Origin of the sequence: Azospirillum brasilense, assembly GCF_008365405.1 — a bacterium.
GTDB lineage: Bacteria > Pseudomonadota > Alphaproteobacteria > Azospirillales > Azospirillaceae > Azospirillum > Azospirillum brasilense_D.
The window spans coordinates 167,681-279,411 of sequence record NZ_QOKV01000003.1 but is presented as its reverse complement, the minus strand read 5'-3'; the positions used below and the strand labels follow the sequence as shown (position 1 = coordinate 279,411).

Genomic DNA, 111,731 nt, shown 5'->3' with positions numbered 1-111,731 from the left:
TGGTGGAGGACTCGCGCAACGGGCCGCTGCCGCGCATCGCCGAGGACGGGCGAAAGCCCTGGCAGGTCTACGCCCGGCCCTTTCCCGCCGCCGACCGCCGGCCGCGCATCGCCATCGTGCTGGCCGAAATGGGCATCTCCGGTGTGACCACCGGCAACGCCCTGCAGAAGCTGCCGCCGACCATCACGCTGGCCTTCGTCCCCTACGCCGACCGGCTGGACAACTGGGTCGAGCGCGCCCGCGGCAAAGGGCACGAGGTGATGCTCTCGGTCCCCATGGAGCCGCAGGACTACCCGCGCAACGATCCCGGTCCCAACGCCCTGCTGACCATGCTGCCGCCCGAGCGCAACATGGAGCGGCTGGAATGGTCGCTGGGCAAGGCGGTCGGCTATGTCGGCATCACCAGCACCACGGGCAGCAAATTCACCGCCAACCCCGACGCGGTGACCCCGGTCGTCGCGGCGATGAAGGCGCGCGGCCTGATGGTCCTGGACGCCCGCGCCAACCCGCGCAGTGTTGCCGGCACCCTGGCGGGGCAGGCGGGCGTGCCGCGGGCCTTCGCCGACCGGGTGATCGACCGCGACCTGTCGCGCGGCGCCATCGACGACCAACTCGCCGAGCTGGAAGCCATCGCCAAGGCCAACGGCGCCGCCGTGGGCATCGGCGCGCCCTACCCCAGCACCATCGAACGGATCAACCTGTGGCTCACCGGGCTGGCCGACCGTGGCATCGCCATCGTGCCGGTCTCCGCTGTGGCCAACATGCAGAAGCAATAAGGCGCATGAGCAAGAAGGTCATCGACCGCGAGTCCCTCCCCTACCGCCCCTGCGTCGGGGTGATGCTGCTGAACGACCGCGGGCAGGTCTTCGTGGCCCGGCGCTGCGACAGCAAGGACGCCTGGCAGATGCCCCAGGGCGGCATCGACGAGGGCGAGGGCGTGCATGAGGCCGCCCTGCGCGAGCTGAAGGAGGAGATCGGCACCGACAAGGCCGAGATCCTCGGAGAGACCGCGGAGACGCTGCGCTACGACCTGCCCGACCATCTGCTGGGCAAGGTTTGGAAGGGCCGCTGGCGCGGACAGGAGCAGGTCTGGCTGGCCGCCCGCTTCACCGGCGCGGACGCCGACATCGACCTTGCCACCGAGCATCCCGAGTTCGACGCCTGGAAATGGGTCGATGCCGATGATCTGCCCGGCCTGATCGTGCCGTTCAAGCGCCCGGTCTACGAGTCGGTGCTGGCGGAATTCGCCCCGGTGATCGCGGCGCTGCGGCGGGGCTGATCCCCGCCGCGCCCCATCCTGTTCAGGCGACCTTGGCCAGCCGCTTGGCGCGGCTTTCGATCAGCCACCAGGCACCGCGGGCGGCGACGCTGTAGAAGCGGGTGTGCGGCTTCAGCCCGCAGGCCTTGAAGACCATCGCCACCGCGCGGTCGACGTGCTTGGGCCGGTAGCGGCCATAGGCGCGCCGCATATAAGCCTGATTGTAGGTCTTGTGCGCGTAGGCCTCGCCCTCCGGCGCGTTGGCCGCGTAGTAGGCGTAAGCCAGCTCGTCGTCCTCCGACTCGCCGATGCGCGACAGCGCCACCTTGAGCCGCTGGAACTTGTTGAGCTGCTCCAGCTCCAGGTACTTCTTCGTGTAGGTGTAGAAGAGCTTGAAGTGGCGCAGCTCGTCGGCGGCGATGTTCTTGCAGATCAGCTTGAGGACCGGCTCGTCCGTCGAATCGCCGATGGCCGCGTAGTAGCTGCTGGTGCCGGTCTCGACCATACAGCGGGCGATCATCTCGCCGGTGCGCGAGCCGCGGACCGAGGCGTCGAGGTCAATCGGCACCTTGTAGCCGGCGCGGAAGCGCTCCACGGCCCGGTCGAAGTCGAAGGTCGGATCGACCAGTTCCGCCCATTTGCCGAGCGCGCGGCCGTGCTGGACCTCCTCGACCGCCCAGCCATGCGCGACCTCCTGGAACTCGGGATCGTCGTGGAAGACGTTGCAGAGATAGGCCGTGTAGTCGTCGGCGTTGAACTCCACCAGGGCCGCCGCCTTGATGAGCGGAACGAGATCGGGATCGACCTTGCTGTGGTCCAATTGATCCCAGGGAAGCTCTTCGTATTTCCAGTGCAACGCCACACTCCACTCCCGCTGCTGGCCGCCGTTCCGGGCCGGTTGTTCCACGCTCTGACGGAGAACAGGACCATAAAAACAAAAACGCCTCGACGGACGGGCCGGGAGGCGTTCGATCCCTTGCGGGATACTATGTATGGCTGCGATGGCGCAATGCAACGGAAACGGCCCAGCCGGCGTTCACCGCCGCCGGGCCGGCCCCGGTGTCAGTGCGTGGTCGCGCCGGTCGCGTCGAGCTTGGCACGGGCGACGGCGATCTTCGCCTCCACGCGGGCCTTCTCGTCATCGGACTTGGCGTCTTCCAGATCCTCGCCCAGGTCGCGGATCTGCTGCTCGACCTTGGCGCGGTCGATCTCAGCGACCGCGATCGCCTCCTCGGCCAGGACGGTGCAGCGGGTCTCGGTCACCTCGGCGAAGCCGCCGGCGACGAACACCCGGTCGACCACGCGGTCAGCCTCGTAGACGTCGATCACGCCCGGACGGACGGTCGAAATCATCGGCGAGTGGCCGGCGAGGACGCCGAAGTCACCTTCCGAACCCGGCACCACGACCATGTCGACGGGCTGCGAGGTCAGCAGCTTCTCCGGAGAGACCAGCTCGAATTCGACTTTATCGGCCATGGGTTTCCTGGTGCCTCTTCATAAGAACCCCCTCCCCCGCGCGGGCGGAGGAGAGGGTTAGCCTCGTTACCGAACCTCAGCCGACCCTGATCAGGCGGCTTCGGCGGCCAGCTTCTTCGCCTTGGCGATGGCTTCGTCGATGGTGCCGACCATGTAGAAGGCCGCTTCCGGCAGGTGGTCGTAGTCGCCGTTCACGATGCCCTTGAAGCCCTTGATGGTGTCTTCCAGGCTGACGAGCACGCCCGGGGTGCCGGTGAACACCTCGGCGACGTGGAACGGCTGCGACAGGAAGCGCTGGATCTTGCGGGCGCGGGCGACGACCAGCTTGTCCTCTTCCGACAGCTCGTCCATGCCCAGGATGGCGATGATGTCCTGCAGCGACTTGTAGGTCTGCAGAACGCGCTGCACCGAACGGGCGACGGTGTAGTGCTCCTCACCGACGACGCGCGGGTCCAGGATGCGGCTGGTCGAGTCCAGCGGGTCCACCGCCGGGAAGATCGCCATTTCGGCGATCGAGCGCGACAGCACCGTGGTGGCGTCCAGGTGGGCGAAGGAGGTGGCCGGGGCCGGGTCGGTCAGATCGTCGGCGGGCACGTAAATGGCCTGCACCGAGGTGATCGACCCCTTCTTCGTGGAGGTGATGCGCTCCTGCAGGGCGCCCATGTCGGTGGCCAGCGTCGGCTGGTAACCCACCGCCGACGGAATGCGGCCCAGCAGAGCCGACACTTCCGAACCGGCCTGCGTGAAGCGGAAGATGTTGTCCACGAAGAACAGCACGTCCTGGCCTTCCTCGTCGCGGAAGTATTCCGCGAGGGTCAGACCGGACAGGGCGACGCGGGCGCGGGCACCCGGCGGCTCGTTCATCTGGCCGTACACCAGGGCCACCTTGGAGCCCGGGCCGTCGAGCTTGATGACGCCCGACTCGATCATCTCGTGGTAGAGGTCGTTGCCCTCACGGGTGCGCTCGCCCACGCCCGCGAACACGGACACGCCGCCGTGCGCCTTCGCGACGTTGTTGATCAGCTCCATGATGGTCACGGTCTTGCCCACGCCGGCGCCGCCGAACAGGCCGATCTTGCCGCCCTTGGCGTAGGGAGCCAGCAGGTCGATGACCTTGATGCCCGTGATCAGCACTTCGGCGTCCGTCGACTGCTCGACGAAGTCCGGGGCCGAACGGTGGATCGGCAGGGTGCGCTCGGCGCCGACGTCGCCGCGCTCGTCGATCGGCTCACCGATCACGTTGATGATGCGGCCGAGGGTGGCCGGGCCGACCGGCACGGCGATCGGGGCGCCGGTGTCCGTCACCGCGGCGCCGCGGACCAGGCCGTCGGTGCTGTCCATGGCGATGGCGCGGACGGTGCTTTCGCCGAGGTGCTGCGCAACCTCGAGCACGAGGGTCTTGCCGTCGTTCTGGGTGTGCAGCGCGTTCAGAATGGCCGGCAGCTCGCCGTCGAACTGGACGTCGACAACGGCGCCCGTGACCTGCGTGATCTTGCCGGCGGCGTTCGTCGCCTGGGTGGTGGTGGCCATGGAGTAAAGCTCCCTCGGAACTCGATAATTGTCGGATGTGCCGTCGTATCGACCGCGAACGCTGCGCCGTTAAACCGCCTCGGCGCCGGAGATGATCTCGATCAGCTCCTTGGTGATGTAGGCCTGGCGCGTGCGGTTGTAGGTGATCGTCAGCTTGTTGATCATGTCGCCGGCGTTGCGCGTCGCGTTGTCCATCGCGGTCATGCGGGCGCCCTGCTCGGACGCGGCGCTTTCCAGGAGGGCGCGATAAACCTGGATTGACAGGTTGCGCGGCAGCAGCTCGGCGAGGATCTGCTCCTCGTCGGGCTCGAACTCGTAGATCGCCTTGACCTCGGCGCCCGCGGCCTCCTCTTCCGCCTGCGCCTCGACGGCGAAGGGAACGAGCTGCTGGACGGTCACGATCTGGGAGATCGCCGACTTGAACTTGTTGAAGATCACCGAGCAGACGTCGAACTCGCCCGCGTCGTACATCGCCAGAACCTTCTGCGCGACGACATCGGCGTCGGCGAAGGACAGCTTGCGGCGACCCACATCCTCGTAGGTCTCGACGATCAGCGAGCCGTACTCGCGGCGCAGCTGGTCGCGGGCCTTGCGGCCGACGGTGAGCAGCTTGACCGTCTTGCCTTCCGACTGGAGGCGCTGGATCTGGCGGCGGGACTCACGGACGATGGCGCCGTTGAAGGCGCCGCACAGGCCGCGGTCGGAGCTGATGATGACGAGGAGGTGCACCTGATCGGAACCGGTGCCGGTCATCAGCTTCGGGCCGTTGCCCGAGTCCTGCACGTTGGCCGCGAGAGAGGCCAGCATGCGGCCCATGCGCTCGGCGTAGGGACGACCGGCTTCCGCCTGCTCCTGCGCACGGCGGAGCTTGGAGGCGGCGACCATCTTCATCGCCGAGGTGATCTTCCGCGTCGATTGGACGCTGGCGATCCGGTTCTTTAGGTCCTTGAGGTTAGGCATGCCGGCCCTTCATTCCGCTCGGGGTCGTTCGGGTTGACGGACGGGGCGCAGGAACTGCGCCCCCGCCGTCGATCAGACGAACACCTTGGAGAAGTTGTCGAGGAAGGCCTTCAGGCGCTCCTCGGTCGCAGAGGTGATCTGCTTCTCGTTGCGGATCGTCGCCAGGATGTCGGCCCCCTTGGAGCGGACCTCGGCGAGGAACTTCTGCTCGAAGCGGTTGACGTCCTCGACCCTGATCTTGTCGAGGTAGCCCTTCACGCCCGAGAAGATCGACACGACCTGCTCTTCGACCGGCAGCGGCTGGAACTGCGGCTGCTTCAGCAGCTCGGTCAGACGGGCGCCGCGGGCCAGCAGGCGCTGGGTGGCGGCGTCGAGGTCCGAGGCGAACTGCGCGAAGGCGGCCATCTCGCGGTACTGGGCCAGCTCCATCTTGATGGTGCCCGCGACCTGCTTCATCGCCTTGATCTGGGCGGCGGAGCCGACGCGCGACACCGACAGGCCGACGTTGATGGCCGGACGGATGCCCTTATAGAACAGGCCCGTCTCGAGGAAGATCTGACCGTCGGTGATCGAGATCACGTTCGTCGGGATGTAGGCCGACACGTCGCCGGCCTGCGTCTCGATGACCGGCAGGGCGGTCAGCGAGCCGTTGCCGTGAGCGTCGCCCATCTTGGCGGCGCGCTCGAGCAGGCGGCTGTGGAGATAGAACACGTCGCCCGGGTAGGCTTCGCGGCCCGGCGGACGGCGGAGCAGCAGCGACATCTGACGGTAGGCGACGGCCTGCTTGGACAGGTCATCGTACACGATCAGGGCGTGCATGCCGTTGTCGCGGAAGTACTCGCCCATCGTGCAGCCGGTGTAGGGCGCCAGGAACTGCAGCGGGGCCGGCTCCGACGCGGTGGCCGCGACGACGATCGAGTATTCCAGGGCGCCGGCGTCTTCCAGGGTCTTGACGATCTGGGCGACGGTGGAGCGCTTCTGACCGACGGCGACGTAGATGCAGTAGAGCTTCTTGCTCTCGTCGTCGCCCTGGTTGATCGGCTTCTGGTTCAGGAAGGTGTCGATGACGACGGCGGTCTTGCCGGTCTGGCGGTCACCGATGATCAGCTCGCGCTGGCCGCGGCCGATCGGAACCAGGCTGTCGACGGCCTTCAGGCCGGTCTGCATCGGCTCGTGCACCGACTTGCGCGGGATGATGCCGGGGGCCTTGACCTCGACGCGGGTGCGGGTGACGTCCACCAGCGGGCCCTTGCCGTCGATCGGGTTGCCCAGGCCGTCCACGACGCGGCCCAGCAGACCCTTGCCGACCGGCACGTCCACGATGGTGCCCGTGCGCTTGACGGTGTCGCCTTCCTTGATCTCGCTGTCGGTGCCGAAGATCACGACGCCGACGTTGTCGGTCTCGAGGTTCAGCGCCATGCCCTTGATGCCACCGGGGAACTCGACCATCTCGCCGGCGCGCACGTTGTCCAGGCCGTGCACGCGGGCGACGCCGTCACCCACGGAGAGGACCTGACCGACCTCGGCGACGTCCGCCTCGGTCCCGAAATTCGCGATCTGCTGCTTGAGGATCGCAGAGATTTCTGCGGCGCGGATATCCATCAGACTGATCCCCCTGAGGCCTTCATGGCGAGTTGCAATTTGTTCAGCTTCGTGCGCACCGAGGTGTCGACCATGCGCGAGCCGAACTTAACGATCATGCCCCCGATCAGCGCGGGATCGACCGAGGTGTTGACCAACACCTTGGAGCCGATCGACGCCTTCAGCGTGTCGGTGACCGCGGCCAGCTGAGCGTCGCTCAGCGGCTGGGCGGAGGTGACCTGCGCGGTCACTTCGCCGCGACGGCGGGCCAGTTCGGCGAGATAGCCTTCGATCATGCCTTCCAGCGCGAACAGGCGGCGGTTCTTGGCCACCAGCCCGATGAAGCGCTTGGTCAGATCGGACACTTCGGCGCGGTCCAGAACCGCGGCCATCGCCCGGCCTTGGTCGGCGCGGCTGATCACGGGACTGCGGACGAGGCGGCGAAGGTCGGCGCTCTCAGCCAGGATTTGCTTCAGCGCAACCAGATCGCTCGCGACCTGATCCAACGCTTTGTTCTCGTCCGCAAGCTCGAACAGCGCGATGGAGTAGCGCGTAGCGAGTTCGGAAACGCCTGTACCTTCGATTGCCACCTGATCCCTCGAATTGAGTTCGGTAGACGGTGAATTTTCAGGGCCTTAAATAGGGCAGAACCCACATCGCGGCGGCCCAGCCCGCGAAAGCGAGCGGTCCAATATCACAGGATTAGGCCCTGCGCAACGGGGTCTGGACAATTTGCACGCGGCCTGCATGCGGCGTTTTGCGCCCCTGCGGCGTGGGGTCCGTTCTTGGCGGCAGGCGCTGGAAATGGGCATACCACTTCACAACCGCTGCGGATCACCTCGTCATCCGAAGTCCCTGCCCTCTTCGAGGTCCGTTTTTTCCGGGTCCCGCTCCGCGACGGTCCAGAGACCAGACTGTGACCTAACGCGCCACTTAACACCCGTTTAACCATTCACGCGCACGGTCGTCCCACAGCCCGTCTGACAGGACAAACCCAGGCCAATCATGACCGTCGTCGCTTTTTCCTGCGCCCGCTTCACGCCCGCCGACCTCAACGACTTCGAGGCGGTGGCCGAGCCGAAGCTGCGCCTTGGCCATTGGGCCGGGGTCATCCGCGAAACGGGCCGGGAGCATGACCGGCTCCTTGTTCTCCTGCCCGGCGTGGACCGTCCCGTCTTCCGGTTCGAGCGCGACGGGCGCGGGCGCTACAGCCTGTCCTTCAACGACCGCTCCGGCTGGTACGGCATCGGATCGGGAGGCAGCGCCGCCGAATGCCTGTCGATCTGGCGTCCCCGCCCGCGGACCGACCGTTCCGTCTCGGTGCTCTGAGCGCCTTTTTCACCCTTCGGAAAAGTCCGAGTCGGCCGTCAGCGATACACGCCGACCGACAGCAGATAGGGCTCGCCGCCCAGGACGATGCGGCGCACGATCATCGTCTTCGGCGCGATCTGGCCGGACAGCGGGTCCGTCCATTTGTAGCTGACGGCGCCCGAGTCCCGCTCCGCCACGATGTCCAGCGCCTCCCGGATGAAGGGCTTGCCGTCGACGTCCTTCAGGTCCTTGAGGTTCGCGCCGTTGAGCGACGGCGTCCAGCCATGGGCCACCATCACGCCGTCGCGGTCGATCAGCATCGGGTAGAGGTCGCGGTCGATCAGCGCGCCGTCGCGTTGGGCAAAGGCGTCCGGCGCGCTTTCCGCGCCGTGCTGGCGCAGATAGCCGCTGGTCTTGTCGAGCAGCGCCTTGGCGTCCGATTCCGTCCCCCGGGTCTGGGCGGGCACGCCCGCCGCCAGCGCGATGATCGCCAGCAGGGCGAGAACCGGAAGAACCGTCAGCAAGGTGTGGAGGTGGAAACGACCGCGCAGCCTGGACATGAGATCGCTCGGCGAAAGATGACTTCCATACTCTGGTAATACCATGACCCGCCGGCCGCAACGGACCAAACGTCACAGGTGCCCTGCGGAGCGCGCAGAGACAATCGGTCGCAGCCCCCCTTTACAGGAGTCCGACGTTTCTTAACGGGCGCGGCATCTCTTCTACAGGAAGCTGTAGGGATCCACGTCCACCTGCACCCGCACGTTGGGCGGAATCGCCACCTGCTCCAGCCACTGAGCGATCAAGGGTTGCACCTGAACGGTGCGCGGCGCCTTCAGCAGCAGGCGCCGCCGGTGCCGCCCGCGCAGCAGGGCCAACGGCGCCGGGGCCGGACCCAGCACGGCGACGGTGTCGCTGCGCGGCGCGGCGCGCCCCAGGGCGATGGACAGCTTCTCCACCGCCGCCGCGTCCTCCCCCGACACGATCAGGGCGGCCAGCCGTCCGAAGGGCGGCATCCCGGCCTCCAGCCGCATCTCCGCCTCCAACTGGTAGAAGCCGTCGCGGTCCCCGGCGGCCAGGGCCTGCATCACCGGATGCTCGGGCATGGTGGTCTGCAGCATCACCCGCCCCGGCCGCTCGCCGCGCCCGGCGCGCCCGGCCACCTGATGAAGGAGCTGGTAGGTCCGCTCCCCCGCCCGCAGGTCGCCGCCGGCCAGCCCGAGGTCGGCGTCGACCACCCCGACCAGGGTCAGCATGGGGAAATGGTGGCCCTTCGCCATCACCTGGGTGCCGATCAGGATGTCCAGTTCGTGGTCGGCGATGCGGCGGACCATCTCCTGGATGGCGCGGGGGCCGAACAGCGTGTCCGACGCCATGATGGCGGCGCGGGCGTCGGGGAACAGCTCCGCCACCTCCTCGGCGATGCGCTCCACGCCCGGACCGCAGGCCGCCAAAGTGCCCTCCTCGCCGCATTCCGGGCAGGTCGGGGAGAGCGGCTGGGACAAGCCGCAATGGTGGCACTGGAGCTTGCGGGCCAGCCGGTGCTCGACCAGCCACGCCGTGCAGTTGGGGCATTGCAGCCGGTGCCCGCAGGCCCGGCACAGCGTCAGCGGGGCGTAGCCGCGGCGGTTGAGGAACAGCATCACCTGCTCCTTCTCCGCCAGCGTCTGCTCGATGGCCTTCTTCAGCGAGGGGGCCAGCCAGTGGCGGGCCGGAGGCCGGTCCTTGCGCAGGTCCACCAGTTCCACGTCGGGCAGCACGGCGCCGCCGTGGCGGCCCGGCAACTCGATGCGGGCATAGCGGTTGCTGTCGGCGTTGACCTTGGTCTCCAGCGACGGCGTGGCGGAGACCAGCACGGTGGGGATGCCGCCGAGATGCGCCCGCGCGACGGCCATGTCGCGGGCGTGGTAGATCGACCCTTCCTCCTGCTTGTAGGCGGAGTCGTGCTCCTCGTCGATGATGATGACGCCGAGGTTCTTGTAGGGCAGGAACAGGGCGGAGCGGGCGCCGACGACCACCGGCACCTCGCCGTTGGCCACCGCCCTCCAGGTGTCGCGGCGCTGCGCCCCGGTCAGCTCGGAATGCCACTCCGCCGGCGGCGCGCCGAAGCGGCGGGCGAAGCGCTCCAGCCACTGCGCCGACAGGGCGATTTCCGGCAGCAGAACCAGCGCCTGCTTGCCCGCCTTCAGGGCGGCGGCGATGGCCTCGTAGTAGACCTCCGTCTTGCCGGAGCCGGTCACCCCGTCGAGCAGCACGGTGGAATAGACGCCGGATTCCACACGGGCGCGCAGGTCCGCCGCCGCGGCCTCCTGGTCGGCGGACAGGGTGGGGCCGGGGCGATGGCAGTCGGGCCGCCCGAGCTTGGTCGGCTGCAGCAGCACCGGCTCCAGCAGCCCGGCCTCGGCCAGCCCGCGCACCACGGTGACGCCGCAGCCGGCCTCCTCGGCCAGCTCCGCCGGGGTGCGCGGCGGGCCGTCGTCGAGCAGGGCCAGCACGCGCCGCCGCGGGTCGGTCATCTTGAATCCGGGCGGCGGCTCCGCGTCGGGCTTGCGCAGATAGGCGAGCGTCGCCTTCGCCGGCTCCAGCGCCGACGGCACGCTGATCGCCATGCGCAGCACATGGCCCGGCGGCGTCATGGTGTAGGCGGCGACCCACTCCACGAACTTGCGCTCGACCTCCGGCATCGGCGGCACGTCGAAACGGCGGACCACCGGCTTCAGCCTTGCGGCCGCCACGACTCCGGCCCCGTCGCCCCACACCACCCCCAGCACGCGGCGCGGCCCCAGCGGAACCTCCACGTAATCGCCGGGGACGAGGGTCATTCCGGCGGGCACGCGGTAATCGTAGGCCTCGCGCAGCGGCAGCGGCAGCAGCACGCGGACGCGCGGGTCCGCATCCGGCGGCACCGTGCCCGGCAGAAGAGCCTGCTCCGGTCCTCCGGAACTGGCCCCGGATTTGGCCCCGGATCTGGCGGAATTTTCACGCATCGGCTAAAGTGCCCCCTGGCCGCGATACCGGGCATCGAATCCCGGGCAACAGGGCGCGCTCTTCCTCAGCAAGCATGGATTCCTGGTCATGAAGTTCTTCGTTGACACCGCCGACATCGCCGAGATCCGCGATCTGGCCGACACCGGCCTGCTGGACGGTGTTACCACCAACCCCTCCCTCGTCGCCAAGACCGGTCGCAGCTTCCTCGACCTCGTCGCCGAAATTTGTGATGTGGTGGACGGCCCGGTCAGCGCCGAGGTGGCTTCCACCGACTTCGAGACCATGCTGGCGGAAGGAAAGAAGCTTGCCAAGATCGCCGACAACGTCACGGTCAAGGTTCCGCTCACCCAGGCCGGCCTGAAGACGTGCAAGGCGCTGTCCTCCGAAGGGACGATGGTCAACGTCACGCTGTGCTTCTCCCCGGCGCAGGCGATCCTGGCGGCCAAGGCCGGCGCCAGCTTCGTGTCGCCCTTCGTCGGCCGCCTGGACGACATCGGGCAGGACGGCATGGGCCTGATCGCCGACATCGTGGAGATTTACAGCAACTACGACTACTTCAAGACCGAGGTGCTGGTCGCCTCGATCCGCAACCCGATCCACATCGTCGACTCCGCCCGCCTGGGCGCCCATGTCGTCACCGCCCCGCCGTCGGTTCTGAAGCAGCTCTTCAACCATCCGCTGACCGACAAGGGCCTCGCCCAGTTCGTCGCCGACTGGCAGAAGACCGGCCAGTCCATCCTCTGAGGACGGCGGCATGGGCCGGGAACCGGGACACACCCCCCAGAGGAAGGACGCGCCGACCGCCGAGGAGGTGTGCGCCTATCTGCGGGACCATCCCGACTTCCTGGTCCATCACGGCGATCTGGTCCACCACCTGACCCCGCCGTCGCAGGACCGTGGGCGCGGGGTGGTGGACCTGCAGGCCTACATGGTCGAGCGGCTGCGCGGCGAGGTCCGCCTGCTGAAGGACCAGCAGCGCGAGCTGATCGGCACCTCGCGCGCCAACATGAACAGCCAGAACCGCATCCACGCGGCGGTGCTGTTCCTCCTCGACGCCCAGAGCTTCGAGCAGCTCATCCAGACCATCACCACCGATCTGGCGGTGCTTCTGGACCTGGACGTCGCCTGCCTGATCGTCGAATCGAACGGCCACGACACCCCGCATGTCCAGACCTCCGGCGTGCGGGTGGTCGAGCCGGGGACCGTCGACCGCTGGCTGGGCAAGGCCGACGTGGCGCTGAACGCCGACATCCAGGGCGACCCGGAGCTGTACGGCCCCGGCGCCGGGCTGGTGCGGTCGGAGATCCTGATCCGCCTCCAGGTGTCCAGCGAGACGCCGGACGGCATGCTGGCCTTCGGCAGCCGCGAGCCGGACAGCTTCCACGGTGGCCAGGGGACGGAGCTGGTCGGTTTCCTCGCCCGCGTGGTCGAGCGGGTGATCCGCGGCTGGCTCGAACTGCCGGCCTGACCCCACGGAACGCATGACCGGAAAACAGAATCCCGTACTCGGTTTCGCCGCCCAGCCCGACGTGCAGGACACGCTGGTCCACTGGCGCCGCTGGATGGAGAGCGAGCGCAACGTCTCGCCCCACACGCTGACCGCCTACATCGGCGACGTCGCGACCTTCCTGGAGTTCATCACCGGCTATCAGGCGAAGCCGCCGTCGATGAACGACCTCGCCGCGCTGACCGTCAGGGATTTCCGCTCCTGGCTGTCCCATCTCGCCATGAAGGGGATCGGCTCCAACAGCCGGTCGCGCGCCCTGTCCTCGGTGCGCAACCTGTTCCGCTGGATGGACCGCGACGGGCGCCTGCACAACCCGGCGATCAACACCTTCTCCGGCCCGCGCATCAAGCGCCCGGCGCCGAAGCCGCTGACCGTGCTGGACGCCGACCGGCTGCTGGAGGAGTCGGAGAAGGAGCCGGACGAGCCGTGGGTCGGCAAGCGCGACCGCGCGCTGTTCACGCTGCTCTACGGCTGCGGCCTGCGCATCTCGGAGGCGCTGAACCTGACGCGCCGCGAGGCGCCGTTGGGCGAGACCCTGCGCGTCACCGGCAAGGGCAACAAGGAACGGATCGTCCCGGTGCTGCCGGCGGTGACGGAGGCGGTGCGGGCCTATATGGACGCCTGCCCCTACAAGCAGGGTCCGGACGCGCCGCTGTTCGTCGGGGTGCGCGGCGGGCAGCTCGCCCCGGCCATCGCGCAGCGGCGGATGCGCGACCTGCGCCGCCTGATGGGACTTCCGGAAACCGCGACGCCGCACGCGTTGCGGCACAGCTTCGCCACGCATCTGCTGGCGGACGGCGGCGATCTGCGGGCGATCCAGGATCTGCTGGGCCACGCCTCGCTGTCGACGACGCAGCGCTACACGGACGTGGAGAGCGAGCAGCTGATGCAGGTGTACCGCTCGGCGCACCCGCGGGCGAAGAAGACGCCGTAGGGTCGGAGGGTGGGAGGGAGGGAGGTACATTGCCCCCTCCCCGACCCTCCCCCGCTTCGCAGGGGAGGGGGAAGAGGGGCCTCCCCCGCTTCGCAGGGGAGGGAGAGAAGCGCGCCTCAGATGTGCAGGGCGCGGCCGTCCACGGCGAGAGCGGCTTCCTTGGTCACTTCCGACAGGGTCGGATGGGCGTGGCAAGTGCGGGCGATGTCCTCGGCGGACGCGCTGAACTCCATCGCCACGGCCAGTTCGCCGACCATCTCCGACACGTTCGGGCCGACCATGTGGACGCCCAGCACCTTGTCAGTGCGCGCGTCGGCCAGGATCTTCACGAAGCCGTCGGTCGTGCCGCTGGCGCGGGCGCGGCCGTTGGCGGTGAAGGGGAACTTGCCCGTCTTGTAGGCGGTGCCGGCGGCCTTCAGCTCCTCCTCGGTCTTGCCGACCGCGGCCACTTCCGGCCACGTGTAGACAACGCCGGGGACGAGGTCGTGGTTGACGTGGCCCGCCTGGCCGGCCAGCAGCTCGGCGAGCGCGACGCCCTCCTCCTCGGCCTTGTGGGCCAGCATCGGGCCTTCGACCACATCGCCGATGGCGTAGATGCCCGGCACGTTGGTTTCGAAGTGCGTGCCGATCTTCACGCGGCCGCGGTTGTCCATCTCCACGCCGACGGTGTCGAGGCCCAGGCCGTTGGTGTAGGCGCGGCGCCCGATGGCGACCAGCACCACGTCGGCCTCGATCTCCTCGGCGGTGCCGCCGGCGGCGGGCTCGACCGACAGGGTGACGCCGGTGTTGGTGACCTTGGCGCCGGTGACCTTGGAACCGAGCTTGAAGGTCATGCCCTGCTTGCCGAGGATGCGCTGCATCTGCTTGGACACCTCGCCGTCCATGGTCGGCAGGATGCGGTCCAGGAACTCCACGACCGTGACCTCGGCGCCGAGGCGGCCCCAGACCGAGCCCAGCTCCAGACCGATCACGCCGCCGCCGATGACGACGAGGCGCTTCGGCACCTCCGGCAGTTCCAGGGCGCCGGTGGAGGAGACGATCTTCTGCTCGTCGATCTCGATGCCCGGCAGCGGGGTGACTTCCGAGCCGGTGGCGATGACGATGGCCTTGGACGCCGTGATGGTGCCGACCCCCTCGACCTCGACGGTGTTCGGGGCGGTGATGCGGCCCGCACCCTTCAGCCAGGCGATCTTGTTCTTCTTGAACAGGAATTCGATGCCGCCGGTGTTCTCTTTGACGACCTTGTCCTTGTGGGACAGCATGCCCGGCAGGTCCAGTTCCACGCCGCCGACCTTGATGCCGAACTTGGCAAGGCCGTGCTTGGCCTCCTCAAACTTCTCCGACGCGGCGAGCAGCGCCTTGGACGGGATGCAGCCAACATTCAGGCAGGTGCCGCCCAGCGCGCTGCGCTTCTCGACGCAGGCGACCTTGAAACCGAGCTGCGCCGCACGGATCGCGCAGACATACCCGCCGGGACCGCCGCCAACCACGACGACGTCGAAAGTGCTTTCAGCCATTGGGGGCTTTCCTTCCGCCATTTTTGTGTTTGCCAAAAGCCTTCCCGTCCAGCGGGGAGGGCCGCGCGCCGATTTATGCCGCCGCTCACGCCAACTGGCAACGGGACAGTTCGTCCGGGGGGAGGGATGCCGGGTTGAAAGACCGGCATGGGAACAGCCGGAGCCCGTGCTGACATGAGGATCGTCGGCGATGCCACCCCTGTCCCGAGGCCCCGAAGCCTGCCACTTCTCCGGCCTTCGGCCCGCCACGCCGCGCTATCGGCGTGGGAAGGAAACTCCCCATTTCCCCGCGGCAGGCGAGGTCGTGATCTTCGACCGGAACTGGTACAACCGCGCCGGAGTCGAGCGGGTCATGGAGTTTTGCACGGAGGAGCGGACCGGCACTGAAATCCCGGATCAACGGCGGACGCAAGGCCTGGATGCTGTCGCCCAGGGACCTGAGGCGCCGGACCATCCTGAAGGTCATTCCTGGATCCTTATACTCCCCCACCTTCGTTCGACAACGGCTTGCTCCACAGTTCGGGGGTGAAAGTGGGCCCTCTGTACTCCGGGAGATTATTGATTGCGACAGCGATAAAGAACGGTCGGCATTCACGGTCCACCCGAACATCCTTAAGTGTGCTGACGCGCTCATTTCTCATGTCGTAGACATAGGCGTCGCGTTTGCCCGCCTCCCAAAGCCAGCGAAGCTCAGCTTCATCCCCTCGAACTTCTTCTTCCGTAAAGGATCCACACGACACGAGGACCGATATGCAGTTCAGGGTGGAATTGAAGCGAAGAAGATCCGTCTGTTTGATGATGTCGTCCTCGAAGCGCTTCCAAGCGTGCCTAACTGGATTATTATGGGATTGGTTAATGCATTTCAGCTCGACATAAGTATCATCCGTGACAAAAATCCCCATATTCCACTTTAGGAGAAAATCCGCGCGCGCGGCAGAGTTTTTGTCGCGGACGGGACCTGTCGTACTGATGTATGGTTTTATTTCATTCGCCTCATCTGTTTCTTCATTCATTTTCCCGTCGATCTCTTTTTTAATTTTCTTAATGTCCTGAGAAGGATAGGCTTCTTCCCGTGAACATTTCGAAGCATAACCCCTCTCGCTGGCAATTTTCAAGAATCCATACGCAATTTCAAGCTGCAACCAGACCTCCCACCCGCCCGATATACTTTCACCCGCGGCAATTTCTCTGAACTTTGAGTAATCAATAAATCCTCTCTCGAAACAGGTTTTAATATTATTCAGAAACTCCTGGCAGCGCATGGCGGCGTCCCTTCTCAATGAAGCGCCCGAAAGAGGATCGGGCTTTCGCAAAGAGACGGCTGCGCGACACGCCGCGTGAGAGTCACCCCGCGAAGAAATCCAGCAACGCCTGCGCCGTCTCCTCCGGCGCCTCTTCGGGGATGAAGTGGCCGGCGGGCATCACATGACCCTCGATGGCCGGGGCGTAGCCGCGCCAGATGCCCAGCGGGTCGTCGTAGAGGCGCCCGACCGCGCTGTTGCGGCCCCACAGGAACAGGGCGGGGCAGGCCACCTTGCGGCCCGCCGCGCGGTCCTCGCGGTCGTGCTCCAGGTCGATGCCGGCCGCGGCGCGGTAGTCCTCGCACATGGCATGGACGGTGGCGGGGTCGCGGAAGGCGGTACGGTAGGCGTCCATCGCCTCCGGCTCGAAGATGTCGGCGCTGCTGCCGATGGAGCCGAGCACCTGCCCCAGATAGAAGTCGGGGTCCGCCCCGATCAGCCGTTCCGCCAGATTGTTCGGCTGGATCAGGAAAAACCAGTGGTAGTAGGCGGTCGCCATCCGCTGGTCGATGCGGGCGAAGACCTCCAGCGTCGGCACCACGTCGAGGAAGGCGACGCGCTCGACCCGGTCTGGATGGTCGAGGACCAGCCGGTGGGCCACCCGCGCGCCGCGGTCGTGCCCGGCCAGCCGGAAGCGGTCGAAGCCCAGCGCGGCCATTACCGCCACCTGATCGTGCCCGTTGGTGCGTTTGCAGTAGGTCTCGTGCGCGGAATCGCCCGGCGGCTTCGACGATTGGCCGTACCCCCGCAGGTCGGTGAGCACCACGGTGAAGCGCTCGGCCAGACGCGGCGCGACCCGGTTCCACAGGGCGTGGCACTGCGGAAACCCATGAAGCAGAAGGAGCGGCGGCCCCTCGCCGCCGACCAGCGTGTGGATCTCGGCGCCGTCGGTGGCGATGCGGTGGCGGGTGAACCCTTCGAACATGCTCGCCCTCCCCTATCCGTTTGAGTGTGGAGAACTGTCCTTCCGCATCGCGGGTCTTCGGAAACCTTTGACGGGTTTCTCGCGTTTTTCAGCCGATTGTTTTCGACCTCAAGAGGAAAATGCCATGCGCAGCCTGAAGAAGCTCGTCCTTTTCGCCGCCCTGGGCGCCGCCCTGACCACCAGCCTCGCCGCCTGCAACACCGTCGAAGGCATGGGCGAGGATGTGCAGGCCGGCGGCCGCGCCATGGAGCGCTCGTCGGACAGCGTCCAGAAGAAGATGTGATCGCGCGGCGCGGACGCCCCGGAGCTTCGGCTCCGGGGTTTCAGCGCCCCGATTTCTGCATCCCGGCGTTCAGCGCTGCATGCGCTTGATGGTGTTGGTCGTGCTCTGGCCGTCCACGAGGTCGGCCAGCACGACCTTGCCGCCGTAGCTCTGCACGAATCCGGCACCGACCACCGTGGCGACGGTGTAGTCTGCCCCCTTCACCAGCACGTCGGGGCGCAGGGCGCGGATCAGCTCCTCCGGCGTGTCCTCGCCGAAGATCACCACCAGATCGACGCAGGCCAGCGAGGCGAGCACTGTCGCCCGCGCCGTCTCGGTCTGCACCGGGCGCGTCTCGCCCTTCAGCCGCTTCACCGAGGCGTCGCTGTTCAGTCCCACCACCAACACGTCGCAGGCCGCCTTGGCTTGGTTCAGCAACGCGATGTGGCCGGGGTGCAGCAGGTCGAAGCAGCCGTTGGTGAAGCCCACCCGCTTGCCGCGGGCGCGCCAGCGCTCGGCCCGCTCCACGGCCTGCTCCAGCGTATCGACCTTCTCCTCGCCGCTGCGCCATTCCTGCTCGTGCAGCGCGGACAGCAGCTCCGGCGCGCGGACCACCGCGGTGCCGACCTTACCCACCACGATCCCGGCGGCCAGATTGGCCAGCCGCGCCGCGTCGGCCAGCTCCACCCCAACCGACAGGGCGGAGGTCAGCGTCGCCACCACCGTGTCGCCGGCGCCCGAGACATCGAAGACCTCGCGCGCGTTGGCCGGCAGATGGGTGGCGCCGTCGCGCGTCACAACGGACATGCCGCGCTCGCTGCGCGTGGCGACCACCGCGTCGATGCCGCAGCTGTCCAGCAGGAAGCGGCAGGCGGCCTCGACCTCGGCGTCGCTGTCGGCGGGCATCCCCGTCGCCTGGATCAGCTCCTTGCGGTTGGGGGTGATCACGCTGGCCCCACGGTAGCGCCCGAAATCGTCGCCCTTGGGATCGACCACCACCGGCAGCCCGGCCTCCCGCGCCGCCTGGATGAGCTGCGCCACCAGAGCGTCGGTCAGCACGCCCTTGCCATAGTCGGAGAGGATCACCGCGCCCACCGTCAGCAGGCCGGTGCGGGCGGCGACCATCACCTCCTCCTCCGACGCGATGGCGGCGATGGACTCGGCGTCGGCGCGCAGAAGCTGCTGGCGCCCGCCGATGAAGCGCGTCTTGACGGTGGTCTGGCGCCCCGGCTCGGCGACCAGCCCGCCGCCGTCGCCCGTCTCCCTGGCCACGAGGCGGACCAGCTCCAGCCCCGCCGCGTCCTCGCCCACCACCGACACGAAGCGGCAGCCGGCGCCCAGCGCCATGACGTTGGCGGCCACGTTGCCGGCACCGCCGAGCATGGCCGTCTCCCGCTCGATCCGCAGCACGGGGATCGGCGCTTCGGGGGACACGCGGTCGACCGATCCGTAGATGAATCGGTCGAGCATGACGTCGCCGACGCACAGCACGCTGGCGCGGGACAGGGAGTCGATGTGACGGGCAAGGTCGCTCATGCCGGTTCTACTACCAATCTTGGAAGTGGCGCGCCAGAGGGGAGCGCTCGAATCCCCTCCCCCGGTGCGGGAGAGGGATAATAAGGTCCGGCAACTGGTCTGCGGCGGCATCCTGCCCTATCCTCCGGCATCCCTTCCCCCGGACCCTGCCCCCGGACGCCGCCCATGCCCCTGCCGCCCGTCACGAGAAGCCTGTCGGCGAAGCTGCTGGTGCTGACCGTGCTGTTCGTCCTGCTGGCGGAGGTGCTGATCTACACGCCATCCATCGCGCGCTACCGCCTGACCTATCTGGAGGAGCGGCTGGCCGCCGCCCATCTCGCCGCCCTGTCGGTGGAGGCGACGCCGGACATGATGGTGGCGATGGAGCTTCAGAACGAGCTGCTGGCCCATGTTGGCGCCCACGCGGTGGAGCTGATCCGGCCGGACAGCCGCGTCTACATGCTGTCCCGCTCCATGCCGCCGACGGTGGACGCCGTCTTCGACCTGCGCGCCACCATGGCGCCCCGGCTGGCCGCCGACGCCTTCATGGCGCTGGCCCAGCGGCGTGACCGGGTGATCCGGGTGATCGGGCCGTCGCCCAAGGACCCGGCCTTCCAGGTCGAGATGGTGATCGACGAGCGGCCGATGATCCGGGCGATGATCGACTTCTCCGGCCGCATCCTGGCGCTGTCGGTGGCGATCTCGCTGATCGCGGCGGTGCTGGTCTTCGTCTCGCTGACCCGGCTGCTGGTGCGGCCGATGCGCCGCCTGACCGAGGGGCTGGTCGCCATCCGCCGCGACCCCGACGGCACACCGCCCTTCCAGCCGAGCGCCCGCACCGACGAGATCGGCGTGGCGGAGCGCGAGCTGGCCGACATGCAGGCCACCATCCGCAGCGCGCTGCGCCAGCGCGAGCGGCTGGCCGCGCTGGGCACCGCGGTCGCCAAGATCAACCACGACCTGCGCGCCATCCTGTCCACCGCCGCCCTGCTGTCGGAACGGCTGGCCGAGAGCGCCGATCCGGAGGTGCGGCGGGTCACGCCGCGGCTGATGGCCTCCATCGACCGGGCCGTGGAGCTGTGCGGCCAGACGATGACCTACACCCGCGACGGCCTGCTGCCCCTGGCGCGGACCGAAGTGCCGCTGCGCCCGCTGGTCGAAGAGGCCGGGGCCGAGGCGCTGGGCGCCCTGCGCCCGGATGGGGAGCGGGCGGAGCTGCGCTGGGACAACCGGGTGCCGGAGGGGCTGACCGTCCGCGCGGACGCCGCCCAGCTCTCCCGCGCGCTGGTCAATCTGGGGCGCAACGCCGCCCAGGCGGGGGCCGCGGCGGTGATGGTGACGGCGCGGGAGCGGGCGGGCGGCGGGCTGCTCCTGCTGGTCGCCGACGACGGGCCGGGCCTGCCGCCGCGGGCGCGGGACAACCTGTTCCAACCTTTCGCCGGCTCCGCGCGGGCGGGCGGCGTCGGGCTGGGCCTCGCCATCGCGCGGGAGGTGCTGCGCGCCCATGGCGGCGACCTGCGGCTGGTGGAGAGCACGGCGGCGGGCACCGTCTTCGCGCTGGAGCTTCCCGCGGGGATCGTCGTGGAGGGTGCCGGCCGGTTGGGCGAAATGCCCACATCGGATTCGCCCATCCCGGATTGATTTCCGGCGCCCGCTCCACCAGAATTCGCGGCACGGTCAACCCGTCGGCATCCCGCCGGGCGGACGCCCCGCGCGGGACCGGCAGCGAAGGAAGGGAACGGGACTTTGGAAGGCACGGGCAAGTGGATCACCGGGGGTATCCTGGGCTTCATGGCGTTCATCGGCCTGCTGGCGGCGTCGCGCGCGTCGGATACGGCGTTCTATTATGGCGGCTGGCTGTTGGCCATCGGCTGCATCGGGACGATCTTCATGATGGTCACGAAGCACTACAACCACATGGACGAGCGGATCGCCCGCCAGCGCGAGCAGGAATAACCCCCAAACCCCTTCAACCGGTGGAGGCCGGGCATGCCGTGGGACCCCGAACAATACGCAAGGTTCGAGTCCTGGCGCCGCCGCCCGGCCCACGACCTCGTGGCGGCCCTGCCCTCCCTGACCCCGCGGACGGTGGTCGATCTCGGCTGCGGCACCGGGCAGCTCGCCCGCCTGTTGGCCGAACGCTGGCCGGAGGCCGTGGTGCTGGGGGTGGACAATTCCCCCGCCATGCTGGAGCGCGCCCAGGACACGCCGTCCCGCGTGCGCTGGCTCCAGGCCGACCTGCGCGTCTGGCGCCCCGACCGGCCGGTCGATCTGCTGATCTCCAACGCCGCCCTGCACTGGCTGGACGGGCACGAGCGGCTGTTCCCGGACCTGCTGCGGGCGCTGGCCCCCTGCGGGGTGCTGGCCGTGCAGATGCCCCGCAACTTCGACGCGCCCTCGCACCGCCTGTTGTACGAGACGGCGGCGGACGGCCCGTGGGCCGAGCGGCTGGCGCCGGTCCTGCGCACCGCCCCGGTGCACGCGCCGGACACCTATTACGGCTGGCTCGCCCCGCTCACCCGGCGCCTGGATCTCTGGGAGACCGAGTATCTCCAGGTTCTGGAGGGCGACGATCCGGTGCTGGAATGGACGCGCGGAACGACGCTGCTTCCCGTCCTGGACACGCTGACGGGCGCGGAGCTGGACGACTTTCTTGCGGCCTACCGCGCCCGGCTGAACGCCGCCTATCCCCGGCGCCCCGATGGCCGCACGCTGTTTCCCTTCAAGCGGCTGTTCCTCGTGGCGCGGGTGTAGGCGGTCGCTTCCAGGACGTTACGACGCCGGCCCATTAGAAGCTGGCTTGGGTTGCTTGGCGGCGGTGAGGATGTTCGCCACGCCCACCGCGTTCATCCCGGCGCGGCTGCCGATGGCCGACAGCGACTCGCCGGGCTGCGCCTCGATGTTGGCGGCCTTGAGCGCCTGGATGGCCTTGTCGGCGTCCAGCCCGAAGACCGGCGCCACCGTGGCCAGCGGGGCGTTCGCCACCGCCCGCATCATCGCGCCGGGGCCGCCGGTGGAGGCCGGGCTCCCGGTCATCGCCGTGAAGACCAGCGAGCCGGCGACGCTGACCACAAAGGCCGACAGGGCCACGTTGCGCTTGAAATACTGGAGGAAGGCCGTCCAGTTGCGCGCCAGATGCCACAGGCCGATGGCCGAGAAGCCGACGCTGAGCCACTCGTGGGAAAAGCGCACCAGATTGCCGTTCCAGTGCAGAAGCAACATGATCCCGGTGACGGTGGAGACGACGAACAGGACGATGGTCACTGGTGTGACGATCTGCCGGGTGATGGTGGAGGTGAGGGAGGGCATGGGGGACGGCTCGCGGGTTGAACGGAATGCGGCCAAAATGGGGCCGGATTGTAACCGCTTGATGTCCCGCACCATGCCCGAACGTAACAGACTGTAACGGCGCCGTCCCCGCTCACGCCTTCTCGATGTAGGCCAGCAGCGGTTCCCAATCGGCGCGGTGCTCGGCGGCGCGCTTGCCGGTCAGGTCGAACAGGCTTAGGCCGGAGGCCGCAGCGTCGGCGTAGATCTGGCTGTCGCGCAGGCGGGTCACCACGCTGTGCCCGACCCCGCCGAGGAACCGGTCCAGCCGGTCCGCCGCCTTGGTGCGGGGGCGCAGGCGGTTGCCGACCACCGCCACCGACTTGCGGTTCCTGGCGATCGACTTCAGCTCCTCCAGCTTGCCGAGGAAGCGCTGAGTCGCCTGCTCGTCGAAGGCGCTGGGCAGCACCGGCAGGACGACGACGTCGGCCATCCGCACCAGATCCTCGATCTGCTTGGTCTTCAGCGCGGCCGGCGCGTCGATGACGAGGCGCTGGATGCCCTTCGGCGCGTCGGACAGGTCCTTCGCCCAGTCCAGCCCCACCAGGGCGGAGGCTGTGGCCGGGCGGCGGGCCAGCCAGCCGAGCGAGGAGCGCTGGCGGTCCACGTCGGCCAGCGCCGTGCTGTGCCCCGCGGCGGCGCTGGCCGCGGCGAGGTGGGTGGCGATCGTGGTCTTGCCGCAACCGCCCTTGATGTTGGCGACGAGAATGGTCCGCATGGGTGGGAAGATTACCCCTCGCGGTCGGGCTTTGACCAGAAGGCTTTCGCGTCGGCAAACTCCTTCCACAGGTCGCGGAGCGCCGGTTCGGACTCCGCCACGCCGCGGGCGTGCCAGCCGATGACGATGCCGGCGGCGCGCGGCTCGCCCGGCTCGGGCCGGCTGCCGTCGTCGTGCAGCTCGTGCAGCAGGCGGGTCGCCGTCGCCACGTCGTTCAGATGGCCCAGCGCGTCCTGGAAGGCCGACAGGTCCTGGATGTAGCGGCGGGCCGGCTTGTCGTCGTAGAGGCTGCGGAAGAACTCCGCCGCGTAGCGCAGCTTCTTCAAGGCGATGCGCAGCTCGTGCCGCTCGGTCACCGACAGGCTCGCGAAGCCGTGGCCGGCGCGCCGGGCCTTCTTGGCGCGGCGCGACAGCAGATGATCGGCCAGATTCTCCACCGGGTCGAACAGCCGGGCGGAATGCTCGCTGACCGGCTGGTCGCGCCAGCCCCGCGACTCGACCCAGGCGCCGAACTTCAGCAGGAAGGTGGTGTAGCGCTCCGACCGGATGGCCTCGCGCACCCCCTCGTAGGCGCGGTCGCGGCGGGCGCGCGCCGCAGCGGCGAGCGCGTCGATGTCCTCCTGGAGCGGCTTGCCGTGACCGTCGGCGCGGTGGAAGGAGTCCCTCACCGGCTCCAGCAGTTCGGCCAGGAAGACGTCCCAGTCGCGCGCCGGGCCGAGGCTGCCGCCCAGCCACTTCACCTCGCCGACCAGCCAGGCGTAGGACGCGGCGGGGATGAAATCCTTGAACAGGGCGAGCGCCGAGCGCAGGCGGCGCAGCGCCACGCGCATCTGGTGGACGCCCTCCGCGTCCTCGCCGATCAGGGTGACGGCCTCGTTCGCCAGCATGTGGCCGATGCAGGAGCGCAGGATGCGGGCCAGCGCGCCTTCCACCGTGGTGTCGCGGTCCAGCTCCAGCTTGCCCGCCTTGACCACCTTGTCCACCGTGCCGTCGGCGAGCGCATAACCGCGCTCCGCCTTGGTGCGCGGGTCGAGCCGCAGCGGGGCGGCCTGGGCCAGCTCCAGCGCCAGATCGTAGAGGGCGGCGGCGGAGCCTTCGAGAAGCTCCAACTCCACCTCCGACACCGGGATGGAGGCGCCGTCGGGGGCGCGGATCTCGCCGCTGTCGAAGGCGACCTCGATCCGGCTGGCGGTTTCGCCCTCGCCCATCGTCACCACGCGCACGGTGCGCTGGATGAACGTGGTGAAGAGCGGCTGCAACTCCGCCGCGCCGACCGACCCCAGAAGGTCCAGCGCCTCCGGCGATTCGATGGCCGACAGGTCGGGGGCCGGTCCGGCGACCGGATGCTCCCACTCCGCCCGGCCAAGCTCGCCGCGCTCCGGCGCGCCCTTGATGGTCTGGAGATGCTGGCTGCCGACCTTGCGCACACGCAACGCCACCAGCCGCCCGGCCAGACGCCGGTCGGCGGTGTCGTAATAGGTGCTTTCCAGGGTCTTGGTGCCGGCTTTTCCCTTGGCGCGGGATGCGACCGCCGGGCAGGACCGGAGCTTCGCCATGTCTTCGGCCCTGACGGCCAGCTTCAGCTCGGTTTCCCGGTTGGACTCCGCTTCGACCACCATTCGTGCCCCGTCGTTTCCGGTGGGTCCCCGTTTTGCACAGGCCCCAGCCCCGGTCAAGTTACAGAACCATGACGCTTTTGTTGCAGTCCCCGCAATCAGGGGTCCGCCTTTTCCAGCACCAGGAGCTTGGACATGTAGGCCAGCGACGTCTCGCGCAGGCGCAGCCCGGCGGCGGCGAACAGGGCGGGCAGGTCGTCGCGGGCGTAATGGGCGTAGAAGGGCTCGTGGAAGGACTGCGGGAAGCGGTCGATCAGCCCATCCATCATCGGGTTGTCGCCATACTGCACGCTGTCCATGAAGACCAGGATGCCGCCGGGCTTCAGCACGCGGGCCATCTCGGCGGCGGCCTGGGCGCGGATCTTCGGCGGCAGTTCGTGGAACAGGTAGATGCAGGTCACGATGTCCTGCGACCCGGTGGCCAGCGGCATCGCCTCGGCCGCCGCCTGGACCAGCGCGCTGCTGCGCGCCCAGGGGGCGAGGTTGCGCCGCGCCTCGCGCAGATAGGCCGGGGAGAGGTCGAGCGCGGTCACCGGCAGGCGCGGGTGGTTGTCCTTCACGAAGGTCAGGAAGCGCCCCGTCCCGGCGGCCACGTCGAGCAGGCGGCAATCGGCGCTTCGGCGCGTTTTCAGATGCTCGAAGATCGGCACCAGGACTTGGCGGCGCATGGCGTCGGCCCCACCGCCGAACAGCACCTCCACCTGATGGTCGTAGAGGCGGGCGCTCTCCTCCGTCAGGTAACCGCCGGTCTGGTAATGGAAGTTCTGGCGGTAGTAAGCGGGCAGCCCCGCGCTGCCGGGCGGCGGGTTGGCGCGCACCTCCACCGCCGCATGGTCGCGGCGGCGCCGCGACACCTCCGGCACGTCGCGGAAGAAGGCGGCGGCGTCGGTCAGCAGCCGGCGCGGGTCGGGCATCAGGTCGTGCGGCAGGCGGTAGCAGCCCGCCTCGATGTTGGCGAGGTCGCGGGCCAGCAGGGCGCGCAGCTCTTCCAAAATCGCGCGGGTGCCGGGCACCGGACGCCCGTCGGGTGGGGTTCGCCGCGGCGGCCCGGTGATCCGCCGGCCGATCCGCGCGGCCATCATGTACTGGCCGAGGAACCAGGCGACGCGGGCGGACTGGCTGGCCGCGTAGGCCAGCCGGGGGGCCAGCCGCGCGGAGGAATGCGGGGTGATCCTGTTCATGGGATAGAGATGGGATCGCCGGTCCCGCCCGCCCAGAGCCCGGTCCTTTCGCCGCATGGGGCAACCGGTCGCCCACGCGGGCCGTTGCAAAGCGGTCGCCCCTGTGCTGGATTGCCCGGCAAAAGTTCAACCCGTAGGGACAGCAGCCATGACCGAGTTCAACACCATCGACGACCTCGACGTGAACGGCAAGACGGTGCTGGTGCGTGCCGACCTCAACGTCCCGATGCAGGACGGCAAGGTCTCCGACACGACCCGCATCGACCGTCTGGCGCCGACCCTGACGGAGCTGGCGAAGAAGGGTGCGAAAGTCGTGGTTCTGTCGCACTTCGGCCGCCCGAAGAACGGTCCGGACGCCAAGAACTCGCTGCGCAACGTGCTGGAGGCGCTGAGCGCCGCCGTCGGCCAGACCGTCGCCTTCGGCGAGGATTGCGTCGGCGACAAGGCCAAGGCCGCCATCGACGGCGTGCAGCCGGGCGCCATTGTGCTGCTGGAGAACACGCGCTTCCACGCGGAAGAGGAAAAGAACGACCCCGCCTTCGCCAAGCAGATCGCGGCGCTGGGCGACCTCTACGTCAACGACGCCTTCTCCGCCGCGCACCGCGCCCACGCCTCGACCGAGGGCGTCGCCCAGCATCTGCCGGCCGCCGCGGGCCGCCTGATGCAGGCCGAGCTTGAGGCGCTGACCAAGGCGCTGGAGAAGCCGGAGCGCCCGGTGGCCGCCGTCGTCGGCGGCGCCAAGATCTCCACCAAGCTGGACCTGCTCGGCAACCTCGTGAAGAAGGTCGACATGCTGGCGCTGGGCGGCGGCATGGCGAACACCTTCCTCTTCGCCCAGGGCGTGGATGTCGGGGCCTCGCTCTGCGAGAAGGACATGGCCGATCAGGCCCGCGCCATCATGGAGACCGCCAAGGCCGCCAATTGCGAGCTGCTGCTGCCCAAGGACTTCATCGTCGCCAAGGAGTTCAAGGCCGGTGCGGCCCACCGCGCCGTTCCGGCGGACGGCATCGGCGCCGATGAGATGGCTCTGGACGTCGGCCCCGAGACGGTCGAGTTCCTCGGCCTGAAGCTCCAGGGTGCGAAGACGGTGGTGTGGAACGGCCCGCTGGGCGCCTTCGAGATCCAGCCCTTCGACGCCGGCACCAACGCCGTCGCCGGCCTCGTCGCCGAGCGCACGTCGGAAGGCGGCCTGCTGTCGGTGGCCGGCGGCGGCGACACCGTGTCGGCGCTGGCCCATGCCGGCGTGGAGGAGAAGTTCACCTACATCTCCGCCGCCGGCGGCGCCTTCCTGGAGTGGCTGGAAGGCAAGGACCTGCCGGGCGTCGCCGCGCTGAAGAAGAAGTAAGGTTCGGGGGTGTGGGTGGGTGGTCGAGACGGGCCCCCACCCTTCCCGCTTCGCGGGCCCCTTCCCTCCCCCGCTTCGCAGGAGAGGGAGTTCAATCCCCTCCCCTGCGAAGCGGGGGAGGGTTAGGGAGGGGGCAAGACTTCCCCTCACAAAACCTTGCTACAAAGGCCGCCGCGCCTTCAGCGCCGCGGTCAGCGTCCCGTCGTCCAGGTAATCCAATTCCCCGCCCACCGGCACGCCGTGGGCCAGACGGGACACGGAGACGCCGCTGCCGGACAGGCGGTCGGTCACCACATGGGCGGTGGTCTGCCCGTCCACCGTGGCGTTCAGCGCCAGGATGACCTCGGTCACCGCCGGGTCCTTCGCGCGCTCCACCAGGGACGGAATGTTCAGATCGTCCGGCCCCACCCCCTGCAACGCCGACAACGTGCCGCCCAGCACGTGATAGGTGCCGCGGAAGGCGCGCGTGCGCTCCAGCGCCCAGAGGTCGCCGGCATCCTCCACGACGCAGATGATCGAGCGGTCGCGGCTGTGGTCGGAGCAGACGGAGCAGGGATCGCGGCTGTCGAGGTTGCCGCAGACCGAACAGTTGCGGATGGCCTCCGCGGCGAGCGCCATGGATTCGGACAGCGGCACCAGCAGACTGTCGCGGCGCTTCATCAGGTGCAGCGCCGCCCGCCGCGCCGACCGCGGCCCCAGCCCCGGCAGCTTGGACAGGAGCTGGATCAGGCGCTCGATTTCAGGTCCGATCATTCACGGCTTCGTTTTTTAAAGGGTGGCCGGGCCGCGTTCGACCCGGCCATGACAACTCAGAACGGCAGCTTCATGCCCGGCGGCAGCTTCATCCCGCCCATCAGGTTCTGGGTCTCGTTGGCGACGTGCTGCTCCACCTTGGCCTTGGCGTCGTTGAAGGCGGCGATGATCAGGTCCTCCAGGACCTCGATGTCCTCCGGATCGACGATCGACTTGTCGAGCTTGATCTTCTTCATCTCGCCCTTGCCGTTCACCGTCACGTTGACCATGCCGGCGCCCGACTGGCCGCTCATCTCGACCTCGCCCAGGCGGGCCTGCATCTCCTGCATCTTGGCCTGCATCTGCTGGGCCTGCTTCATCATCTGGCCGAGGTTCTTCATGGGTCAGAAATCTCCTTCATCGTCGAGCGGGTAATAAACCCCGTCGTCCTGCTGCATGACCATAAGGTCGGGATTCTCCCCGTCATCCGCAACCTGGGGCTCGGCCTCGACCGCCGCCTTGAGGTCGCGGACGTCGGTGATCTTCGCGCCGGGAAAGGCGTCCAGAACGGCGCGCACCACCGGATGCGTCTCCGCCTCCTCCAACGCACGCTTCTGGGCAGCCTGCTCCTGCTGGATCAGCGTCGGCTCGCCCGGCGCGTCCGACACGATGACGACCCAGCGCTGGCCGGTCCATTCCGTCAACAGCTGGCCGACGCGATTCGGCAGGGTCGACGGGGCCAAAGTCGTCAGCCGCAGTTCCAGCCGCCCCGGCTCCATGCGCACCAGATGGACGCTGCCGGTCAGGTGGCCGTAGAGCGCGCCCTCGCGCTTCTCCGCGAAGACCTGGACCAGCGTGCGGAAGTCGCGCGGCATCGCCACGCGCTCCTCGTCCGCCACGGCGACGGCAACGGCCGGCGCGGGCTGCGGGCTCGGCTGCTGGCTTGGCTGCGCCTGGTGGGCGACGGCGCGCACGGCGGAGCCGCCCACCGCCACCGGCCCGCCACCGGGGCCGCGCGGGGCGCCACCGCCACCCTGGCCACCGTGCCCGCCGCCATTGTGCAGATTCTGGAACTGGCGGATCAGATCGCCCGGAGTCGGCAGGTCGGCGGCGTAGGACAGCCGCACGATGACCATCTCCAGGGCCTGCTGCGGCACCGGGGCGGCCTGCACCTCGCCGAGCCCCTTCAGCAGGAGCTGCCACGCGCGGGTCAGCGCCGGCATGCCGAGCTTCGCCGACAGGGCGGCGCCGCGGGTGCGCTCCGCCTCCGGCAGGCCGGGGTCGTTGGCGCTGTCCGGCACGACCTTCAGCCGCGTCAGATTGTGCACGAGGTCGAGAAGATCCTGGAGGATCACCACCGGATCGGCGCCGACGCGGTGCAGGTCGGACAGCAGGTCCATCGCCTCCGCCGGCTTGGCCGAGACGGCGGCCTCGAACAGATCGATCACCTTGCTGCGGTCGGCCAGCCCCAGCATGTCGCGCACCTGCTGCGCGGTCACCGTGCCGGCGGCCAGCGCGATGGCCTGGTCGAGCAGCGACAGGCCGTCGCGCACCGACCCGTCGGCGGCGCGCGCGATCAGGGCTGCGGCGTCCGGCTCGATCCCCGCCCCTTCCAGGCCGGTGATGCGGGTGAAATGCTCCTTCAGCACCTGGGCGTCGACGCGCCGCAGGTCGAAGCGCTGGCAGCGCGAGAGCACCGTCACCGGCACCTTGCGGATCTCGGTGGTGGCGAAGACGAACTTCACATGGGCCGGCGGCTCCTCCAGCGTCTTCAAAAGCGCGTTGAACGCGCTCTTGGAGAGCATGTGGACCTCGTCGATGATGTAGAGCTTGTAGCGCGCCGAGACGGGGGCGTAGCGCACGCCGTCGATGATCTCGCGGATGTCGTCCACGCCGGTGTGGCTGGCGGCGTCCATCTCCATCACATCGACGTGGCGGTCCTCGGCGATGGCCCGGCAATTATCGCAGACGCCGCAGGGCGTCACGGTCGGCCCGCCGGTGCCGTCCGGCCCGGTGCAGTTCAGCGCGCGGGCGATGATGCGGGCGGTGGTCGTCTTGCCCACGCCACGCACGCCGGTCAGCATGAAGGCCTGGGCGATGCGGCCCGAATGGATGGCGTTGGTCAGGGTGCGGACGAGCGCGTCCTGCCCGATCAGCTCGGCAAAGCTCTTCGGACGGTATTTCCGCGCCAGCACCCGGTAGGCGAGGCCCCCGGACGTCCCGGAAACGGAAGAGGACATATCGGCAACGGTGGTATCGGTCACGCGGCTGGCCCGGTAATCGGCTTCACGACGGAGCGCAGAATAGCGTCACGGCGCGGGGCTGTCGCCGTTTCAATTCACTGCAGGACTTTATGGGGAAGGGTGGGAGACTGGACGAACGACCCGAGCCGAAACTCGTTACGGCTGCTTCCTTCCGGACCTGACCGGGTTGGCGAGGGACTCGTCCGCCGCCAGCCTCCCGCGCCTTATATCGGCGATAAGGCCGCCCTATGCAAGGCCAATCTGCCGGCTTTCCGTTTGAGGCGGAACGAAAAAGCCCCGCGTCCTGCGGAACGCGGGGCTTTTTCCTTTTTCCCGGATGAGACCGAGGCGCGTTACTGCGGCAGCGGCGCCGGGCTGTCGGAGAGGGAGCGCAGATAGGCGATGATGTTCGCCCGGTCCTGGTCCTTCTTGACGCCGGCGAAGGTCATCTTGGTGCCCGGCGCGTAGGCCTTCGGGTCGTAGAGGAAGTGGTTCAGCTCGTCGTAGTTCCAGGGGCCGGCCTTGCCCTTGATGGCATCGGAATAGGCGAAGCCGTCGATATGACCGTGCGCGGCGCCGACGATGCCGTAGAGGTTCGGGCCGACCTTGTTCGGGCCGCCCTTGTCGAAGCTGTGGCAGGCGGCGCAGGCCTTGGCCGCGGACTGGCCGGCGGCGGCGTCGGCCTTGGCGAGCAGCGGGGCGATCTCGGCGGGGCCGGACGGGGCCGCGCCACCGCTGGGGGCCGGAGCGGCGCCGTCCGGCATGGCCACCACATAGGCGGGTTTCTCAGGCGTCTTCGGGTGCACCAGAACTTCCGCGGCGAAGCCGGCCAACATGGCGATCAGACCCGCCAGCAGCACGGCGCCGAAAATCTTGTTCCACTCCATGCTCATAACGTCTTTTTCCCCTTTTTGTCGTGCCGCGGGTCCGTCGCCAGGACTGGCTGGTTCTCCGCCGCACGATAGCGTGACCGCGGCGGCTTGTCACCGCTTCGGCCCCCTCCCTTGCCACAGGAATGTCGGGTTTCCGACTGTTGGCCGTCTGAATATTGGAGTGACACCGCTTGACGCAAAGGGCGATCCATGGTTCACCCGCGCCACCTTTCCGACGCGACAGGGGGCCGTTCCACCATGAACGCCGACATGAACGCAGACAGCAAGACGACGCCGAACCCGCCGCCGTCCAATCCCATCGTGGTCATTCCCGCCCGCATGGCCTCCACCCGCCTGCCGGGCAAGCCGCTGGCCGACATCGGCGGCGCGCCGATGATCGTGCAGGTGTGGCGCCGCGCCATGGAGGCGGAGATCGGCCCGGTGGTGGTCGCCTGCGCCGAGCCGGAGATCGCCGCGGCGGTGGAGGAGGCGGGCGGCACCGCCGTGCTGACCCGGCCCGACCATCCCTCGGGCTCCGACCGCATCTTCGAGGCGGTCAGCCTGCTCGATCCGGAGGGGAAATACGACGCGGTGGTGAACGTGCAGGGCGACCTGCCGACCATCGAGCCGGCGGTGGTCCGCGCCGCTTTCGCCCCGCTGTCCGACCCGCAGGTGGACATCGCCACTCTGGTGGTCGAGATCACGCGGGAGGAGGAGCGCACCGATCCCAACGTGGTGAAGGCCATCCTGGAACTGCCGCCCGGCGCCCGGCGCGGCCGCGCCCTCTATTTCAGCCGCGCCACCGCGCCCTGGGGCGACGGGCCGCTGTTCCACCACATCGGGCTCTACGCCTACCGCCGCGCCGCGCTGGAGCGCTACGTCCGCCTGCCGCCGTCGGCGCTGGAGCAGCGGGAGCGGCTGGAGCAGCTCCGCGCCCTGGCCTTCGGGATGCGCATCGACGCCGCCGTCGTTGACGCGGTTCCGCTCGGCGTCGATACTCCCGCCGACCTGGAGCGCGCCCGCGCGATCCTCGCCAAGCGCACCTCCCTTTAAAAGAAGACCTCCCGATGACGACCTCGAACGTGATCGCCTTCCAGGGCCTGCCCGGCGCCTATTCGGACCTGTCCTGCCGGACGGTCTTTCCGGAGATGACGACGCTGCCCTGCGCCACGTTCGAGGACGCCTTCGCCGCCGTGCGCGAGGGGCGCGCGGCGCTCGCCATGATCCCGGTGGAGAACTCCATCGCCGGGCGCGTGGCCGACAACCACCATCTGCTCCCCGAAGGCGGCCTGCACATCATCGGCGAGCATTTCCAGCGGGTGAACCACCAGCTCCTCGCCCCGAAGGGCGCGACGCTGGCCGGGCTGAAGACGGTGCGCAGCCACATCCAGGCGCTGTCCCAGTGCCGCAACATGACGCGGGAGCTGGGGCTGACGGCGATCTCCCACGCCGACACCGCGGGCGCCGCCGCCGAGATCGCCAAGCTGGGGGACCCCCAGCACGCGGCCATCGCCTCGTCGCTGGCCGCCGACATCTACGGGCTGGACATCCTGAAGGGCGGCATCGAGGACGCGGAGCACAACACCACCCGTTTCCTGATCCTGTCCCGCGAGCCGAAGACTCCGCCGCTGCCCGCCGCGGGGACCGGGACCAAGATCATCACCACCTTCGTCTTCCGCGTGCGCAGCGTGCCGGCGGCCCTTTACAAGGCGCTGGGCGGCTTCGCCACCAACGGCATCAACATGACGAAGCTGGAAAGCTACATGGTCGGCGGGCACTTCACCCAGACCCAGTTCTACGCCGACGTGGAAGGCCATCCGGAGGAGCGCTCCCTGCGTCTGGCGCTGGAGGAGCTGGCCTTCTTTGCCCGCGCGGGCGAGGTGAAGATCCTGGGCGTCTACCCCGCCAACCCCTTCCGCTATCAGGAAAGCCAGCGCATCGGCGAGGATTGAGGAAGGGGCGGGCCGCGCCTGCCCCCACCCTTCCCACGGCTTCGCCGCGTGTTCCCTCACTCCCCCTCGGCGATCCACTCGTCGATCAGGCGGCGGGCGATGCTGTCGGGGCGGGCGAGGCGGAACTCCTCGCTGGGAGTGAAGGTCCGCAGAAACTCGCGGTCGAACCAGTGGGCCGTCTCCAGCTCCTCCAGGTCCGTCTGGATGTCCAGCGTCACCGCCCGCGCGCTGAAGCCCAGCATCAGCGAGGACGGGAAGGGCCAGGGCTGGGACGAGTGGTAGCGGATGTCGGTGACCTCCAGCCCCACCTCCTCCAGCACCTCGCGCCGCACGCTGTCCTCCAGGCTTTCGCCCGGCTCGACGAAGCCGGCCAGCACCGAATGCATGCCCGGCGGGAAGCGGGAGTTGCGGCCCAGCACCACGCGCCCGGCCCCGTCATGGACGAGCATGATCACCGCCGGGTCGGTGCGCGGGAAATGGTGGGTGGCGCAGTCCGGGTTGGTGCAGACGCGCACATGCCCGCCCTCGGCACCCGCCGCGACCGAGCCGCAGACGCCGCAGAAGCGGTGCCGGGCGTTCCACCAGGTGATGCCGCGGGCGTAGGCGCACAGCCCGGCCTCCGTCGCCTCCATCACCGGGCCGACGGCGCGCAGGTCCTCGAAACGGCCGAGCCCGGCCAGGGCCGGATGCTCCTCCGGCGCTTCCAGGCCGGTCAGGTCCACGGTGAAGTGCGGCACGCCGTCCAGCAGGCCGAGGAAAACCGGCTCCACCCCCCAGTCACCACCGCAGGCGACGGCGACCGCGCGAGCCGAGTCGGTATCGCCGGTCACGAAGTTGCGCGATTTCGCCACGGGCAGCAGGCGCGCCTGCGGCGAGGCCCAGGCGTCTTTCAGCCAGTCCTTGTCCTTGCGGCGCACGGCGGCGCGGTCGAGCGGAATGCCGGCATAGGCGTTCGGGCGGGCGTTCGGGCGGTCGGGTGGGGAGGAGCGGTCGTGCATGGCGAAGAGGCTGCCACAAGCCCGCGAAGCGGGGAAGCGGCGTCCCGCGCAACCCTCCCCCCGCATTGATGGTTTGCGCCGGGAGAGCAGCCGACTAGGATGCCGCTCTCCTTCCCACCACGCGCGATCCGGCGGAGCGACCATGACCGAACCCTGCCCCACCCCCCTGGTGACCCTGGCGGAGCGTCTGGCCGACGCCTCCGGCCCGGTCATCCGCCAGTATTTCCGCACGCCGGTGGCGGTGGACGACAAGGCCGACGCCTCACCCGTCACCATCGCCGACCGCGAGGCGGAGCGGACCATCCGCGCCATCATCGAGGCCGAGCGCCCCGACGACGGCATTTATGGCGAGGAGTTCGGGACGAAGAACCTGGACGCCGAATGGGTGTGGGTGATCGACCCCATCGACGGCACCAAGTCCTTCATCACCGGCCGCCCGATCTTCGGCACGCTGATCGCCCTGCTGCACCGCGGGCGCCCGGTGCTCGGCGTCATCGACCAGCCCATCGTCCGGGACCGCTGGCTGGGCGTCGAGGGGCGGCCCACCCTGTTCAACGGCCAGCCGGCCCGCGTGCGCGCCTGCGCCGGAGGGCTGGCCGCGGCGACCCTGGGGACCACCTCGCCTGACCTGTTCCCCGGCGCGGACCAGGACGCTTTCCGCCGGGTGGCCGGGGCGGCCAAGGTGTCGGTCTATGGCGGCGACTGCTACAGCTACGGCTTGCTGGCGGCGGGCTATTACGACCTCGTCGTCGAATCGGGGCTGAAGCTCTACGACTTCGCGGCGCTGGTGCCCGTGGTGACCGGGGCCGGCGGGCTGATGACCGATTGGGACGGCCGGCCGCTCGACGCCACCTCCAGCGGGCGCGTGGTCGCCGCGGGCGACGCCCGCACCCACCGCGAGACGCTGGCCGCTCTGGCTGGCTGAGACAGGAGGACCACGCCCATGGCAACCATCGCCACGCCCGCCCGCTCCGTCTTCGAGACCTCGCCGGAGAAGCTGCGCCCCTTCCTGCAGTCGCTGGCCGGCCGGGTGTCGGGCGGGGCGAACTGGATGGTCCGCAAAAAGACGGTCTGCGACCTGCTGCTGGGGCTGGACGCCTTCTTCGCCCTGCCGGCGGAGGAGCGCCGCGCCCTGATGGGCGCCGGGGACGACGCCTCCAGCCAGGACGGCACCGGACCGGAGGACTTCCGCAACGTCCTGCCGCTCTATGTCGGGGCGATCCTGGAGGGGTTGAAGGAGGAGGCCGTGACGCAGCCGGAGCAGGCGGCGATCTACATGCTGTCCATCCACCCGGAGCACCAGATGGCCGCCGAGGAATGGATGCTCGCCGACCCGCGCAACGGCAAGGCGGTGCGCCGGATGATGCGGTCCGACCGCCGTTACCGTCAGCTCATGGAGCGCATGGCCGACCACTGGAAGAAGGCCCGCGCCGGTCAGGGCAGCAGAGAGACGGCCAGCAGCCCCAGGTAGATGCCGATGAACAGACCGAGGACGATGCCGTAATCCTCGTCGGTCATCGGGTTGGAATCGGGGTCGAACTGCCGCATGATCTACTCCCAGTGCGTCAACGGATGCCCTGAATAACCGTTGACGCCCGCGAAGTTCCCGCGACAAGGCCGTGACTTCCGCCGGGTGGGGCCGGGTGGGGGCGAACATTCCCATAAAAAACGGACCGCGCCGGAGGGGCACGGTCCGCTGAGTCGGGAGGGACCCGAAGGGAAAGGGTCAGAAAGGACTCAGGTGGCAAAGGCTCAGGTGGAAGGCCGGGCCTCGCCGGTGATGGCCGGTTTCGGCGGCATCTCCTCGGCCAGCGCGCGGTAAGCCAACCCGCCGAGCAGCCCACCCACCAGTGGCGCCACCCAGAAGGCCCAGAGCTGCTGCAGCGCCCAGCCGCCGACGACCAGCGCCGGCCCCGTGCTGCGCGCCGGGTTCACCGAAGTGTTGGTGACCGGGATGCTGATGAGGTGGATCAGCGTCAGCGCCAGCCCGATGGCCAGAGGCGCGAAGCCCGCGGGCGCCCGCCGGTCGGTGGAGCCCAGGATGACGATCAGGAACATGAAGGTCAGCACCACCTCGATCAGCAGGCCGGAGGTTAGGTTGTACGCGCCCGGCGAATGCTCCCCGTACCCGTTGGCGGCCAGCCCCTTGGCGGCCAGTGACCAGTCGGCCTTGCCGGTGGCGATGACGTACAGCACCAGCGCCGCCAGGAAGGCGCCGACCACCTGCGCGATGACGTAGGGCAGGATGTCCTTGGCCGGGAAGCGCCCGCCGGCCCACAGCCCCACGGTCACCGCCGGGTTCAGGTGGCAGCCGGAGATGTGGCCGACCGAATAGGCCATGGTCAGCACCGTCAGGCCGAAGGCCAGGGAGACGCCGGTCAGCCCGATTCCGACCTCCGGAAAGGCGGCGGAAAGCACGGCGCTGCCGCAGCCGCCGAACACCAGCCAGAAGGTGCCGAGAAACTCCGCGCTCGTGCGCCGGAACATCGACATGTCACCACCTCGTCGGGCGTCGCCACATTCCTGCCTTTTTTGCGCCCCCGGACGGGCCGGCGCCAGCGGACGGGCGTAAGATACCGTTGCGTACGCGGACTTGACGCGCCGCAAGGCGCGTACATGCTAAGGCTGATCCGCCCAATCACAGGCAAACCATGTCAGGACCGACGATGCGCCGAGTTCTCGCTGCCGCCCGGACGACCGCTGTCTTGGCTCTCCTTGCGCTGACGGCGCCAATCCAGGCGAATGGGGTCCAAGCGGAAACGGTCACCGTCCCCGCCCTGAAGCAGTTCGGCGAGCCGGAATTCAAGCCGGGCTTCACCCACTTCCCGCACGCCAACCCGGAAGCCCCCAAGGGCGGACAGATCACCCTGGCCGCGCAGGGCAGCTTCGACAGCCTGAACCCGATCATCCTGCGCGGCGTCACCCCGCGCACGCTGGGGCTGATCGCCGACTCGCTGATGGTCGGCTCCGGCTGGGAGATGGACGCGGCCTATGGATCGCTGGCGGAAAGCGTGGAACTGCCCGAGGACAAGAGCTGGGCCATCTTCCATCTGCGCAAGGAGGCGCGCTGGCACGATGGCGTGCCGGTGACCGCCGGCGACGTGGTCTTCGCCTGGGACTCGATCCAGGCGCACGGCAACCCCTTCCTGAAATCCTTCCTCGACCGCGTCGCCGCGGTGGAGGCGGTGGACGAGCATCAGCTGAAGATCACCCTGAAAACCACCGGGGAGATGAAGCCGATCATCGACTTCGCCACCAGCATCGCCCCCCAGCCCGAGCATTGGTGGACCGCCAACGGACGTGACATCGCCAAGACGACGCTGGAGCCGGTCCTGGGCAGCGGCCCCTACCGCATCAGGACCGTCGATCCCGGCCGCTCCATCACCTACGAGCGGGTGGCCGACTGGTGGGGCCGCGACCTGCCCACGGCGCGCGGCTTCTACAACTTCGACACAGTGAAGGTCGATTACTACCGCGACGACGACGTGATGTTCGAGGCCTTCAAGGCCGGCGCCTACGACTTCCGCACCGAGCACCGGGCGCAGCGCTGGACCACCGGCTACGACTTCCCCGCCGCCAAGGACGGCCGGGTGAACCGCGTCGAGGTGAAGAGCGATCTGCCGCTGGGCGCCCAGGGCTTCCGCCTGAACACCCGCCGCGCCAAGTTCGCCGATCCGCGGGTGCGCGAGGCGCTGGGTTATCTGTTCGACTTCGAATGGATTCAGAAGAACATCCTGTACGGCCAGTATCTCCGCACCACCTCGAACTTCCCCAACTCCGACTTCGGCGCCAAGGGGCCGCCGACGCCGGAGGAGCTGGCCCTGCTGGAGCCCTTCCGCGCCCAATTGCCGGAGCGCGTCTTCACCACCCCCTTCGAGCCACCGAAGACCGACGGCAGCGGCAACACCCGCAACAACCTGCGCGAGGCCATGCGCCTGTTCCGCGAGGCCGGGTGGGAGCTGAAGAACGGCCGGATGACCAGCGCCAAGACCGGCGAGGTGCTGAGCATCGAGTTCCTCGACGGCACCGGCGCGCTGACCCGGGTGATCCAGCCCTATGTGGAGGCGCTGCGCAAGGCGGGCATCGACGCGGTCCTGCGGGTGGTCGACACCGCCCAGTTCCAGGCGCGCACCGACGAGTTCGACTTCGACGTGGTGGTGGCGAACTTCAACTTCTTCACCCCGCCGGGGACCGAGCTGCGCAGCTATTTCGGCTCCGCCGCCGCGGACGTCCGGGGATCGGCCAACTACGCCGGCATCAAGGAACCGGCGGCCGACGCGATGATCGAAAAGGCGCTGGCGGCGAAGGATCTGGCGTCGGTCCAGGCGGCGACGCGCGCGCTCGACCGCGTGCTGCTGTGGGGCTTCTACATGGTGCCGCACTGGTACAACCCGGACAACTGGATCGCCCACCGGACGACGCTCGGCTTCCCGGAGAAGACGCCGAAATACGATCTGGGCTTCCGCAACAGCGGCTTCCCCGAGGCGTGGTGGGTGAAGCCGGGCAAGGAAGGCTGAGGGCCGCCGTCCAATGACCCCAGAGACACCCGCCCCTTCACAGGCGCCCGATCCACAAGGCCTCTTCGACCGGCAAATCCGACCCCTGCTGCAACGGCTGAAGCGTCAGCGAACCGGAATGCGCGCCGCTATCGTCCTTATGGTCTGCGTCGCCCTGATCGGCTGGACAGTGCTTGTCCTGATGAAGCTGCCCTTCCTGATGACAGGCAGTTACTGGAGCTGGAGGTTCCATGGCGCCGTCGCCCTGGCCGTCATCACCGTCCCGTTCATCCTGTTCCGTCGCCGCCGCAAGCGTATCTCCATTTCGCTCGTGCTGGCGGCCTGCGGCCACGCCGATCTCACCTATGCGCCCGGCGGCTGTCTTGGTCAGCGCCAGGTGCGTCGACTTTTCAACGACCTGAAGCCGCGCGACGCCAAGGTCGAAGACGGCATTTCCGGCGTGCGCCGGGACCTGCCCTTCTGGTTCAACAAAGTCGAACTTCATAAATCCGCTGGGTTCCTGCAGGGAAACATTTGGATTTTCCGCGGCTGGCTTCTCTGCATCAACCTGCCGCAGCCGGGGGTGCCGCCGCTGTCCTGCACGCTCACTCTTGGCGCCCGTGGCGCCGAGCCGGTGCTGACCCCGCTTCAGGGAGAGGCGGCGGAGGCCGAACGCCGGTTCCCGGCGGAGTTGCGGACCCTGGCCGCGCGGCTCGCCACCCTGGCCGGCGCCCGCGAGGTCCGGTTGGCCACCGACGGGCAGCGCTTCATCCTGGCGATCGACACCGGGCGCGACCTGTTCGAAGGGATCGCGGCCCTCGACGAGCGGCTGACCCCTGCCCTGTTCGCCCGTTTCCTGGAGGAGCTGGACACGCTGACACGGGTCGTGGACGCGCTTGCCGCGGCGCTTCAGGCGCAAATCGCCGCACCGGTTTCCCAGCCCGCCGCGAGCTTGGACGCCGCCATACCCGTCTCCGCCTTGAATGTGCCATAGACGGACCCCTACCTTACCGGAAACAATAAGGACCGAGAGGGGCATGAGGAAGACCGGTAAAGCGATCCTGGCCGCGGTCATGTGCCTGTATCTGGCGGAACCCTTCGCCACGGCCCGCGCGCAGACCAACCCGCGCGAAACCGCGGGGCACGCCGTCACGGCCCATGGAACGCCCAAATACGGGCCGGACTTCCAGCATTTCGACTACGTCAATCCCGACGCCCCCAAGGGCGGCGAGATCAAGCTGGCGACCTACGGCGGCTTCGACAGCCTGAACCCGTTCATCCTGCGCGGGTCGGTCGCCGCCGGGGCCAGCCTGCCCTTCGACACGCTGACGGTGGAGAGCGGGGACGAGGTGCTGACCCGCTACGGGCTGCTCGCCGAGACGATCACCGTCGCCGAGGACCGGAGCTGGGTCCGCTTCACGCTGCGCCCGCAGGCGCGCTTCCACGACGGCGCCCCGGTGACCGCCGACGACGTGGTGTGGAGCTTCGAGACGCTGCGCGACAAGGGCCACCCGCTCTACCGCACCTACTACGCCGACGTGGTGAAGGCGGAGAAGACGGGCGAGCGTGCGGTCACCTTCACCTTCCGCGACGGCGGCAACCCCGAGCTGCCGGTCATCATGGGCCAGCTGCCGGTGCTGCCGAAGCACGTCTTCCAGGAGCGTGATTTCAACAGCACCACGCTCGACCCGATCGTCGGCAGCGGCCCCTACCGGATCACTGAGGTGCAGCCCGGACGCTCGCTCGTCTTCGAGCGGGTGACGGACTGGTGGGCCAAGGACCTGCCGGTCAACCGCGGGCGTTACAACTTCGACCGCATCCGCTTCGACTATTACCGCGACCTCGACGTGGTGTTCGAAGCTTTCAAGGCCGGGGCCATTGATTTCCGGGTGGAGCATTCGTCGAAGAACTGGGTGACCGGCTACGACGTGCCCGCGGTGCGTGACGGCCACATCGTCCGCGAGGAGATCAAACACCAAGACCCTCAGGGCATGCAGGCCTTCGTCTTCAACAGCCGCCGCCCGGCCTTCGCCGACCGCAAGGTGCGCGAGGCGCTGAATTACCTGTTCGACTACGAATGGACGCGGGCGAACCTGTCCTACGGGCTGTTCCAGCGCACCAAGAGCTTCTTCTCCAACTCCGAACTGGCCTCCGCCGGCCTGCCCTCGCCGGAGGAGCTGGCGCTGCTGGAGCCGTTCCGGGGCAAGGTGCCGGAGGAGGTCTTCACCAAGCCCTTCGAGCCGCCGCGGACCGACGGGTCCGGCAACATCCGCCCGAACCTGCGCACGGCGCTGTCCTTGCTCAAGGAGGCCGGGTGGGAGCTGAAGGGCAACAAGCTGCTGAACGCGAAGACCGGCGAGCCGATGCGCTTCGAGATCCTGCTGGTGCAGCCGGACATGGACCGCATCGTCCAGCCCTTCGTCCGCAACCTGGAGCGCGCCGGGATCGAGGCGGCCATCCGCGTGGTGGACACCGCCCAGTACCAGAACCGGATCGACCGCTACGACTTCGACATGGTCATCCAGCGCATCCTGCAATCGACCTCGCCGGGCAACGAGCAGCGCGACTACTGGCAATCAGCCCGCGCCGACCAGCCGGGCAGCCGCAATCTGGCCGGCATCAAGGACCCGGTGGTCGACGCGCTGATCGACCGCGTGATCCAGGCCCCCGACCGCGAGAGCCTGATCACGGCGACCCGCGCGCTCGACCGGGTGCTGCTGTGGGGCTGGTACGTCATCCCGCAATGGCACGACGACGTGCGGCGCGTCGCCTATTGGAACCGTTTCTCCCATCCGGCGGTTGCGCCCAAATACGGCTTGGCCTTCACCGACACCTGGTGGGTCGATCCCGACAAGAACGCGAAGCTCGCCAACACGGCCCGCCGCGCGGCGCCCTGAGACGGCAAACAGAAAGGCGAACCCGCGCGATGCTGGCCTACATCATCCGCCGTCTGCTGCTGATCATCCCGACCCTGTTCGGGATCATGGTCATCAACTTCCTGATCGTGCAGATCGCCCCCGGCGGTCCCATCGAGCAGATGATCGCCCGCGTCCAGGGCACCGCCGTCGAGGCGACCGCCCGCATCGGCGGGACCGGCGGCGGCGAGACCGGCGGCCCGGCGGCGCAGCAGGCCCAGGGCGGCGACACCGGCAGCCGCTACCGCGGCGCCCAGGGGCTGGACCCGGAATTCATCAAGCAGCTCGAACGCGAGTTCGGCTTCGACAAGCCGCTGCACGAGCGCTTCATCCACATGATGTCGAACTACCTGATGTTCGACTTCGGCAAGAGCTATTTCCGCGACCGCAGCGTCGTCGATCTGGTGATCGAGAAGATGCCGGTGTCGATCTCACTGGGCATCTGGACGACGCTGATCGTCTATCTGGTGTCGATCCCGCTGGGCATCGCCAAGGCGGTGCGCGACGGCCAGCCCTTCGACGTCTGGACATCCGGCGTGGTCATTGTCGGCTACGCCATCCCCAGCTTCCTGTTCGCCGTGCTGCTGATCGTCGTCTTCGCCGGCGGGCGCTATTTCGACCTGTTCCCGCTGAGGGGGCTGGTGTCGGACAACTGGGCGAGCCTGCCCTGGTGGCAACAGATTCTGGACTATATGTGGCACATGGTGCTGCCGGTGCTGTCCATGGTGATCGGCGGCTTCGCCGGGCTGACCATGCTGACCAAGAACTCCTTTCTGGAGGAGATCAACAAGCAGTATGTCGTGACCGCCCGCGCCAAGGGGCTGGCGGAGCGGCGGGTGCTCTACGGCCACATCTTCCGCAACGCCATGCTGATCGTCATCGCCGGCTTCCCCGGCGCCTTCATCGGCATCCTGTTCACCGGGGCCCTGCTGATCGAGGTGATCTTCTCGCTGGACGGGCTGGGGCTGCTGGGCTTCGAGGCGGCAATCAACCGCGATTATCCGGTGATGTTCGGCACGCTGTACTTCTTCACGCTGCTGGGGCTCATCATGAACCTCGTCGGCGACGTGACCTATGTGGCCGTCGATCCCCGCATCGACTTCGAAGCGCGGAGGGTGTGATGGCGAGCCTTTGGCATTCTCCCTCCCCCGCCCCGGGGGAGGGTTGGGGTGGGGGTACCGCCGAGGATCGCGGCGCTGATCCTCGCCCGACCCTCACCCGGCGCCTTCGGCGCCACCCTCTCCCCGGGGGGGAGAGGGATTGGACGCAGGAGATGCGCCCATGACCGGCGACCGTTTCCTCGGCTTCCGCGTCACGCCGCTCACCCGGCGGCGGCTGGCGAATTTCCGGGCGAACCGGCGGGGCTTCTGGTCCTTCTGGATCTTCCTGGTGCTGTTCACCCTGTCGCTGGGCGCGGAGTTCATCGCGAACGACCGCCCGCTGCTCATCAAGTACGACAACGCGCTCTACTGGCCTGTCTTCACCGCCTATCCGGAAACCACCTTCGGCGGCGAGTTCGAGACGGAGACCGATTACCGCGACCCCTACGTGCGCCAGCTGATCGAGGAGAAGGGCTGGATCGTTTGGCCGCCGATCCCCTACGGCTACCGCACCATCAACTACAACCTGCCGGTCCCCGCCCCGGCCCCGCCGTCCGCCGACAATTGGCTGGGCACCGACGACCAGGGGCGCGACGTGACGGCGCGGCTGATCTACGGCTTCCGCATCTCGGTGCTGTTCGGGCTGGTGCTGACCGCCTTCTCCTCGGTCGTCGGCATCATGGCCGGGGCGGTGCAGGGCTATTTCGGCGGCATCACCGACCTGCTGTTCCAGCGCTTCATCGAAATCTGGCAGGGCCTGCCCACCCTGTTCCTGCTCATCATCCTGTCCAGCGTGGTGACGCCGAACTTCTGGTGGCTGCTCGGGCTGCTGCTGCTGTTCTCCTGGACCTCGCTGGTCCATGTGGTGCGGGCGGAGTTCCTGCGGGCGCGCAACTTCGACTATGTGCGCGCCGCCCGCGCGCTGGGCGCCACCGACGCGACGATCATGGTGCGCCATGTGCTGCCCAACGCCATGGTGGCGACGCTGACCTTCCTGCCCTTCATCCTGAACGGGTCGATCACCACCCTGACGGCGCTGGACTTCCTGGGCTTCGGCCTGCCCCCCGGCTCCCCCTCGCTGGGCGAGCTGCTGGCCCAGGGCAAGGCCAACCTCCAGGCGCCCTGGCTGGGCCTGACCGCCTTCTTCGTGCTGGCGATCATGCTGAGCCTGCTGATCTTCATCGGCGAGGCGGTGCGCGACGCCTTCGACCCGCGCAAGACCATCGGCCAGCTCTCCACCGCCACCGGAACCGCCAACGAGGCGGCGGCGGTGGCGCAGAAGGCTGCGGAATGATGCTCCCAACGATCACCAGCCCAAGAAGGCGGAACCGCCCATGACCGACATGACGACCAACGGGACCGACGATCTCCTCCAGGTCCGCAACCTCCATGTCGAGTTCCGCTCGGGCGGCGGGGCGATGCACGCGGTGAAGGGGGTGTCCTTCGACATCGCCAAGGGGGAGACCCTGGCGCTGGTCGGCGAGTCCGGGTCGGGCAAGTCGGTCACCGCCCTGTCGATCCTGCAACTGCTGCCCTACCCCATGGCGCGCCACCCGCATGGCTCCATCCGCTTCCGCGGGACCGAGCTGGTGGGGGCGGAGGAGAAGGTGCTGCGCGACGTGCGCGGCGACCGCATCGCCATGATCTTCCAGGAGCCGATGACCTCGCTGAACCCGCTGCACAGCATCGAGCGGCAGATCAACGAGACGCTGTTCCTGCACAAGGGCCTATCCCGCGCCGCCGCGCGCAAGCGCACGCTGGAGCTTCTGCGGCTGGTCGGGCTGCCCAACCCGGAAAAGCGGCTGAACGCCTACCCGCACGAGCTGTCGGGGGGCCAGCGCCAGCGCGTGATGATCGCCATGGCGCTCGCCAACGAGCCCGACCTGCTGATCGCCGACGAGCCGACCACCGCGCTGGACGTCACCATCCAGGCGCAGATCCTGGAGCTGCTGAAGGACCTCCAGCGCCGCTTCGGCATGGCGCTGCTGCTCATCACCCACGACCTGGGCGTGGTGCGCAAGATGGCCGACCGGGTCTGCGTGATGAACCAGGGCGAGATCGTCGAGCAGGCCGACGTCGCCGACATCTTCGCCCGCCCGCAGCACCCCTACACCCGCAAGCTCCTGGCCGCGGAGCCGAAGGGCGACCCGCTGACCCCGCCCGCCGACGCGCCGGAGATCATGGCCGCCGACAACCTGAAGGTCTGGTTCCCCATCAAGAAGGGCCTGCTGCGCCGCACCGTCGATCACGTCCGCGCCGTGGACGGCGTGTCGGTCAACGTGCGGCAGGGGCACACCGTCGGGGTGGTCGGCGAGTCCGGTTCCGGCAAGACGACTCTGGGCCTCGCCCTGCTGCGCCTGCACGCCAGCGAGGGGGCGATCCGCTTCGACGGCAAGGACATCCAGGGCTGGCAGGCGAAGAGGCTGCGCGGGCTGCGGCGGGAGATGCAGGTGGTCTTCCAGGACCCTTACGGCAGCCTGTCGCCCCGCCTGTCGGTCGGCCAGATCATCGGCGAGGGGCTGACCATCCACGGCATCGGCTCCGGCGCCGAGCGCGACGCCATGGTGGCGAAGGCGCTGGAGGAGGTGGGGCTCGACGCCGCCAGCCGCCACCGCTACCCACACGAGTTCTCCGGCGGCCAGCGCCAGCGCATCGCCATCGCCCGCGCCCTGGTGCTGAAGCCGAAATTCGTCGTCCTGGACGAGCCGACCAGCGCGCTCGACATGTCAGTGCAGGCGCAGATCGTCGACCTGCTGCGCGACATCCAGGCGCGCAACAACCTCGCCTACCTGTTCATCAGCCACGACCTGCGGGTGGTGCGGGCGCTCAGCAGCCACGTCATCGTCATGAAGGACGGCAAGGTGGTGGAGCAGGGCCCCACCCGCCGCATCTTCGAGGAGCCGCGGGAAGAGTACACCCGCGCCCTGCTCGCCGCCGCGCTGAACCTGGAAGCCGTCAAGTCCGACGCCGTGCGGATGTAGCGCAATCGCATTCAATGCCCCCCTCTTCCTTTTGGGGAGAGGGTTAGGTCCTGTCTGACGCCCCTGTGATGACGGTCATTTCCGTCTGTTTGTTGCTGATCAGCAGCCGGGAGGGCGCGGAATGCGGCGGCATGAGTTCAGCCCGGCACAGGGGGAGTTGATCGCGGATCTGATGCCGCTGGCGTCCTCGCAAGGCGACGGCCGTTGTGTTCGGCGGGCGCTTACGGTCCGTTGGTTTCGTTATTCTTCTTCGCTTTATCCTTCTTCGCTTGATCATGATGCCACTTGATGGCGAAGAACATGCCCGTTCCCAACACGATAATCTTGAATGGAAAGAATACCAAAGGGAACCAGTCATACATTCTGAACATCTCCAGGCTATGACACTATCTATCGCCAAGGAAACCTGACGGCAGTCAGGTCGAGCGCGAGACTTTGTCTGCGGGCGCGGCCACAGGCGGCTGGGTTGGCGCGGCTGCAACGAAACGGGCTTCCTCAGCCTTGTAGAAGTACTGGCTGGCCACCAGCCACCCCTTCAACGGCCGTAAGGGCGGAACACAGGTCAGCAACAGGAACGGCAGGGTCGTGACGAGGTGCACCCAGTATGGGGGCTCAAATCTTGCCTCGATCCAGAGCGCCAGGATGACCGTGGGAATGGAGGCGAAGCAGATGACGAAGAAGGCGGGGCCGTCAGCCGGATCGGCGTAGGAGTGGTCCAGACCACAGACCTCGCAGTGGGAGCGCAGCTTCAGGAAGCCGCTGAACAGATGACCCTGGCCGCAGCGTGGGCAGCGACCACGCACGCCGGTGCTGAAGGGGGGAAGAGGCGGCCACTCCTGTTCGGATGACATCGCGTGTTCCTTCGGGAGGCAATGGCAAGCAATGCCTGCATGCAATGCGTGACCGTATGCTCCACAATGACCGACAATGTCAACTTGAATGCATTCAATACGCTATCAGAATTCATACAACCATGGGATATGGCAGGTGTCTCGGCCAAAATGTCGGCCACTTGCCGCGATGCCTCGCGCAGACCCTAGCGGTCCTTCGGAGCGCCGAGCGCGATATGGACAGCCTCCGGCGGCGTTGACACGGCACAGGCATCGCTGCCGACGATACCAATCCCCGTCCCACGCAGGCGTATGACGAATTCACCGCAAATCCATTCGCCAAGTCCTGTCTGACGGCCCAGTGATGGCGGTCATTTCCGTCTTGTGGACGTTGATCGCTGATCTGATGCCGCCTCCGACCGCACCGGCTGGCCGGAGACAAGGCTTACGGTGGTGAGCCGGTGTAGACCTACCTGCGCCTTCCCAGGCCGTCAGACAGGACCCAGGGTGAGGGGGTTGCGCTTTTGCCGGACGTACCGCCACGTCCATCCCCTTTACCGGCTCTCAGCGGATGCCAGAGGCATCCGCTTGACGCCTCTCCCCACTTTCGGCGGACCAGAGGTCCGCCTGTCGCGTCAGCGCAAACTTCGTTTGCGCGTGAGCGGAGGGGAGAGGGCTATGAGGGTCAAGCGCGATTGTCTTAAGTGCGATTGCCTTGGCTCCGCGGGCGCTTCGCCTTGGTGCCGGGCGGCGCCGTCGTTCGGACCGGCGGCGCCTTCGGGGAGTCCCGTCCCGGCACCGTCACCGCGCGCCATTGGCCAGGCGCCAGCCCGTCCAGCGTCCAGTCGCCGATGGACCAGCGGATCAGCCGCAGGGTCGGGAAGCCGACCGCGGCGGTCATGCGGCGCACCTGCCGGTTCCGCCCCTCCCGCAGGGTCAGCGCGATCCAGCTCGTCGGAATGGCGGCGCGGAAGCGCACGGGCGGGTCGCGCGGCCACAGGCCGTCCGGCTCCTCCATCCGGTGCGCCTCGGCGGGCAGGGTCGGCCCGTCGTTGAGGGTCACCCCGTCGCGCAGGCGCTGCAACGCCTCCTCGGTCGGGTCGCCCTCCACCTGCACCCAATAGGTCTTGGGCAGCTTGTGCTTGGGCGAAGCGATGCGGGCGATCAGCGCGCCGTCGTCGCTCAGCGCCAGCAACCCCTCGCTGTCGCGGTCCAGCCGCCCGGCGGCATACACCCCCTTCACCGGCACATGGTCGGCCAACGTCGGGCGCCCTTGCTCATCGGTAAACTGGGGCAGCACGCCATAGGGCTTGTTCAGCAGGATCAGACGGGGCACGGTTGGCTCGAACGGGTTTGAGACGAACAACGACAACATTACAGGGGTTTGCGCCGTGACGCTGCTTTTCTGCTCCACCACCGACCGCTCCGACCGCTGGCTGAGCGAACTGGACGCCCGCCTGCCGGGGCTGGAGGTGCGGGTGTGGCCCGAGATGGGGGACTTGGCGGACATCGAGATGGCGCTGGTGTGGAAGCCGCCGCACGGGCTGCTCGCCACGCTGCCGAACCTGAAGCTGATCGTGTCGCTGGGCGCCGGCGTGGAATCGCTGCTGCTCGACCCCACCCTGCCCGACGTGCCGCTGGTCCGCATGGTGTCGGAGGGGCTGACCGTGGACATGGCCGGCTATGTGGCGCTCCAGGTGCTGCGCTGGCACCGGCTCCTCGACGAGTACAAGGCGCTCCAGCAAGCCGGGCGGTGGGAGCCGCTGGACCCCTGCCCGGCGTCGGAGGTGAAGGTCGGCCTCCTGGGCCTGGGCGAGCTGGGCATGGCCTCGGCGAAGACGCTGCTGAGCATGGACTACCGCGTGCTGGGCTGGAGCCGCACGCCGAAGACGCTGCCGGGAGTGGAGAGCTTCTCCGGTCCCGACGGGCTGGCGGCGATGCTCGGGCAGTGCAACCTGCTGGTCTGCCTGCTGCCGCTGACGGCGGAGACGCGCGGCCTGCTGAACCGCAAGCTGTTCGCCGCCCTGCCCAAGGGGGCGGTGGTCGTCAACGCCGCGCGCGGCGGGCATCTGGTGGAGAACGATCTGCTGGCGGCGCTAGAGAGCGGCCACCTCGGCGGGGCCAGCCTCGACGTGTTCGCGGAGGAGCCGCTGCCCGCCGGCCATCCCTTCTGGACCCACCCGAAGGTCCATGTGACGCCGCATGTCGCCGCCGTCACCCACCCGTCGCGCTCCGCCGCGGTGGTGGCCGAGGCGATCACCGCGTTCCGCGAGGGCCGTCCGCTGCCGAACCTCGTGGACCGCAGCCAGGGCTACTGAAAAGGACGGCGGTCAGGCGGGCACCGCCACAGGGCCGGAGGCGCCCAGTTGCGCCTCCAGCCGCGCCTTGGCGGAGGCGGCCACCTCCTCCTCGGCGCGGATGACCGCCATGTCCTCCGGCGCCACGGCGCCCGCCGCGACGACCAGTTCGGCGAAGTCGGACAGGAAGACGCTGCCCTTCACGGTGCGCTGGACGAGCACGCTGCGCTTGTCCTCGGCGTCGCGCTTGCGCTTGATGAAACCGAGCAGCGACAGCCGGTCGAGCGCGCGGGTCACCGCGGGCTTGGAGATGTTCAGCGCCGCCGCCAACCCGCGCACGGTGTGCGGCGGATCGGTCAGATAGACCTGGAGCATGATGGCCATCTGCCGCGCCGACAGATCCGGCCCGTCCTGCCGGACGCTGGCGATCAAAGCCGTCCGCCACAAGCCGAGCGCTTTCAGGTTCCGTGCCATGTTTTCCCCCCGCGTGCCGCGTCCCTTGCCCCCGAAGGCCCCCGCATTCGGGACGCGCGGCGAAGGAGTGTCCCCCAACCCGGCCCGGACAGGCAAGCGTTTCGCAGCCGGATCGATCGGTCAGGGTGTCGCGGGAGGGGGAATGTGTCGAGGGGCCGGCGCCCCGCGCAGAAGCCCTTCGGTGCTGAGATCCTCATCCACATCGGGCCAGTGGATGCCGTAGCCGCCGCCGGCGATCTCCCAATTCCGGCGCTGCTCCGGTGTGGCGTCGAACAAGCGCGGATACCAGGCGAACGGCACGGCGATGGACCGTCCATCCATAAGATCGACCGTCAACCGCTCGTCGTCGAGCGACACGGCCTTGATGCGCAGATCAACCTTGGATGCCGAAAAAGCCGTGCCATTCCTCCAGGAACCGCGCCCGGTGCTCCCGCAATGAAAGCGCCTGCATCGGCTTGCCCCCTCCCTGACCCTCCCCCGCTCTCGGCGGACCGAAGGTCCGCCTGCCGCGTCAGCGCAAACCTTTGGTTTGCGCGAGAGCTGCGCAGGGGAGGGAGGGGACCCATGCGCGAGCATGGGGAGGGTGGGGGCACCTCGTCGGAAGCCGCTCAGTAAATCAACTCGTTCTCGCCGCTGCCTTCGGAGATGACGATCTCGCCGCGGGCCGCCAAGTCCTTGGCAAGCTGGACCATGTACATCTGGGATTCGTCCACCTCGCGGACACGGACGGGGCCCATGGCGGCCATGTCCTCGCGCAGGATCTTCGCCGCGCGCTCGGACATATTGGAGAAGAACAGGTCCTTCAGCGTCTCCGACGCGCCCTTCAGGGCGGTGGCGAGCTTCTGCTTGTCGACGCTGCGCAGCAGGGCCTGGACGCCGGAGGGGTCGAGCTTCGACAGGTCCTCGAAGGTGAACATCAGCGACTTGATGCGCTCGGCGCTGTCGCGGTTGCGTTCCTCCAGGGCGGCCATGAAGCGGTGCTCGGTCGTGCGGTCCAGGCCGTTGAAGATTTCCGCCAGCATCTCGTGGCTGTCGCGGCGGCTGGTGCGGGCGAGGTTGGTCATGAACTCGGTGCGCAGCGTGCGCTCCACGTCGTCCAGAACCTCCTTCTGCACGGCCTCCATGCGCAGCATGCGCATGATGACCTCCATCGCGAAGCTTTCCGGCAGCTGGGTCAGCACGCGGCCGGCGTGTTCCGGGCGGATCTTCGACAGCACGACCGCCACGGTCTGCGGGTATTCGTTCTTCAGATAGTTGGACAGGACCGACTCGTTGACGTTGGCCAGCTTGTCCCACATGGTGCGGCCGGCGGGACCGCGGATCTCCTCCATGATGGAGTCGACCTTGTCCTTGGGCAGCGTCTTCAGCAGCAGGCGCTCGGTGGAGTCGAAGGAGCCGACCAGCGAGCCGGTGGCCGACATCTGCTCCGCGAATTCGACGAACAGGCGCTCGATCAGGTTGGCGGAGACGGTGCCCAGGTTCGCCATCACCTGCGACAGCTCCTTGATCTCCTCGTCGTCCATCATCGCGAACAGCTTGGACGAATGCTCGTCGCCCAGCGCCAGCATCAGAATGGCCGCCTTCTCCGGACCGGTGAGGGTGCGATAATCCTCACGAACCTTCAGCGCCATGTATCCGCCTCCAAAAACCCGGCCGGCACCCGAGTCCACCGGTCCTACCCAAAGGTTTTAGTCCTTTCCGAATCGCCACGCCACCCCCGCGACGCCCGCGGGGGTGACAATTTTAACCATACGCCCGATGCTGGACCGCTGGATTACCCGAACCGCTTGGCGATGACCGCATAGGCCGCGCGCAGGCCCAGCGCCTCGCCGCCTTCCGGGCGGCCGGGGCGGGCGCCGCTGTTCCAGGCGAAGGTGTCGAGATGCGCCCAGGGCGTGTCCTTCGACACGAATTCCTGGAGGAACAGCCCCGCGGTGATCGCTCCGGCCATGCCGTTGCTGGTCACGTTGTTGAGGTCGGCCACCTTGCTGTCCAGCCCCTTGCGGTAGGGCGCCCACAGCGGCAGGCGCCACAGCGGGTCGCTCTGCTCCTCCCCGGCGGCCAGCAGGTCGTCGGCGAGGCCGTCGTCGTTGGCGAACAGCGCCGGCAGGTCCGGCCCCAGGGCGACGCGGGCGGCCCCGGTCAGGGTGGCGAAGTCGATCAGCAGGGCGGGCTTCTCCGAATCCGCCTCGGCCAGCGCGTCGCACAGGATCAGCCGCCCTTCGGCGTCGGTGTTGCCGACCTCCACGCTCAGGCCCTTGCGCGTCTTCAGCACGTCCATCGGCTTGAAGGCGTTGCCGGAGATGACGTTCTCCACCGCCGGGACCAGCACGCGCAGCCGCACCGGCAGCCCCGCCATCATCACCATGCGGCCCAGCGCCAGCGCGTGCGCGGCGCCGCCCATGTCCTTCTTCATCAGCAGCATGCCCGACGACGGCTTGATGTCCAGGCCGCCGCTGTCGAAGCAGACGCCCTTGCCGACGATGGTCACCTTCGGGTGCGCCGGGTTGCCCCAGCGCAGGTCGATCAGCCGCGGCGCCCGCGGGCTGGCCCGGCCCACCGCGTGGATGGCCGGATAGTCGCGGTCGAGCAGGTCGTCACCGACGATCACCTCCAGCCCGGCCTCGAACTCCTCCGCCACGGCGTGCGCCACCTCGGCCAGCTCCGCCGGGCCGAGGTCGTTGGCCGGCGTGTTGACGAGGTCGCGCAGCAAATAGGTCGCGGTGGCGGTGCGCTGCACCTCGCCCTGGTCGGCGTGCTTCGGCCAGACAAGATTGGCGAAGACCTTGTCCGACGCCTTGTAGCGCCCGAAGCGGTAGCTGCCGAGCGCCCAGCCCAGCGCCAGACGGGTGGCGGCGCGACGATCCAGCGCGGCGTCCACCGCCTCGTCCAGCCGGTAGTTCCCCGGCGGCAGACCGGCGGGCAGCCCGGCGAGGCCCCACAGGTCGTCCAGCGCCGACACGCCGGCCAGCACGCGGGCGACCGCCCCGCCCTCCCCTGGCAGGAACGCCGTCGAACCGGCCTCCCCCGTGAAGTTCACGGCCTTCACCCAGGCCGCGGTGGCGGGCGGCTGGCCTTCCAGCCAGGTGGCGAGACCGGCCTTGTTCAGCGGGGTGATGGTCACGGTGCCGGGGCCGGCCGTGGCGAGCAGGGTGGCGAGCAAGGCGGGCGTCCTTCGTCAGGAAACGGAAGCAATGATGGAAAGCATGGCGCGCCGGGGCGTCCCTGAAAAGGGGGATTGCGCGCCGGCTTGCCGCAAGGTCGCGGGACAGGCATGCTCCGCCCCCCTCCCTTCACGACCGAGGCGCACCCATGGACGACCTGACGCTGGTCATCGGCAACAAGGCCTTCTCCTCCTGGTCCCTGCGGCCCTGGCTGGCGCTGAAGCGGACCGGCCGGCCCTTCCGGGAGATCGTGATCCCGCTGCGCCAGCCCGACACCGCGGCCCGCATCGCGGAGCATTCGCCCTCCGGCCGGGTGCCCTGCCTGCGGCACGGCGACCGGGTGATCTGGGATTCGCTGGCGATCTGCGAGTATCTGGCGGAAACCTTCCCAGAGGCCGCCCTCTGGCCGACGGACGCCCACGCCCGCGCGGTGGCGCGGTCAGTCTCGGCGGAGATGCATTCCGGCTTCGCCGCCCTGCGCACCCACATGTCCATGGACCTCAAGGCCTTCCGCCCCGGCGTGGGCCGCAACGCCGAGAGCGAGGCCGACATCGCCCGTGTCTTCGCCCTGTGGCGCGACGCGCGGTCCCGCTTCGGGGCGGGCGGCCCCTTCCTGTTCGGCGACTTCTCGATCGCCGACGCCATGTACGCGCCGGTGGTGACGCGCCTCCTCACCTACGGGGTGGCGATGGACGGGCTGTGCGGCGACTACGCGCGGGCGGTGATGGAGCTGCCGGCCATGGCGGAGTGGGTGGAGGCCGCCAAGGCCGAGCCGTGGGACATCTACGCCGACGAGCGGGACCCGCAATAGGAGACGTCAGGGCAGGCTGTCAGGGCGTCGCCCCGCCGGTCGGTTCGTTGGCGGCGTTGCCGATCAGCCCGACCTCGCGGTAGTAGCGCTCGGCGCCCGGATGCAGCGGGACGGAGACGTTGGCGACCGCCTTGCTGGCGTCGAAGCTGCGCCCCTTGGGGTGGCCCTCGATCAGCAGGCGGCGGGTGTTCTCGTGCCACAGCGCCTTGGTGACGCCGTGGATCAGGGTGGGGTCGCGGTCGGCGCGGACCAGCAGCTCCGCCCCCACCCCCAGCGTGTGAATCTCCGGCACACCGGGGTAGGTGTCGGCGGGGATGGTCTGGTCCATGTAGAAGCGCTGGCGGATGCGCAGCCCATCGGCGATCGCGCCGTCGAGCGGGATCAGGCGGATTGGTTCGCGGTTCGCCACGTCGGTGACCGCCGCCACTGGGAAGCCGCCGACCATGAAGAAGGCGTCCAGCTCCTTCTTGGCCAGCCGGTCCGCCGCGGTGCCAGGCTTCAGGTAGGCCGGGGGCCGCAGCTCCGCCTCCTTCACGCCGAAGGCGTCGAGGATGGCCCGCGCCTCCACCAGAACGCCGGACCCCTCCTCGCCCAGCGAGACGGCCCTGCCCTTGAGGTCGGCCACGCCGTGCAGGTCGCTGTCGGCGCGCACGACGAGTTGGATCGCCTCCGCGTAGAGCATGCCGATGGAGCGCAGCCCCTCGAAGGGCGCCTTGCCGTGGAAGATGCCCGACCCGGTGTAGGCCCAATAGGCGATGTCGGCCTGGGACATCCCGGCTTCGATCGCGCCGGAGCGCAGCAGCTCGATGTTCTCCACCGAGCCGAGCGTGGCCTGGGCCACCGCGATCAGCCCCGGCACGCCGCAGCTTCCCCCGCGGTCGCAGGGGCGGGAGCCGGGCGGGTTGGAGATGGCGTTGGCGATCAGCCCGCCGATCGGGAAATAGGTGCCCGACGTGGTGCCCGTGCCGATCCGGAAATAGCGGATGTCCTGCGCCGCAGCACCCCGCGGCAGCAGGCCGAGCAGAGCGGCCCCCGCGACACCGGCCAGGAGATGGCGGCGGCTGGGAAGACCTTGGGAGGAAAGGCGGGGGTTGGCTCCTGCGCGCGGCACCGGCGGGTCCACCTTTCCTGCTGGCCAGCCGTCCCGGCGGCGTGGGCCATCGGCGGCGTGTGTTGGACACGCTCTTACAAGAATACCCGCAGCCCGGCTTTTTCAAGGCGTCGGGGGCTTAAAAGACGCCCGCCAGATCAAGAACCCCGGCGAGTGCTACCGCGCCGCCACACATTTGCACGACCCGGCCCGACGCCGCCTGCCCCACCGCCACCGACAGGCCCAGCCCGGCGCCGATGACCAGCAGCACGCCGGACGACAACCCGGCCCAGAACAGCGGACCGCCCATATGCACATAGCCGTGGAAGGCCCCCGCCGCGGCGACCGTCAGCACCCCCAGGGCCAACGGCGCCTTCAACCCGAAGGCGACCAGCCCGCCCATCAGGATCAGCGACGCCGACAGCCCTTCCGCGGCGTAGGGGAGGCGGATGCCGATCTGCGCAGCCAATCCGGCGGACAGCACCGCGGTCAGCGCCGCCACCGGAAGCTGCCAGACGGCGGCGCCGCCGTTCTGCCCGCTCCACAGCCCGATGGCGAGGAAGCCCAGCAGATGCTGCAACACCCACACGGGCTCGGTCAGGCCGGTGCCGAACGGCCCGGTCACCGTCATCCGCGCCAGCGCGGGCGCGGCCCCGGCGCCGATCAGTGTGAGCGCCAGAAGAACCGACCGGATCGCCACCATCCCCTACCCCTTTTCCCCAACGTCTCTGCGCAGCACCCGGCCGGTATGGCCGCTGCGCGGGGTGGGGTCAAGTGACCAGAGCCGAGGGCTTTTAGAAGCTGGACATCAGTAACCCAGGGGGCCGGGGCCGTACTGGCGGAGATCCTGCTGCTTGCGGAGCAGGTCGCGCTGCTGCAGCGGGTCGAGGCGGCCCATGGCGTCGTCGGTGCGCAACCGGTCGACCTCCGGACTCATCAGGTCGCGCTTGGCGCGGTCGGTCAGCCCCTGGGTGGAGCCCGGCGCCGGCAGGGCGGGCGTGGCCGGCTGGTCGATGGGCGGCGGCGGGGGAGACGAACTGCCGCGGCGGCGCACCGGCGGCGGCTGGTTGGGCGGCTGGTTGGGCGGCTGGTTGGGCATCTGCGAGGCGTCGGAGAGCTTCTGCGGCGGGGCGGGTGGAGGTTGCGGCGCGGGGATCGGGCGGGCGTTCTCCTCCGCCTGGATCTGGCGCAGCGTCTTCAGCCCGCCGCTCTGCACGGACGCCGGCGGTGCCGCCTGGGCCCGCCCCGGCATCTCGTCGCGCACCTCCGTCGCGCAGGCCCCCAGCGCAAGGGCGGCGAGCGCGACGGTGACGGGCAGAAGCGTGGCGGTGGCGCGGATCGAGGTCATACCAACCATGTCGTGCCCCGCGGAGCCGGGACAAGGCCCCCTGCCCATCTCCCTCTTCCTGGTGAGGCCGTAAGGGGACTCCCGCCCGCCAGCTTTTGCCGCTAGAATGTTCTTGTTTTGTTCGAGTTGAAACAATGTGCGGAGGGAGGACGGTATGGTGGAACGGGAGGCAGAACGGACGGCACGGCGCATCCTGTCCCTGTGGCTGCCGCGGCTGCCCACCGACGCCCACAGCCGCCGCCATCCGGAGCGGCGCGACCATCCCCTGGCCGCCATCCTGGCCGAGCGCGGGCGGCTGGGCGTGGCCGCCGTCAACCGCGCCGCGGCGGAGGCCGGGGTGTGGCCCGGCATGAGTCTGGCCGACGCCCGCGCCATTGAACCCGCCCTGGCCGTCTTCGACGCCGATCCCGAGTCGGACGCCCGTCTGCTGGAACGGATCGCCGGCTGGTGCACGCGCTACACCCCCTGGACCACCCCGGACGGCCCCGACGGGGTGGCGCTGGACATCACCGGCTGCGCCCATCTGTTCGGCGGCGAGGAGGCCATGGCCGCCGACCTGACCGCCCGGCTGAACGTGGCGGGCTTCGAGTCGCGGCTGGCGGTGGCGGACACGCCCGCGGCGGCCTGGGCGCTGGCGCGGTTCGCGCCCCCCTCCCTGACCCTCCCCCGCTGCGCGGGAGAGGGGATCCGGCCCTCTCCCGCGCAGCGGGGGAGGGAGGGTCCCGCGAAGCGGGGGGGAGGGGGCAAAAAATCTGCCCTCCTCCCCCCCCTCCCCGTCGCCGCGCTGCGTCTGCCCGCCGCCACGGTGGACGGTCTGGCCGCGGTGGGGCTGCGGCGGATCGGGGACCTGCACGCCATCCCCCGCGCCACGCTGGCCGCCCGCTTCGGGCTGGAGCTGCTGCGACGGCTCGACCAAGCCTATGGACGGCTGGACGAGCCGCTGTCGCCCCGCCTGCCGGTGCCGCCGCACAGCGCCCGCCTCGCCCTGCCCGAGCCGCTCACCACCGCCGAGGCCATCGCCGAGGCGCTGCGCCGCCTGCTGATGACCCTCTGCGCCGGGCTGGAGAACACCGGCGAGGGCGCCCGCCGCCTGCGGCTGGAACTGCACCGGGTGGACCGCCGGCTGGAGGACGCGCCCCAGACGCTGGCCATCGGCACCGGCCACCCGGTGCGCTGCCCGGACGCGCTGATGCGGCTGTTCGCCCAGAAGCTCGACCGGGTGGAGCCCGGCCCCGGCCTGGAGCTGATGGTGCTGTCGGCCACCGAGGCCGGTCCGCTCGCCGCCGCGCAGGCCGCGCTGGATGGCGGGATGGACGGACAGCCGGAGCTGGGCGAGCTGATGGACCGGCTGGGCAACCGACTGGGGGAGCGGGCGGTGCTGCGGCTGGTCCCGCGGCAAAGCTGGCTGCCGGAGCGCAGCGTGGCCCCCGCCGCAGCCTTCGCGGATGCCCCCGGCGGTGCGCTGTGGCCCGCCGATCGCCCGCGCCCGGTGCGGCTGCTCACCCCGCCGGAGCCCATCGAGGCCATGGCCCTGGTTCCCGACGACCCGCCGGTGATGTTCCTCTGGCGCGGCGCCCAGCACCGCATCCGACTCGCCGACGGGCCGGAGCGGATCGCGGCCGAATGGTGGCGGCGCGACGGCGAGCCCCGCGACTATTACCGCGTCGAGGACGAGGCCGGCCGCCGCTTCTGGGTCTATCGGCAGGGGCTGTACCGGCCCGGCGTGGCGGCGCCGTGGTTCCTGCACGGCTTCTTCGGGTGACGGGGCCGCCATGACCCCCTACGCCGAACTCCAGGTCTCCACCAGCTTCACCTTCCTGGAGGGCGCGTCCCACCCGGACGAGCTGGCGCTGACCGCCGCCGGCCTCGGCCACGCCGCCGTCGCGGTGACCGACCGCAACTCGCTGGCCGGGGTGGTGCAGGCGCACGCCGCCGCCCGCAAGCACGGGCTGCGGTTGATCGTCGGCTGCCGGCTCGACCTGACCGACGCGGACAGCCTGCTCGCCTACCCCACCGACCGGGCGGCCTACGCGCGGCTGTCGCGGCTGCTGACGCTGGGCAAGCGGCGGGCGCCCAAGGGCGCCTGCTTCATCGCCCGCGCCGACGTGCTGGAGCATGCGGAGGGGATGCTGTTCCTGCTGGTGCCGCCGGACCAGCGCGACCCCGCCGTCGTCCACGCGCTGCGCGGCTGGCGCACCGATCTGGGGAACCGCCTGCACCTCGCCGCCAGCCACCGCTACCGCGGCGACGACCAGCGGCGGCTGTCCTGGCTGGCCGGGCTGGCCGAGGCGGAGCGGGTGCCGCTGGTGGCGACCAACGACGTGCTCTACCACACGCCCGCCCGCCGCCCGCTGGCCGACGTGATGACCTGCATCCGCAGCGGCACGACCATCGACGAGGCGGGCTGGCGCCTGTCCGCCAACGCCGAGCGGCACCTGAAGGCCGGGGTGGAGATGGCCCGCCTGTTCCACCGCCACCCCGAGGCCGTCGCCCGCACGGTGGAGATCGCCGCCGCCTGCCGATTCTCGCTGGAGGAGCTGCGCTACGAATACCCGGACGAGGTGGCGGAGGACGGGCGCAGCCCGCAGGAGACCCTGATCGACCTGACCTGGGCCGGAGCGGTCCAGCGCTACCCGGACGGCGTGCCGGAAACGGTGACGAAGGCCCTGCACCATGAACTGGCGCTGATCGGGCAGTTGGGCTACGCGCCCTATTTCCTGACGGTGCACGACATCGTGCGCTACGCCCGCTCGCAGGAGATCCTGTGCCAGGGGCGCGGTTCGGCGGCCAATTCGGTGGTCTGCTACTGCCTGGGCATCACCGCGGTCGATCCCACCGCCATCGACCTGCTGTTCGAGCGCTTCATCTCCGCCGCCCGCAACGAGCCGCCGGACATCGACGTGGATTTCGAGCATGAGCGGCGCGAGGAGGTCATCCAGTACATCTATCGGAAATACGGGCGCGAGCGGGCCGGGCTGACCGCCACCGTCATCCGCTACCGCGCCCGCGGCGCCATCCGCGAGGTCGGCAAGGCCATGGGCCTCTCCGCCGATCTGGTGGCGCGGCTGTCCGGCTCCGTCTGGGGCTGGAGCCGCCACGGCGTGGACGAGGAGCGCGCCCGGCAATACGGCTTCGACCCCGACGACCCGCGGCTCCGCCGGACGTTGGAGCTGGCGCAGGAACTGATCGGTTTCCCCCGCCATCTGTCGCAGCATGTCGGCGGCTTCGTCATCACCCGCGGCCCCTTGAGCGACCTGTGCCCCGTCGCCAACGCCGCCATGGAGGGGCGAACGACCATCGAATGGGACAAGGACGACATCGACGCGCTGGGCATCCTGAAGGTGGACGTGCTGGCCCTGGGGATGCTGACCTGCCTGCGCCGCGGCTTCGACCTGCTGAAGCGGCACTACATGCTTCCCCTGACGCTGGCGACGGTGCCGCAGGAGGACCCGGCAACCTACGACATGCTGTGCCGGGCCGACAGCCTGGGCGTCTTCCAGGTGGAAAGCCGGGCGCAGATGTCCATGCTGCCCCGCCTGCGGCCCAAGACCTTCTACGATCTGGTGATCGAGGTCGCCATCGTGCGCCCCGGCCCGATCCAGGGCGACATGGTCCACCCCTACCTGCGCCGCCGCACCGGTGAGGAACCGGTCAACTACCCCTCCCCCGAGCTGGAGAAGGTGCTGAGGAAGACGTTGGGCGTGCCGCTGTTCCAGGAGCAGGCGATGAAGATCGCCATCGTCGGCGCCGGCTTCAGCCCGGAGGACGCCGACCGGCTGCGCCGCGCCATGGCGACCTTCCGCAAGACCGGGCTGGTCCACACCTTCCGCGACCGCTTCATCGAGGGCATGGTCGGAAAAGGCTACGACCGCGCCTTCGCCGAGCGCTGCTTCCAGCAGATCGAGGGGTTCGGCGAGTACGGCTTCCCCGAAAGCCACGCGGCGAGCTTCGCCCTGCTGGCCTATGTGTCGGCCTGGATGAAGTGCCACCATCCGGACGTCTTCGCCGCGGCGCTGCTGAACAGCCAGCCCATGGGCTTCTACGCCCCCGCCCAGATCGTCCGCGACGCCCGCGAGCACGGGGTGACCGTGCTGCCTCCGGACATCAACCGGTCGGAGTGGGATTGCACGCTGGAACCGCTTTCCAAAATGGGAACGCATACCCTCTCCCCGGGGGGGAGAGGGAGCATTGGGAACATCCGCCATGCCCTGCGCCTCGGCCTGCGGCTGGTCCGGGGGATGGACGAGGAGGACGCGCGGCGGCTCGTGCTGTGCCGCGGGGCGGGCTACCGCGACCCCTACGACCTGTGGCGCCGCGCGCGGATGCCGGTCCCCGGGCTGGAGCGGCTGGCCAAGGCCGACGCCTTCCGCTCCGTCGGGCTGGACCGGCGGGCCGCGCTGTGGGCGGTGAAGGCGTTGGGGGCCCAGCCGCTGCCGCTGTTCGCCGGCCTCGCCGACTCCGCCCAGGACGAACCGCAGGCGCTCCTGCCGGCCATGGCGCTGGGCGAGCATGTGGTGATGGACTACGGCAGCCTGTGCCTGTCGCTGAAGGCGCATCCCATGGCGCTGCTGCGCGACGGCTTCGCCGGGGTGGTCCCGGCCGAACGGCTGGGCACGGTGAGGGCCGGCACGCGGCTGAGCGTGGCGGGACTGGCGCTGGTCCGGCAGCGGCCGGGCAGCGCCGAGGGCGTGGTCTTCATCACGCTGGAGGACGAGACCGGCATCGCCAACCTCGTCATCATGCCGGACGTGTTCGAGCAGTTCCGCAAGACGATCATCGGCGCCCGCCTGATCGCCGCCACCGGCCGGGTGGAGCGCAACGGCAAACCCAACCTGGAAGGCGGCGAGGTCATCCACCTGCGAGTCGAGCGGCTGACCGACCTGACGCACCGGCTGCGCGACCTGACCGACCCCGACGCGCATCCCAACCGCTCCGCCGCCGCGGTCTTCCCGGAAGGCCGGAATTTCCGCTGAGATGCGGCAGGAGGCGAAAGATCAGTCGATCAGGTCCGCGACCTCGCGCACCCGGCCGTTGTCGATCATGAACTGGACCAGATCGGGACGCTCCCGGCCGTAGCTCCGGTGACGGGCGCGGACGGCATCGACCAGTTCACCCCGGCGCTCCAGGATCTCATCGGCGAACTCGATCATGCGCAGGTTGGGCCACGCCTTGTGGCGGATGTTGACCACGGCGGCCATCGCCTCGGCGGCGGGCCGGTCGGGGCTGGCCTGGGCCAGGATCATGGTCAGGGCGGCGGTCGAGCGCGAAATGCCGGCGTGGCAATGGACCAGCAGCCCCCCCACCCCGGTCGGCTCGGTCATCAGGTCGCGCCCGAAGGCCAGGATGCGCTCGACGTCCGCGCGCTGCGGCAGGGCCTGGCCCATGTAGGGGTCGATGATGTCGTGGAAGCGCAGCTCCAGCCGCGTGTGCTCGCCGTAGGAGCCGAAGGCGGTCGGCTCCGGGTGGCCGGGGTCGAGGATCGACAGGACGTGGGTCACGCCGGCCTCGCAGAAGCCGTTCAGCTCCTCGATGCCGCAGACGGTCAGTCCGAAGGGAACGAAATCGCGGGCCATGGTCCTCGTCTCTTGCCGTGCGCGCGGAGGGCGGCGCGGTTCGCATGTGGCGCCGCCGGTCCGTGCCGTCAAGCCGATCGGGGGCCCGATCAGAGGACGTTGAACAGATACAGCAGAAGAATGATCGGAATGGGAATCCCGACAAGCCACAGCAAAACGCCCTTCATGGATCGCTCCCTTGGTTGAGGCCCGAGCGGCCGATGCAATCCCCAACAGCGCAACAGCGCATTGGTTGCCGCGGCCGCCCTGGTCGAGGGGGGCTTACCCGGAAAGGGCGATCCCGGAAGAAACGCGGATTATTCCGCCCCATCCTGATCCGGGGCCTGATCCGCAATCGGTTCCGCCGGTTCCGCGCCGGGCGGCGCCACGGGCCGCGGGCGCGGGGCACGCAGCTTCTTCAGCAGCAGCGCGAAGGGCTTCAGCGCGCGGTCGAGGATCCCCGGCTCGGCCTCCAGCCGCGACAGCAGGAAGGCGGCGGCCTCCAGGGTCGACACGCTGTCGCGCCGCGGCTCCTTGCGGGCCTGCCCGTAGAGGGAGCGGAACTGCGGGTTCAGCACGATGCGGCGGCACTTCAGGAGCCACGGGTTGCGCCACCACAGCGTCTTGGCCTGGCTCCAGGTGCCGTCCAGGACGATGACGCCCTCCAGGTCGGCCAGAACCAGCTCGCTGTCCCTCTGCGGGACGCCGCCCTTGTCCACGATGGACACCTCCGGCAGGGGGGCGGCGCCCTGCTTGACCGGGCCGAGATAGAGCACGCCCCAGCGCTTGTAATCGACCTCGCGCCCCAGGATGCGCTTCAGGTTCGACCAGCTCAGCCCCACCTTCAGCGCGGAGTTCCGGAACTGGAGGTGAGTGATCTGCGCGGTGCCCAGCGTCTCGCGCTTTTCCTGCGGGTGCTGGAGGATGAGCAGGAAGACGGCGTTGTCGATCGGCTCCACCGCCTCGCAGACGCACAAATGCATAGGTTTTAGGCAGGTGGGGCAGGGTTCGGCGTGCATGGTCGGTCTCGGAGAAGGAACATCGGCGGAAAAAGCGGGAGGCGGGGACTATGGGCTTCCCGCCTCAAAAAAGAAACGGGGCCTGAAAAAGAAACCGGGCGCATTAAAGTTTGCATAACGCGTGATCTGCATCACTTAGAGGCCTGGACCTTGCATGATAGCGTCCAGACACACAGGACGGGTTGAGCCGAGGGCGGCCGACAGGACCGCTCCCCAGGCTCTCCCGACGCTCAAAAGGAGGCTTGCCATGCTGCCCGCTCATTTGGCCGCCCGCTTGCTGGAGCAACGCCGGGCCGAGGAATCGGCGGAATTCGCCCGGCAACTGCCGCTCTACGCGGACGACGCGCCCTTTCCGCTTCACACCGATCCAGATAGCGAAACCGGGCACCCCCTGCCCGACTGGACCACCAACTACTGACCGGAAGCCGACGGGCGGCTGTCGGGTAAGCGACATCACCGCCCGTCCTTCCGTCCGCATCACGCCACCTCGGCCCAGGACGGTCCGTTTCCGGACGCCGGTGCCGGACGCCGAACCGGGGTGGATGTGGGTGCAGGCGCGGGAATGGCCCGTTCCGGCCCCTTCGCCGGGACCAGGGCGCCGTCACGCCATTCCAGAAGCCACACTCCAAGGCGACCGCCCCGGCAGCGCTCCAGTTCGGCGCGCCAGCGCGGATCGCCCACGCCCGGTTCCGCCGTCCAACTGGGCGCCGGCGCGATCCGCCAGCGGGTGACCGCCGCGCTCGCCACGCAGCGGCGGGCGGTGCTCTGCAGCAGGAATCCCGTCACACCCGACGACTCGGCGGCCAGTTGCAGCCGGCGGCTCGCCGTCAGGTCCAGCCCCCCGACTTCCCCCAGCACGGCGGACAGCCGCTTGCAGCGCAGCGCCTCCTCCATCGCCCACAGGGCGTCGGCATCGCGGGTCGCGCGCACGGCGATCAGCCGGTCCGGCGTCAGCCCATAGGCGGCCAGCCCGGCGGCGTGCAGGTCGCGCCCGCGCACGACCCACAGCGCGGGCGCCGCCGCGCTGGCGAGGCGGGCCAGCAAATGCGCGGCGAAGGCCGTGCCGGCCCCCGGCTCCTCCCCTGCCACCTCGTGCAGGCAGCCGAGCGGCAGACCGCCCGCCGGAAAGACCCCGTCGAGGTCCGGCAGGCCGAAGGGCAGCACCCGCGCCCCCTCCCCGCCTAGCCCTTCCAGGCCCCGGATGCGGGCGCGCAGATCGGCCAGAACGGTCGCCCGGTCCGGCGCAGGCGCTCCGACGCAAGACTCGGGCACAGGAAGTTCGGGCATGACTCGCTTCCGCTGGGCAGGTATATGTTCCTGATATGTTCTATCATGTCCCATCCGCCCAGGGGAGTCCGGAAATGCGAAAGGGGGCGCCCTTTCGGACGCCCCCCTCGCGAGACCGGTTGAGGAGTGGAGAGTGGTCAGCCGGCCTGTTGGATCGCCGACAGGACCCAGCGCCCGCCGCGCGGACGGGTGAAGGTCCAGATTTCCGTGGCTTCGACCGGACGGTTAGGGTCGCCCTCGACCACGCGGTTGCTGGCGCGGTCCACCGTCACGTCGGTCAGCGAGAAGCGCATCGCCACGGTGGCGTATTCCGCGTTGCCCTCGCGCCACGCCTCGGCCAGGTCGCCCTGGAGCAGACGGACGTCGGACAGGCGGTTGATTACGCCGCGGCTGTTGTTGGCCGCCAGTTCCTCGGCGAAGTAGGAGGCCATCTCCGGCGTCACGGCGCTGCGCAGGGCCGTCAGGTCCTCGTTGCCGTAGGCGGTCTGGACCGCAACCAGCGTCTGCTCGAACGCCTGATAGTCGGCCGGGCCGATGCCCACGTCGTCACGGCGCACGCCCGGACGGCCGGAAGAGGCCGGACCCGCCGCACCACCGCGAGCGCCACCACCCAGCGGGTTCGAGCGCGCGTCCACCGCCTCGCGGTTCATGACGCCCGGATTCGGGCCGGCATAGGCGGTGTTGGGAGCGCCCATGCCCGCCGGCCGCGCCGCGCCCGCCGAGCGGTTGCGGAAGAAGCGCATGGCCAGCCGAACCAGGAAGACGACCAGCAGGATCTGGAGGATGAAGCCCAGGATGCCGGCGAAGCTGCCCAGCCCGTCGAGGAAGCCGCCGCCGAACAGCATGCCGGCGATGCCGGCGCCGATCAGGCCGCCCATCAGGGCCGGCATGAAGCCGCCGCGCGAGAAGAAGCCGCCGCGCTGCGCCGCCGCCGGGTTGGCCATGCCCGGCTGCTGCATGCCTGGCTGCTGCGCGCCCGGAGTCTGGGCCGGGGCGGCCGAGCGCTCCATCGGTGCGGCGCGCGGCGCGGTGTTGGTCTGGGCCGGCGCCTCGTAAGTGCGCGAGCCGCGGCTGCCCGCGGAACTGCTCTTGCCGGCGCGGGCGTCGGCGGTGCCGGCGGTCAGCGCCACGGCCAGCGCCAGAGCGACGGCGCCGAAGGCGCGGGCCGGAGTGCGGGTAACGGAGCGGGGGGATCGCGTTTTCTGGATCATGGCCGTGTTCGGAAAAGCCCTCGGTTCAGGGGGACGCTCATCATGTAGCGTCCTCCTATATGGTATGGCAGCCCTGCCGTTTTAGAGGGGCCACAACCAAACCGGCCAAAAAATGCGCAGACTGCGTGCGGCGCCCGATCAGGCGGAGGCGCGCTCCCACACCATCCCCCCCTGTTGGAAGGCACCCGCACCGGCCGGAACCACTGGCGCCCGCGACGTGGCGGCCGTCCGTTCCGACGTTTGCCGCGATGCCCAGACGCGGCGACGGACCTCGATCTGGCGGCGGCAATCGCGTGAGCAATAGAGCGGCGCCGGCCCGCGCAACGAACTGCGGCGGAACGGCTGTCCGCAGCAGGCGCAATAAAGCATGGTCATGGTGATCCTCCCTTTTTCCCGACCTGTTTTTTCCGATGTCCGGTGCCCTGCCCATCACCCTGTGGAGCGGGTGCCCGTTCGGTTCTTTTCGGTCTTTAGTCCCAACGTGCGCGCACCATTGTTGTCCTTTGGGGCGGCTCGGACCAGAGAGGCCTTCGGCATATGGCTGTCCGACCGATGCCAAAAAAGCTCGGCCACACCGGACAATTCCCAGAAGCGTCAAACATTTAGCCTCCAGCGAGTCCACATCGCGCGTCCAATCGCCGCATCCGCTCCGGCAAGTTTCCCCTCCTTTCGGACAATGACCCTGCGTCCGCCTGATCATCTGCCCGATTATCCGCCCGCTCATCCCTATGACGGCGGCCCCGCCCGGACTGTGAACGCGTCCGTGGTGCCGGGCACCCGATGGAGATAGGCCGGGAACCGCGGGGCACAGCCGCGGGTTGCTCACCCGACACGCCCGACCGGCTCCGCCCACGGCTCCCTCCTCCGGCGGCTCCCCACGGCGGCTTTCCTGCACCGGTGAAGCCCCATGAGCGACATCCGCACGCGTCCCGCGCCCGCCTCCACCCTCTCGGGCGTCGCCACGGCGCCGCCGGTCATCCATATCGACTTGAACAGGCTGGAGCGGCTGCGCCGGCTGACCCGGCTGATGGACACGCGCTGGCGCATTCCCGGCACGCGCATCCCCGTCGGGCTGGACGGCATCGCCGCGCTGGTCCCGGTCGCCGGCAGCACGGCGACCACCGTGGTGGCCGCCTACATCGTCATGGAGGCCGCCCGCTTCGACCTTCCGAAAAGCCTGATTGCCCGCATGGTCGCCAACATGGCGGTGGATTGGGCCGGCGGCTCGGTCCCAGTGGTCGGCGCCCTCTTCGACATCGGCTTCAAGGCCAACCGCCGCAATCTGAACCTGCTGCTGGAGCATCTGGAGAACCGGCTGGCCGCACCCAACTGACGGGCCGGCCAGACGGGCGGACGTTCGAACGCTTGACTTGTGTCAAAGCGGTGGAAGGCGGTCTGCACGATCCTCCCCGCCATGAACGCGATCTCCCCCGTGGCCTGCGCCACCGCCCCGACCGCCCCGCTGAACGCCGCCCTGCTCGCCAAGTACGACGGGCTGCGGGTGCCCCGCTACACCAGCTACCCGACGGCGCCGCACTTCACCGCCGCCGTGGGGGCGGAGCGCTACGCGGACTGGCTGGCGGAGCTGGACACGGCGGTCCACACGGGGTCGCTGTACCTCCACGTGCCCTTCTGCGCGAAGATGTGCTGGTACTGCGGCTGCCACACCAAAATCGTCGCCCGCTACGCCCCCATCGCCGAGTATCTCGGCCATCTCCGGCGCGAGATCGGCATGGTCGCCAACCGTATTTCCGGACGGCTGCGGGTGCGGCACATCCATTTCGGCGGCGGCACCCCGACCATGATGGCGCCGGACGACTTCGAATCGCTGATCGCCCTGCTGCGCGAGCGCTACGACGTGACGCCGGACGCGGAGATCGCGGTGGAGATCGACCCGCGCACCCTGACCCGCGAGATGGCCGAGGCGCTGGGCCGCGCCGGGGTCAACCGCGCCTCGCTCGGCGTGCAGGATTTCGACGCTTCGGTGCAGGCGGCCATCAACCGCATCCAGCCGCGGGAGCAGACCGAGCAGACGCTGGAATGGCTGCGCGCCAACGGCATCCGCCACATCAACCTCGACCTGATGTACGGCCTGCCCAACCAGTCGGTGGAGAGCGTTGCGCGGTCTGCGGAGATCGCCCTGACCATGGCGCCGGACCGGCTGTCGGTCTTCGGCTACGCCCATGTGCCGTGGATGAAGACGCACCAGAAGAAGATCGACGAGTCGGCGCTCGCCGGCACGCTCGGCCGGTGGGAGCAGTTCGCGTCCATCGCCGCGGTGCTGACCGACGCCGGCTTCCAGCCCATCGGCCTCGACCATTTCGCCCGGCCCGACGACGATCTAGCCATCCAGCAGGCCGAGGGGCGGCTCAGCCGCAACTTCCAGGGCTACACGACCGACGACGCGGAGGTGCTTCTGGGCTTCGGCGCCTCCTCCATCGGGGCGCTGCCGCAGGGCTATGTGCAGAACGCCGTTCCCTTCGACCAGTACGCCCAGGCCGTCGAGGCCGGGCGGTTCCCGACCGGCAAGGGGCTGACGCTGACCGCCGACGACCGGCTGCGCCGCGACCTGATCGTGCGGCTGATGTGCGACCTGTCGGTGGACGTCGGCGCGGTGGCCGAGGCCCATGGGCTGGCCGCCGGGACCTTCGACGCCGACCTGGAGGCCATGGCCGATCTGGTGGCCGACGGGGTCGCCGTGGTGGAGGGCCGCCGCGTCCATGTGCCGGAACCCGCCCGCCCGCTGATGCGCATCGTCGCCGCGCGCTTCGACACCTACCTGTCCACCGGCGCCGGGAAGCACAGCCGCGCGGTGTGAGCGTGACACCCCCGTGATCGGCAAAGGGCCGTGATCGGCAGGCAAAAAAGCGCTTTTTGCCTGCCTCTGGCCTTCCGTGCGCAAATCGGCGAAACTGGAGCCTGTTGAACGCCTTTGCGGACATGGCAAAGGGACAGGCTCCAGGGACGGGCACCGATGATCACGCTCTACACCTTCGCCTCGCCGAACGGGCAAAAGGCTTCGATCCTGCTGGAAGAGCTGGGTCTCACCTACAAGGTCCACAAGGTCGATCTCGTGGCCGGCGAAGGCCGTCAGCCCGACTATCTGGCGGTCAGCCCGATCGGCAAGATCCCGGCCGTCGTCGAGGATCTGCCCGGCGGCAAAAAGCGCCGCCTGTTCGGATCGGGGGCCATCCTGCTGCACTACGCCGAGCGCACCGGCCGCCTGCTGCCCGAGGACGAGGACGAGCGGGCGGAGGCGCTGAGCTGGCTGATGCTGGGCGTCAGCGACCTCGGTCCCTCGGGGTTGAGCAAGTTCCGCTTCGCCGTCATGGCGCCGGAGAAGATCCCCTACGCCATCGACTATTTCAAAGGCGAGCTGCAGCGCATCCACGCCGCGATGGAGGAGCGTCTGGGCGGGTCGGCGTATCTGGCCGGCGGCGCCTTCTCCATCGCCGACATCGCCTGTTTCCCCTTCGTCGCCGTGGCCGCCAAGGCGGAGGGCAACGTGCTGGACCGCTACCCCAACCTGAAGCGCTGGCACGACGCGGTCGCGGAGCGCCCGGCGGTCAAGCGCGGCATGGCGGTGCCGGAGTGAGCCGCCGCATGACCCGCCTGGCGGTCGCGCTTCTCGCCCTCGCCGTGACGCTTCCGCTGCTCGGAGCCTGCCAGACCGCCCCGGACGGCACGGAGCCGCAGGCTCTGCTTCCCGCCGACGCCGATCCCGGCACCTATTGGCAGGGCGACCGCAGCCAGGCCTACGAGCGTGCCTATGTGGTCGCGCGCAACCCGCAGGAATGGAACGACCTCTGGGCCCGCGTCGGCGAGGCGGCACCAGGCCCCCTACCCGGCGACCGCATGGCCGCGGCGGTGTTCCTCGGCCCGCGCGACACCGGCGGCTATGGCGTGTCCATCGTCAGCGCGCAGGCGTCCGGCGGCGATGTCGTCGTCGGCTACCGCGAGCGGGTTCCGGGTCCGGCCCAGGCGGTGGCGCAAATGCAGACCAGCCCTTACGCGGTGCGGCTGATCCCGATGGCGGCTGGGGCGGCGAAGTTTCAAAGGGAGAAATGAGGGGCCGCTTGCTTGCCCCCACCCTTCCCACGGCTTCGCCGCGGGCCCCTTCCCTCCCCCGCTTCGCAGGAGAGGGAACTTGATCCCCTCCACCGCAAAGCGGGGGAGGGTTAGGGAGGGGGCACCAACGACTACCGCTTCCCAACCACCCGCGGGTCCAGCGCGTCCTGCAACCCGTCGCCCAGCAGGTTGACGGCGATCACCGTCAGGAAGATCAACAGCCCGGGCCACACCGCCAGCAGCGGCGCCGTTCCCACCAGCTCCTGCGCGTTGGTCAGCATGTTGCCCCAGGAGGGCAGCGGCGGCTGGATGCCGAGGCCAAGGAAGCTCAGCACCGACTCCAGCAGGATCACGTTGCCGACCGTCAGCGTCGTCGCCACCACGGCGGGGGCGGCGACGTTGGGCAGGATGTGGGCCAGCATGATGCGGCGGCTGCCCGCCCCCATCGCCACCGCCGCCCGCACATAGTCGCGCCGCCGCGCCGACAGGGTGGCCCCACGCACCAGCCGTGCCACCGTCGTCCAGCCGAACAGCGCCACCAGAACGACGATGCGCAGCAGGCTGGCGTCCTCCGCCCCCGCCAGCTCCGGCGGGATGCCCAGCCGCGTCAGGTCGATGGCGCCCAGCACGATCAGCAGCGGCAGCAGCGGCAGCGCGATCAGCCCGTCGGTGACCCGCATCAGCAGATCGTCGAGCCGCCCGCCGAAATAGCCCGCCAGCAGCCCGATCCCCGTGCCGATGACGGCGGAGGCCAGCGCCGCCGCCACGCCGACGAACAGCGACACCCGCCCGCCGTAGAGCAGCCGCACCAGCACGTCGCGCCCCAGCTCGTCCGTGCCCAGCGGGTGCAGGGCCGAGGGCGGGCCGAAGCGGTCGAGCAGGCTGATGCCCGTGGCCTCCACCCCCAGCCAGTGCTCCACCCAGGGCGCCGCCGCCGCCGCAACGGCCAGGACCAGCAGCAGCAGGGCGCTGGCCACCGCCAGCCGGTGGCGGGCGAAGCGCCGCAGGAAGCGCCCGGCCTTCAAGCGCCCCGCCCTCACGCCCCATCCCCCTTGAAAGAGATGCGCGGGTCCAGCCCGGCGTAGGCGGCGTCGGCCAGCAGGTTGCCGGCCAGCGTCGTCAGCGTGGCGAACAGCAGCGCCACCAGCGCCACGTTCAGGTCGTTGCCCATGATGCTGTCGTAGATCAGCTTGCCCATGCCCGGCCAAGCGAACATCGTCTCGGTCACCAGCGCGCCGGAGAAGAGGGCGCCGAACTCCAGCGCCACGATGGTCACGATGGGGATCGTCGCGTTGCGCAGCGCGTGGCGCCAGACCACCCGCCCCTCCCCCAGCCCCTTGGCGCGGGCGGTGCGGACGTAATCCTGGCGAAGCTCCCCCATCATCGCGGCGCGGACGTAGCGCGTGTAGCCGCCGATGCTCGCCAGCGTCAGCGAGGCCACCGGCAGCACGAGGTAGGGCAGCCGCTCCCACCAGCCCTCCCCACCGACCGGGCCGAGGCCGGAGGCGGGCAGCCATTGCAACTCCACCGCGAACAGCAGGATCAGCAGCAGCGCCAGCCAGAAGGCCGGGACCGAGATGCCGGCGAAGCAGAACAGGTTGATGGCGTTGTCCGCCCAGCCGTAGGGCCGCCGCGCCGCGTAGACGCCGAGCGGCAGCGCCACCGCCAGCGTCAGCGCCATCGCCGCCCCGAGCAGCAGCAGCGTGTTGCCCAGCCGCGGCAGCAGGATCGTCAGCACCGGCTGCGCGTAGAGCCGGGAGAAGCCGAAATCCCCCATCAGCGCCGCCTGGAGCCAGTGTCCGTAGCGTTCAAGCAACGGCTTGTCGAGGCCGTAGAGCGCCTTCAGCCGCGCCGCGTCGGCGGGGGTGGCGCGCGGGTTGCCGGCCAGCATCATGTCCACCGGATCGCCCGGCATCAGCGTCATCAGGACGGTGATGACGAAGCTCATCAACAGCAGGACGACCAGCGCCTGGAGCAGGCGGGAGGCGAGGAAGCGGGTCATGGGCACATTGCCCCCTCCCCAGCCCTCCCCCGCTTCGCGGGAGAGGGGGCCAACTTTCCCTCTCCCGCGAAGCTCTCGCGCAAACCTATGGTTTGCGCTGACGCGGCAGGCGGACCTTTGGTCCGCCGAGAGCGGGGGAGGGAGGGACCCACGCGCAAGCGTGGGAGGGTGGGGGCAACCACCCGCCACACCCTCACTCCTTCGCCTTCCACGTCTCGATCCACAGCGTGCTGGAATCCAGATGCCCGGTCGGCACCACGCCCTCCAGCCAGGGCGGCAGGATGAACGGGTCGGCGCGGAAGAACAGCGGCAGGTTCGGCAGGTCCTGCGCGTAGAGCGACTGCAGCTTCGCCCACAGCGCACGGTTGGCGTCGGGCTCGCAGACATGCTCCAGGTCCTCCAGAACCTTGTCCATCTCCGGGTTCCGGTAGCCGGTGTAGTTCTGGCCCGCCCAGTTGTTGGCCTCCGTCGGGATCATGCTGGAATGCAGGATGGTGCGCGGGATGTTCTCCGGCGCGCTGATCCAGGCGAACAGCGCCATCGACTTGAAGCGGCGCTTCTCCAGCGTGTCGCCGAACAGGACGCGGGCCGGCTCGTTGACGATGCGCACCTCCACCCCGGCCTGCCGCCACTGCGCCTGGAGCACCTGCTGCAACACCTCGCGGGAGCGGTTGCCGGCGGTCGTCATGATCTCCAGCGACAGCCGTTCGCCCTTGGCGTTGTGGCGCACCCCGGCGCGCCGCTCGCTCCAGCCCGCCTCGTCCAGCAGCTTGGCCGCCAGCGCCGGGTCGAAGGCGTAGGTCGGGTAGCCCGGCGCGTGCACGCGGTCGAGCGGGCTGATCTCGTTGTGGGCGACCGGCTGGCGACCGTCGTAGAGCTGCTTGGAGATCGCCTCGCGGTCGACGGCGTGGAGCAGCGCCCGGCGCACCCGCACATCGGCCAGCGCCGGGTTGTCGAGGTTCAGCTCGACATGCTCGAAGAACAGGCCGGGCTTGTAGAAGACGTTGTAGCGGCTGCCGTGCCGCTTCTCGAAGGCGAGCACCTGGTCGAGCGGCAGGCCGGTCTCCCCCGGCACCATGTCGACCTGCCCGGCCAGCAGGTTGGCCTCCAGCGCGGCGGTGTTCTCGATGGACTTCACGATCACCCGCTTGAAGGCCGGCTTGGCGCCCCACCAGGTCGGGTTGGGCTCCAGCACCACATGGCTGCCCGGCTCGACCTGGGCGATGCGGTAGGGGCCGAACCACAGGCCGGGGTTCGTCGTGTCCGTCTCGTACTTGGAGCGGTTGCGGTAGGTCGCCGGGTCCGCCTCGAACACCGCGCGCTCCAGATGGGCGGGCAGGATCTCGAAGTCGTTGATCTCGGCGTAGCTGCACACCGCCTTGTCGCGATGGATGGTGAAGGTGCGCTCGTCCTTCGCATCGATCGCCACGATGTCGCGGGCGAACAGGTCGAAATTGCTGTAGCCGCTCTGCGGGTGCTTGCCCACCGTCCAGGTGAACAGCACGTCCTCGGTCGTCACCGGCGTGCCGTCGCCCCAGGTCGCCTTGGGGTTGATGGTGTAGGTGACCTTGATGCCCTTCCGGCCGTCGGCCCGCGTCTCATACTCCGCCGTGCCCTTGTCCAGCGCCGGCAGCTCGGTGCAGAGCAGGCAGGTCAGCCGCCAGTCGGGGTCGTAGGCGGTGAAGGGCCGGCGCGCCATGGACAGGACGTAGCTCTTGGCCATCATCGCTTCCATGGAGGGGTGCCAGTTGGACGGGAACTGGGTCATGCCGATCACCAGCTCGTCCTTCGCCGCGAAGGCGGGCGAGCCCATCGGGGCGGCGGCCAGAGCGGCGGCCAGGGTGAAAGCGGCCAATCCCGTTCGCGCCAATCCCGTTCGCATCGCGGCGTCATCTCCGTCCGGTGAAGTCCCGGCTACGAACTATGGGGACCCGCGGCCCCGTGGTCCAGCGCCGATGCGGCTTTAGGGAAGCCCTTGACGGAACGGGGCCGCCGGTGTTTGTGGTCTGCCCCATACGCAACCGAATGGATGGGGAGCCCGACACGCGATGGCCGGCACCGTGACCCTGACCCGCGACGGCGTCGTCGCCACGCTGACCCTCAGCAACCCCGACAAGCTGAACGCCTTCGACAAGCCGATGTGGCAGGCGCTGATCCCGCTGCTGCGCCAGCTCGGCGCCGACGAGACGGTGCGCGCGGTGGTGCTGCGCGGGGCCGGCGGGCGAGCCTTCAGCCCCGGCGCCGACATCTCCGAATTCGAGACGGAGCGCAACAGCCCCGAGCAGGGCGCCGACTACGGCGTGCTGATGGACGAGGGGCTGACCCTGCTGCGCGACTTGCCGCACCCGACACTGGCGGCCATCCAGGGCGCCTGCTGCGGCATCGGGCTGGCCGTCGCGCTGGCCTGCGACCTGCGGGTCTGCACGACGGGAAGCCGCTTCGGCGTGCCGGTCAGCCGGCTCGGCATCTCCATGGCGCTGCCCGAGCTGAAGCTGCTCCACGACATCGCGGGCGGCCCGGCGGCGCTGGAAATCCTGCTGGAAGGCCGCATCTTCGGCGCGGAGGAGGCCAAGGACAAGCGGCTGGTCCACCGCCTCGTCGCCGACGATGCCTTCGAGGGCGAGATCGCCGCGACCTGCGAGCGCATCGCCGGGGGCGCCCCGCTGGCCGCCCGCCTGCACAAGCAGTTCGTCCGCCGCCTGTCCGACCCCGCGCCGCTGTCGGAGGCGGAGATCGCCGAATGCTACCACTGCTTCGGCACGGAGGATTTCCGCGAGGGCTACCGGGCGTTCCTGGAGAAACGCAAGCCGGTCTTCAAGGGGCGTTGAGCGCCCGCGCATGCCAGGGTTCGCGCCATAGCGGTGGTTTCCGGACGGTGTCAGTCCAGATTGGGAACGTCGCCCCCATCCCATCGCCCCCGCCATGCCCCGCGCCACCCGCTGCATTCCCTTCATCATCGCCTGCGCCCTGTTCATGGAGAATCTGGACGCGACGGTGATCGCCACCGCGCTGCCGGAGATCGCGCGGTCGATGGGCGAGGACCCGTTGCGCCTCAGCCTCGCCATGACCTCCTACATGCTGGCGCTGGCGGTGTTCCTGCCGGTCAGCGGCTGGATGGCCGACCGCTACGGCACGCGGACGGTCTTCGCGGCGGCCATCGCGGTGTTCACCGTCGGCTCGATCCTCTGCGGCCAGTCGGACGGGCTGTACGAGCTGGTGGGCGCGCGCATCGTCCAGGGGCTGGGCGGGGCGATGATGGTGCCGGTGGGGCGGCTGATCCTGCTGAAGACGGTGCCCAAGGAAAAGCTGGTCGCCGCCATGGCCCAGATGACCCTGCCGGCGCTGATCGGCCCGGCGCTGGGTCCGCTGGTCGGTGGCTTCATCGCCACCTACGCCTCCTGGCGCTGGATCTTCTACATCAACGTGCCGATCGGGCTGATCGGGATCGCGCTGGTGCTGACCCTGATCCCCAACGTGCGGGAGACCGAGCGCGACCCCTTCGACAGCCGCGGCTTCGCGCTGAGCGCGCTGGCCCTGGCCGCGCTGATGTTCGGGCTGGAGAATGTCGGCCGCGGCGTGCTGCCGCCCGCCGCGGTCGCCGGGGTGCTCGGGCTGGGCTTCGCCGCCGCGTGGCTCTATCTGCGCCACGCCCGCGGGATGGAGCGGCCGGTGCTCGACCCCTCGCTGCTGCGGCTGCCGACCTACTTCGCCTCGGTCATGGGCGGCACGCTGTTCCGCATCGGCATCGGCGCCGTGCCCTTCCTGATGCCGCTGATGCTCCAGGTCGGCTTCGGGCGCACACCGTTCGAATCCGGGGCGCTGACCTTCGCCGGGGCCGCCGGGGCGCTGACCATGAAGGCGCTGGCCGGCCCCATCCTGCGCCGGCTGGGCTTCCGCCGGGTGCTGACCGCCAACGCGCTGCTCAGCGGCCTGATCCTGGCGAGCTACGCCGCCTTCCGGCCCGAAACGGCGCACTGGGTCATCCTGGGCGCTCTGCTGATGGGCGGCTTCTTCCGCTCGCTGCAGTTCACCGGCCTGAACAGCCTGGCCTACGCCGAGGTGCCCAAGGCGTGCCTGAGCCGCGCCAACACGCTGGCCAGCGTGATGCAGCAGGTCTCGCTCAGCCTGGGCGTCGCGGTCGGGGCGACGGTGCTGCACCTGACGCAGAGCGCCACCAGCGGCCCCGGCGCGGCGCTGACGCCCACCGACTTCGTGCCGGCCTTCCTGACGGTCGGGGGCATGGCCTGCGTGTCGGCCCTGTTCTTCCTGCGGCTGCCGCCCGACGCCGGTTCGGAGATCAGCGGCCACCGCGCCCGCGCGCGGACCAAGGAACCGCCGCGCGCGCTCGAAGCGGCCGACTGAACCACAGGCGGATCAGCGGTCCTCCCAGTCCGGCTCGTCGGCCTTGAGAAGCTCCACGAGCCGGGCGACCCGGCCCGAGGGAGGATGCTGAGTCGCCTCCCCCATGTAGTCGTCGGCGCCGGTCCAGCTGGTGGCCTCCATCAATTCGGCGGGCGTTGCGCCCGTGCCGATGATGGTGGCGATGCGCATGTCGTCCAGGCGCCCGCAGATGTCGATCACCTGATCGCGGGTGAGCGCCGGCTGAAGCTGATCGGGCATTCGGAACCCCTCCTTCCCAAGTCCGCGTCACGCCTGATTAGCGACCCGTCTCCCGGCCCGCGCAACGGCGCAAGGGGGGAGGCCCTACCGCAACAAGGGGGATGCGTCTTTTTCAGGGTCCGCCGGCCCGAGTCTCCCGGTCCCGCGCCCGTCTTCGGTTGTCCTCCGGGCAAATCCAGAGCGGCGACGTCGTCCCTCGGTTGCGGGAAAGGCAAAAATCCCACAATGCGGGATAAACAAATGTGCGCTCTTCGCAGCACAACGGAAAATTCTTACCAAGCTTGGCTCTTTTTCGTGCGGTGGGCCTTTGGTTGGGGGTGCGTTCGCCGCGCGTTCCCGGTATAAATGAGCATGGCGGCTATGCGCCGTCTTCAAGAATGAACGGGAGGCTCCCCGCCAGGGCGCGGGCAGCAAGACAGGCATGATGGACTGGGACAAGCTTCGGGTCTTCCACGCCGTGGCCGAGGCTGGAAGTTTCACGCACGCCGGCGAGACGCTGAACCTCAGCCAGTCGGCGGTCAGCCGCCAGATCAGCGCGCTGGAGGAAAGCCTGGGCGTGCCGCTGTTTCACCGGCACGCGCGCGGCCTGATCCTGACCGAGCAGGGCGAGCTTCTGCACCGCACCGCCCGCGACGTCTTCGCCAAGCTGTCGATGACCGAGGCGATGCTGACCGAAAGCCGGGAGCATCCGAAGGGGCCGCTGCGCGTGACCACCACGGTGGCCTTCGGCTCAACCTGGCTGACCCCGCGCGTCAACGAGTTCCTGTCGATCTACCCGGACATCCAGCTCACCCTGCTGATCGACGACAACGAACTGGATCTGGCGATGCGCGAGGCGGACATCGCCATCCGCATGAACACGCCGCGCCAGCCCGACCTGATCCAGCGCCACCTGATGTCGGTGCATTTCCATCTCTACGCCCATCAGGACTATCTGAAGAAGCGCGGCGCCCCGAAGATCCCCGCCGACCTGGACGGGCACGACATCGTCGCCTATCCGCCGGACGTCCGCGCGCCCATCGCCAACGTCAACTGGATCAACGAGGTGGGCGACCCGGCCCCGGGCGTGCGCAAGCCGATCCTGCAGGTCAACAGCATCTACGCCATGTACCGGGCCGTGGAGAGCGGACTGGGCATCGCCGCCCTGCCCGACTTCCTGGTGGACGGCAGCAAGGAGCTGACGCGCGTCCTGCCCGACGTGGACGGCCCGAAGGTCGACGCCTACTTCGTCTATGCTGAGGAACTGCGCCATTCCAAGCGCATCGCGGTGTTCCGCGACTTCCTGGTGAAGAAGGTGGCGGAGTCGGCCTTCTGACCCAGCCCAGCCTTTGGGCAGCCAAGGTGTTTGCCCGTATTTGATGCACAGGCGCTCGGCAATTCATGCCGGGCGCCTTTCTTTTTGTACGGATTGTACCGAAAACCATCCCGCATCTTTGCAATCCGGTTGCCGTTTTCCGTGCGAGGCCACCTGCTCTTCAGCACCATACGCATCCGCATACCAGTTTTTCATTCTTTTCCAATGGTTTACAAGCTATGCGGTTCTCGCATGGCCGAATCGGATATTTGGGGATGGAATCCTTTGGGCAGAATGGTCAAATCTTGGGCGTTGGATGTTGCGCCGCAGCATCCGGCGTTTCGTCCCGGAAGCCCGCTTCCGGGGTTGGGTCCTCGGACCCAGCGTCTCCCAGACGTGAAGCCTCCCTGTTCAACTCGCCGCTAGCCCAATGGGTTAGCGGCAGTTTTTTGTCCGGGGACCCGGATGGGAGCAGCCGTGCGTCATCGGGCGTCGGGAAGCCGGGCGCCCTCGCGCGCGTAAATCTGGCGCGGCGCGCAATATTCATCGAGTTGCACCACCACGGCGCCGGGCTGGCTGTTCAAGCCCACCCACGCATCGTAGCCGATGATATCCCCCGGAATGTTGCGATACAGGCCATAGGCGAGATAGCGGACGTCGGACACCGGTATCCGCACCCCGGCGAGGGATGAGGCGACGGCCCCGTTGCAGCGGTTCGGGCTCAGCCGATCCAGGGCGCTCACCGCGCCGGGCTCGGGGGCGGCCTGCGGGGGCGGGCTCAGCCCGGCACAGGCCGCCAAAAGAACCATCGACAGGACGGCTCCACCCCGCTGGATCGCTCGCAGGCACCCTGCCTTCCCGACTGTTCCGCCCGCCATAGGACCACCCTCCCGCACGCCGTTCCTTCGTTCCCTCGGGGGTCAACAGGCAGGAGGATGTCATGTGCCGAGGCCTCAGCCTACGGCCGGTCCACCTCAGTCCACCACCTTGATGCCCTTCGGGCGACTCGTTTCGGTCGGCAGATGGTCGGCCGACAGGACACGCTGGTAAGTGCCGTTCGCCTGCACCATCACGCGCTGGCCGGGACCGAACACCGGCTCATTGGCCGCCTGCTCCTGCACGATGGTGATCGTGCGGCCCGTGGCCAGGGTCACCACATACTCGACCCCCGTGCGGTCCGAGATCGCCTGCTCCGCCACGGCGCCGGCCACGGCACCCACCAGGGCACCGCCCAGGATCGCCGCCACATTGCCCGAGCCCCTGCCAACGTTGGACATCGCCAGCCCGCCGGCGGCACCACCGACCAGCCCGCCGGCTCCCGTGTTCTGGCCCCGGATGTCCACCGGACGGGTCGCCATCACGGTGCCGAACTCGACCGAGGTCGCGTGACCGACATCCCGGTAGCTGTAACGGTTCTGGCTTTGGCTTGCACAAGCGCCGAGCGACAGGGCCGCCACGCCCAGCATCGCCGCGGCCAGGCCACGCCTCATCGAGAGCCGGAAATCCGCTTCTTGTTTGGAGAACATCGCACCCTCATGCTCGCGCGGCGCGGCGCCCCGAACCGGGCGCCACCGAGACGAGCATGGTCGGGCAGCGAGTCGATATCCATGCGAGAATGCGCCGTTGCGGCGCCGCTCCCGTGACACCCATTCTCTTTCAAACAGACGGCCTTCAAACAGGCAGCCTGGACCGTCACCAGCCCCGGCCCGACGACCACCCCCCGTAGAACTGCACGCTCGGCCCCGGATAGGGCCGCGGCCCCCAGTCGTTGCGCCAGGCGCGGCGGTGGTGATGGCGGGGCGGCGGGCTCCAGTAGGGGGGCGGGGCGACCACGATGGGCGGCGGCGGGCGATAGCCGGGCACGACGATCACCCGGCTTCCCGGCGGCGGCACGATCACCGAAGGACCGCCATACGGAGGACCGCCGTACCAGGAGCCACGCTCGCGCGGGCCATGCGCGTCCGCCGCCGCGGGAAGAACGGCCAAAGCCAGAGCCCCGGCGATGCCCAGCACCGCCAAGCGGACCGCCGGACGAAAAACCGCGGCCATGCCCGGAGGACGCATACGGTGGAGGAACGTGGGGATCAGCGCGCTCATGCCGGCCTTCCTTCGCAGGTCCGGCGGCGCCCCTCGACCGAAGTCCATTGACCGAAGTCCGGCGCCGCCTCACTGGGATGAACAGGCGGTCCCGCCGGACTATTCCCGGATGACCGAATGGCCTCAATGGCTCATCAGGACCGGAACCGTCATGTGCTCCAGCATGTAACGGGTCATGCCGCCCAGCACCTGTTCGCGCAGCCGCGAACGGCCATAGGCGCCCATGACCAGAAGATCGCAGGATTCGTCGGCGACCGTGTTCAGCAGCGTGTCGCCCGGATCGATCTGGTCGGTCACGATGTGGGTGGCCTCCACCCGGCAGCCGTGGCGCGACAGGTGCTTGGCGATGTCCGCACCCGGCTCGTCGCCGATGCCGGCGGGACCGGCCTTGGGATTGACGACCATCACCACCACGCGCTTGGCGGCGGTCAGGACGGGCATGGCGTCGGCCACTGCGCGGGCCGCCTCGCGGCTGCCGTTCCAGGCGACCAGCACACGCTCCCCGATGTGGGGGAAAGAGCCGGCGTAGGGCACGACCAGCAGCGGACGGCCGCATTCGAACACCAGATCCTGCGGCAGCACGATCGGGCGGTCACGGTCGCGGTGCGGATCGGCCTGTCCGATCACCACCACGTCGGCGTAGCGCCCGTGCAGCGCCGCGCTGTCCGTCGGGTGGCCGTAGAGGACCCGCCATTCCGAGCGGTCGGTCAGGCCGTTGCGGCGCACCGCGTCGGCGAAGAGAGCCTCCGCCCTCGCGGTCTGGTTCTCGGTGTAGCCGCGCTGCATGGCGCGCACCTCGTCCGGCAGTTCGGCCTCGACATAGCCCGGCAGGGTCAGCGGAACGATGGGGTAGAGGCCGGTGATGTGGCTGTCGGTGCGCGCGGCCAGTTGGGCGGCGGCATCGATTCGCGCCGCAGCGGCGGCGGTGTCGTCGACGACCACCAGCAGATCCTTGAGTGCCATGGCGATTCTCCCTCGCTCGCGCGGGTGGGCGATCGTTGTGCACCACCTCTTCTCGCGCATTGGTCGAAATTATAGCCCGGCATGGCCGTCTCTGACGATGGTCAGAATGGGGAACGCTGACATGCCGCATCTGCGCGCCCGACCGGTCCTGTCACCGGCCTAGGATTCGACCATTCGCGGCCTCGCACAGCGCCGGCAACCTGTCGTGGTTCGGCACGGATCGGCACGCGGACCCCCGGCCCCAGGCGCCGCCGATGCCACAAAATCAATCGCACCCAATCAAAACATCAACCGTGATTTGCATGAATACCCGAGTATGAAGGTCGGTTCTGTCGTCGGGCAACTATAGTGGAACGATGCTTTCCACCGTCTTCGGCGGCTTTGGTTTTGACGGGCGGGCATTCTTTCGCGTAAGTGTTGATCGTGGTTTTCCCAACGGTGTCTCGACCATTCCCGCCCATGAAGCCGGACCCTCACCTCGCCTCCCTTGCCGCAGCCCTGTCCGGCACCGCTTCCGGGGCTCCGGCGCTCGACACCCTGCGGCAGCTTCTCGACGTCATGCCGGCGATGGTCGGCCTGCTCGACACGCAGCGGCGGCACCTCTACGCCAACCAGGCGTACCTGGACTATATGGGCCGCAAGCTGGACACCCTCATCGGGACCACGGTGGGCGACATCCTCGGGCCGGAAACCCAGCGCAACAACAGCGCCGCGGTTGAACGCGCGCTGGACGGCGAGACGGTGCAGGTGGAGGGCTGGCTTCCCCGGTCCGGCGGCGGCAACGACTACGTGACGCGGGTGCACGCGCCCTACCGCGGTCCGGACGGTTCCATCGCCGGTTATTTCGTCATCATGCAGAACATGACGGAGCGGCGGCGCACGCAGGACGACCTCTTTCGGCTGGCCTATTACGACCCGGTGACCGGGCTGGCCAACCGGCTCCTGCTGGTCAAGCACATGGCCGATTTCCACGGGATGGGGGAACCCTTCACGCTGGTCATCGTGGATTTCGACCGCTTCGTCGACGTGCGCACCAGCCTGGGCCAGGGCTTCGCCAACGAGATCCTGACCGACGTCGCCACGCGGCTGAGCGTGCGGGCCGGTTCGGTGGACCTGATCGCCCGCATCAGCGACCACGCCTTCGCGCTGCTGATCGGCGGTACGCAGGACCCGCTGGAGGTGGAGGAGCGGCTGTCCACCATCGCGTCGCTGGTCCGCTCCGCCAAGACGGCGTCGGGCGCCTCGGTCTTCCTGTCGGCCAGCATCGGCGTCGCCGCCTCCTGCGACACCCACAGCCGGCCGGAGGACGTGCTGCGCGACGCGGAGATCGCCACCGGCCGCGCCCGCGAGCAGGGCGGCGGGCGCCACGCCTGGTTCGACCCGGCCATGCACGCCCGCGTCGTCGAGCAGGTGCGGCTGGAGCACGATCTTCGCCGCGCGCTGGAGCGCGGTGAGGAACTGTGGGTCGCCTACCAGCCCATCGTCGAGATGGTCACCGGCGGCCTGGCCGGGTTCGAGGCGCTGGTGCGCTGGAACCATCCGGAGCGCGGCAACATCCCGCCCGGCATCTTCATTCCCATCGCCGAGAGCACCGGCCTGATCGTCACGCTGGGCGCCTGGGTGCTGCGCGAGGCGTGCCGGCAGATCGCCGAATGGCAGGACCAGCGCCTGCCCGGCTCCGCCAACCTGTTCATGAGCATCAACCTGTCGACCCGCCAGTTGAACGACCCCGACATGGTCTCGCTGGTGCGCGAGGTGCTGCGCGAGACGGGAGCCGAGCCGTCCTGGATCAAGCTGGAGATCACCGAAAGCGCGGTCATGGAGAAGGCGGAGCAGTCGATCCGCCTGCTGCAGACCCTGCGCGGGCTGGGCATCAAGATGTCCATCGACGATTTCGGCACCGGCTATTCGTCGCTGTCCTACCTGCACAAGCTGCCCATCGACAGCCTGAAGGTGGACCGCTCCTTCGTCATGGCCATGCACCAGTCGGAGGAAAACCGCGCCATCGTCCGCATCATCATGGATCTGGCGCGGCTTCTCGGCTTCGACGTCATCGCCGAGGGCATCGAGACGAGCGCCGACGCCAACCTGCTGCGCGCGCTCGCCTGCGACTATGGCCAGGGCTACCATTTCGCCCGCCCGATGCCCGCCGCCGATGCCGACCGGCTGGTCGGGGCGGAGCATCTGCCTTGGCAGGTGCCGCGCTGAGCGGCACCCACTTGTCCACTCAATAGTAAGGGTCGCCGAGCCCTTCGGCCTCGAACGCCGCCCGCACCGCAGGGCGGTCCAGCACGCGGGCGAGGTAGGGGCCGAGGTTGGGCAGGCTGCGCGCCGGGGTGCCCATGAAGCGGGTCCAGCGGGCCAGCATGAACAGGTAGGGATCGACGGCGCTGTAGCGGTCGCCCAGGAACCACGCCTTGCTCCCCAATTCGCGGTCCAGCAGCGTGAAGCGCTCCAGCAGCCGCGCCTCCGCCATGGCCTTGATCGAGGCCTGCGCCTCCGCCCCCTCGGCATGACGCTCGGGATAGAAATAGACCAGCATGTCGGCCTGGACGGTGTTGGTCAGGAAGACCAGCCACTGGTAGAAACCCGCGCGCTCCGCGGTGCCGGGCGCGGGAGCCAGTCCGGCGGCCGGGTGCGAGTCGGCGAGGTGCAGACAGATCGCCGCCGCCTCGAACAGCACGAGATCGCCGTCCGCCAGCGTCGGCACACGCCCATTGGGGTTCAGACGCAGATAATCCGGCGCCTTGTGCGCGGCGGTGGCGCGGTCCAGCAGGACCAGCTCGAAGGGCAGACCGATCTCGCGCAGCAGGATGTGCGGCGCCATCGACGCGCTGCTCGGCATTCCATACAAGGTGATCATCGTTCCCCTTCTCTTCCGAAACTCCGGAGCTTGTGCAGCGAACCTGGGCGCCATGCAGGACGGGAATGCCCGTTCCACCCCCTGATTCTCCGGCTTTGTCAGGAGGGCCAACCATGCCTATGATCGCGGACGCCGTTTAACATTTTCAACAGCGGCGGACGGGCACCGGCAACGACCGACTCCGGCAGCGAATACAGGGATAGCAAACATGACCGAACAAGGCACCGCGGCGATCGGAAATTCCGGGGCTGGAAATTCCGCCGCCAGCCGCGACAAGGCGTACTTCCTCCACCCCTACACGAACCTGCACACCCACGAGACCCAGGGTCCGTTGATCATCGAGCGCGGCCAGGGCGTGCGCGTCTTCGACGACAGCGGCAAGGAATACATCGAGGGTCTGGCCAGCCTGTGGTGCGTGTCGCTGGGCTGGGGCGAGGAGCGCCTTGTCGAGGCCGCCACCCGGCAGATGCGCAAGCTGCCGACCTACCATGTGTTTGGCCACAAGAGCCACGAGCCGGGCATCGATCTGGCGGAGCGGCTGATCAAGCTGGCCCCGGTGCCGATGTCCAAGGTGTTCTTCGCCAATTCCGGGTCGGAGGCGAACGACACCGCCGTCAAGCTGGTCTGGTACTACAACAACGCGCTGGGCCGCCCGGAGAAGAAGAAGATCCTGTCGCGCGTGAAGGCCTATCACGGCGTCACCGTGGCGACGGCCAGCCTGACCGGCTTGGTGAACAACCACCGCGACTTCGACCTGCCGATCGCCCGCATCCACCATGCCGACTGCCCGCACCACTACCGCTTCGCCGAGCCGGGCGAGAGCGAGGAGGCCTTCGCGACCCGTCTGGCGGAAAGCCTGGAGGCGCTGATCCTGGCCGAGGGGCCGGACACCATCGCCGCCATGTTCGCCGAGCCGGTGATGGGCGCCGGCGGCGTCATCGTCCCGCCCGCGACCTACTTCGCGAAGATCCAGCCGATCCTGAAGAAGTACGACATCCTCCTGGTCGCCGACGAGGTGATCTGCGGCTTCGGGCGCACCGGGAATTTCTGGGGCAGCCAGACCATGGGCATGGAGCCGGACATCCTGACCTGCGCCAAGCAGCTGTCCTCCGGCTATCTGCCGATCTCCGCGGTGATGGTGTCGGACGCGGTCTACCGCGCCTGCGTCGAGGAGAGCAAGACGATCGGCACCTTCGGTCACGGCTACACCTATTCCGCCCACCCGGTGGCGGCGGCGGTCGCCGTGGAGACGCTGAAGATCTACGAGGAGCGGGACATGGTCGGCCATGTCCGCGCCGTCGCCCCGCTGTTCCAGCGCCGGCTGAAGACCCTGGCCGACCATCCGCTGGTCGGCGAGGCGCGCGGCATCGGGCTGATCGGCGCCCTCGAACTGGTCGCCGACAAGGAGACCAAGGCCCCGTTCGATCCGGTGGGCCGGGCCGGCGCCGTCGTGAACGGGCTGAGCCAGGAGAACGGCCTGATCATCCGCGCCATGGGCGACAGCGTGGCGGTCTGCCCGCCGCTGGTCATCGGCGAGGAGGACATCAACCTGATGTTCGACCGCCTGACCACGGCGCTGGACGCCGCGATCCCCGTCCTGCGCGGGTAACGGCCGGGCTCCGCGAAGATGAAGCCGCGATGACGAAGGGCCGCCCCGCCATCCGGCGCGGGCGGCCCTTTTCAGTCGAAGGCAGGCGTCAGGAACGGGCGGTGTTGATGACGTGCGACGAGACCGGAACGCCCGCCGCCGCCGCATCGCGGATCAGCGCATCGGCGGTCGGCCAGACCATGCGCCCGTCCAACTGCACCAGCGTACCCTCGCGCAGGGCCATGTAGCCGCCCACACTCGCCATGAAGATCAGCCGCGCCAGACGCTCGGGCCGCGGCGCGGGCTCCGCCGGCTGGGCCGCTTCATCGGCGCGGGCCGAAGACGGCACGGCGGGGCGCCGCGGCAGGGACGGCACCGGGGAAACCGCCGCGGCGGGGGCCGGATGGAAGGGGATGACCTTGCTGCCGCCGGGACCGGTGGCACCATGGCTCAATTCCGGGCCGGACATTCGCCGGCCACGCGCGCTGTCGAACGTCAGAACGGCACTCATCGCACAACACTCCCCATCGACGGCTTGACTGAACCCTCTCACTGACTCCCCGCTTTCGTCCATACGACCTTGCTCGTAAAAGAACGCGACAAAGGTATTCGGCACAATCGGACAGGAGACGCCTCCGCCTTTGCTATCCGTTATACCTCGCTGATGCTCACGATCACTTTCGATCATCAATGAAATGCCAGGGCGAAAGGGTGTTTCCCACCCTCGGAAACGGCGCGACGGGAGCCGGACATGAATCGCCCGGCGCGGACGATCATCCATAGGTCGAATGGCCCCGCGGCGGCGGATCGGCGAGAATTGCCTCCTTGCATGGCGGACCTATTGACATCGGTCAATGCCGGGTGGCAACGCGGCGACGATCATGCCATCTTCCTAACGTGCTAGTCCCGGCGGCTGAACCGCCCGGACGGCACCCGCCCCTTCGGATGAACGCGAACGGAACGCGCGATGGATTACGAGAGCTTTTTCCGCACCCAGATCGCCAGCCTGAAGCAGGATGGCCGCTACCGGGTGTTCGCCAACCTCGAACGGCAAGCGGGGAACTTTCCGAAAGCCACCTTCCGCGACGCCGCCGGGAAGGAGCGGGAGGTCACCGTCTGGTGCTCCAACGACTATCTGGGCATGGGCCAGAACCCAGTCGTCCTGAAGGCGATGCACGACGCCATCGACGGCGTGGGTGCGGGCGCCGGCGGGACGCGCAACATCTCCGGCACCAACGTCTACCATGTGCGGCTGGAGCAGGAACTGGCCGACCTCCACCAGAAGGAGGCAGCGCTTCTGTTCACCTCGGGCTACGTGTCCAACGACGCGACGCTGGGGACGCTGGGCAAGCTGCTGCCGAACTGCGTGATCCTGTCCGACGCGCTGAACCACAATTCGATGATCACCGGCATCCGCAACAGCGGCGCCGAGAAGCACATCTTCCGCCACAACGACCCCAAGCATCTGGACGAGCTGCTGTCGCAGATCGCCCCGGACCGCCCGAAGGTCGTGGCCTTCGAGAGCGTCTATTCCATGGACGGCGACGTCGCCCCGATCCATGACCTGTGCGACGTCGCGGACAAGCACGGCGCCATGACCTACCTGGACGAGGTGCACGCGGTCGGCATGTACGGCCCGCGCGGCGGCGGCGTGGCGGAGCGCGACGGCGCCATGGACCGGCTGACCATCATCGAGGGCACGCTGGGCAAGGCGTTCGGCGTCCAGGGCGGCTACATCACCGGCTCCACCGCGCTGGTCGACTGCATCCGCAGCTTCGCCGCCGGCTTCATCTTCTCCACGTCCCTGTCGCCGGTCCTCGCCGCCGGGGCGCTGGCCAGCATCCGCTACCTGAAGACCAGCCAGACGGAGCGCGACCGGCACCAGGAGCGCGCGGCGACCCTGAAGCGCCTGATGGCCGAGGCCGGCCTGCCGGTGATGCCGTCGGCCAGCCACATCGTCCCGGTGATGGTCGGCGACGCCCACCGCTGCAAGCGCGCCTCGGACGAGCTGATGGAGCGGCACGACATCTACGTCCAGCCGATCAACTACCCGACCGTGCCGCGCGGCGGCGAGCGCCTGCGCTTCACCCCCACCCCGCTGCACAGCGACGCCGAGATGGCGCGCCTCGTCGACGCCCTGCTCGACGTGTGGAGCCGCCTGGACCTGCGTCTGGCGGCGTAAGCCCCACGGCACCCCTCCTCCCGGGAGGAGGGGATTCGGTGATCTCCCGGCGATGATGGCATCGGCGCTCTGGACTTGTGGGCCGGAGCGCCTTACCTTTAGACGTATCTGAGAACGTTTCGCAACGTTCGGTCCGCAAACGTCGACAGCCACCGCCCAGGGGTTCGCCATGTACCGTGACAACTCGCTGATGCCGAAGGAGGCCGTGCGCCTCGCCGTCCTGGGCACGCTGATCCAGAACGGGCCACAGCGTTACGCCGAGCTGGCCGGCGCGCTCCGCCATTTCCTCGACCGCATCGTCGGCCCGTCGCTCGACCTCATGGGCACGTCGCTGGAGATGCTGCGCTACGAGGGGCTGATCGAGGCGCTGGACGGCACCGGCATGGAGGACAACGCCCTGCTCGGCGCGACCGAGGCCGGACGGGCGGAGTTCGACACGCTGATGCGCGCCAACGTGCGCGCGCCTTCGGCGGACGGGCTGAACAAGCTGGTCATCGCGCTGAAGCTGCGCTTCCTGCACCTGCTGGACGTCGAGTCGCAGCGCGACCAGATCGACCACCTCGCCTCCCTGTGCGAGACGGAGCTGGCCCGGCTGGGCGACCTGAAGCGGGCGAGTGCGGGAACCGACGGCCATTTCGCCGAATGGCTGGAGCACGACATCGCCCAGGCCGAAGAGCGGCTGAACTGGTTCAACAATCTCCTGTCCCGGTTGTGATCGGCGCGGCGTTTTAGCCGCCTTTCATGCCAACATTTGTTCCGCGTTAGGGTTCTGGTGTAACTTTCGGGGCCATACTGCCTAACCCGAAAGCATAGTCAGGACCCCCTCCCATGGCTTCCAACCTGTCGCCCGACGATCTTGAAGACCGCCTGCGCGTCGAATTCATGGACGACGCCCGCGACCGGCTGGAAGTGATGAACGCCGCCCTGGAAGGCTTGTCCAAGGGCACGCGGGAGGAAAGCGCGGTCATCGGCGTGCTCCGGCTGGAGGCCCACAACTTCAAGGGCATGGGCACCAGCTTCGGCTACCCCACCGTCAGCCTCGTCGCGCACCGCCTGGAGGATTACCTGTCCGGCCTGAAACGGCTGGAACAGCGCGAACTGAACGACGCCCAGACCTTCGTGGACCGGATTGCCGAGTTGGTGGACCGCGCCGAGCAGCCGCAGGTTGCGGAAACGAACCGGATCATCCGCGCCCTGCCGGTGCGCTACCAGTTCGAGATCACCGACATCCAGATCAGCAACGTCGAGATCATGCTGGTCACCCCGTCCAAGGTCGTCGCCAAGAAGGTGGGCGGGGAACTGGCGGCCTGCGGCTTCCGCACCGTGACGGTCAGCGACCCCATCGAGTCGATCAGTCTTGCCGTGCGCGTCCCGCCCGACATGCTGATCGCGTCGATGGTGATGGACGGCCTGTCCGGCCTGGACCTGATCCGCGGCCTGCGGGCGATGAGCGTCACGCACAATGTGCCGATGGCGCTGCTGACCTCGATGAGCCTGGACAACCCGGCCCTGAAGGAAATCCCGCACGGCGTCTCGGTCATCCGCGTCGGCGAGCATTTCGGGGACGACTTCGCGGCGGTGGTGGCGAAGCACAACCTCGGCTGAGGTTCAGGACTCTTGCGGGCAAAATGACTTCACGGATTTCGCAGATTTAGAGCACGAAATACACGGATTTTTCTTTGATGCTCGCCCAATAGTGGCTTGTCGAGGAGCCCTTGCTGAGCAAGCGATCTAAAAAAATCCGTGAAATCCGTGAAAAGATCGGTGAAATCCGTGTGGATCTTGTGATCCCAGCCCGTCACTCGCAACGGGCAACCACCCGCATCAATACAGATGCTGCCCGCCGGTGATGAACATCTCCGTTCCGGTGACGTAACCCGAGTCGGGACCGCACAGGTAGAAGATCACCGCCGCCACGTCTTCCGGCGTGCCCATGCGCTTCAGCGGGATGCGCGGGATCAGCACGTCGTACTCCGGCCCGGTCATCGCGGTTTCGATCTCGCCCGGCGCCACGGCGTTGACGCGCACCCCGATCTCGGCGAACTCCACGGCCATCTCGCGGGTCAGGCCGGACAGCGCCGCCTTTGAGGTCGAATAGGCCGACCCCGCGAAGGGGTGCACCGAATGGCCGGCGATCGAGGTCACGTTGACGATCGCCCCCTTCGCTCGCGACAGCGGTGCCGCGAAGCCGCGGGCCAGCACCAGCGGGGCGAAGAAGTTCAGCTCGAACACCCGGTGCCAGCCTTCGATGGCTCCGTTCAGGCAGCCGAGACGCTCCTTGATCGGCGTCTTGGGCGAGATGCCGGCGTTGTTGATCAACGCGTGCAGCGGCCCGCCGTCCAACGCCCGGTTGGCCTCCTCCAGGAAACGGGCGCGGCTGTCCGGATCGGACAGGTCCGTCGGGATGTGGTGGGTCCAGTTCGGATCGCGCCGGCAATGGTCCGGCACCTCCTCGCGGGAACAGGAAATGACCCGCCAGCCCTCGGCGCTGAAGCGCTGCACGGTGGCGTGGCCGATGCCCCGGCTCGCGCCGGTCAAAATGACGGTTTTACGGTGCGGCATGATGTCCACGATACCCCGCTTCGCCGCACCGCGCCAGCGCGGCCGTTGCCGGTCAGACCATGCACCGTTGACGGGCGCACCCCACCGCCCAACCTTCAGCCTGAGGCCAACCGTTTCACAGAGTCCAGGAGGACCGCCAACGTGCTCCCCCGTTTGATGGCCGTCCTTCTGCTCTCCGGCGGCCTCTTGGCCGGCCTGGGCGACACCACCGCGGCGAAGGCCGCCGCCGCCCAGGCCCCCCAGGCCGCCCAGACCAACAATGCCTGCGTGCCGCCCGGCGGCTGGTCCGACGCCACCGCCCGCCCGCTGAACGCCGCCGATCTGCTGCGCCGCGCCGCGGCGTCGCCCGCCGTGCTGCTGGGGGAGCGGCACGACAACGCCGACCACCACCGCTGGCAGCTTCACAATCTGGCGGCGCTGCACGCGCTGAATCCCGATCTGGCGGTCGGCATGGAGATGTTCCCGCGCAGCGTCCAGCCGGTCCTCGACCGCTGGAGCGCCGGGCAACTGACCGAGGCGGAGCTGCTGCGCGAGACCAACTGGCCGAAGGTCTGGGGCTACGACGCGCGCTTCTACCTGCCGATCCTGCATTTCGCCCGCATGAACCGGCTGCCGGTGGTCGCGCTGAACGTCGACCGCGGGCTGGTCAGCCGCACCGCGCGCGAGGGCTGGGCTGCCGTTCCCGCCAACGAGCGGGAAGGCGTGGGCGATCCGGCCCCTCCCCCGGCATCCTACACCGAGCGGCTGCGCCAGGTGATGGCCGCCCACGGCCCGACCGAGCGGCGCTCCGGCAGCTTCGAGCGATTCGTCGAGGCGCAATCCGTCTGGGACCGCGCCATGGCGGAGCGGATCGCCGACACCCACCGCCGGACCAACCGCACCGTCGTCGCCATCCTCGGCCAAGGCCACATCGAAGGCCGTGACGGTGTGCCCCACCAGCTGGCCGACCTGGGCATCCGGCACAGCGTCGTCCTGCTGCCCTGGGATGAGGATCGCCCCTGCGCCGAGCTGGACGGGCGGATCGCCGACGCGGTCTACGGGCTGGGCGAGAGCGAGGCGCCGGCCGAGACGCCTCGCCCCCGGCTGGGCGTGATGCTGGAGCCGGGGCCGGAGGGGGTGCGCGTGCGCTCCGTCACCGAGGGCAGCGTCGCCGCCGCCGCCGGCCTGACGGCGGGCGACCTCGTGGTCGCGGCGGCGGGGTCGCCGGTCCGCGAAGCCTCCGACCTGACGGCGGTGGTGCAGCGCCAAGCCCCCGGCACTTGGCTGCCGCTGACTGTGAAGCGCGAGCAGGGCACGGCGGAGCTGGTGGCGAAGTTCCCCGCCTCGCCCACCGTGGAATAACGGGGTGGAGTGAGGCCCGGCTAGAGCATCCGCTCCCACTGCGCCAATACGTCCGGCGTGGGGTTCATCGCCGGCGCGAAGTCCTGGAGGCCAAGCCGCGAGCGGTGCTCCCGCAAGGCCCACTGGACGGTCGGGAAGGCCAGATCGTCCCAGGGGATCTCCTCCCAGCGGAACAGCCCGACCTCCTGGCTCTCCGGCCCGGCGGACACGTCCGGCGACAGCAGGCGGGCGCGGAAAATGAGCTGCACTTGGCTGATGCGCGGGATGTCGTAGACGGCCAGCAACGAATCGATGGCGATCCTGGCCCGCGCCTCCTCCCACGCCTCGCGGGCGGCGCCCTCCATGGTGCTTTCCCGCTCCTCCATGAAGCCGGCGGGCAGCGTCCAATGGCCCTTGCGCGGTTCGATGGCGCGGCGGCAGAGCAGGATGCGGTCCTCCCAGGTCGCCACCGATCCGACGACGATCAGCGGGTTCTGGTAGGCGATGTAACCGCAGTCCGGACAGGTCAGCCGCTCGCGGTCCTCGCCGGGCGGGATGGTGCGGAACCGGGGGCCTTTGGGGGGACCCTGGTGGGAGCCGGAGGGGGCGGTCGGATCGTCGGGCATCCGTCGGATATGGCGCAGACGGGGACGGCGGGCAAGCCCGCTTCACCGCCCCGCATTGCAGGCGGAACGGAGCGGGGAAGGGATTCGTCTTTGTTCATCGCCCGTTCTCTTTCCTGATTCGTTCCTGTACTCTCGGGATTTGCAGCGTTCTTCGGGGAATTTCATGCAGTTCGCGTTCGACGCACAGTCGGTGGCTCTCGGTGGCCTTGCCGGCGCCCTTCTCGGGGCGATCCTCGCCGGCATGATCGTGCGCCTCTACGCCGCACGCGCCGAGGCGGAGGCCGCCGCCATCCACGCCGAACTGGTCACCCGCCTCGACGTCGCGGAGCGAATCGAGGGCGACCTGCGGGAGGAGATGGAGGCCCGCGACCACCAGATCGCCCGGCTGACCGGCGAGCTGTCCGCCGCCCGCGAACGGCAGGCGGAACTGTCCACCACGCTGGCCCGCGAGCGCGCCTCGGCGGCTGAGAAGCTGGCCCTCCTGGAGCGCGCGCAGGCCACCCTGTCCGACAGCTTCAAGGCCCTGTCGGCGGAGGCCCTGCGCTCCAACAACCAGAGCTTCCTCGATCTCGCCAAGGAGACGCTGACGACCTTCCAGGAGCAGGCGCGCGGCGACCTGGAGAAGCGGCAGACCGCCATCGCCGACATCGTCGCCCCGGTGCGCCAGTCGCTGGAGCGCATGGACGGCCAGATCCAGGAGATGGAGCGCAGCCGCGCCGGCGCCTACGAGGGGCTGAAGCAGCAGGTGCTGTCGCTGGTGGAGACCCAGGCCCAACTCCGCGCGGAGACCGGCAACCTCGTCCGCGCCCTGCGCAGCCCGGTGGCGCGCGGACGCTGGGGCGAGATCCAGCTCCGCCGGGTCTGCGAGATGGCCGGGATGCTCGATCACTGCGACTTCGTGGAGCAGATGAGCGTGGAGGCCGCCGGCGGACGGCTGCGCCCCGACCTCGTGGTCAAGCTGCCCGGCGGCAAGACCATCGTGGTGGACGCCAAGACGCCGCTGGAGGGTTATCTCGACGGGGTGCAGGCCGCCGACGACGGCGCCCGCCGCGACGGGTTGTCGCGCCACGCCCGCCATGTGCGGGAGCATATGAAGCAGCTCGGCACCAAGGCCTATTGGGACCAGTTCGCGGATTCGCCGGAATTCGTCGTGCTGTTCCTGCCGGGCGAGAATTTCTTCTCCGCGGCGCTGGAGCACGATCCGGCGCTGATCGAGGCGGGCATCGACCACCGCGTGATCCTCGCCACCCCGACGACGCTGATCGCGCTGCTGCGCGCCGTCGCCTACGGCTGGCGGCAGGAGCGGCTGACCGACAGCGCCCGCGAGATCAGCGCCTTGGGCGCCGAGCTTTACAAGCGCCTGCACGACCTGGGCGGCCACATGGAGCGGTTGGGCGGGCAGCTCGAAAAGGCGGTGGGCAGCTACAACGGGGCGGTCGGCAGCCTGGAGTCCCGCGTCCTGGTCACCGCCCGCCGTTTCCGGGACCTGCACGCCACCCCGGACAGCGCCGAGGAGATCCCCCTGCTGGAACCGCTGGACCACGCCCCGCGCCCGCTCCAAGCGCCGGAGCTTCGCGCGGCCGAGCTGCGAGCGGCAGCCAGGGCGTAGGACCGAAGTCTGCAACCCAGATTTGCCCGTCTTGTTTCGCCTTGCAAAGGAGGGGAGCGGTCCCAATTTCCCTCCTGTCATTCTGCTTCGGACTGCCGGCCTGCTACGCCTTCGGGTGCCCAGATCGTCGCTATGCCTGGACACAGTCTGATGCGCCGCACCGGCCGATGCGGCGCCTTTCATACTAATCGGAGAGCAATCATGCCCGTCGGTACCGTCAAGTGGTTCAACAGCACCAAGGGTTATGGCTTCATTCAGCCGGACAACGGTGGTGCGGACGTTTTCGTCCACATCTCCGCGGTTGAGCGCGCGGGTCTGCGCAGCCTGAACGAGGGCCAGAAGGTGTCCTACGAGGAGCAGCGCGATCCGAAGCGCGGCAAGACCTCGGCGGAGAACCTGAAGGCCGTCTGAGCCACGTCTCACGGCACGGCATCGGAGGGGGCACCGGGAAACCGGTGCCCTTTTCCGTTGCGCGCTTTTCCTCTACAAGCACCCCCCCTGACGTTCGGAGTTCCCCCCATGGCCAAGACCAAGAAGAAGCAGCCGGTGGACAGCGCCTACGTGCTGTTCGACGTGCTGTACGAAGACGGCGCCCGCACCTCCAACCGCAAGGTCCCCGGCACGCTGGTCGGCGGCCTGGACGGCGACGAGCCGGCGCGCGGCTTCATCGAGGAGCAGGACCGCAAGATCGCCGAGATGTCCGGCAATCCCCGCGGCCCCATCAAGTCGATCACCCGCTCGCCCCTCTGAGGCGCGGCCGTCCCGATGGGATTGGCGGGCCACGAGGTCAAGGAAGGCGGGTTGTGCCTTGCGCCTTCCTTGACCTCGTGGCCCGCCCCCCATATTTTGACGGATTGTCGCACCTCCACGCACCGTTGCTGAGTTCCCATGGCCGTTCTCGATATCCTCGTAGCCCCGCACCCCGTCCTGAAGCAGAAGGCGAAGCCCGTCGAAAAGGTCGACGCGCGCATTGCCAAGCTGATGGACGACATGGTCGAAACCATGTACGCCGCGAAGGGCATCGGCCTCGCCGCGCCGCAGATCGGCATCCTGGAGCGGGTGATCGTCGTGGACGTGCACGACAAGGACGAGAAGCCGAACCCCATCCGCCTCGCCAACCCGGAAATCGTCTGGAAGTCGGACGAGACCTCGGTGTGCGAGGAGGGCTGCCTGTCGGTGCCCGACCAGTATGCCGAGGTCACCCGCCCCTCCTCGGTCCGCGTCCGCTATCTGGACGAGACCAACGAGACGCGCGAGATCGAGGCCGAGGGCATGCTGGCGACCTGCATCCAGCACGAGATCGACCATCTGAACGGCGTGCTGTTCGTCGACTACCTGTCGATGCTGAAGCGCAACATGATCCTGCGCAAAGTCCAGAAGATGCAGCGCGCCTGACCCCAGCGACTTTGGACGAGCCCTCATGACGCCGCTCCGCCTCGTTTTCATGGGCACGCCGGACTTCGCCGTGCCCAGCCTGCGCGCCCTGGCCGATGCCGGGCACGAGGTGGTCTGCGTCTACAGCCAGCCGCCCCGCCCCGCCGGGCGCGGGCAGCAGGTTCAGAAATCCCCGGTCCACCGCTTCGCCGAGGAGCGCGGCATCCCCGTGCGCACGCCCAAGTCGCTGCGCAACGCCGAGGCCCAGACGGAGTTCGCCGAGTTGAAGGCCGACGCCGCGGTGGTCGCCGCCTACGGGCTGATCCTGCCGCAGCCGATCCTCGACGCCCCGCGGCTGGGCTGCCTGAACGTCCACGGCTCCCTGCTGCCGCGCTGGCGCGGCGCCGCCCCGATCCAGCGCTCGATCCTGGCCGGCGACGCCGAGACCGGCATCACCATCATGCAGATGGACATCGGGCTGGACACCGGCGCCATGCTGCTGAAGGACGCGGTGCCGATCACCGCGGAGACCACCGCCAGCAGCCTGCACGACGCGCTCGCCGACATGGGCGCCCGCCTGATCGTCGAAGCGCTCGACGGCCTCGCCGCCGGTCGCCTGACCGCCGAGCCGCAGCCCGAGGAGGGTGTGACCTACGCCGCCAAGCTGACGCGCGAGGATGGCCGGCTCGACTGGACGCGCGACGCCGCTTTTGTGGAACGGCAGGTCCGCGCCCTCACCCCCTGGCCCGGCTGCTGGTTCGACGCCCCGACGCCGACCGGCGGGGTGGAGCGCATCAAGGTGCTGAAGGCCGAACCGGCCCCGGACGCGCGCAAGGCGGCGCCCGGCACGCTGCTCGATGACCGCCTGACCATCGCCTGTTCCGACGGCGCCGTGCGCCTCACCCTGGTGCAGCGGCCCGGCAAGGCCCCGGTGGACGGCGCCGCCCTGCTGCGCGGCTTCAATCTGCCCGTCGGCACCCGTCTCGGCGACGCCGCATGCAGCGCTGGAAACTGACCCTCGAATATGACGGCCGGCCCTTCGTCGGCTGGCAGCGGCAGGACAATGGCCCCTCCGTCCAGCAGACGCTGGAGGAGGCCATCGAGCGCCTGTCCGGCGAGACCGTGCGCGTCCACACCTCAGGACGGACGGACGCCGGGGTGCACGCGCTGGGGCAGGTCTGCCATTTCGACCTGGAAAAGCCCTTCACCGGGCTGAAGCTGCGCGACGCGCTGAACTTCCACCTGAGGCCCGCCCCCGTGGCCGTCCTGTTGGCCGAGGCGGTGCCGGAGGACTTCCACGCGCGCATGACCTGCCTGGGGCGCAGCTACGTCTTCCGCATCGTCAACCGCCGCGCCCCGCTCGCCCTGGAGACGGGCCGCGCCTGGCACGTCATGCGGCCGCTGGACGCCGAGGCGATGCACGCGGCCGCTCAGGTCCTGGTCGGCCAGCACGACTTCACCAGCTTCCGCGCCTCGCTCTGCCAAGCCAACTCCCCGGTCAAGACGCTGGAGCGGCTGGCCGTCGAGCGGGTCGGCGACGAGGTCCGGGTGCACGCCGCCGCCCGCTCCTTCCTGCACCATCAGGTGCGCAACATGGTGGGCACTCTGGAGCTGGTCGGGGCCGGCAAATGGAGCGCCGACGACCTGCGCCGCGCGCTGGAGGCGCGCAACCGCTCCGCCGCCGGGCCGACCGCCCCGCCCGACGGGCTGTATTTCGTCGGCGCCCGCTACTGACACTCCCAAGGCGGCGTCTGGCGCTCGTCGCCAATTGCCGATAGACTCTCAGGCGAAGCACAACCGGCCGGGTTTCCGTCGCCGTGCACCGCCGTCCGCCGCGCCTGTTCCCGCCCTTTCTCCTGCTGATCGCCGCCCTGCTGCTGACCGGCTGCGGTGTGGACGGCGATCAGGCCGCGCTGTGCCGCAAGCTGATCCCCGCCTTCGACTCCGGCCCCGTCACCATCCTGGACACGGCCGAGATAGCGGGCGAGGAGCCGGCGCTACGCTTGACCTACCGCTCGGACATTGGCGGCGCGGAAACCGAGACCCACTGGATCGCCTGCCGCTTCGGCGGACGCTTCTTCGATTCGCGCCGGCACGAGCTGGTGGCGGTGGCGACCGACCGCATGGGGCGGCTGCGGCCTATGCAGTTCACCATGCTGCGCATCTGGGCCGGCCTGCCCGCCGCCCGCCTCGGACTGCCGCCGGAGTCGAGCGGACCGGAATCGCGGCCGCGGACGGACTGGGCGCCGCTGCTCTTCTTCCTGCAACAGCTCATCAACGCGGCCACGGTGGCCTGCGTCTACGGGCTGCTGGCGCTGGGCTACACGCTGGTCTACGGCATTTTGGGGCAGATCAACCTCGCGATGGGCGAGCTGACCATGATCGGCGCCATGCTGACCGCCATGGGGGCGGCCGCGCTGGGCATGGCCGGGCTGGGCGGGATGCCGCTGGCGGTGCTGGGCGTCTTCGCCACGGTGATGGCCTTCACCGCCGTCCAGGGCTGGACGATGGACCGGCTGGTGTTCCGCCGCCTGCGCCGCGCCCACAACCACACGCCGCTGATCGCCGCCGTCGGCCTGTCCATCGCCTATCAGGAGGGGATGCGGCTCCTGCACGGCGCCCGCGACTGGTGGCCCGCCCAGTTCCTGGCCGACCGGCACGAGCTGCTCAGCGACGGCGCCTTCACCGTCACCGCCCTGACCTCGCAGGCCGTCATCCTGCTGATGACCGGCGGGCTGTACGCCCTGCTCTGGGCGATCATGCAGCGCACCGCCTACGGCCGCGCCCACCGCGCCTGCGCCGACGATGTGGGTGCGGCCGAGCTGGTCGGGGTGGATGTGGACCGCACCGTGGCGACCACCTTCGCGGTGGGCGGCGCGCTCGCCGCGGCGGCGGGGGCGGTGATCGCGCTCTATTACGGTGGGGTGAACTTCTACACGGGCTATCTGGTGGGCTTCAAGGCGCTGGCCGCCGCGGTGGTCGGCGGCATCGGATCGGTCCCCGGCGCCATGCTGGGCGGCGCCCTGCTCGGCCTCGTCGAGACCTTCTGGTCGGCCTATTTCGCCATCGCCTACAAGGACATCGTGGCCTTCGGCCTGCTCACCCTCTTCCTGATCTACCGCCCGGACGGGCTGATGGGCCGAAGCCGCGGGCGGGGGGATTGAAGGGCCTTCTCAAAGCGGATTGCGGTCCGTGCCGACGCCCGCATTCACACCAAAACCACTTTTCAACAAACAATCAATTATAAGAAACAGAATAACGAATGGATACTTTGGGGTTGATGGCGGTTCCGTTGTTCGATTCAGCGTCCACCAACCACAAGAACGAACGGCGGGAGGCTAATCGATGGGGAATTGTATGAGAAAGATAGATCAACGCATCATTCTCGTAGCGGCATGACAGCCGAACGGTCGTGTCATAGTCACAATCGCCTCCATTTCTGATAATATACGATTCAATATTGGAGATCGGCGTGCCTGCCGGAAATTTCAGAAGAAACTGCTCCTGCATTCCTTCTTCCATATTCTCCGGAATATAGGAACCGGTGGCCATAACAAATTTATCAAAAATATTAGACGACTTTTTTGAAAAGACTAAATATGGCACGCAGCCGCATAATAAAAGCGAACACAACAGCACAGCGCCGTATAATCGCTTCCTTTGAGTCATCCTAAGCCAAGGCTCGCCAATTGGGAGTTTTGGATAACCGGGCCGCCATGACGGGAGAGGCTTAGCCTCCCCCCGTCAGGTTAAAAGGAATCAGAGCGACCGAACGTCGGTCAGGTGCCCGGTCACCGCCGCCGCGGCGGCCATGGCCGGGCTGAGCAAGTGGGTGCGCCCGCCGCGGCCCTGGCGGCCTTCGAAGTTGCGGTTGGAGGTCGAGGCGCTGCGCTCACCCGGCGACAGGCGGTCGGCGTTCATGGCGAGGCACATGGAACAGCCCGGCTCACGCCACTCGAAACCGGCCTCGGTGAAGATCTTGTCCAGACCCTCTTCCTCCGCCTGCTCCTTGACGAGGCCCGAGCCGGGGACGACCAGGGCGCGCACGCCCTCGGCGACCTTGCGACCCTGGGCGATCACCGCGGCGGCGCGCAGATCCTCGATGCGGCCGTTGGTGCAGGAGCCGATGAAGACGGTGTCCACCTTCACGTCGGTCAGCTTCTGGCCGGGCTCCAGGCCCATGTAGGCCAGCGAGCGCTCGACGGCGGCGCGCTTGCCGGCGTCGGCCACGTCGGCCGGGTTCGGCACGGTCGCGTTGATCGGCAGCACGTCCTCCGGGCTGGTGCCCCAGGTGACCTGCGGGATGATGTCGGCGGCGTTCAGGACGACGGTGGTGTCGTAGACCGCGCCCTCGTCCGACGGCAGCGTCTTCCAGTACTCCACCGCCTGCTCCCAGGCGCCGGCCTTCGGGGCCAGGGCGCGGCCCATCACATACGCGAAGGTCTTCTCGTCCGGGGCGATCAGGCCGGCGCGGGCGCCGCCCTCGATGGCCATGTTGCAGACGGTCATGCGGCCTTCCATCGACAGGCCGCGGATGGCGTCGCCGGCGAACTCGATGACGTGGCCGGTGCCGCCGGCCGTGCCGATCTTGCCGATGATCGCCAGCACGATGTCCTTGGCGGTCACGCCGGCCGGCAGCTCGCCGTCGACGCGGACCAGCATGTTCTTGGCCGGCTTCTGCAGCAGGGTCTGGGTGGCCAGCACATGCTCCACCTCCGACGTGCCGATGCCGAAGGCGAGCGCGCCGAAGGCGCCGTGCGTCGCCGTGTGGCTGTCACCGCAGACGATGGTGGCGCCGGGCAGCGTGAAGCCCTGCTCCGGACCGACGATGTGCACGATGCCCTGGCGGACGTCGTCCATCGGGAAGTAGCGGACGCCGAAGTCGCGCGCGTTCTTGTCCAGCGTCTCGACCTGGATGCGGCTTTCCTCCTCGACGATGCCCTTGGAGCGGTCGGTGGTCGGCACGTTGTGGTCGGGAACGGCGAGGGTCGCTTCCGGACGGCGCACCGGACGGCCGGCAAGCCGCAGCCCCTCGAACGCCTGCGGGCTGGTCACCTCATGGACCAGATGGCGGTCGATGTAGAGGATGCAGGTGCCGTCGTCCTGACGGTGGACGACGTGGCTGTCCCAAATCTTGTCGAACAGGGTGCGCGGCTTGGACATAGCAACTCTCTCTCGCGGCAATTCTCTCTCGCAAACCACAGACCGGACGAACGAAGCGTGCGGTAAGAGGGCCGCACAATAGCCGTCTCTTTCAACCAGGACAAGGCCGAGCCTGTGGGAAACACCCGGCATCCCGCAGCGAAAAATCGCCGTTCCCCCGCACCGCCCATCGGCTGGCGGGGATGGCGCTCCTTATGGTAGCGTCCGCCCACCGATCTCCATTGCCCCATTCGATGAAGGGTCATCCCGTGACGGACCCCACTGTCCGCTGTGAACGCTGCGAACGGCCCTATCCCGCCGAGCTTCCCGGCTGCCCGAACTGCCGGCGCATCCGCCAGACCAACATCGCCATCGCCACCACCATGATCCTTCTGGTGCTGTTCGCCATCGGCGGCTGGTTCGGCATCCAGGTCTTCACCGGCTTCTCCACCGGCGGCGCACCGTAACGCCGGCCCCCTCGCGGGGCTGCCGCACCAGGAACGCAGACCTCTCACCCCCGCCCGCGCCGTAGGATGCGGCAAAATTCAGGGTTGGGAGGACTCATGGCGGATCAGGCCATGCCACGCGCCGCGGCCGGCCAGGGACCCGTGGGCGGTCCGGGCACCGTGGTCTACGCGCAGCTTGCGGGAATCGTGTTGTTCTGGGGGGCCAACTGGCCCCTGATGAAGCTGGCCCTGTCGGACATCGGGCCGCTGACCTTCTGCTTTCTCCGTTTCGCCGGGGCGGCGGCGGTGCTGGCCCTGCTGTCGCGGATGCTGCGCTTCCCCCTTTTGCCGCCACCGGGAGAGCGCTGGCCGCTCGCCCTGGTCGGGCTGCTCCAGATCGCCGGCATGCTGGACCTCAGTTCCATCGCGCTGCGGGTGGTGCCGCCGGGGCGGGCCGCGGTGCTGGCCTACACCATGCAGATGTGGGCGCTGCCGCTGGGCGTGCTGCTGGCCGGGGAGCGCTTCACGCGCGGGCGGGTGATCGGCGCGCTGCTGACCTTCGCGGGCGTTCTCGTCTTCTTCAACCCGGCGCTGATGGACTGGAGCGACCCGGCGGTTCTGCTGGGCAACGGGCTGCTGCTCGCCTGCGCGCTGAGCTGGGCGCTCGGCGCCACCCTCTACCGCCGTCGCCGCGGCGGCTGGCGCACGCCCTTCTGGACCCAGACCTTCTGGCAGATCGCCGTCAGCGCCGTGGCGACCGCCCCACTGGCCCTGGCGGCGGAGCACGCCCGGCCGATCCACTGGACGCCCGCGCTGGGCACCGTGCTGGCCTTCAACTGGGTGATCGCGACGGGGCTGTGCTTCTGGTGGTGGGCGAAGTCCCTGACCGCCATGCCGGCGGCGCAGGCCGGGCAGATCATCTGCCTCGTCCCCGTCACCGCCCTCCTGCTGAGCGCGGTCTTCATGGGCGAGCCGCTGACGGCCGGTGTGATGGTCGCCGTGGCGCTGATCGGCGCGGGGATCCTGACGACGATGCGGGCGCGGTAGGGAAGTTGCTCGGGTAGTGGTCGACGTGGGCCCCCACCCAACCCTCCCCCGCTCTCGGCGGACCGAAGGTCCGCCTGCCGCGTCAGCGCAAACCTCTGGTTTGCGCGAGAGCTTCGCAGGGGAGGGCTTTTTGCTTCTCCAACGCCAAACACCCGCCCGGATCGCTCCGGGCGGGTGCTGGTTCAGGCGTACCGAACGAAAGGGCGCCGGATTACTCCGCGGCGGCCTTCGTGGTGTTCATGCCACGGCCGGTCGTGCGCTCGGCGATACGGGCCGACTTGCCGCGACGGTCGCGCAGATAGTACAGCTTGGCGCGGCGGACGGCGCCCTTGCGGACCAGCTCGATCGACTCCAGACGCGGGGAGTAGAGCGGGAACACGCGCTCCACACCCTCGCCGTAGCTGATCTTGCGGACGGTGAAGGACGAGTTCACGCCGGCGTTCCGGCGGGCGATCACGACGCCCTCGTAAGCCTGGACACGCTCGCGCGTGCCCTCGACCACCTTCACGTTCACGCGGACGGTGTCGCCCGGCGAGAACACAGGAATGGTCTTGCCGCCGAGGGCCTTCTCGATCTGCTCCTGCTCGAGCTGCTGCAACAGGTTCATGACACTACCCCTTTCCATCGGTGCGCCTCGCGGCGGACCGTCACTCTGGTTTCGGGCCGCGCCGGCGACCCCGTTTTCCAATCTGACCCTCGGCCTTCCTGCCCGCCTCGTAGCGGTCCCACAGGTCCGGTCGCCGGGCCTGCGTGATCCGCTCCGCCTCGGCGAGCCGCCAGGCGCGAACCTTCTCGTGGTGGCCGGACAACAGGATGTCCGGAACCGACCGTTCCACACCCTGCCCGTCGGTCCAGACCGCGGGCCGGGTGTAGTGGGGGTATTCGAGCAACCCCCGTTCGAAACTTTCCTCGCCCGCCGTCTCCACATTGCCCATGACACCGGGGAGCAAGCGCACCACGGCGTCGATCAGGCACAGGGCGGCGGTCTCGCCGCCGGACAGCACGAAATCCCCGAGGCTGACCTCCTCAAGGCCGTGCGCGTCCAGCACCCGCTCATCCACCCCTTCGTACCGGCCGCAGAGCAGGGTGACCACCGGGGTGGCCGCCAGCTCCTTGACCAGCTCCTGGTCGAGCACCCGTCCGCGAGGCGACAGGTAGATCGCCCGTCCGCGTCCAGGAGTGCCCGGAGGACCCGCCGTCGCGGTCAGAGCCGCGTCCAGCACGTCGGGCCGCATGACCATGCCGGCCCCTCCGCCGAAGGGGGTGTCGTCGACGGAGCGGTGTTTATCGCGCGCGAACGAGCGAATGTCCACTGATTCCAACGCCCAGACTCCATTTTCCAGCGCCTTTCCCGCGAGGCTGAGCCCCAGCGGACCCGGAAACATCTCCGGGAACAGCGTCAGAACCTTGGCCGTCCAGACAAGAGAACCGGAAGCGCCGTGATTCACGGGCGGGTTCCCTTGTTTTCAACGTCGTCGTCTGCGACATCCGCGCCCTCCGGCGCGTCCTCTCCGTCCTTTTCCGCCTCGCCTTCGCGCGCTTCGATGACGGCGGGAAGATCGACCACGACGCGGCCTCCCTTCACATCGACCACCGGAACGCAGGCGCGGGTGAAGGGCAGCATCTCCAGCGGCCCCGATTCCGTGCGGATCTCCAGCACGTCACCGGCTCCGAAGTCGTACAGCGCCTTCACCGTGCCCCAGAGGGTGCCGTCGGCGAGTTCCGCACGCAGCCCGATCAGGTCCGCGTGGTAGAACTCGTCCTCGTCCTCCGTCTCGGGCAGGGCGGAACGGTCCACGTAAAGCCGGACGCCGGTCAGCTCCTGCGCCTGTTCGCGCGTGGCGATGCCATCGACGCGGACCAGGAACAGGTCCTTCATGGTGCCCTGAAGTGTCAGCGCAAAGCGCCGGGCGCCCCGCTCGTCCGAGAGGGGGCCGTAGGACGCCACGGCCGCCGCGTCCTCGGTGAAGCTTTTCACCTTCACGAGGCCGCGGACGCCGTGCGCCCCGGCGAATTGGCCGACGCAGACTTTTGTGGACATGGCTTGAGCGTGTGCGTTGCGGGGCGTTCCTTGCCCCCTCCCTACCCCTCCCCCGCCTTCGGCGAGGGAGGGAATCTCAGCCCTCCACCGCCAAAGGCGGGGGAGGGAGGGACCCGCGCGCAAGCGCGGGAGGGTGGGGGCAAACACGCCGATCCTTATCAGCCCTCGGCGGCGGCCTTGGCGGCGGCCTCGGCCTTCAGACGCTCCTGCGCCTTGGCCTTCGGGGCGGACTTCTTCGGGGTCTCGCGGATTTCCGGCTTGGCGATCAGGCCGGCGTTCGCCAGGAACAGGGCGACGCGGTCCGTCGGCTGGCCGCCGACCGACAGCCAATGCTTGGCGCGCTCGGCGTCCAGGACGATGCGCTGCTCGTGCTCGCGCGGCAGCATCGGGTTGTAGGTGCCGATCTTCTCGATGAAGCGGCCGTCGCGCGGGCTGCGGGCGTCGGCGACGACGATCGAGTAGAACGGACGCTTCTTGGCGCCGCCACGGGCCAGACGGATCTTCAGGGACATGGGACAGTCGCTTCCTTGGTGTAGTCGCTTGGTGTGCGGTTGACGGTGATCGCGCTCGTCGCGCGGTTGCTTTCGCCGGGGATCAGTTCGGTCCCCGGAAATTCTTCGGCAGGAGGCTCTGCAGCCCGTGGCGCATCAGCCCCTTCTGCCCGAGCTTCTGCACCTGCTTCATCATGCCGCGCATGGTGTCGTACTGCTTGAGCAGCTTGTTCACCTCCTGCACGCTGGTGCCGGAGCCGGCGGCGATGCGCTTGCGGCGCGACGCCTTGATGAGCTCGGGGTGCTTGCGCTCCTTCTTCGTCATCGAGGAGATGATCGCCTCCTGGCGCTTGATCATCCCGTCGTCGACGTTCGCGTCCTTGAGCTGGTTCTTGATCTTGCCGATGCCCGGCAGCATGCCCATCAGGCCGGACATGCCGCCCATCTTGCGCAACTGCTTGAGCTGGGAGGCCATGTCGTCGAGGTCGAAGCCCTGGCCCTTCTCCATCTTGCGGGCGAGCTTCTCGGCCTCTTCCTTGTCGATGCTCTCGGCGGCCTTCTCGACCAGCGACACGACGTCGCCCATGCCGAGGATGCGGCCGGCGATGCGGTCGGGATGGAAGGCCTCCAGGGCGTCGATCTTCTCGCCCATGCCCAGCAGCTTGATCGGCTTGCCGGTGATCTGGCGCATCGACAGGGCGGCACCGCCGCGGGCGTCGCCGTCCACGCGGGTCAGCATGATGCCGGTGATGCCGACCTTGTCGTTGAAGTTGGTGGCGACCGTCACCGCGTCCTGGCCGGTCATGGCGTCGGCGACCAGCAGCGTCTCCGCCGGCTTGGTCGCGTCGCGCACGGCCGCGACCTCGGCCATCAGCTCCTCGTCGATGGACAGGCGGCCGGCGGTGTCGAGCATGACCACGTCGTAGCCTTCGCGGCGACCGGTCTCGATGGCGCGCCGCGCGATGGCGACGGGGTCCTGGCCGGGAACGATCGGCAGCGTGGCGACGCCGGTCTGCTCGCCGAGGACCTTCAGCTGCTCCTGGGCCGCCGGACGGCGCACGTCCAGCGAGGCCATCAGGACCTTCTTGCGGTCCCGGTTCTTCAGGCGCAGCGCGATCTTGGCGGTGCTGGTGGTCTTGCCCGAGCCCTGCAGGCCGACCATCAGGATCGGCACCGGGGCGGCGGCGTTGAGGTTGATCTCCTCGCCCTGCCCCAGCATCTCCACGAGGTTGTCGTGGACGATCTTGATGACCTGCTGGCCGGGGGTGATCGAGCGCAGGACCTCCTGGCCGATCGCGCGTTCCTTGACCTGGTTGACGAACTGCTTGACCACCGGCAGGGCGACGTCGGCCTCCAGCAGCGCCACGCGCACCTCGCGCAGCGCGGCGTTGACGTCCTCCTCGCTCAGCGCGCCGCGGCGGCGCAGCTTGTCGAAGATGTCGCCCAGGCGTCCGGTCAGGCCATCGAACATGGGTCAGCGGTCCTCAGTTTCGGTCTCCATCCGCTCGAACGCGATCGGCTCAAGCACAAACGAGCCAGTGCGCGAAACTCGCGGACTGGCGGAGGTCCCCGGCACACAGGCCGATGGTACCCGGTCGATGGCTCGACGGATGCAGGTCGGCGGACCATACGCATCACGGGGGGCGGAGTCAACCACGCAGCAACGGCATGCCGTGCGGGAGCCTCTTGCGCAACGGCGCGCAAAGGGTCACTATTTCCACACACAAACAAGGGCTTTGCGGCCCGGAAACAGCGCCCGCGATAGAACGCATTCGAGGCGCACTTGAATAAAGCGTTACCGATTGTTAACTTTTTCTTCGCGGCTCTCCTTTAGAGTGTGCCGCGACTCCAACCCGGGATTTCCCTGATGCCCCCCGCGCAAGGCTTCGGAACGAACACGCCGCGCACGAAGCTGACGCAGAGTCAGCTGAACACGATCCTGCTCCGCCATCAGGCTTTCCGGAAAAGCCAGCCGGGCGGTGTGCGCGCGAACCTGAAGATGCGCGACCTGTCGCATCTGGACCTGTCCGGCATCGACCTGTCCGACGCCGACCTGTCCGGGGCGAAGCTGTTCAGCGCCCGGTTGACCCGGGCCAACCTGACCAACGCCAACCTCTACGCCGCCGACCTGCGGCTGGCGAACCTGGAGAAGGCCGACCTGCGCCGCGCCGACCTGCGTGGCGCCTGCCTGCGCGGCGCCGTGCTGTCGGAAGCCATGCTGGTGGAGGTGGACCTGCGCGACGGCACGCTGCTGCATTACACCCCGTCGGGCGAGATGATGCCGCACAATTTCGAGGATTCGGTCCTGACCTCGGAGCTGACGGCGGCGGTCATCCGCGGCGCCGACCTGTCGCGGGCCAAGGTGGCGAACGCCTTCGTCATGCAGACCGACCTGACGGACGCGATCCTGCGCGGCACCAAGTTCATGCGGGCCAACCTGACGAACTCCAACCTGACGGGCTGCGACCTGACCGACGCCGACCTGTCGGAGGCTAACCTGTCCGGCGCCCGGCTGTCCGGCGCGGTGATGACCAACTGCGCCATCGGGCGCGCCAACTTCACCAACGCCAACCTGATCGGCGCCATCCTGGACGCGGCCCAGCTCCGCTCGCCCAACCTGTCCGCCGCGGTGATGGCGAAGGTTCTGGAGAATCCGGACGACGACCTGCGCGACATCCTGACCCTGCACCTCTCCTGGATCGACAGCGGCGGCAAGGACGGCAAGCGCGCCGACCTCTCCTCGCTCGACCTGTCGGGGCGCACCCTCGATGGCATCAACCTGTCCGCCGGCATCCTGCAATGCATCACGCTGCGCGGCGCCTCGATGATGGGCACCTCGCTGGCCATCGCGGACCTGTCGCTGTCGGACCTGCGCAAGGTGAACTTCACCAAGGCCGACCTGCGCGGCGTCAATTTCGAGCGGGCGACGCTGACCGGCGCCAACCTGACCGAGGCGCAGCTCGGCCCCGTGCACATCCAGGGATCGAGCAGCCATGTCTGGCGGGCCAACCTCCAGCGCGCCCGCATGGGCATGGCCGTTCTGAAGGACGCCGACCTGCGCAAGGTGAACCTGTCCGGCGCCAACCTCGCCGGGGCGGACCTGCGCGGCGCCAACCTGAGCGAGGCCGACCTGACCGGCACCGACCTGACCGGCGCGGACCTCGACGGGACGGTGCTGGACGGCACCAGCCTGACCGACGCCATCGGGATCGAGGAGATGACCGGGACCTGATCCCGGCTTAAGGACACCGCCTTCAGGGGCGCCGCTGCGTCCAGGGGCCGGAGCGGTAGGCCGTGCGGACGTGGTTGATCAGCAGATTGCGCGCGTCGATCAACTGGGCCATGCGGTCGCGGCAGGCGACCACCCCGGTATCCGGATGGTAGACGGGGGCCAGCTCGCGGAAGCGCTTCACCACCCGGTCCTCGTCGAAGCACCATTCATTGACGAAGCCGAACATCTGCGCGGCGTCGCGCACCTGGGTCAGCTTGCCGTCCAGCGGGCGGAAGGACACCCGTTCCAGCGCGTGGGCCAGCGCCTTGTTGCGGTAGGTCAGCGTTTCCACCGCGCCTTCCAGCCGCCCCGCCTCCTCGGCGGGCATCAGCCGGCAGCCGGGTTCGGCCAGCGCCAGCGCCGCCGCCAGCGCCCGGCGGATCGCCGCGTCGCCGTGGCCGGGCGGCAGCCGCAATTCCAGCACCGCCCGCTCCGCGCCATCGTCCGGCGCGCCGGGATCGGGCGTCCGCTCGGGCGCCAGCAGCAGCGCCGCGGCGGCGAGCGCGGACAGGTCGGTGCCGCGCCTGACGGCCAGACGCACCGCCGCCTCCGCGAAAGCGGGGGCGCAGGGAACCCGGTAGGGGATGGCGGGCGAAACGCCGACGCTCCGGGCCGACGGGAAGAACCCGGCGTCCGCTTCGGTCAGCGCGGCGAAGGGATAGCCATCCGGAGCGGTCATGAAGGGCACCAACGCGTCGTGCGTGTGACGCGACTCTAACGCAATCCCCGGATTCCGCGCAACGGCCCACCCCGTCGCAGGAGGTGTAACGCGGAACGCGTCATCCCCTGCCTGTCCGCGCTAGCACAGCCGCGCTCACCCAGCCGGTCAGCGGTGCATCATCGTCGGTTTGGCCGGCAGCTTCTGCAGCATGTCCTCGATGTAGGCCTCGTCGCTCTTGCCCGACATGGCGGCGAAGCCCTTCAGCATCTGGCTGCCGAAACTGAAGACTCCGGTCAGGTCGATCTTCCAGGCCCCGCCCTCGCGCACGAAGTCGGCGGGAACCAGGGCCGGGCGGTTGTCGACCATCAGCAGAGCGGAGGCGCGGTCGCCGCGCACCCGCACCGGGCCGAGGCCGCTGCTGCCGATGACGTTGGGGCCGAGCCAGCCGTTCTTCATGCCGTGGTCGGCCAGCTCGCCGAGCGACATACGGCGCAGGTCGGCCGGGCTGACATAGCGGCGCAGGCCCATGGCGGCGAACTTCTCCGCCGGCTCCAGCTTGGCGAGGCCGGAGTCGTTGCCGCTGCGGGCGACGCCGCGCACCTGCTCCAGCTTGTCGACCGACGCGCGGGACAGCAGTGGAACGACCGCCGCGCCACGCTTCTGCGCCAGGGCGGAGCGGGCGCTGTCAAAGACCGCCGCGACCTCCCGCTCCTCGGGGGAGGCGGGCGGCGGGGCGGCGAAGGCCGGAATGGAAAAACCGAGGAACAGCAGCAGGAAAGCCAGGGCGCGCATGGACGGGTCCGTGTGGTGACGCGGCGTCAGACTTTCTCCTCGACTCCGAAGAAGGCGAGCTGCCAGCGCATCTCGTCGTCGGACATCGGGTAAAGGACGCCTTCCCTTGCCATAAGCGCGGTTTTTGGCGGAATCTGGGCGATGCGCAATTGCACCTGCCGGGCGAAGCGCATCGACAGGCCGCAGCGCCACACCAGCGAGGTGACGGCGCGCGGGGCGTGGGTGCCGATGATGCGGTCGATGATCGGCATGGGAAGCTGCGCCAGCTCGCCCAGACCGGCCAGGACGAAGGCCCGGTCGCCCTCCGCCAGCGCGCCTTCCAGCAGCTTCTCCGTCAGCTTGCCTTCCTTGTTCAGCCTGGCCGCCTTGTCGGACGGGCGTTCGGCCGCCTTGTCCTTGTCGCCCGGCAGATGGCCGAGTTCCTCCTCCCCGAAGTCGACGAGGCCGCGGGCAACGCCGGGTCCGCCACCGCCGTTGCCGCCGGCCCCGCGGTTGACCCGCGCCCGCACGCCCTCGGCCAGGGCGTGGGCGGCGGCGGGGTCGAGGTCGGTGCGCTCCCGCAGGACCTTCAGCAAGTTGTCGGCGACGAAGCTCGCCAGACGCGCCACGGCGCGGGCGGGCAGGCGCGGCCGGCGCACCAGCGGGGCGTGCCAGGGCTCGTGCTGCGGCGCCTGATCGAGGATGCGGTCCAGCGTCTCCTCGCGGATCTGGGCCGAGGGGTTGGCGAGCAGAGCGGTCATCGCCGCCTCGTCGTCGGACCGCGCGATGGCGTCGGCGACGGAGGCCGAAATCTGCTTTCGCCCGGCGATCGCCGACAAGGCGCCGGCCACCGGCCCGCGCATGATGATGTCGGCCAGATCCTCGTCGGTCAGGATCGGCGAGAATTGCAGGACCGGGGCGCAGACCGACAGCTCCACGTCGCGGGCCAGCGTGTTGATGACGCCGTGGGGCGCGCCGGGCAGCTCCTTCAGCGCCTCCGACAGGATGCCGCGGACCTCCGTCGCCTGGTCGCGGGCCAGCGCCTCCAGGCATTCCAGCGTCAGCCGCTCGATCTGCGACGCCTGGTCGGCGGACAGGTCGGGCAGCAGCCGGGCGACCTTCTGGGCCAGGGCGCCGCGCACCGCGACCTCCCGGTCGGTGGCCAGCATCAGGTCGGCCTGCCGCGGCGTGCCGGCGTTGGTGGCGATGGCCTCGCGAACCTCCGCCGCCGCGTCGGCGGCCAGGAAATAGAGCAGCTCCGGCCGGGTTTCGGGCGACGCGGCGACACGGCGACGCACCGCCGGGTCGGCGCTGCGCGCCATCCGCTTGGCCGCCTCGTAATCGGCGGGGTCGAGAAGCTGGGGCTCGGCGCGGTCGCCGCGGGTGGTCATAGGAACGCCTCCGCCACGGGGGAGCTTTCCCCCCGGGGGGCCGGGGCAACGGCGTAGTGGCCCTTTCCGCGCTTCTTGGCGTCGTACATCGCCGAGTCGGCGCGGTCGGTCAGCTCCTGCACGGTCTCGCGCCCCACCCGGTGCACGGCGATGCCGATGGAGAGGCCCAGCGGCTTGTCCGGGCCGGCGGAGAGATGGCGCAGCGCGGCCATCCCGGCCAGCAGCCGTTCGGCCACCGCCACCGCCTGCCCCTCGTCGGTGCGGCCCAGCCACAGGACGAACTCGTCGCCGCCCAGCCGTCCCGGCAAGTCGCCGGGCCGGACGCCGTTGGTCAGCAGCCCGCCGATGGCCATCAGCACGGCGTCGCCCTGCTGGTGGCCGTGCAGGTCGTTCACCGCCTTGAAATTGTCGAGGTCCACGTAGAGAAGCGCCGACGGCCCGGTGTCCGGGCGGCCGAGCACCTCCTCCAGCCGCTCGAAGAAGGTGCGGCGGTTGAACAGGCCGGTCAGCCCGTCGCGTTCCGACAGGCGGCGCAACCGCTCCTGATAGGCCAGATGCGCGTGGGCGATGCCGATGTGGTCGGCCACGCCGGACAACAGCATCCGGTCCTCGTCGTCCCATGGGTCGGAATCGTCGCCGCGCCAGATCACCACGGCGCCGTTGACGGCCTGACGGTGCTCCGTCCGGGCGGCCAGCAGCCGGTTCGCCCCCAGGGTCAGCTCATGCGGGTCCTCGCTGCCGGCGATCTCCTCCAGAACGGGCCGCGACAGGTCGGAGAGCAGCTCCTCCGGGATCTCCGCGGCAAAATCGGCGGCCGGACGCAGGGCGCCGGCTTCCGTCGCCCGGTAGATGCGGCAGCCGTCCGCACCCAACGCCCGGGCGGTTTCCACCGCGGCGACGTGCAGCGCCTTCTGGGCGTCGAGCTGGTCGCGCAGCGTGTGGACGATGTGGGCGAGCATCTTCTCGCGGTTGCGCACCCGCGCCAGCTCGGCGGAGCGCAGCACCTGCTCCGTCGTCTCCCGGCAGACGCCGCGCGCGCCCATCCATTCGCCCTGCGGGCCGAACAGCGGCACCGCCGACACCACGAAGCAGGCGGGCAGATCGTCCACCCGCCTCAGCCACAGCTCCGCCTGATCGACGGGGCGGCGGCTGTCGAACGGCAACGGCAGGTCGCCCCACTCGGTCACCGCCAGATCCTTGGGGTTGCGACCAATCAACGCATCCGAGCTGTAGCCCAGCGCCCCCTTGGGCGTGACGAAGACGAATCGCCCGTCGCTGCCTGTTTCCCAGGCAAAATCGCTCGAAACCTCGACGAGATCCTTGTAGCGGCGGCGCGACTCGATCAGCGTCTGGCGGAGCTGCCGCTCCAGCGTGGCGTCGCGCCCCAGCAGCAGGATGCCCCCGTCGGGCAGCGGCGTGGCCGCCCATTCGACGATCATCACGCCGCGCGGCAACTCCACCGGAAGGGAGCGCAGGCCCGGCGCCACGCTGCACGTCGCCAGCCACCCCTGGATGTCCGCGAGCCAGCGCCCGCCGGCGCACAGCAGCTCGTCCGCGGCGGCGTTCGTGGCGGCAACCGCGTGAGCGGAATCCAACCGGATCGCCGGACCGGGGAAGGCGGCCAGGAGCATCGGTGGAGAGACGGCGCCGGACGGGTTGCCCGGCGGAACTTCGGATGTTGGGTCTGCGGACACGGTGCGAACCTGAGACTGCGCGGGGCGGAGTATACCGGAAAAATGCGTTTCTTCGCCGAATCTTTCTTCAGGCGGCCCGGGCGGCTGCCATACGCAACCACTCATTGAAAGCAATGCCGTTCCGGAGCGGAAACGGGCCATGCGGCGAAGCGCCTTGCGGGCGGACCGGCGAAGCCCCATTCTTCAGCCCATGATGGCTTCCCTTCGCGACACCGGGGTCTGGATCTTCGACCTCGACAACACCCTCTATCCCGCCTCCTGCAACCTGTTCGCCCAGGTGGACCGGCGCATCGGCGATTTCATCGCCGGGCATTTCGGCATCACCTACGACGAAGCGCGTGTCATGCAGAAGCGCTTCTTCCGGGAGCACGGAACGACGCTGCGCGGCCTGATGGTGGAGCACGACGTCGATCCTGTGCCTTTTCTGGATTACGTGCACGACATCGACGTCAGCCCGGTGGCCCCCTGCCCCGACATGGCGGACGCGCTGAACCGGCTGCCGGGGCGCAAGATCATCTACACCAACGGTTCCGTCCGCCACGCCGAGAACGTGACGCGCCAGTTGGGCATCGACGGCTGCTTCGAGGCGACCTTCGGCATCGTCGAGGCCGGCTATGTGCCCAAGCCCGATCCGCGGCCCTACGACATCCTGGTGGATCACTACGACATCGATCCCGCCCGCGCCTGCATGGTGGAGGACATCGCCCGCAACCTCGTCCCCGCCCACGCCCTGGGCATGACGACCGTGTGGGTGCGCAGCGAGGCCGACTGGGCCCGCCCCGACCAGGGCGGAGTCGGCACCGGCAGCCACATCGACCACACCGTGGACGACCTGCCGGCCTGGCTGGAGGAGATCGCGGGCTGAGCGGCGACCGCAAGGCCCTTCTTCCCCCCGTAGGAACCCATTGAGAACAAGGCAACGTTGACAAGGCGGCGCGGCCCGGCCCATGTTCCGAACCCTCGAACAGACAGCCCAGCGAATGC

The 111,731-nt window shown here is 69.0% G+C and carries 110 protein-coding genes and 1 other RNA gene (1 of these 111 cut by a window edge); 51 read left to right on the top strand and 60 right to left on the bottom strand.

Annotation, left to right across the window (positions count from 1 at the left end; all coding sequences use genetic code 11):
- Both DS837_RS08080 and DS837_RS08075 read left to right on the top strand, forming a co-directional pair.
- Window positions 1-776, top strand: partial view of a divergent polysaccharide deacetylase family protein gene (locus tag DS837_RS08080; RefSeq protein WP_149164260.1) — the 3' portion only. The gene continues 487 nt to the left of window position 1, outside the view; 776 of the gene's 1,263 nt are visible here — the last part of the coding sequence; its start codon lies beyond the left edge, outside the window; the stop codon is at window positions 774-776.
- Window positions 777-781: 5 nt separating this feature from the next.
- Complete coding sequence (locus DS837_RS08075) at window positions 782-1,279, top strand: RNA pyrophosphohydrolase (RefSeq protein WP_149164259.1); 498 nt, start codon at window positions 782-784, stop codon at window positions 1,277-1,279.
- A 22-nt stretch (window positions 1,280-1,301) separates the two neighbouring features.
- Here the strand turns inward: DS837_RS08075 and DS837_RS08070 are convergent, their stop codons facing one another.
- From DS837_RS08070 to DS837_RS08045, 6 genes are all read right to left on the bottom strand, one after another.
- Window positions 1,302-2,120, bottom strand: a complete 819-nt coding sequence (locus DS837_RS08070; protein WP_094301860.1) for an acyl-ACP desaturase — start codon at window positions 2,118-2,120, stop codon at window positions 1,302-1,304.
- Between the two features lie 200 nt (window positions 2,121-2,320).
- Entirely contained in the window at window positions 2,321-2,734 is a 414-nt protein-coding gene (locus DS837_RS08065; protein ID WP_149164258.1) for a F0F1 ATP synthase subunit epsilon, read from the bottom strand.
- 90 nt (window positions 2,735-2,824) lie between these two features.
- Window positions 2,825-4,264 (bottom strand): F0F1 ATP synthase subunit beta, encoded by a 1,440-nt coding sequence (gene atpD, locus DS837_RS08060; RefSeq protein ID WP_149164257.1) that lies wholly within the window; start codon window positions 4,262-4,264, stop codon window positions 2,825-2,827.
- A 69-nt stretch (window positions 4,265-4,333) separates the two neighbouring features.
- On the bottom strand, window positions 4,334-5,224 hold the full coding sequence (locus DS837_RS08055) for a F0F1 ATP synthase subunit gamma (protein ID WP_109070482.1): 891 nt from the start codon (window positions 5,222-5,224) through the stop codon (window positions 4,334-4,336).
- A gap of 72 nt (window positions 5,225-5,296) precedes the next feature.
- A complete protein-coding gene (atpA, locus tag DS837_RS08050) occupies window positions 5,297-6,826 on the bottom strand; it encodes a F0F1 ATP synthase subunit alpha (protein ID WP_149164256.1) in 1,530 nt (509 codons plus the stop codon).
- Window positions 6,826-7,395: a F0F1 ATP synthase subunit delta gene (locus DS837_RS08045; RefSeq protein WP_014239438.1), complete on the bottom strand. Its 570-nt coding sequence runs from the start codon at window positions 7,393-7,395 to the stop codon at window positions 6,826-6,828. Before DS837_RS08045 ends, atpA begins: the two co-directional genes overlap by 1 nt.
- A 415-nt stretch (window positions 7,396-7,810) precedes the next feature.
- Here DS837_RS08045 and DS837_RS08040 point away from each other — a divergent pair, with 415 nt between their 5' ends.
- Window positions 7,811-8,134, top strand: a complete 324-nt coding sequence (locus tag DS837_RS08040) for a hypothetical protein (protein ID WP_149164255.1) — start codon at window positions 7,811-7,813, stop codon at window positions 8,132-8,134.
- Window positions 8,135-8,172: 38 nt separating this feature from the next.
- Here DS837_RS08040 and DS837_RS08035 read toward each other — a convergent pair whose 3' ends face one another.
- Both DS837_RS08035 and DS837_RS08030 read right to left on the bottom strand, forming a co-directional pair.
- On the bottom strand, window positions 8,173-8,676 hold the full coding sequence (locus DS837_RS08035) for a cache domain-containing protein (protein ID WP_247889824.1): 504 nt from the start codon (window positions 8,674-8,676) through the stop codon (window positions 8,173-8,175).
- Between the two features lie 162 nt (window positions 8,677-8,838).
- Window positions 8,839-11,103 carry a primosomal protein N' gene (locus DS837_RS08030; protein ID WP_149164253.1) on the bottom strand — a complete coding sequence of 755 codons (2,265 nt, stop codon included), beginning with the start codon at window positions 11,101-11,103 and terminating at the stop codon, window positions 8,839-8,841.
- An 88-nt stretch (window positions 11,104-11,191) separates the two neighbouring features.
- On the opposite strand from DS837_RS08030, the gene fsa reads away from it, so the two are divergent.
- Genes fsa through DS837_RS08015 form a run of 3 tightly spaced genes read left to right on the top strand, consistent with a single transcriptional unit; the run spans window position 11,192 to window position 13,545 of the window.
- On the top strand, window positions 11,192-11,848 hold the full coding sequence (gene fsa / locus DS837_RS08025; protein ID WP_149164252.1) for a fructose-6-phosphate aldolase: 657 nt from the start codon (window positions 11,192-11,194) through the stop codon (window positions 11,846-11,848).
- Window positions 11,849-11,858: 10 nt separating this feature from the next.
- Window positions 11,859-12,572, top strand: a complete 714-nt coding sequence (locus DS837_RS08020) for a DUF484 family protein (protein WP_149164251.1) — start codon at window positions 11,859-11,861, stop codon at window positions 12,570-12,572.
- Window positions 12,573-12,585: 13 nt separating this feature from the next.
- A complete protein-coding gene (locus DS837_RS08015; protein ID WP_149164250.1) occupies window positions 12,586-13,545 on the top strand; it encodes a tyrosine recombinase XerC in 960 nt (319 codons plus the stop codon).
- Between the two features lie 116 nt (window positions 13,546-13,661).
- On the opposite strand, the gene lpdA is transcribed toward DS837_RS08015, so the two are convergent.
- Window positions 13,662-15,062, bottom strand: a complete 1,401-nt coding sequence (lpdA, locus tag DS837_RS08010; protein WP_149164249.1) for a dihydrolipoyl dehydrogenase — start codon at window positions 15,060-15,062, stop codon at window positions 13,662-13,664.
- Between the two features lie 190 nt (window positions 15,063-15,252).
- On the opposite strand from lpdA, the gene DS837_RS33280 reads away from it, so the two are divergent.
- The gene (locus DS837_RS33280; RefSeq protein ID WP_425599236.1) at window positions 15,253-15,591 is read left to right on the top strand and encodes a hypothetical protein; all 339 of its coding nucleotides are present in this window, start codon (window positions 15,253-15,255) and stop codon (window positions 15,589-15,591) included.
- Here the strand turns inward: DS837_RS33280 and DS837_RS08000 are convergent.
- Together DS837_RS08000 and DS837_RS07995 are read right to left on the bottom strand one after the other, a co-directional pair.
- A complete protein-coding gene (locus DS837_RS08000; RefSeq protein WP_149164248.1) occupies window positions 15,539-16,324 on the bottom strand; it encodes a hypothetical protein in 786 nt (261 codons plus the stop codon). The two genes, DS837_RS33280 and DS837_RS08000, sit on opposite strands and share 53 nt — an antisense overlap.
- Window positions 16,325-16,406: 82 nt before the next feature.
- Entirely contained in the window at window positions 16,407-17,288 is an 882-nt protein-coding gene (locus DS837_RS07995) for an alpha/beta fold hydrolase (protein ID WP_149164247.1), read from the bottom strand.
- A gap of 124 nt (window positions 17,289-17,412) precedes the next feature.
- Here DS837_RS07995 and DS837_RS07990 point away from each other — a divergent pair, with 124 nt between their 5' ends.
- Window positions 17,413-17,571 (top strand): entericidin A/B family lipoprotein, encoded by a 159-nt coding sequence (locus DS837_RS07990; RefSeq protein WP_014239424.1) that lies wholly within the window; start codon window positions 17,413-17,415, stop codon window positions 17,569-17,571.
- Between the two features lie 69 nt (window positions 17,572-17,640).
- On the opposite strand, the gene rfaE1 is transcribed toward DS837_RS07990, so the two are convergent.
- Window positions 17,641-19,086 (bottom strand): D-glycero-beta-D-manno-heptose-7-phosphate kinase, encoded by a 1,446-nt coding sequence (gene rfaE1, locus DS837_RS07985; protein WP_149164246.1) that lies wholly within the window; start codon window positions 19,084-19,086, stop codon window positions 17,641-17,643.
- 165 nt (window positions 19,087-19,251) lie between these two features.
- Here rfaE1 and DS837_RS07980 point away from each other — a divergent pair, with 165 nt between their 5' ends.
- The 3 genes from DS837_RS07980 to DS837_RS07970 all read left to right on the top strand — a co-directional run bounded on the left by DS837_RS07980 (window position 19,252) and on the right by DS837_RS07970 (window position 21,819).
- Window positions 19,252-20,706 (top strand): sensor histidine kinase, encoded by a 1,455-nt coding sequence (locus DS837_RS07980; protein ID WP_149164245.1) that lies wholly within the window; start codon window positions 19,252-19,254, stop codon window positions 20,704-20,706.
- 105 nt (window positions 20,707-20,811) lie between these two features.
- Window positions 20,812-21,021: a hypothetical protein gene (locus DS837_RS07975; protein WP_149164244.1), complete on the top strand. Its 210-nt coding sequence runs from the start codon at window positions 20,812-20,814 to the stop codon at window positions 21,019-21,021.
- 33 nt (window positions 21,022-21,054) lie between these two features.
- The gene (locus DS837_RS07970) at window positions 21,055-21,819 is read left to right on the top strand and encodes a methyltransferase domain-containing protein (protein ID WP_149164243.1); all 765 of its coding nucleotides are present in this window, start codon (window positions 21,055-21,057) and stop codon (window positions 21,817-21,819) included.
- A gap of 18 nt (window positions 21,820-21,837) precedes the next feature.
- Here the strand turns inward: DS837_RS07970 and DS837_RS07965 are convergent, their stop codons facing one another.
- From DS837_RS07965 to DS837_RS07950, 4 genes are all read right to left on the bottom strand, one after another.
- On the bottom strand, window positions 21,838-22,374 hold the full coding sequence (locus DS837_RS07965; protein ID WP_149164242.1) for a DUF4405 domain-containing protein: 537 nt from the start codon (window positions 22,372-22,374) through the stop codon (window positions 21,838-21,840).
- Between the two features lie 112 nt (window positions 22,375-22,486).
- Window positions 22,487-23,110, bottom strand: a complete 624-nt coding sequence (locus DS837_RS07960; protein WP_149164241.1) for a ParA family protein — start codon at window positions 23,108-23,110, stop codon at window positions 22,487-22,489.
- A gap of 11 nt (window positions 23,111-23,121) precedes the next feature.
- Window positions 23,122-24,729, bottom strand: a complete 1,608-nt coding sequence (locus tag DS837_RS07955; RefSeq protein ID WP_149164240.1) for a CYTH and CHAD domain-containing protein — start codon at window positions 24,727-24,729, stop codon at window positions 23,122-23,124.
- A gap of 95 nt (window positions 24,730-24,824) precedes the next feature.
- The gene (locus tag DS837_RS07950) at window positions 24,825-25,907 is read right to left on the bottom strand and encodes a class I SAM-dependent methyltransferase (RefSeq protein WP_149164239.1); all 1,083 of its coding nucleotides are present in this window, start codon (window positions 25,905-25,907) and stop codon (window positions 24,825-24,827) included.
- A gap of 148 nt (window positions 25,908-26,055) precedes the next feature.
- Here DS837_RS07950 and DS837_RS07945 point away from each other — a divergent pair, with 148 nt between their 5' ends.
- Window positions 26,056-27,252, top strand: coding sequence for a phosphoglycerate kinase (locus tag DS837_RS07945; RefSeq protein WP_149164238.1), 1,197 nt, complete (start codon window positions 26,056-26,058; stop codon window positions 27,250-27,252).
- A gap of 159 nt (window positions 27,253-27,411) precedes the next feature.
- Here DS837_RS07945 and recR read toward each other — a convergent pair whose 3' ends face one another.
- From recR to DS837_RS07920, 5 genes are all read right to left on the bottom strand, one after another.
- On the bottom strand, window positions 27,412-28,005 hold the full coding sequence (recR, locus tag DS837_RS07940) for a recombination mediator RecR (protein ID WP_145625141.1): 594 nt from the start codon (window positions 28,003-28,005) through the stop codon (window positions 27,412-27,414).
- Between the two features lie 56 nt (window positions 28,006-28,061).
- Complete coding sequence (locus DS837_RS07935; protein WP_149164237.1) at window positions 28,062-28,385, bottom strand: YbaB/EbfC family nucleoid-associated protein; 324 nt, start codon at window positions 28,383-28,385, stop codon at window positions 28,062-28,064.
- A 3-nt stretch (window positions 28,386-28,388) separates the two neighbouring features.
- Window positions 28,389-30,248 carry a DNA polymerase III subunit gamma/tau gene (locus DS837_RS07930; RefSeq protein ID WP_149164236.1) on the bottom strand — a complete coding sequence of 620 codons (1,860 nt, stop codon included), beginning with the start codon at window positions 30,246-30,248 and terminating at the stop codon, window positions 28,389-28,391.
- Window positions 30,249-30,347: 99 nt separating this feature from the next.
- An RNA gene (ffs, locus tag DS837_RS07925) (signal recognition particle sRNA small type) lies at window positions 30,348-30,445 on the bottom strand.
- 135 nt (window positions 30,446-30,580) lie between these two features.
- A complete protein-coding gene (locus DS837_RS07920) occupies window positions 30,581-31,120 on the bottom strand; it encodes a c-type cytochrome (RefSeq protein WP_149164235.1) in 540 nt (179 codons plus the stop codon).
- A 249-nt stretch (window positions 31,121-31,369) separates the two neighbouring features.
- Between DS837_RS07920 and DS837_RS07915 the strand changes: the two genes are divergently transcribed.
- Window positions 31,370-32,152, top strand: coding sequence for a 3-deoxy-manno-octulosonate cytidylyltransferase (locus DS837_RS07915; RefSeq protein WP_149164234.1), 783 nt, complete (start codon window positions 31,370-31,372; stop codon window positions 32,150-32,152).
- Window positions 32,153-32,166: 14 nt separating this feature from the next.
- Entirely contained in the window at window positions 32,167-33,051 is an 885-nt protein-coding gene (locus DS837_RS07910; protein ID WP_149164233.1) for a prephenate dehydratase, read from the top strand.
- Window positions 33,052-33,107: 56 nt separating this feature from the next.
- Here the strand turns inward: DS837_RS07910 and nudC are convergent, their stop codons facing one another.
- Entirely contained in the window at window positions 33,108-34,049 is a 942-nt protein-coding gene (nudC, locus tag DS837_RS07905) for an NAD(+) diphosphatase (protein WP_149164232.1), read from the bottom strand.
- A gap of 142 nt (window positions 34,050-34,191) precedes the next feature.
- On the opposite strand from nudC, the gene hisN reads away from it, so the two are divergent.
- Both hisN and DS837_RS07895 read left to right on the top strand, forming a co-directional pair.
- Complete coding sequence (gene hisN, locus DS837_RS07900) at window positions 34,192-34,974, top strand: histidinol-phosphatase (protein WP_149164231.1); 783 nt, start codon at window positions 34,192-34,194, stop codon at window positions 34,972-34,974.
- Between the two features lie 18 nt (window positions 34,975-34,992).
- A complete protein-coding gene (locus DS837_RS07895) occupies window positions 34,993-35,520 on the top strand; it encodes a hypothetical protein (protein WP_149164230.1) in 528 nt (175 codons plus the stop codon).
- Between the two features lie 281 nt (window positions 35,521-35,801).
- Here the strand turns inward: DS837_RS07895 and aqpZ are convergent, their stop codons facing one another.
- Window positions 35,802-36,542: an aquaporin Z gene (gene aqpZ, locus DS837_RS07890; protein WP_119510096.1), complete on the bottom strand. Its 741-nt coding sequence runs from the start codon at window positions 36,540-36,542 to the stop codon at window positions 35,802-35,804.
- A gap of 212 nt (window positions 36,543-36,754) precedes the next feature.
- Between aqpZ and DS837_RS07885 the strand changes: the two genes are divergently transcribed.
- From DS837_RS07885 to DS837_RS07860, 6 genes are all read left to right on the top strand, one after another.
- A complete protein-coding gene (locus tag DS837_RS07885; RefSeq protein ID WP_247889823.1) occupies window positions 36,755-38,566 on the top strand; it encodes an extracellular solute-binding protein in 1,812 nt (603 codons plus the stop codon).
- Between the two features lie 118 nt (window positions 38,567-38,684).
- Entirely contained in the window at window positions 38,685-39,539 is an 855-nt protein-coding gene (locus DS837_RS07880) for a hypothetical protein (protein ID WP_149164228.1), read from the top strand.
- A 43-nt stretch (window positions 39,540-39,582) separates the two neighbouring features.
- Window positions 39,583-41,442, top strand: a complete 1,860-nt coding sequence (locus DS837_RS07875; RefSeq protein WP_149164227.1) for an extracellular solute-binding protein — start codon at window positions 39,583-39,585, stop codon at window positions 41,440-41,442.
- Window positions 41,443-41,471: 29 nt separating this feature from the next.
- Complete coding sequence (locus tag DS837_RS07870) at window positions 41,472-42,581, top strand: microcin C ABC transporter permease YejB (protein ID WP_145625162.1); 1,110 nt, start codon at window positions 41,472-41,474, stop codon at window positions 42,579-42,581.
- A 160-nt stretch (window positions 42,582-42,741) separates the two neighbouring features.
- A complete protein-coding gene (locus tag DS837_RS07865; protein WP_149164226.1) occupies window positions 42,742-43,854 on the top strand; it encodes an ABC transporter permease in 1,113 nt (370 codons plus the stop codon).
- A gap of 49 nt (window positions 43,855-43,903) precedes the next feature.
- A complete protein-coding gene (locus DS837_RS07860) occupies window positions 43,904-45,541 on the top strand; it encodes an ABC transporter ATP-binding protein (protein WP_149164345.1) in 1,638 nt (545 codons plus the stop codon).
- A gap of 416 nt (window positions 45,542-45,957) precedes the next feature.
- Here the strand turns inward: DS837_RS07860 and DS837_RS07855 are convergent, their stop codons facing one another.
- Both DS837_RS07855 and DS837_RS07840 read right to left on the bottom strand, forming a co-directional pair.
- On the bottom strand, window positions 45,958-46,392 hold the full coding sequence (locus DS837_RS07855; protein WP_149164225.1) for a DUF983 domain-containing protein: 435 nt from the start codon (window positions 46,390-46,392) through the stop codon (window positions 45,958-45,960).
- A gap of 679 nt (window positions 46,393-47,071) precedes the next feature.
- A complete protein-coding gene (locus DS837_RS07840) occupies window positions 47,072-47,707 on the bottom strand; it encodes a pseudouridine synthase (RefSeq protein ID WP_149164224.1) in 636 nt (211 codons plus the stop codon).
- A 55-nt stretch (window positions 47,708-47,762) separates the two neighbouring features.
- On the opposite strand from DS837_RS07840, the gene DS837_RS07835 reads away from it, so the two are divergent.
- Window positions 47,763-48,689 (top strand): 2-hydroxyacid dehydrogenase, encoded by a 927-nt coding sequence (locus DS837_RS07835; protein WP_149164223.1) that lies wholly within the window; start codon window positions 47,763-47,765, stop codon window positions 48,687-48,689.
- 12 nt (window positions 48,690-48,701) lie between these two features.
- Here DS837_RS07835 and DS837_RS07830 read toward each other — a convergent pair whose 3' ends face one another.
- The 4 genes from DS837_RS07830 to DS837_RS07815 all read right to left on the bottom strand — a co-directional run bounded on the left by DS837_RS07830 (window position 48,702) and on the right by DS837_RS07815 (window position 52,305).
- On the bottom strand, window positions 48,702-49,142 hold the full coding sequence (locus tag DS837_RS07830) for a MarR family transcriptional regulator (RefSeq protein ID WP_149164222.1): 441 nt from the start codon (window positions 49,140-49,142) through the stop codon (window positions 48,702-48,704).
- Between the two features lie 120 nt (window positions 49,143-49,262).
- A complete protein-coding gene (locus DS837_RS32605) occupies window positions 49,263-49,499 on the bottom strand; it encodes a DUF2442 domain-containing protein (protein ID WP_247889822.1) in 237 nt (78 codons plus the stop codon).
- Window positions 49,500-49,750: 251 nt separating this feature from the next.
- Window positions 49,751-50,773 carry a flagellar motor switch protein FliG gene (gene fliG / locus DS837_RS07820; protein ID WP_035670918.1) on the bottom strand — a complete coding sequence of 341 codons (1,023 nt, stop codon included), beginning with the start codon at window positions 50,771-50,773 and terminating at the stop codon, window positions 49,751-49,753.
- A gap of 143 nt (window positions 50,774-50,916) precedes the next feature.
- Window positions 50,917-52,305 carry a leucyl aminopeptidase family protein gene (locus tag DS837_RS07815; protein WP_149164221.1) on the bottom strand — a complete coding sequence of 463 codons (1,389 nt, stop codon included), beginning with the start codon at window positions 52,303-52,305 and terminating at the stop codon, window positions 50,917-50,919.
- A gap of 149 nt (window positions 52,306-52,454) precedes the next feature.
- Between DS837_RS07815 and DS837_RS07810 the strand changes: the two genes are divergently transcribed.
- On the top strand, window positions 52,455-53,117 hold the full coding sequence (locus DS837_RS07810; protein WP_149164220.1) for a glutathione S-transferase family protein: 663 nt from the start codon (window positions 52,455-52,457) through the stop codon (window positions 53,115-53,117).
- Window positions 53,118-53,136: 19 nt separating this feature from the next.
- Here the strand turns inward: DS837_RS07810 and DS837_RS07805 are convergent, their stop codons facing one another.
- The 3 genes from DS837_RS07805 to DS837_RS07795 all read right to left on the bottom strand — a co-directional run bounded on the left by DS837_RS07805 (window position 53,137) and on the right by DS837_RS07795 (window position 55,564).
- The gene (locus DS837_RS07805) at window positions 53,137-54,228 is read right to left on the bottom strand and encodes a TAXI family TRAP transporter solute-binding subunit (protein WP_149164219.1); all 1,092 of its coding nucleotides are present in this window, start codon (window positions 54,226-54,228) and stop codon (window positions 53,137-53,139) included.
- A 118-nt stretch (window positions 54,229-54,346) separates the two neighbouring features.
- Complete coding sequence (locus tag DS837_RS07800; RefSeq protein WP_149164218.1) at window positions 54,347-54,910, bottom strand: HupE/UreJ family protein; 564 nt, start codon at window positions 54,908-54,910, stop codon at window positions 54,347-54,349.
- Window positions 54,911-55,015: 105 nt separating this feature from the next.
- A complete protein-coding gene (locus tag DS837_RS07795; protein WP_247889821.1) occupies window positions 55,016-55,564 on the bottom strand; it encodes a hypothetical protein in 549 nt (182 codons plus the stop codon).
- 145 nt (window positions 55,565-55,709) lie between these two features.
- Here DS837_RS07795 and DS837_RS07790 point away from each other — a divergent pair, with 145 nt between their 5' ends.
- Window positions 55,710-57,317 (top strand): Y-family DNA polymerase, encoded by a 1,608-nt coding sequence (locus DS837_RS07790; protein ID WP_149164217.1) that lies wholly within the window; start codon window positions 55,710-55,712, stop codon window positions 57,315-57,317.
- Window positions 57,318-57,327: 10 nt separating this feature from the next.
- Complete coding sequence (locus tag DS837_RS07785) at window positions 57,328-60,528, top strand: error-prone DNA polymerase (RefSeq protein ID WP_149164216.1); 3,201 nt, start codon at window positions 57,328-57,330, stop codon at window positions 60,526-60,528.
- Window positions 60,529-60,549: 21 nt separating this feature from the next.
- Here the strand turns inward: DS837_RS07785 and DS837_RS07780 are convergent, their stop codons facing one another.
- Window positions 60,550-61,128: a tyrosine phosphatase family protein gene (locus tag DS837_RS07780; RefSeq protein WP_149164215.1), complete on the bottom strand. Its 579-nt coding sequence runs from the start codon at window positions 61,126-61,128 to the stop codon at window positions 60,550-60,552.
- 296 nt (window positions 61,129-61,424) lie between these two features.
- Window positions 61,425-62,126 (bottom strand): tRNA-uridine aminocarboxypropyltransferase, encoded by a 702-nt coding sequence (locus DS837_RS07775; protein WP_149164214.1) that lies wholly within the window; start codon window positions 62,124-62,126, stop codon window positions 61,425-61,427.
- A 247-nt stretch (window positions 62,127-62,373) separates the two neighbouring features.
- Between DS837_RS07775 and DS837_RS31995 the strand changes: the two genes are divergently transcribed.
- Window positions 62,374-62,544, top strand: coding sequence for a hypothetical protein (locus DS837_RS31995; RefSeq protein ID WP_170295779.1), 171 nt, complete (start codon window positions 62,374-62,376; stop codon window positions 62,542-62,544).
- A gap of 59 nt (window positions 62,545-62,603) precedes the next feature.
- Here the strand turns inward: DS837_RS31995 and DS837_RS07770 are convergent, their stop codons facing one another.
- From DS837_RS07770 to DS837_RS07760, 3 genes are all read right to left on the bottom strand, one after another.
- Window positions 62,604-63,413, bottom strand: a complete 810-nt coding sequence (locus tag DS837_RS07770; RefSeq protein WP_149164213.1) for an ImuA family protein — start codon at window positions 63,411-63,413, stop codon at window positions 62,604-62,606.
- 137 nt (window positions 63,414-63,550) lie between these two features.
- Entirely contained in the window at window positions 63,551-64,624 is a 1,074-nt protein-coding gene (locus DS837_RS07765; protein WP_149164212.1) for a Tim44 domain-containing protein, read from the bottom strand.
- A 138-nt stretch (window positions 64,625-64,762) separates the two neighbouring features.
- Window positions 64,763-64,999, bottom strand: coding sequence for a hypothetical protein (locus DS837_RS07760; RefSeq protein ID WP_149164211.1), 237 nt, complete (start codon window positions 64,997-64,999; stop codon window positions 64,763-64,765).
- A 532-nt stretch (window positions 65,000-65,531) separates the two neighbouring features.
- Between DS837_RS07760 and DS837_RS07755 the strand changes: the two genes are divergently transcribed.
- The 4 genes from DS837_RS07755 to DS837_RS07740 all read left to right on the top strand — a co-directional run bounded on the left by DS837_RS07755 (window position 65,532) and on the right by DS837_RS07740 (window position 68,692).
- Window positions 65,532-65,957, top strand: a complete 426-nt coding sequence (locus DS837_RS07755; RefSeq protein ID WP_149164210.1) for a DUF4112 domain-containing protein — start codon at window positions 65,532-65,534, stop codon at window positions 65,955-65,957.
- An 81-nt stretch (window positions 65,958-66,038) separates the two neighbouring features.
- Window positions 66,039-67,442, top strand: coding sequence for an oxygen-independent coproporphyrinogen III oxidase (gene hemN, locus DS837_RS07750; RefSeq protein WP_211102140.1), 1,404 nt, complete (start codon window positions 66,039-66,041; stop codon window positions 67,440-67,442).
- A gap of 156 nt (window positions 67,443-67,598) precedes the next feature.
- Window positions 67,599-68,219 carry a glutathione S-transferase family protein gene (locus DS837_RS07745; protein WP_149164209.1) on the top strand — a complete coding sequence of 207 codons (621 nt, stop codon included), beginning with the start codon at window positions 67,599-67,601 and terminating at the stop codon, window positions 68,217-68,219.
- A gap of 8 nt (window positions 68,220-68,227) precedes the next feature.
- On the top strand, window positions 68,228-68,692 hold the full coding sequence (locus tag DS837_RS07740; RefSeq protein ID WP_149164208.1) for a protease complex subunit PrcB family protein: 465 nt from the start codon (window positions 68,228-68,230) through the stop codon (window positions 68,690-68,692).
- 131 nt (window positions 68,693-68,823) lie between these two features.
- Here DS837_RS07740 and DS837_RS07735 read toward each other — a convergent pair whose 3' ends face one another.
- The 3 genes from DS837_RS07735 to DS837_RS07725 form a co-directional block, all read right to left on the bottom strand.
- Entirely contained in the window at window positions 68,824-69,732 is a 909-nt protein-coding gene (locus tag DS837_RS07735) for an ABC transporter permease (protein WP_149164207.1), read from the bottom strand.
- Window positions 69,729-70,694 carry an ABC transporter permease gene (locus DS837_RS07730; protein WP_149164206.1) on the bottom strand — a complete coding sequence of 322 codons (966 nt, stop codon included), beginning with the start codon at window positions 70,692-70,694 and terminating at the stop codon, window positions 69,729-69,731. Before DS837_RS07730 ends, DS837_RS07735 begins: the two co-directional genes overlap by 4 nt.
- Before the next feature lie 193 nt (window positions 70,695-70,887).
- Window positions 70,888-72,549 (bottom strand): peptide ABC transporter substrate-binding protein, encoded by a 1,662-nt coding sequence (locus tag DS837_RS07725; protein ID WP_345772112.1) that lies wholly within the window; start codon window positions 72,547-72,549, stop codon window positions 70,888-70,890.
- Between the two features lie 193 nt (window positions 72,550-72,742).
- On the opposite strand from DS837_RS07725, the gene DS837_RS07720 reads away from it, so the two are divergent.
- Both DS837_RS07720 and DS837_RS07715 read left to right on the top strand, forming a co-directional pair.
- The gene (locus tag DS837_RS07720) at window positions 72,743-73,522 is read left to right on the top strand and encodes an enoyl-CoA hydratase-related protein (protein WP_149164204.1); all 780 of its coding nucleotides are present in this window, start codon (window positions 72,743-72,745) and stop codon (window positions 73,520-73,522) included.
- Window positions 73,523-73,616: 94 nt separating this feature from the next.
- Complete coding sequence (locus tag DS837_RS07715; RefSeq protein WP_149164203.1) at window positions 73,617-75,056, top strand: DHA2 family efflux MFS transporter permease subunit; 1,440 nt, start codon at window positions 73,617-73,619, stop codon at window positions 75,054-75,056.
- 12 nt (window positions 75,057-75,068) lie between these two features.
- Here DS837_RS07715 and DS837_RS07710 read toward each other — a convergent pair whose 3' ends face one another.
- Window positions 75,069-75,314, bottom strand: coding sequence for a hypothetical protein (locus DS837_RS07710; protein WP_149164202.1), 246 nt, complete (start codon window positions 75,312-75,314; stop codon window positions 75,069-75,071).
- A 424-nt stretch (window positions 75,315-75,738) separates the two neighbouring features.
- On the opposite strand from DS837_RS07710, the gene DS837_RS07705 reads away from it, so the two are divergent.
- Entirely contained in the window at window positions 75,739-76,629 is an 891-nt protein-coding gene (locus tag DS837_RS07705; protein WP_149164341.1) for a LysR family transcriptional regulator, read from the top strand.
- 461 nt (window positions 76,630-77,090) lie between these two features.
- Here the strand turns inward: DS837_RS07705 and DS837_RS07700 are convergent, their stop codons facing one another.
- From DS837_RS07700 to DS837_RS07685, 4 genes are all read right to left on the bottom strand, one after another.
- A complete protein-coding gene (locus DS837_RS07700) occupies window positions 77,091-77,417 on the bottom strand; it encodes a hypothetical protein (protein ID WP_149164201.1) in 327 nt (108 codons plus the stop codon).
- A gap of 165 nt (window positions 77,418-77,582) precedes the next feature.
- A complete protein-coding gene (locus tag DS837_RS07695) occupies window positions 77,583-78,098 on the bottom strand; it encodes an outer membrane lipoprotein (protein WP_247889820.1) in 516 nt (171 codons plus the stop codon).
- 202 nt (window positions 78,099-78,300) lie between these two features.
- On the bottom strand, window positions 78,301-78,705 hold the full coding sequence (locus DS837_RS07690) for a hypothetical protein (protein ID WP_149164200.1): 405 nt from the start codon (window positions 78,703-78,705) through the stop codon (window positions 78,301-78,303).
- A gap of 123 nt (window positions 78,706-78,828) precedes the next feature.
- Complete coding sequence (locus tag DS837_RS07685; RefSeq protein WP_149164199.1) at window positions 78,829-79,668, bottom strand: universal stress protein; 840 nt, start codon at window positions 79,666-79,668, stop codon at window positions 78,829-78,831.
- A gap of 459 nt (window positions 79,669-80,127) precedes the next feature.
- On the opposite strand from DS837_RS07685, the gene DS837_RS07680 reads away from it, so the two are divergent.
- Window positions 80,128-81,876: a putative bifunctional diguanylate cyclase/phosphodiesterase gene (locus tag DS837_RS07680; RefSeq protein ID WP_149164198.1), complete on the top strand. Its 1,749-nt coding sequence runs from the start codon at window positions 80,128-80,130 to the stop codon at window positions 81,874-81,876.
- Window positions 81,877-81,895: 19 nt separating this feature from the next.
- On the opposite strand, the gene DS837_RS07675 is transcribed toward DS837_RS07680, so the two are convergent.
- Complete coding sequence (locus tag DS837_RS07675) at window positions 81,896-82,531, bottom strand: glutathione S-transferase family protein (RefSeq protein ID WP_149164197.1); 636 nt, start codon at window positions 82,529-82,531, stop codon at window positions 81,896-81,898.
- A 208-nt stretch (window positions 82,532-82,739) separates the two neighbouring features.
- Between DS837_RS07675 and DS837_RS07670 the strand changes: the two genes are divergently transcribed.
- Entirely contained in the window at window positions 82,740-84,140 is a 1,401-nt protein-coding gene (locus DS837_RS07670) for an aspartate aminotransferase family protein (RefSeq protein WP_149164196.1), read from the top strand.
- An 88-nt stretch (window positions 84,141-84,228) separates the two neighbouring features.
- Here the strand turns inward: DS837_RS07670 and DS837_RS07665 are convergent, their stop codons facing one another.
- A complete protein-coding gene (locus DS837_RS07665) occupies window positions 84,229-84,630 on the bottom strand; it encodes a hypothetical protein (protein ID WP_149164195.1) in 402 nt (133 codons plus the stop codon).
- A gap of 456 nt (window positions 84,631-85,086) precedes the next feature.
- Here DS837_RS07665 and hemA point away from each other — a divergent pair, with 456 nt between their 5' ends.
- The 3 genes from hemA (at window position 85,087) to DS837_RS07650 (ending at window position 87,906) form a co-directional block, all read left to right on the top strand.
- Window positions 85,087-86,301 (top strand): 5-aminolevulinate synthase, encoded by a 1,215-nt coding sequence (gene hemA / locus DS837_RS07660; RefSeq protein ID WP_149164194.1) that lies wholly within the window; start codon window positions 85,087-85,089, stop codon window positions 86,299-86,301.
- A gap of 169 nt (window positions 86,302-86,470) precedes the next feature.
- On the top strand, window positions 86,471-87,016 hold the full coding sequence (locus DS837_RS07655) for a hypothetical protein (RefSeq protein ID WP_149164193.1): 546 nt from the start codon (window positions 86,471-86,473) through the stop codon (window positions 87,014-87,016).
- A gap of 113 nt (window positions 87,017-87,129) precedes the next feature.
- Window positions 87,130-87,906, top strand: a complete 777-nt coding sequence (locus DS837_RS07650) for an Hpt domain-containing protein (protein ID WP_149164192.1) — start codon at window positions 87,130-87,132, stop codon at window positions 87,904-87,906.
- 219 nt (window positions 87,907-88,125) lie between these two features.
- On the opposite strand, the gene DS837_RS07645 is transcribed toward DS837_RS07650, so the two are convergent.
- On the bottom strand, window positions 88,126-88,863 hold the full coding sequence (locus DS837_RS07645) for an SDR family NAD(P)-dependent oxidoreductase (protein ID WP_109070771.1): 738 nt from the start codon (window positions 88,861-88,863) through the stop codon (window positions 88,126-88,128).
- Between the two features lie 141 nt (window positions 88,864-89,004).
- Between DS837_RS07645 and DS837_RS07640 the strand changes: the two genes are divergently transcribed.
- Complete coding sequence (locus DS837_RS07640; protein WP_149164191.1) at window positions 89,005-90,204, top strand: ChaN family lipoprotein; 1,200 nt, start codon at window positions 89,005-89,007, stop codon at window positions 90,202-90,204.
- Between the two features lie 20 nt (window positions 90,205-90,224).
- Here DS837_RS07640 and DS837_RS07635 read toward each other — a convergent pair whose 3' ends face one another.
- Window positions 90,225-90,809, bottom strand: a complete 585-nt coding sequence (locus tag DS837_RS07635; RefSeq protein WP_149164190.1) for an NUDIX hydrolase — start codon at window positions 90,807-90,809, stop codon at window positions 90,225-90,227.
- A gap of 163 nt (window positions 90,810-90,972) precedes the next feature.
- Between DS837_RS07635 and DS837_RS07630 the strand changes: the two genes are divergently transcribed.
- From DS837_RS07630 to DS837_RS07600, 7 genes are all read left to right on the top strand, one after another.
- Entirely contained in the window at window positions 90,973-92,418 is a 1,446-nt protein-coding gene (locus tag DS837_RS07630) for a DNA recombination protein RmuC (RefSeq protein WP_149164189.1), read from the top strand.
- Window positions 92,419-92,619: 201 nt separating this feature from the next.
- Complete coding sequence (locus tag DS837_RS07625; RefSeq protein ID WP_014239340.1) at window positions 92,620-92,829, top strand: cold-shock protein; 210 nt, start codon at window positions 92,620-92,622, stop codon at window positions 92,827-92,829.
- Window positions 92,830-92,937: 108 nt separating this feature from the next.
- Window positions 92,938-93,168: a hypothetical protein gene (locus tag DS837_RS07620; protein ID WP_145674796.1), complete on the top strand. Its 231-nt coding sequence runs from the start codon at window positions 92,938-92,940 to the stop codon at window positions 93,166-93,168.
- 138 nt (window positions 93,169-93,306) lie between these two features.
- Entirely contained in the window at window positions 93,307-93,813 is a 507-nt protein-coding gene (gene def, locus DS837_RS07615) for a peptide deformylase (protein ID WP_145674798.1), read from the top strand.
- Between the two features lie 25 nt (window positions 93,814-93,838).
- Window positions 93,839-94,807: a methionyl-tRNA formyltransferase gene (fmt, locus tag DS837_RS07610; RefSeq protein ID WP_149164188.1), complete on the top strand. Its 969-nt coding sequence runs from the start codon at window positions 93,839-93,841 to the stop codon at window positions 94,805-94,807.
- Window positions 94,789-95,526: a tRNA pseudouridine(38-40) synthase TruA gene (truA, locus tag DS837_RS07605; protein ID WP_149164187.1), complete on the top strand. Its 738-nt coding sequence runs from the start codon at window positions 94,789-94,791 to the stop codon at window positions 95,524-95,526. The genes fmt and truA overlap by 19 nt, the downstream gene beginning before the upstream one ends.
- 83 nt (window positions 95,527-95,609) lie before the next feature.
- Entirely contained in the window at window positions 95,610-96,956 is a 1,347-nt protein-coding gene (locus tag DS837_RS07600; RefSeq protein WP_149164186.1) for a branched-chain amino acid ABC transporter permease, read from the top strand.
- Window positions 96,957-97,029: 73 nt separating this feature from the next.
- Here DS837_RS07600 and DS837_RS07595 read toward each other — a convergent pair whose 3' ends face one another.
- Both DS837_RS07595 and leuC read right to left on the bottom strand, forming a co-directional pair.
- Window positions 97,030-97,344 carry a hypothetical protein gene (locus tag DS837_RS07595; RefSeq protein WP_170295778.1) on the bottom strand — a complete coding sequence of 105 codons (315 nt, stop codon included), beginning with the start codon at window positions 97,342-97,344 and terminating at the stop codon, window positions 97,030-97,032.
- A gap of 207 nt (window positions 97,345-97,551) precedes the next feature.
- Window positions 97,552-98,955, bottom strand: a complete 1,404-nt coding sequence (gene leuC, locus DS837_RS07590) for a 3-isopropylmalate dehydratase large subunit (protein WP_149164184.1) — start codon at window positions 98,953-98,955, stop codon at window positions 97,552-97,554.
- 248 nt (window positions 98,956-99,203) lie between these two features.
- On the opposite strand from leuC, the gene DS837_RS07585 reads away from it, so the two are divergent.
- Together DS837_RS07585 and DS837_RS07580 are read left to right on the top strand one after the other, a co-directional pair.
- Entirely contained in the window at window positions 99,204-99,401 is a 198-nt protein-coding gene (locus DS837_RS07585) for a hypothetical protein (protein ID WP_149164183.1), read from the top strand.
- A gap of 111 nt (window positions 99,402-99,512) precedes the next feature.
- Window positions 99,513-100,427: a DMT family transporter gene (locus tag DS837_RS07580; RefSeq protein WP_170295777.1), complete on the top strand. Its 915-nt coding sequence runs from the start codon at window positions 99,513-99,515 to the stop codon at window positions 100,425-100,427.
- A 211-nt stretch (window positions 100,428-100,638) separates the two neighbouring features.
- Here DS837_RS07580 and rplS read toward each other — a convergent pair whose 3' ends face one another.
- From rplS to ffh, 5 genes are all read right to left on the bottom strand, one after another.
- Window positions 100,639-101,034 (bottom strand): 50S ribosomal protein L19, encoded by a 396-nt coding sequence (gene rplS / locus DS837_RS07575; RefSeq protein ID WP_149164181.1) that lies wholly within the window; start codon window positions 101,032-101,034, stop codon window positions 100,639-100,641.
- Between the two features lie 40 nt (window positions 101,035-101,074).
- Window positions 101,075-101,875 (bottom strand): tRNA (guanosine(37)-N1)-methyltransferase TrmD, encoded by an 801-nt coding sequence (trmD, locus tag DS837_RS07570; protein WP_119509113.1) that lies wholly within the window; start codon window positions 101,873-101,875, stop codon window positions 101,075-101,077.
- A complete protein-coding gene (gene rimM / locus DS837_RS07565; RefSeq protein WP_149164180.1) occupies window positions 101,872-102,468 on the bottom strand; it encodes a ribosome maturation factor RimM in 597 nt (198 codons plus the stop codon). Before rimM ends, trmD begins: the two co-directional genes overlap by 4 nt.
- Before the next feature lie 158 nt (window positions 102,469-102,626).
- Window positions 102,627-102,980, bottom strand: a complete 354-nt coding sequence (gene rpsP, locus DS837_RS07560) for a 30S ribosomal protein S16 (RefSeq protein WP_014239325.1) — start codon at window positions 102,978-102,980, stop codon at window positions 102,627-102,629.
- Window positions 102,981-103,062: 82 nt separating this feature from the next.
- Entirely contained in the window at window positions 103,063-104,430 is a 1,368-nt protein-coding gene (gene ffh / locus DS837_RS07555; RefSeq protein WP_149164179.1) for a signal recognition particle protein, read from the bottom strand.
- A 396-nt stretch (window positions 104,431-104,826) separates the two neighbouring features.
- Between ffh and DS837_RS07550 the strand changes: the two genes are divergently transcribed.
- Window positions 104,827-106,191 (top strand): pentapeptide repeat-containing protein, encoded by a 1,365-nt coding sequence (locus tag DS837_RS07550; protein ID WP_149164178.1) that lies wholly within the window; start codon window positions 104,827-104,829, stop codon window positions 106,189-106,191.
- Window positions 106,192-106,213: 22 nt separating this feature from the next.
- Here the strand turns inward: DS837_RS07550 and DS837_RS07545 are convergent, their stop codons facing one another.
- The 4 genes from DS837_RS07545 to DS837_RS07530 form a co-directional block, all read right to left on the bottom strand.
- On the bottom strand, window positions 106,214-106,909 hold the full coding sequence (locus tag DS837_RS07545) for a hypothetical protein (protein WP_149164177.1): 696 nt from the start codon (window positions 106,907-106,909) through the stop codon (window positions 106,214-106,216).
- A 147-nt stretch (window positions 106,910-107,056) separates the two neighbouring features.
- Window positions 107,057-107,683, bottom strand: coding sequence for a hypothetical protein (locus DS837_RS07540; RefSeq protein ID WP_149164176.1), 627 nt, complete (start codon window positions 107,681-107,683; stop codon window positions 107,057-107,059).
- Window positions 107,684-107,709: 26 nt separating this feature from the next.
- Complete coding sequence (locus tag DS837_RS07535) at window positions 107,710-109,053, bottom strand: DUF2336 domain-containing protein (protein WP_149164175.1); 1,344 nt, start codon at window positions 109,051-109,053, stop codon at window positions 107,710-107,712.
- The gene (locus DS837_RS07530) at window positions 109,050-110,747 is read right to left on the bottom strand and encodes a sensor domain-containing diguanylate cyclase (protein WP_247889819.1); all 1,698 of its coding nucleotides are present in this window, start codon (window positions 110,745-110,747) and stop codon (window positions 109,050-109,052) included. Before DS837_RS07530 ends, DS837_RS07535 begins: the two co-directional genes overlap by 4 nt.
- 193 nt (window positions 110,748-110,940) lie before the next feature.
- Between DS837_RS07530 and DS837_RS07525 the strand changes: the two genes are divergently transcribed.
- Window positions 110,941-111,612 carry a pyrimidine 5'-nucleotidase gene (locus DS837_RS07525; RefSeq protein WP_425599237.1) on the top strand — a complete coding sequence of 224 codons (672 nt, stop codon included), beginning with the start codon at window positions 110,941-110,943 and terminating at the stop codon, window positions 111,610-111,612.
- Window positions 111,613-111,731 lie beyond the last annotated feature (119 nt).

Bases quoted from the DNA above. Each gene is read 5' to 3' on its own strand.
- DS837_RS08075 (WP_149164259.1), top strand. From the start codon at position 782: ATGAGCAAGAAGGTCATCGACCGCGAGTCCCTCCCCTACCGCCCCTGC.
- DS837_RS08065 (WP_149164258.1), bottom strand. From the start codon at position 2,734: ATGGCCGATAAAGTCGAATTCGAGCTGGTCTCTCCGGAGAAGCTGCTG.
- atpD (WP_149164257.1), bottom strand. From the start codon at position 4,264: ATGGCCACCACCACCCAGGCGACGAACGCCGCCGGCAAGATCACGCAG.
- DS837_RS08055 (WP_109070482.1), bottom strand. From the start codon at position 5,224: ATGCCTAACCTCAAGGACCTAAAGAACCGGATCGCCAGCGTCCAATCG.
- atpA (WP_149164256.1), bottom strand. From the start codon at position 6,826: ATGGATATCCGCGCCGCAGAAATCTCTGCGATCCTCAAGCAGCAGATC.
- DS837_RS08040 (WP_149164255.1), top strand. From the start codon at position 7,811: ATGACCGTCGTCGCTTTTTCCTGCGCCCGCTTCACGCCCGCCGACCTC.
- DS837_RS08035 (WP_247889824.1), bottom strand. From the start codon at position 8,676: ATGTCCAGGCTGCGCGGTCGTTTCCACCTCCACACCTTGCTGACGGTT.
- DS837_RS08030 (WP_149164253.1), bottom strand. From the start codon at position 11,103: ATGCGTGAAAATTCCGCCAGATCCGGGGCCAAATCCGGGGCCAGTTCC.
- fsa (WP_149164252.1), top strand. From the start codon at position 11,192: ATGAAGTTCTTCGTTGACACCGCCGACATCGCCGAGATCCGCGATCTG.
- DS837_RS08020 (WP_149164251.1), top strand. From the start codon at position 11,859: ATGGGCCGGGAACCGGGACACACCCCCCAGAGGAAGGACGCGCCGACC.
- DS837_RS08015 (WP_149164250.1), top strand. From the start codon at position 12,586: ATGACCGGAAAACAGAATCCCGTACTCGGTTTCGCCGCCCAGCCCGAC.
- lpdA (WP_149164249.1), bottom strand. From the start codon at position 15,062: ATGGCTGAAAGCACTTTCGACGTCGTCGTGGTTGGCGGCGGTCCCGGC.
- DS837_RS33280 (WP_425599236.1), top strand. From the start codon at position 15,253: ATGCCACCCCTGTCCCGAGGCCCCGAAGCCTGCCACTTCTCCGGCCTT.
- DS837_RS08000 (WP_149164248.1), bottom strand. From the start codon at position 16,324: ATGCGCTGCCAGGAGTTTCTGAATAATATTAAAACCTGTTTCGAGAGA.
- DS837_RS07995 (WP_149164247.1), bottom strand. From the start codon at position 17,288: ATGTTCGAAGGGTTCACCCGCCACCGCATCGCCACCGACGGCGCCGAG.
- DS837_RS07990 (WP_014239424.1), top strand. From the start codon at position 17,413: ATGCGCAGCCTGAAGAAGCTCGTCCTTTTCGCCGCCCTGGGCGCCGCC.
- rfaE1 (WP_149164246.1), bottom strand. From the start codon at position 19,086: ATGAGCGACCTTGCCCGTCACATCGACTCCCTGTCCCGCGCCAGCGTG.
- DS837_RS07980 (WP_149164245.1), top strand. From the start codon at position 19,252: ATGCCCCTGCCGCCCGTCACGAGAAGCCTGTCGGCGAAGCTGCTGGTG.
- DS837_RS07970 (WP_149164243.1), top strand. From the start codon at position 21,055: ATGCCGTGGGACCCCGAACAATACGCAAGGTTCGAGTCCTGGCGCCGC.
- DS837_RS07965 (WP_149164242.1), bottom strand. From the start codon at position 22,374: ATGCCCTCCCTCACCTCCACCATCACCCGGCAGATCGTCACACCAGTG.
- DS837_RS07960 (WP_149164241.1), bottom strand. From the start codon at position 23,110: ATGCGGACCATTCTCGTCGCCAACATCAAGGGCGGTTGCGGCAAGACC.
- DS837_RS07955 (WP_149164240.1), bottom strand. From the start codon at position 24,729: ATGGTGGTCGAAGCGGAGTCCAACCGGGAAACCGAGCTGAAGCTGGCC.
- DS837_RS07950 (WP_149164239.1), bottom strand. From the start codon at position 25,907: ATGAACAGGATCACCCCGCATTCCTCCGCGCGGCTGGCCCCCCGGCTG.
- DS837_RS07945 (WP_149164238.1), top strand. From the start codon at position 26,056: ATGACCGAGTTCAACACCATCGACGACCTCGACGTGAACGGCAAGACG.
- recR (WP_145625141.1), bottom strand. From the start codon at position 28,005: ATGATCGGACCTGAAATCGAGCGCCTGATCCAGCTCCTGTCCAAGCTG.
- DS837_RS07935 (WP_149164237.1), bottom strand. From the start codon at position 28,385: ATGAAGAACCTCGGCCAGATGATGAAGCAGGCCCAGCAGATGCAGGCC.
- DS837_RS07920 (WP_149164235.1), bottom strand. From the start codon at position 31,120: ATGAGCATGGAGTGGAACAAGATTTTCGGCGCCGTGCTGCTGGCGGGT.
- DS837_RS07915 (WP_149164234.1), top strand. From the start codon at position 31,370: ATGAACGCAGACAGCAAGACGACGCCGAACCCGCCGCCGTCCAATCCC.
- DS837_RS07910 (WP_149164233.1), top strand. From the start codon at position 32,167: ATGACGACCTCGAACGTGATCGCCTTCCAGGGCCTGCCCGGCGCCTAT.
- nudC (WP_149164232.1), bottom strand. From the start codon at position 34,049: ATGCACGACCGCTCCTCCCCACCCGACCGCCCGAACGCCCGCCCGAAC.
- hisN (WP_149164231.1), top strand. From the start codon at position 34,192: ATGACCGAACCCTGCCCCACCCCCCTGGTGACCCTGGCGGAGCGTCTG.
- DS837_RS07895 (WP_149164230.1), top strand. From the start codon at position 34,993: ATGGCAACCATCGCCACGCCCGCCCGCTCCGTCTTCGAGACCTCGCCG.
- aqpZ (WP_119510096.1), bottom strand. From the start codon at position 36,542: ATGTCGATGTTCCGGCGCACGAGCGCGGAGTTTCTCGGCACCTTCTGG.
- DS837_RS07880 (WP_149164228.1), top strand. From the start codon at position 38,685: ATGCGCGCCGCTATCGTCCTTATGGTCTGCGTCGCCCTGATCGGCTGG.
- DS837_RS07875 (WP_149164227.1), top strand. From the start codon at position 39,583: ATGAGGAAGACCGGTAAAGCGATCCTGGCCGCGGTCATGTGCCTGTAT.
- DS837_RS07870 (WP_145625162.1), top strand. From the start codon at position 41,472: ATGCTGGCCTACATCATCCGCCGTCTGCTGCTGATCATCCCGACCCTG.
- DS837_RS07865 (WP_149164226.1), top strand. From the start codon at position 42,742: ATGACCGGCGACCGTTTCCTCGGCTTCCGCGTCACGCCGCTCACCCGG.
- DS837_RS07860 (WP_149164345.1), top strand. From the start codon at position 43,904: ATGACGACCAACGGGACCGACGATCTCCTCCAGGTCCGCAACCTCCAT.
- DS837_RS07855 (WP_149164225.1), bottom strand. From the start codon at position 46,392: ATGTCATCCGAACAGGAGTGGCCGCCTCTTCCCCCCTTCAGCACCGGC.
- DS837_RS07830 (WP_149164222.1), bottom strand. From the start codon at position 49,142: ATGGCACGGAACCTGAAAGCGCTCGGCTTGTGGCGGACGGCTTTGATC.
- fliG (WP_035670918.1), bottom strand. From the start codon at position 50,773: ATGGCGCTGAAGGTTCGTGAGGATTATCGCACCCTCACCGGTCCGGAG.
- DS837_RS07810 (WP_149164220.1), top strand. From the start codon at position 52,455: ATGGACGACCTGACGCTGGTCATCGGCAACAAGGCCTTCTCCTCCTGG.
- DS837_RS07800 (WP_149164218.1), bottom strand. From the start codon at position 54,910: ATGGTGGCGATCCGGTCGGTTCTTCTGGCGCTCACACTGATCGGCGCC.
- DS837_RS07795 (WP_247889821.1), bottom strand. From the start codon at position 55,564: ATGGTTGGTATGACCTCGATCCGCGCCACCGCCACGCTTCTGCCCGTC.
- DS837_RS07790 (WP_149164217.1), top strand. From the start codon at position 55,710: ATGGTGGAACGGGAGGCAGAACGGACGGCACGGCGCATCCTGTCCCTG.
- DS837_RS07785 (WP_149164216.1), top strand. From the start codon at position 57,328: ATGACCCCCTACGCCGAACTCCAGGTCTCCACCAGCTTCACCTTCCTG.
- DS837_RS07780 (WP_149164215.1), bottom strand. From the start codon at position 61,128: ATGGCCCGCGATTTCGTTCCCTTCGGACTGACCGTCTGCGGCATCGAG.
- DS837_RS07775 (WP_149164214.1), bottom strand. From the start codon at position 62,126: ATGCACGCCGAACCCTGCCCCACCTGCCTAAAACCTATGCATTTGTGC.
- DS837_RS31995 (WP_170295779.1), top strand. From the start codon at position 62,374: ATGCTGCCCGCTCATTTGGCCGCCCGCTTGCTGGAGCAACGCCGGGCC.
- DS837_RS07770 (WP_149164213.1), bottom strand. From the start codon at position 63,413: ATGCCCGAACTTCCTGTGCCCGAGTCTTGCGTCGGAGCGCCTGCGCCG.
- DS837_RS07765 (WP_149164212.1), bottom strand. From the start codon at position 64,624: ATGATCCAGAAAACGCGATCCCCCCGCTCCGTTACCCGCACTCCGGCC.
- DS837_RS07760 (WP_149164211.1), bottom strand. From the start codon at position 64,999: ATGACCATGCTTTATTGCGCCTGCTGCGGACAGCCGTTCCGCCGCAGT.
- DS837_RS07755 (WP_149164210.1), top strand. From the start codon at position 65,532: ATGAGCGACATCCGCACGCGTCCCGCGCCCGCCTCCACCCTCTCGGGC.
- hemN (WP_211102140.1), top strand. From the start codon at position 66,039: ATGAACGCGATCTCCCCCGTGGCCTGCGCCACCGCCCCGACCGCCCCG.
- DS837_RS07745 (WP_149164209.1), top strand. From the start codon at position 67,599: ATGATCACGCTCTACACCTTCGCCTCGCCGAACGGGCAAAAGGCTTCG.
- DS837_RS07740 (WP_149164208.1), top strand. From the start codon at position 68,228: ATGACCCGCCTGGCGGTCGCGCTTCTCGCCCTCGCCGTGACGCTTCCG.
- DS837_RS07730 (WP_149164206.1), bottom strand. From the start codon at position 70,694: ATGACCCGCTTCCTCGCCTCCCGCCTGCTCCAGGCGCTGGTCGTCCTG.
- DS837_RS07720 (WP_149164204.1), top strand. From the start codon at position 72,743: ATGGCCGGCACCGTGACCCTGACCCGCGACGGCGTCGTCGCCACGCTG.
- DS837_RS07715 (WP_149164203.1), top strand. From the start codon at position 73,617: ATGCCCCGCGCCACCCGCTGCATTCCCTTCATCATCGCCTGCGCCCTG.
- DS837_RS07710 (WP_149164202.1), bottom strand. From the start codon at position 75,314: ATGCCCGATCAGCTTCAGCCGGCGCTCACCCGCGATCAGGTGATCGAC.
- DS837_RS07705 (WP_149164341.1), top strand. From the start codon at position 75,739: ATGGACTGGGACAAGCTTCGGGTCTTCCACGCCGTGGCCGAGGCTGGA.
- DS837_RS07700 (WP_149164201.1), bottom strand. From the start codon at position 77,417: ATGGTTCTTTTGGCGGCCTGTGCCGGGCTGAGCCCGCCCCCGCAGGCC.
- DS837_RS07695 (WP_247889820.1), bottom strand. From the start codon at position 78,098: ATGAGGCGTGGCCTGGCCGCGGCGATGCTGGGCGTGGCGGCCCTGTCG.
- DS837_RS07690 (WP_149164200.1), bottom strand. From the start codon at position 78,705: ATGAGCGCGCTGATCCCCACGTTCCTCCACCGTATGCGTCCTCCGGGC.
- DS837_RS07685 (WP_149164199.1), bottom strand. From the start codon at position 79,668: ATGGCACTCAAGGATCTGCTGGTGGTCGTCGACGACACCGCCGCCGCT.
- DS837_RS07680 (WP_149164198.1), top strand. From the start codon at position 80,128: ATGAAGCCGGACCCTCACCTCGCCTCCCTTGCCGCAGCCCTGTCCGGC.
- DS837_RS07675 (WP_149164197.1), bottom strand. From the start codon at position 82,531: ATGATCACCTTGTATGGAATGCCGAGCAGCGCGTCGATGGCGCCGCAC.
- DS837_RS07670 (WP_149164196.1), top strand. From the start codon at position 82,740: ATGACCGAACAAGGCACCGCGGCGATCGGAAATTCCGGGGCTGGAAAT.
- DS837_RS07665 (WP_149164195.1), bottom strand. From the start codon at position 84,630: ATGAGTGCCGTTCTGACGTTCGACAGCGCGCGTGGCCGGCGAATGTCC.
- hemA (WP_149164194.1), top strand. From the start codon at position 85,087: ATGGATTACGAGAGCTTTTTCCGCACCCAGATCGCCAGCCTGAAGCAG.
- DS837_RS07655 (WP_149164193.1), top strand. From the start codon at position 86,471: ATGTACCGTGACAACTCGCTGATGCCGAAGGAGGCCGTGCGCCTCGCC.
- DS837_RS07650 (WP_149164192.1), top strand. From the start codon at position 87,130: ATGGCTTCCAACCTGTCGCCCGACGATCTTGAAGACCGCCTGCGCGTC.
- DS837_RS07645 (WP_109070771.1), bottom strand. From the start codon at position 88,863: ATGCCGCACCGTAAAACCGTCATTTTGACCGGCGCGAGCCGGGGCATC.
- DS837_RS07635 (WP_149164190.1), bottom strand. From the start codon at position 90,809: ATGCCCGACGATCCGACCGCCCCCTCCGGCTCCCACCAGGGTCCCCCC.
- DS837_RS07630 (WP_149164189.1), top strand. From the start codon at position 90,973: ATGCAGTTCGCGTTCGACGCACAGTCGGTGGCTCTCGGTGGCCTTGCC.
- DS837_RS07625 (WP_014239340.1), top strand. From the start codon at position 92,620: ATGCCCGTCGGTACCGTCAAGTGGTTCAACAGCACCAAGGGTTATGGC.
- DS837_RS07620 (WP_145674796.1), top strand. From the start codon at position 92,938: ATGGCCAAGACCAAGAAGAAGCAGCCGGTGGACAGCGCCTACGTGCTG.
- def (WP_145674798.1), top strand. From the start codon at position 93,307: ATGGCCGTTCTCGATATCCTCGTAGCCCCGCACCCCGTCCTGAAGCAG.
- fmt (WP_149164188.1), top strand. From the start codon at position 93,839: ATGACGCCGCTCCGCCTCGTTTTCATGGGCACGCCGGACTTCGCCGTG.
- truA (WP_149164187.1), top strand. From the start codon at position 94,789: ATGCAGCGCTGGAAACTGACCCTCGAATATGACGGCCGGCCCTTCGTC.
- DS837_RS07595 (WP_170295778.1), bottom strand. From the start codon at position 97,344: ATGGCCACCGGTTCCTATATTCCGGAGAATATGGAAGAAGGAATGCAG.
- leuC (WP_149164184.1), bottom strand. From the start codon at position 98,955: ATGTCCAAGCCGCGCACCCTGTTCGACAAGATTTGGGACAGCCACGTC.
- DS837_RS07580 (WP_170295777.1), top strand. From the start codon at position 99,513: ATGCCACGCGCCGCGGCCGGCCAGGGACCCGTGGGCGGTCCGGGCACC.
- rplS (WP_149164181.1), bottom strand. From the start codon at position 101,034: ATGAACCTGTTGCAGCAGCTCGAGCAGGAGCAGATCGAGAAGGCCCTC.
- rimM (WP_149164180.1), bottom strand. From the start codon at position 102,468: ATGTCCACAAAAGTCTGCGTCGGCCAATTCGCCGGGGCGCACGGCGTC.
- rpsP (WP_014239325.1), bottom strand. From the start codon at position 102,980: ATGTCCCTGAAGATCCGTCTGGCCCGTGGCGGCGCCAAGAAGCGTCCG.
- ffh (WP_149164179.1), bottom strand. From the start codon at position 104,430: ATGTTCGATGGCCTGACCGGACGCCTGGGCGACATCTTCGACAAGCTG.
- DS837_RS07550 (WP_149164178.1), top strand. From the start codon at position 104,827: ATGCCCCCCGCGCAAGGCTTCGGAACGAACACGCCGCGCACGAAGCTG.
- DS837_RS07545 (WP_149164177.1), bottom strand. From the start codon at position 106,909: ATGACCGCTCCGGATGGCTATCCCTTCGCCGCGCTGACCGAAGCGGAC.
- DS837_RS07540 (WP_149164176.1), bottom strand. From the start codon at position 107,683: ATGCGCGCCCTGGCTTTCCTGCTGCTGTTCCTCGGTTTTTCCATTCCG.
- DS837_RS07535 (WP_149164175.1), bottom strand. From the start codon at position 109,053: ATGACCACCCGCGGCGACCGCGCCGAGCCCCAGCTTCTCGACCCCGCC.
- DS837_RS07525 (WP_425599237.1), top strand. From the start codon at position 110,941: ATGGCTTCCCTTCGCGACACCGGGGTCTGGATCTTCGACCTCGACAAC.